The following is a 115,343-nucleotide window of genomic DNA, read 5'->3' as shown; positions in this document are numbered from 1 at the left end:
CTGCACGCCTCCGGCGCCACCGTCCTGCGGGTGCGGTTGTCGCCCGCCGGAGCGGACGGGGTGGCGTTGGCGGTCGCTGACGGCACCGGCGCGCCGGTGGCCACGATCGACTCGCTGGTGCTGCGCCCGGTGTCGGAGACGCTGACACGGCAGGACCAGGACTCTCTGTTCGGCATCGACTGGGTGCCGGTGCCCGTATCCGACGGCGGCCTTCCGACGACCGAGTGGAGCGATCTGGAGGCGCTGGCGGGGTCGGTGGAACTGCCCGACTTCGTCGTGCTGCCGTGCCCGATCACCTCGGCGTCCGACCCGGTGGCCGGCGCGCATGAGGCGGCGCACTGGGCGCTGGGCACGGTGCAGAGCTGGCTTGCCGACGAGCGGTTCGACGCGTCACGCCTGGCCATTGTGACCAGCGGCGCTGTCGCGACCACGCCCGATGAGGACGTACGGAACCTCGCGCACGCCACGGTGTGGGGCCTGGTGCGCTCCGCGCAGTCGGAGAACCCGGACAGGATCGTCCTGGTCGACATCGACGACGAAACGACCTCCCTCGACGCGCTGCCTTCGGTGCTGGCCACGGGCGAGACGCAGCTTGCGGTGCGTTCGGGTGCTGCCAGTGCGCCGCGCATGGCGCGGGTTCGGCAGTCCGTGGTGGACGATCCCGGCTTCGGTTCGGACGCGGTGCTGGTCACCGGCGCGACGGGCACACTGGGCGGCCTTCTCGCCCGGCATCTGGTCGCGGAGCGGGGCGTACGGAACCTGCTGCTGGTCAGCAGGCGCGGCGCCGCGGCCGAGGGCGCCGAGGAACTGCGCGACGGACTCGTCGCGCTGGGCGCCGAGGTGGCGTTCGCGGCATGTGACGTGGCCGACCGGGAAGCCGTCGCCGGCCTGCTGGCCGAGCACCGCGTGTCCGCTGTCGTACATACGGCGGGTGTCCTGGACGACGCGACGATCGGCTCGTTGACGCCTGAGCGGATCGATGGCGTGTTCCGGCCGAAGGTCGACGCGGCCTGGCACCTGCACGAACTCACCCGCGACCTGGACCTCTCCGCCTTCGTACTGTTCTCCTCGGTGGCGGGCATCCTCGGTGGCCCCGGCCAGGGCAACTACGCGGCGGCCAACACGTTCTTGGACGCGCTGGCGCAGCACCGCCGGGCTACCGGTCTGGCCGCCACGTCTCTGGCGTGGGGTCTGTGGGGGGACGCCGGCGGCATGGCCGGTGGGCTTGACGAGGCGGATGTGCGCCGGATGGCCAGGGGCGGTGTGATTCCGCTCGGTTCGGCCGAGGGTCTGGCGCTGTTCGACGCGGCGGGTTCGACGGGGCGTGCCGGACTGGTGCCGGTGCCGCTGGACCTGGCCGTGTTGCAGCGGCAGGCGCGTTCCGCCCCTGTGCCCCACATGCTGCGTGGTCTGGTGCGTGGCACGGCACGCAGGACCGCCGAGTCCGGCTCCGCCGCGACCGGGTCCGCGCTGGCGCGGTCGCTGGCCGGCATGACCGCCGGGGAGCGGGAGAAGGCGCTGCTGGACCTCGTCCTCGGTCATGTGGCCGTGGTGCTCGGTCACAGCTCCGCGCATGCGGTCTCGCCCGACCGGGCGTTCAGGGAGCTGGGCTTCGACTCGCTCAGCTCGGTCGAGCTGCGCAACCGTCTCAACGCCGCCACTGAGCTGGCTCTGCCGGCCACGCTGGTCTTCGACTACCCGACACCCGCTGTTCTGGCAGGGCGACTTGGCGCTGAGCTGCTGGGTGGCGTACTCGACGCGGTGACCGACGGCCCCGCCGCGGCCGTGACCGACGAGCCGATCGCGATCGTTGGTATGAGCTGCCGCTTCCCCGGTGGCGTGGAGTCGCCGGAGGACCTGTGGCGTCTCGTCGAGTCGGGTGTGGACGCGGTGTCCGGGTTCCCGACCGACCGTGGCTGGGACGTGGAGTCCCTGTATGACCCCGACCCCGACCACTCGGGTACCACATACGCCCGTGAAGGTGGATTCCTTTACGGGGCGACGGGGTTCGACCCGGCGTTCTTCGGGATCTCGCCGCGCGAGGCGCTGGCGATGGACCCCCAGCAGCGACTGCTGCTGGAGACCTCCTGGGAGGCCTTCGAGCGGGCCGGAATCGACCCGCATTCGGTGCGGGGCCGTCGGGCCGGTGTGTTCGTCGGCACCAACGGCCAGGACTACGGCGCGTTGGTGATGGCCGCGCATGAGACCGTCGAGGGGTACGCCGGCACGGGTATCTCGGCGAGTGTCATCTCCGGCCGGCTGTCGTACACGTTCGGCCTTGAAGGGCCCGCCGTCACGGTGGACACGGCGTGCTCGTCGTCGCTGGTGGCACTGCATCTGGCGGTGCAGGCGCTGCACAAGGGCGAGTGTGAACTCGGGCTGGTCGGCGGTGTGACAGTGATGTCGACGCCGGGCGCGTTCGTCGAGTTCAGCCGCCAGCGGGGTCTGGCCCCGGACGGCCGGTGCAAGGCGTTCTCCGACAGCGCCGACGGCACCGGCTGGGGTGAGGGTGTCGGCATGCTGGTCGTGGAGCGGCTGTCGGACGCCCGGCGCAACGGTCACCAGGTGCTGGCGGTCGTACGCGGTTCCGCGGTGAACCAGGACGGTGCGTCGAACGGTCTGACGGCTCCGAACGGCCCCTCGCAGCAGCGGGTGATCCGGCAGGCGCTCGCCAGCGCCGGTCTCGCGCCGTCCGATGTGGATGCCCTGGAGGCGCACGGCACGGGCACGACGCTGGGTGACCCGATCGAGGCGCAGGCGCTGCTGGCGACCTACGGTCAGGGCAGGCCCGCCGACCGGCCGTTGTTGCTGGGTTCAGTGAAGTCGAACATCGGTCACACACAGGCGGCAGCCGGTGTGGCGGGCGTGATCAAGATGGTCATGGCGATGCGGAATGGTGTGCTGCCGCAGACGCTGCACGTCACCGAGCCGTCGTCGCACGTGGACTGGTCCGCCGGTGCGGTGTCGCTGCTGACGGAGGCCCAGCCGTGGCCGGAGACCGGCCAGCCGTGGCGGGCGGGTGTGTCGTCGTTCGGTGTGAGTGGTACGAACGCGCACACCATCATCGAGCAGGCCCCCGTCGTGGAGCGGGAGGAAGCCCCGGAGCCGGTACGCGACAACCTGGTGCCGTGGGTGCTGTCGGCCCGCAGCGCCGAGGCGTTGCGGGAGCAGGCCGCGCGGCTCACGTCCTTTGTGGACGCGACTCCTGCCCTGACCGTCATGGACGTGGGCCGCGCGCTGGTGTCGACGCGGGCGGTGCTGGAGCACCGTGCGGTGCTGGTCGCCGCCGACCGGTCCGAGTTCCTGGCCGCTCTGGTGGCCGTGGCCGAGGGCCAGGCGACCGGTGCCGTGGTCGCGGGGGTTGTGGACGAGCCCGGCCGGGTGGGTTTCCTGTTCTCGGGTCAGGGTTCGCAGAAGCTCGGGATGGGGCGTGAACTGTCCGAGCGTTTCCCGGTGTTCGCGGAGGCCTTGGACGAGGTCCTGCGTCGGTTCGATCCGCGGGTGCGTGAGGTGCTGTTCGGTGAGGACGCCGACGCGCTGAGCGAGACGGGGGTGACGCAGCCGGCGTTGTTCGCGGTTGAGGTGGCGTTGTTCCGGCTGCTGGAGTCGTGGGGTGTGCGGCCCGACATGCTGGCGGGTCATTCGATCGGTGAGCTGGCCGCGGCCCACGTGTCGGGTGTGTGGTCGCTGGCCGACGCCGTCAAGGTGGTGTCGGCGCGTGGTGCGCTGATGCAGGCGCTGCCCGAGGGCGGTGCGATGGCAGCCGTCCAGGCCTCGGAGGCCGAGGTCGCCGCGGACCTGCCGGACACCGTGGGCATCGCCGCGCTCAACAGCCCGAACTCGGTGGTCATCTCCGGTGCGGCCGCGGATGTGGACGTGCTGGCGGAGCTGTGGCGCGAGGGCGGCCGCAAGGTGACGCGGCTTCGCGTCAGCCACGCGTTCCACTCACCCTTGATGGAGCCGATGCTGGACGAGTTCCGCGCGGTGCTGGAGGGTGTGTCGTTCGAGGCGCCCGTGATTCCGATTGTGTCGACGCTGACCGGCGCGCGGGCGAGCGCCGACGAGCTTGTCTCGCCGGAGTACTGGGTGCGGCACGTACGGGAGTCGGTGCGGTTCGCCGATGCGGTGGGCACGCTCGTGAGCGAGGGTGTGGGTACGTTTGTCGAGGTCGGTCCTGGTGGGACGCTGTCGGCGCTGGGCCAGGAGTCCGCGCCGGACGCGGCCTTCGTACCCGTGCTGCGTGGTGAGCGGCCGGAGGCGGTGGCCGCCACGACGGCCGCGGGGCAGCTGCACGTACGCGGTATCCGGGTGGACTGGCTGCCCTTCTTCGACGGCAGTGGCTCCCGGTGGCTCGACCTGCCGACGTACCCGTTCCAGCGCGAGCGCTACTGGCTGGACGTGCTGCCGCTGATCGGTGATGTCTCGGCGGCCGGGCTCGGTTCGGCGGAGCATCCGTTGCTGGGTGCGGCGGTCGCGGTGGGTGGCACGGACGGTGTGCTGCTGACGGGCCGCCTGTCGGTCCAGACCCACCCGTGGCTGGCCGACTATGCGGTCCAGGGTTCGACCCTGCTGCCCGGTTCGGCGTTCGTCGAGTTGGCGATCAGGGCGGGTGACCAGGTCGGCTGCGACTTGGTCGAGGAGTTGACGCTTGAGGCGCCGCTCGTCCTGCCGGAGAACGGTTCGGTGCGGGTGCAGGTGTGGGTCGGTGCCGAGGACGAGTCGGGCCGGCGCGAGCTGACCCTCTACTCCAGTGCGGGTGACGCGGAGGACGGCCGTTCGTGGACCCGGCACGCCACCGGTGTGCTGCGCGAGGGCGGCCGGTCCGTCGATCCCGCCCTGGTCGAGTGGCCGCCCGTAGGCGCGGAGGTCCTGGACCTGGACGGGTTCTACGGCCGCGAGACCAGCGACGGTTTCGCCTATGGACCGGTGTTCCAGGGGCTGCGGTCGGCGTGGCGCAAGGGCGACGAGGTGTTCGCCGAGGTGGCCCTGCCGGACGGTGTGGGGGTGGACGGGTTCGGTCTGCATCCGGCGCTGCTGGACGCGGCGCTGCATGGCGTCGCGCTGATGGGTGACGCCGACGCTCTCGGCGGGTTGCCGTTCGCGTGGTCGGGTGTGCGGCTGCACGCTTCGGGTGCGACCGTCCTGCGGGTGCGGTTGTCGCCCGCCGGGGCGGACGGGGTGGCGTTGGCGGTCGCTGACGGCACCGGCGCGCCGGTGGCCACGATCGATTCCCTGGTGCTGCGCCCGGTGTCGGAGACGCTGACACGGCAGGACCAGGACTCTCTGTTCGGCATCGACTGGGTGCCGGTGCCCCTGCCCGACGGCGACGCTCCGACGACCGAGTGGAGTGATCTGGAGGCGCTGGCGGGGGCGGCGGAACTGCCCGACTTCGTCGTGCTGCCGTGCCCGGTCACTTCCGCGTCCGACGACCCGGTGGCCGGCGCGCACGAGGCGGCGCACTGGGCGCTGAACGCGGTGCAGAGCTGGCTCGCCGAGGAACGGTTCGACGCGTCACGCCTGGCCATCGTGACCAGCGGCGCGCTCGCGACCACGGCCGACGAGGACGTACGGGACGTCGCCCAGGCGGCGGTGTGGGGCCTGGTGCGCTCCGCGCAGTCGGAGAACCCGGACAGGATCGTCCTGGTCGACATCGACGACGAGGCGGTTTCGCGCGACGCGCTGCCTTCGGTGCTGGCCACGGGAGAGCCGCAACTCGCTGTACGGTCCGGCGGCATCCGAATACCCCGCCTGGCGAGGGTTCGGCAGTCCGTGGTGGACGATCCCGGCTTCGGTTCGGGTGCGGTGCTGGTCACCGGCGCGACGGGCACACTGGGCGGCCTCGTCGCCCGGCACCTGGTCACGGAGCGCGGTGTACAGAGGCTGCTGCTGGTCAGCAGGCGCGGCGCCACGGCGGAAGGCGCCGAGGAACTGCGCGACGGACTGGTCGCACTGGGCGCCGAGGTGACATTCGCCGCGTGTGACGTGGCGGACCGGGACGCGGTGGCGGCGCTGCTGGCCGAGCACCCCGTAACCGCCGTCGTACATACGGCGGGTGTCCTGGACGACGCCACGATCGGCTCGCTGACACCTGAGCGGATCGACGGGGTGTTCCGGCCCAAGGTCGACGCGGCCTGGCACCTGCACGAACTCACCCGCGACCTGGACCTGTCGGCGTTCGTACTGTTCTCCTCCGCCGCCGGCACCCTCGGTGGCCCCGGCCAGGGCAACTACGCGGCGGCGAATACTTTCCTGGACGCTCTCGCGCAGCACCGCCGGGCGGCCGGTCTGCCCGCCACATCGCTGGCGTGGGGTCTGTGGGCCGATGCGGACGGCATGGCCGGTGGGCTTGACGAGGCGGATGTGCGCCGGATGGCCAGGGGCGGTGTGATTCCGCTCGGTTCGGCCGAGGGTCTGGCGCTGTTCGACGCGGCGGGTTCGACGGGACGTGCCGCGCTGGTGCCGGTGCCGTTGGACCTGGCCGTGTTGCAGCGGCAGGCGCGTTCGGCCCCCGTACCGCACCTGCTGCGCGGTCTCGTACGCGGTACGGCACGCAGGACCGCCGAGTCCGGGTCCGCCGTCGGCGGGTCCGCGCTGGCGCGGTCGCTGGCCGGCATGACCGCCGGGGAGCGGGAGAAGGCGCTGCTGGACCTCGTGCTCGGCCATGTGGCCGTGGTGCTCGGCCACAGCTCCGCGCATGCCATCGCACCCGACCGGGCCTTCAAGGAACTGGGCTTCGACTCACTGACCGCCGTCGAGTTCCGCAACCGGCTCAACGCGGCGACCGAACTGCGTCTGTCCGCCACGCTGGTCTTCGACTACCCGACACCGGCCGCGCTCGTGGCGCACCTCGGCGCCGAGTTCGCGGGGGCGCCCGCCGCCGCGGCGCCCACCCGCACGACCGTGGCCGCGGCCGTGACCGACGATCCGATCGCGCTCGTGAGCATGAGCTGCCGTTTCCCCGGCGGAGTGAATTCCCCCGAGGACCTGTGGCGGCTGGTGCTGGACGGTACCGACGCCATCAGCGAGTTCCCCGGCAACCGTGGCTGGGACCTGGACGGGCTGTACGACCCGGACCCCGACCACGCGGGCACCTCGTACGCCCGCGAGGGCGGCTTCCTGCACGACGTCGACCAGTTCGACCCGGCGTTCTTCGGGATCTCGCCGCGCGAGGCGCTGTCGATGGACCCCCAGCAGCGACTGCTGCTGGAGACCTCCTGGGAGGCCTTCGAACGGGCCGGTATCGACCCGAACTCCCTGCGGGGGCACGACATCGGCGTCTTCACCGGCTCCAACACACAGGACTACGCCACACTGCTGGCGGCGAGCGAGGAGAGCTTCGAGGGGCACATCGGCACCGGCAACGCGGCGAGCGTCGTGTCCGGGCGGATCGCCTACACGTTCGGTCTTGAGGGTCCGGCGGTGACGGTCGACACCGCGTGCTCGTCGTCGCTGGTGGCACTGCACCTGGCCGCGCAGGCGCTGCGGGCCGGTGAGTGCTCGCTGGCGCTGGCCGGCGGTGTGACGGTGATGTCGACGCCCGGCGCGTTCATGGAGTTCAGCCGTCAGCGGGGCCTCGCCACCGACGGTCGGTGCAGGCCGTTCTCGTCGGACGCGGACGGCACCGGCTGGGGCGAGGGCGTCGGCATGCTGGTGCTGGAGCGGCTGTCCGACGCGCAGCGCAACGGGCACCGGGTACTGGCGGTCGTGCGGGGTTCGGCGATCAACCAGGACGGCGCGTCGAACGGTCTCACCGCTCCGAACGGTCCGTCGCAACAGCGGGTGATCCGACAGGCGTTGGCGAGCGCGGGCCTGGCCCCGTCCGACGTGGACGCCATGGAGGCACACGGCACCGGCACCAAGCTCGGCGACCCGATCGAGGCGCAGGCCCTGCTCGCCACCTACGGCCAGGACCGCGTGGGTGACCCGCTGTGGCTCGGCTCGATCAAGTCGAACATCGGCCACACACAGGCCGCCGCCGGTGTCGCGGGCGTCATCAAGATGGTCATGGCGATGCGACACGGTGTACTGCCGCGGACACTGCATGTGGACGAGCCGACTCCGCAGGTCGACTGGTCGGCCGGGGATGTCGCGCTCCTCACCGAGTCCCGCTCCTGGCCGGACACCGACCGGCCGCGCCGGTTCGGCGTATCGGCGTTCGGGTTCAGCGGTACGAACGCGCACGCCATCATCGAGCAGGCACCGGTCACCGAGGTCGCCGTACCGAAGACGGCGGGCACGCCCATGCTGCCGCCGCCGATGCTGGTGTCGGGCCGGGGCGACGACGCGCTGCGGGCGCAGGCCGACCGGCTGCGCGCCCACCTCGTGGCGCACCCCGAGCTGAACCCGCTCGACGTCGCCGGCACGCTCGCGGTGGCGCGACCCGCCCTGGACCACCGGGCGGTCGTCGTCGGACAGGACCGCGACGGCCTGCTCACGGCCCTCAAGGCGCTCGCCGAGGGGCGGACCGCGGGCGGGCTCGTCTCCGGCGTCGCGGCGGGGCACCGGTCGGCGTTCCTGTTCTCCGGCCAGGGCTCGCAGCGGCTCGGAATGGGCCGCGAACTCTCCGAGAGTTTCCCGGTGTTCACGGAGGCCCTGGACGCGGCGCTGGGCGAGTTCGACCCGCGGGTCCGCGAGGTCCTCTTCGGTGAGGACGCCGACGCGCTGAACGAGACGGGCGTGACACAGCCGGCGCTGTTCGCCGTCGAGGTCGCGCTGTTCCGGCTGCTGGAGTCGTGGGGTGTGCGCCCCGACATGCTGGCCGGGCACTCGATCGGCGAACTGGCCGCGGCCCATGTGGCGGGTGTCTGGTCGCTGGCCGACGCCGCCGCCGTGGTGTCGGCCCGGGGCCGGCTGATGCAGGCGCTGCCGTCCGGTGGCGCGATGGTCGCGATCCAGGCGACCGAGGCCGAGATCCTGCCGGAGCTGTCCGGCACCGTGGGCATCGCCGCGGTGAACGGGCCGACGTCGGTGGTCGTCTCGGGCGTCGACGCCGATGTCGAGGCCCTCGCCGAGCGCTGGCGTGAGGCGGGGCGCAAGGTCTCCCGTCTCCGCGTCAGCCACGCGTTCCACTCGCCGCTGATGGAGCCGATGCTCGGCGAGTTCCGCCGCGTACTGGAAGCGGTGTCGTACGAGGCGCCCGCGATCCCGGTCGTGTCGACACTGACCGGCGCGCGGGCCACCGCCGAAGAACTGGCCTCGCCGGAGTACTGGATGCGGCATGTACGCGAGTCGGTACGGTTCGCCGACGCCGTCTCCACACTGCGGGACCAGGGCGCGGACGTGTTCCTGGAGATCGGTCCCGGCGGGGTGCTCACCGCGCTGGGCCGGGAGAACGCGCCCGACGCCGAGTTCGTACCCGCGCTGCGCGGCGACCGGTCCGAGACGCTCGCGCTGGCGACGGCCGTGGGCAGCCTGCATGTGCTCGGCGTCGCCGTCGACTGGAGCCAGTTGACCGCCGGTGGCGCGTACGTCGACCTGCCCACCTACGCCTTCCGGCGGCAGCGGTTCTGGCCGACCCTGGCCAAGGCCCCCTCGGGCGATGTCGCCGGGACCGTCGACGCGCGGTTCTGGGCGGCCGTGGCGGACGGCGACCTCGGTGAGCTGGCGGACGAGCTGGCCGTGTCCCCCGACGACCCGATCGGCGCGGTGCTGCCCCGGCTGTCGTCGTGGCGGCGGGAGCAGGCCGAGAACTCCGCGGCCGACGGCTGGCGCTACCGCGTCACCTGGCTGCCGGTGAGCGAGCCCACCGCCGCCCTCTCGGGCACCTGGCTCGTGGTCAGCAGGGACGGCACCGGTGAGGAGTCCGTCGCCGCCGCGCTGAGCAAGCACGGTGCGCGGGTACTGCCGGTACGCACCGGCGGGGCAGTGGACCGGGACTCGCTGACGGCCCGTGTGGCGACCGACGAGCCCGTCGCGGGCGTGCTGTCGCTGTACGCGCTCGACCCCGAACTGCCCTCGGGCGGCCTGGCCGCGACCCTCGCTCTCGTCCAGGCCCTCGGTGACACCGGACTCGCCGCGAAGCTGTGGTGCGCGACGCGGGGCGGGGTCGCGACCGGTGGCTCCGACACGCCCGCCAGCCCCGACCAGGCGATGGTGTGGGGACTCGGCCGGGTCGTCGGGCTGGAGCACCCCGAGCGCTGGGGTGGTCTCGTCGACCTGCCCGGCACACTGGACGAGCGCACCGGAGCCCGCCTCGCGGGCGTCCTGTCCGGCGCGCAGGACGAGGACCAGGTCGCGCTCCGCGCCGGCGGGGTGTTCGGCCGCAGGCTCGTACCGGTGTCCTCGGGGCGCGCCGGCGACTGGGACCCCACCGGTACGGTGCTGGTCACCGGCGGTACCGGCGCTCTTGGCGCGCATGTCGCCAGGTGGCTGGTCGCGAAGGGTGCCGAGCATCTGCTGCTGACCAGCAGGCGCGGGCCCGACGCCGAAGGCGCCGAGGAGTTGCGCGCGGAGCTGACAGCGCTCGGCGCCCGCGTCACCATCGCGGCCTGTGACGCCGCCGACCGGGACGCGCTCGCGGAGCTGCTGGCCTCGGTTCCCGCCGAGTTCCCGCTCACCGCGGTCGTGCACGCGGCGGGTGTCCTGGACGACGGCGTGCTGTCCGCGCTCACCCCGGACCGGCTCCACGCCGTACTGCGGCCGAAGGTCGACGCCGCGGTCAACCTGGACGAACTGACCAGGGACCGGGACCTGTCGGCGTTCGTCATGTTCTCCTCGGTGTCGGGCACCTTCGGCGCGGCGGGCCAGGGGAACTACGCCGCCGCCAACGCCTTCCTCGACGCGCTCGCCGAACGGCGCGTGGCGGCGGGTCTGCCCGCCACCGCGGTCGCGTGGGGTCCTTGGGGCGGCGGCGGCATGGTCGAAGGACAGCTCGGCGACCACCTGCGCCGCCGCGGCCTGGCCCCGATGGCGCCCGAACGGGCGGTGGCCGCGCTGGACCGGTCCATCCGCCAGGGCGCCCCGACGGCGCTGGTGGCGGACGTCGACTGGGACGTGTTCGCCCCGGCCTTCACGACGGTGCGGCCGAGCCCGCTGCTGCGGGAACTGGCCGGCGCACAGCGCGCCCCGGCCGCCGCCGAGGCGGCGATGCCGCTCGACCTGGCGGCCAGGCTCGCCACGCTGTCCGGTCCCGAGCGCGAACGCGCCGTGGTGGAGCTGGTACGGGAGCAGGCGGCCGCGGTACTCGGCCACGAGGACACCAAGCTGGTGGAAGCCGGCCGGGCGTTCAAGGAACTGGGCTTCGACTCGCTCACCTCGGTCGAGTTCCGCAACCTCCTGAACGCGGCCACCGGACTGAGCCTGCCCGCCACGCTCGTCTTCGACCACCCCACGCCGTCCGCGCTCGCCGCGCAGGTGCTCGACGAACTGCCGGGAGGCGGGGCGCCGGCCATCGACGCCGAGCTGGACCGCCTGGAATCCGCACTGTCCCTCCTGACGCCGGACGACCAGCAGAGCGCCGCCGTCAGTGCCCGCCTCCGCGCACTGCTGTCCATGTGGGACGAAGCGAACACCCGCACGGAACCCGCCGAGTCCGGACCGGACGTGCGCACCGCGTCGGCGGACGAACTGCTCGCGCTGCTCGATGAAGAACTCGGTAGGTCTTGAGCCAATGAACTCGCCTGAAGGGTCGGAACACATGTCGAACGAGGAGAAGTACCTCGACTACCTCCGGCGGGCCACCGTGGACCTGCAGGAGGCGCGCGGCAAGCTGCGCGAGTTCGAGGAGCGTGACGTCGAGCCGATCGCCATCGTCGGCATGAGCTGCCGGTTCCCCGGCGGCGTACGGTCGCCGGAGGACCTGTGGCGGCTCGTGCTGGACGGCAGGGACACCGTCTCCGATTTCCCCACCAACCGCGGGTGGGACCTGGAGGCGCTCTTCGACGACGACCCCGACCGGCAGGGGACCTGCTACACCCGTGAGGGCGCCTTCATCTATGACGTCCCGGACTTCGACCCCGCCTTCTTCGGGATCTCGCCGCGTGAGGCCGCGGCGATGGACCCGCAGCAGCGGTTACTGCTGGAGACGTCGTGGGAGGCGTTCGAGCGGGCGGGCATCGACCCGCACACGTTGCGCGGCAGCAGGACGGGCGTGTTCGTCGGCACCAACGGCCAGGACTACGCGGCACGCGTGTTCACCGGCGTGCCGGACGGCTATGAGGGCTACATCGGCACGGGCAACGCGGCGAGCGTCATCTCGGGGCGCATCTCCTACACGTTCGGCTTCGAAGGCCCCGCGCTGACCATCGACACCGCCTGCTCGTCGTCCCTGGTCGCCCTGCACCTCGCGGTGCACGCACTGCGGCACGAGGAGTCCCCGATCGCCATCGCGGGCGGCGTCACCGTGATGTCGACGCCGGGCGTGTTCATCGACTTCAGCCGCCAGCGGGGCCTGGCCCCGAACGGCCGGTGCAAGGCGTTCGCCGACGGCGCCGACGGCACCGGCTGGGGCGAGGGCGTCGGGATGCTGGTGCTGGAGCGGCTGTCGGACGCGCAGCGCAACGGGCACCCCGTGCTGGCGGTGATCCGCGGTTCCGCGGTGAACCAGGACGGCGCGTCGAACGGTCTGACCGCTCCGAACGGGCCTTCGCAGCGGCGGGTGATCCGGCAGGCGCTGGCGAGCGCCCGGCTCTCCGCGGCGCAGGTCGACGCGGTCGAGGCGCACGGCACCGGTACGAAGCTGGGCGACCCGATCGAGGCGCAGGCGCTGCTGGCGACCTACGGCCAGGGCAGGCCCGCCGACCGGCCGTTGTGGCTCGGTTCGGTGAAGTCGAACATCGGTCACACGCAGGCCGCGGCCGGTGTGGCCGGTGTGATCAAGATGGTGATGGCGATGCGGCACGGTGTGCTGCCGCGGACGCTGCATGTGGACGCGCCGTCCACGCACGTGGACTGGTCCGCCGGCTCCGTGGAGCTGCTGACGGAGGCACGGCCGTGGCCGGAGACCGGTCAGCCGTGGCGGGCCGGTGTGTCGTCGTTCGGTGTCAGCGGCACGAACGCCCACGTCATCTTCGAGCAGGCCCCCGTGGCCGAGCGGGAGAAAGTCTCCGAACGAGCCCCCGAGCAGGCCCGTGACGGGTTGATGCCATGGGTGCTGTCGGCAAGGAACGCGGAAGCGCTGCGGGAGCAGGCCGCGCGGCTCGCGTCCTTCGTGGACGAAGCGCCGGAGCTCGCCCTGGCCGACGTGGGCCGTACGCTGGTGTCCTCGCGGGCGGTGCTGGAGCACCGTGCGGTGGTGGTCGCCGCCGACCGGTCCGAGTTCCTGGCCGCTCTGGCGGCCGTGGCCGACGGTCAGGCGACCGGCGCCGTGGTCCGGGGAGTCGCCGAAGAACCCGGCCAGGTGGGTTTCCTGTTCTCGGGTCAGGGTTCGCAGCGGCTGGGTATGGGGCGTGAACTGGCCGCCCGTTTCCCGGTGTTCGCCGAGGTGCTGGATGCCGTGCTCGCGGAGTTGGACCCGCGGGTGCGTGAGGTGCTGTTCGGGAGGGACGCGGACGCGCTGAACGAGACGGGTGTGACGCAGCCGGCGTTGTTCGCCGTTGAGGTGGCGTTGTTCCGTCTGCTGGAGTCGTGGGGTGTGCGGCCCGGCATGCTGGCGGGTCATTCGATCGGTGAGCTGGCCGCGGCTCATGTGGCGGGTGTGTGGTCGCTGGCGGATGCGGTGAAGGTGGTGTCGGCGCGTGGTGCGCTGATGCAGGCGCTGCCGTCCGGTGGCGCGATGCTGGCGGTCCAGGCGACCGAGGCCGAGGTCGCCGCGGACCTGCCGGAGACGGTGGGTATCGCGGCGGTCAACGGTCCGAACTCGGTGGTCGTCTCGGGTCCCGCCGCCGATGTGGAGGCGGTCGCGGAGCGGTGGCGTGAGGCGGGGCGGAAGGTGTCCCGGCTGCGGGTGAGCCATGCGTTCCACTCGCCGCTGATGGAGCCGATGCTCGACGCGTTCCGCCGCGTGCTGGAAGGCGTGTCGTTCGAGGCGCCCGTGATTCCGATCGTGTCGACGCTGACCGGGGCGCGGGCGAGTGCTGAGGAGTTGTCCTCGCCGGAGTACTGGGTGCGGCACGTACGGGAGTCGGTGCGGTTCGCCGATGCGGTGGGCACGCTCGTGAGCGAGGGTGTGGGTACGTTTGTCGAGGTCGGTCCTGGTGGGACGCTGTCGGCGCTGGGCCAGGAGTCCGCGCCGGACGCGGCCTTCGTGCCCGTGCTGCGTGGAGAGCGGCCGGAGGCGGTGGCCGCCACGACGGCCGCGGGGCAGCTGCACGTACGCGGTATCCGGGTGGACTGGCAGCCCTTCTTCGACGGCAGTGGCTCCCGGTGGCTCGACCTGCCGACGTACCCGTTCCAGCGCGAGCGCTACTGGCTCGACCCCGTGCCGCAGACCGGTGACGTCACCGCGGCCGGGCTCGGTCCCGCCGAGCATCCGCTGCTGGGCGCCGCCGTCGCCCTCGGTGGCATGGACGGTGTGCTGCTGACGGGCCGGTTGTCGGTCCAGACCCACCCGTGGCTGGCCGATCACGCGATCATGGGTTCGGTGCTGCTGCCCGGCACGGCGTTCGTCGAGTTGGCGGTGCGCGCGGGTGACCAGGTCGGCTGTGACCTGGTCGAGGAGTTGACGCTTGAGGCGCCGCTCGTCCTGCCCGAGAACGGCTCGATGCGGGTGCAGGTGTGGGTCGGTGCCGAGGACTCGTCGGGCCGGCGCGAGCTGACCTTCCACTCCAGCGCGGGCGACCTGGAGGACGGCCGTACATGGACCCGGCACGCCACCGGCGTGCTGCGCGAGGGCGGCCGGTCCGTTCAGCCCGTCCTGGCCGAGTGGCCGCCGGCGGGCGCCGAGCCCGTGGACCTGGACGGCTACTACGACCGTATGGCCGCGGGCGGTTTCGGCTACGGACCGGTGTTCCAGGGACTGCGGTCGCTGTGGCGCGGCGGGGACGAGATGTTCGCCGAGGTGGCCCTGCCGGACGGTGTGGGCGCTGACGGATTCGGTCTGCACCCGGCACTGCTGGACGCCACACTGCACGCCATTGGGCTGATGGGCGACGCCGACGCTCCCGGCAGGCTGCCGTTCGCGTGGTCGGGGGTGCGGCTGCACGCCTCGGGCGCCACCGTCCTGCGGGTGCGGTTGTCGCCCGCCGGAGCGGACGGGGTGGCGTTGGCGGTCGCGGACGGCACCGGCGCGCCGGTGGCCACGGTCGACTCGCTGGTGCTGCGCCCGGCAGCGCCGGACCAGGTCGCGGGTGACGACCGGGGCGACGCGCTGTTCGGCGTCGACTGGACGCCGGTTCCCCTGCCCGACGACGATCTTCCGACGACCGAGTGGAGCGATCTGGAGGCGCTGGCGGGGTCGGTGGAACTGCCCGACTTCGTCGTGCTGCCGTGCCCGATCACCTCGGCGTCCGACCCGGTGGCCGGCGCGCACGAGGCGGCGCACTGGGCGCTGAACGCGGTGCAGAGCTGGCTCGCCGACGAGCGGTTCGACGCGTCACGCCTGGCCATCGTGACCAGCGGCGCTGTCGCGACCACGCCCGACGAGGACGTACGGAACCTCGCGCACGCCACGGTGTGGGGCCTGGTGCGCTCCGCCCAGTCGGAGAACCCGGACAGGATCGTCCTGGTCGACATCGACGACGACACGACCTCCCTCGACGCGCTGCCGTCCGCGCTGGCCACGGGAGAGCCGCAACTCGCCGTACGCGCCGGCGCCGCCAGCGCGCCGCGCCTGGCCAGGGTCCGGCGCTCCGTGGTGGACGATCCCGGCTTCGGTTCGGACGCGGTGCTGGTCACCGGCGCGACGGGCACACTGGGCGGTCTCGTCGCCCGGCACCTGGTCACGGAGCGGGGCGTACGGAACCTGCTCCTGGTCAGCAGGCGCGGCGCCGCCGCGGAAGGCGCGGAGGAACTGCGCGACGGACTCGTCGCGCTGGGCGCCGAGGTGGCGTTCGCGGCATGTGACGTGGCCGACCGGGAAGCCGTCGCCGGCCTGCTGGCCGACCATCAGATCTCCGCCGTGGTGCACACCGCCGGTGTCCTCGACGACGCCACGATCGGCTCGCTCACGGCGGAGCGGATCGACGGGGTGTTCCGGCCCAAGGTCGACGCGGCCTGGCACCTGCACGAACTCACCCGCGACCTGGACCTGTCGGCATTCGTCCTGTTCTCGTCCGCCGCCGGTGTGTTCGGCGGCCCCGGCCAGGGCAACTACGCCTCGGCGAACACCTTCCTGGACGCGCTGGCGCAGCACCGCCGTGCCACCGGTCTGGCCGCCACGTCGCTGGCCTGGGGTCTGTGGGCCACGGCCAGCGGTATCACCGGCCGGCTCGACGAGGCCGACGTACGACGCATCACCAGCGGCGGCATGATCCCGCTCGGCTCCGCCGAGGGCCTCGCGCTGTTCGACGCGGCGCACTCCACGGGGCGCGCCGCACTGGTGCCGATCCCCATGGACCTGGCCGTACTGCACCGGCAGGCGCGCTCCCACCCCGTACCGCACCTCCTGCGCGGTCTGGTGCGCGGGACGGTACGCAGGACCGCCGAGTCCGGCTCCCAGGCGGCCGGGTCCGCGCTGGCGCAGTCGCTGGCGGGCCTGACCGAGGCCGAACGTGAGAAGGCCCTCCTCGATCTCGTCCGCACGCACGCCGCCACGGTGCTCGGCCACAGCTCCGCGCATGCCGTCGCGCCCGACCGCGCGTTCAGGGAACTGGGCTTCGACTCGCTCAGCTCCGTCGAACTGCGCAACCACCTCAACGCGGCCACCGAGCTGCGGCTGCCCGCCACACTGGTCTTCGACTACCCGACACCCGCCGCGCTCGCCGCCTTCGTCGGCACCGAGCTGGCGGGGGCGCCCGTCGTCGCGGCGCCCACCCGTACGGCCGTGACCGCGACCGACGAGCCGATCGCGCTCGTCGGCATGAGCTGCCGCTTCCCCGGCGGGGTGAGCTCGCCCGAGGACCTGTGGCGGCTGGTGCTGGACGGTACCGACGCCATCAGCGAGTTCCCCGGCAACCGTGGCTGGGACCTGGACGCGCTGTACGACCCGGACCCCGACCACACCGGCACCTCCTACACCCGCGAAGGCGGCTTCCTGCACGACGCCGACCAGTTCGACCCGGCGTTCTTCGGGATCAGCCCCCGCGAGGCGCTCGCCATGGACCCCCAGCAGCGACTGCTGCTGGAGACCTCCTGGGAGGCCTTCGAACGGGCCGGCATCGACCCGGAGTCGGTACGGGGCAGTGCGATCGGCGTGTTCGCGGGCGTGATGTACCACGACTACGTATCGCGGCTGCGCTCCGTCCCGGAGGGCGTCGAGGGCTACCTCGGTACCGGCGGGTCCGGCAGCGTCGCGTCCGGCCGCGTCGCCTACGCGCTGGGCCTGGAGGGGCCCGCCGTCACCGTCGACACCGCGTGTTCCTCATCGCTGGTCGCCCTGCACTGGGCGGTGCAGGCGCTGCGCCAGGGGGAGTGCACGATGGCGCTGGCCGGCGGTGTCGCCGTGATGGCGACCCCCGGCACGTTCGTCGACTTCAGCCGCCAGCGCGGCCTCGCCGCCGACGGCCGGTGCAAGTCGTTCTCCGACAGCGCCGACGGCACCGGCTGGGGTGAGGGCGCCGGCATGCTGCTGGTGGAGCGGCTGTCGGACGCCCGCCGCAACGGGCACCCGGTCCTGGCGGTGATCCGTGGTTCCGCGGTGAACCAGGACGGCGCCTCGAACGGTCTGACCGCGCCGAACGGTCCCTCGCAGCAGCGGGTCATCCGCCAGGCCCTGGCGAGCGCGGGCCTGGCCCCGTCCGACGTGGACGCGGTCGAGGCACACGGCACCGGCACCACACTCGGCGACCCCATCGAGGCGCAGGCACTGCTGGCCACGTACGGCAAGGACCGCGCCGGCGAGCCGCTGTGGCTCGGCTCCATCAAGTCGAACATCGGCCACACGCAGGCCGCTGCCGGTGTCGCGGGCGTCATCAAGATGGTCATGGCGATGCGGCACGGTGTGCTGCCCCAGACCCTGCACGTCGGCGAGCCCTCGACGAACGTGGACTGGTCCTCGAACGCCGTCGAGCTGCTGACGGAGGCCCGGCCGTGGCCGGAGAGCGGTCGCCTGCGCCGGGCGGGTGTGTCGTCGTTCGGTGTGAGCGGGACGAACGCGCACACCATCATCGAGTACGTGCCGGGCGAGGACCATTCCCCGGCCCCCGTCGACGGCGTTGTGCCGTGGGTGCTGTCCGCGCGGAGCGCCGAGGCGTTGCGGGACCAGGCGATCCGGCTGCGGGAGCACGTCGAGGGCGAGCCGGGAGCCGGTCTGCTGGACGTCGGCTACTCGCTGGCGACGACGCGATCGGCCTTCGGCCACAGGGCTGTCGTCCTCGGCGAGGACCGCGGGACACTGCTGGACGGACTCACCGCTCTGGCCGAGGGACGGCCGTCCTCCGGCCTGGTCACGGGATCCGTCGCCGTGGGCGGTGTGGGGTTCCTGTTCTCGGGTCAGGGGTCGCAGCGGCTCGGTATGGGGCGTGAACTGTCCGCGCGTTTCCCGGTGTTCGCGGAGGCCTTGGACGCGGTGCTGGGTGAGTTCGGCCCGGAGGTCCGCGAGGTCCTGTTCGGTGAGGACGCGGACGCGCTGAACGAGACGGGGGTGACGCAGCCGGCGCTGTTCGCGGTGGAAGTGGCGTTGTTCCGGCTGTTGGAGTCGTGGGGTGTGCGGCCGGATGTGCTGGCCGGTCATTCGATCGGTGAGCTGGCCGCGGCGCATGTGTCCGGTGTGTGGTCGCTGGCCGACGCCGCCAGGGTGGTGTCGGCGCGTGCCGGGTTGATGCAGGCGCTGCCGTCCGGCGGTGCGATGGTGGCCATCCAGGCGACCGAGGCCGAGGTCACCGCGGACCTGCCGGAGACCGTCGGTATCGCCGCGGTCAACGGCCCGAACTCCGTGGTCGTCTCCGGTGACGCCGCCGACGCCGAGGCGGTCGCCGAACGCTGGCGCGAGGCGGGGCGCAAGGTCTCCCGTCTCCGGGTCAGCCACGCGTTCCACTCGCCCCTGATGGACCCGATGCTGGACGACTTCCGCCAGGTCCTGGAAGGGGTCCTGTACGAGGCGGCCGCGATCCCGATCATGTCGACGCTGACCGGTGCGCGGGCCACCGCCGAGGAGTTGTCCTCGCCGGAGTACTGGGTGCGTCATGTGCGCGAGTCGGTCCGGTTCGCCGACGCCGTCTCCACGCTCGTGGACGAGGACATCGCCACGTTCGTCGAGATCGGCCCTGGCGGGACGCTGTCGGCGCTGGGCCAGGAGTCCGCGCCCGACGCGGCCTTCGTACCCGTGCTGCGGGCAGACCGGCCGGAGGAGTCCGCGCTGATCGCCGCGGTGGCGCGGATGTGCGCCCAGGGCGTGCGCATGGACTGGGAGGCCTTCTTCGCCGGCCGCGGGGCGCGGCGGGTGGACCTGCCGACGTACGCGTTCCAGCACCAGCGCTACTGGCTGGACACCGGGGTGGGGGCAGGCGATCTGGACGCCGCGGGGCTCGGCTCGGCCGACCACCCGCTGCTCGGCGCGTTCGTCGACACGGCCGACTCGGAGGGGCAGCTCTTCACCGGCCGGTTGTCGGTGGAGTCCCACCCGTGGCTCGGCGATCACCTGATCCAGGGTTCGGTGCTGGTGCCCGGAACGGCGTTCGTCGAGTTGGCGATCCGCGCGGGTGACCAGGTCGGATGCGACCTGGTGGAAGAGCTGACGCTGGAGGCGCCGCTGGTGCTGCCCGAGCGTGGCGGAGTGCGGGTACAGGTGGGGATCGGTGTGCCGGACGAGTCCGGCCGGCGTTCCCTCACGGTCCACGCGCGTGACGAGGACAGCGACCTGTGGGTCCGGCACGCGAGCGGCGTGCTGGTGGGCGGTGCGCAGACGCCATCGGCCGAGGCCGGTGTCTGGCCGCCCGCCGGGGCGGAAGCCGTGGAGCTGGCCGGGTTCTACGACGGTATGGCCGACGGCGGTTTCGGTTACGGGCCGGTGTTCCAGGGGCTGCGGGCCGCGTGGCGCAAGGGCGACGAGGTGTTCGCCGAGGTCGCGCTGCCGGACGGGGTGGAAGCCGGGGGATTCGGTCTGCATCCGGCGTTGCTGGACGCGTCGCTGCACGCCATCGGCCTGATGGGTGAGGCGGACGCTCCCGGCGGGCTGCCGTTCTCCTGGTCGGGGGTGCGGCTGCACGCTTCGGGCGCGACCGTCCTGCGGGTGCGGCTGGCGCGTACGGGGTCGGACGGGGTGTCGTTGGCGGTCGCGGACGGCTCCGGTGCTCCGGTGGCCACGGTCGACTCGCTGGTACTGCGCGCGGTGACGGCGGGTTCGCTGGGATCGGCGCGCAGGCACGAATCGCTGTTCCGGCTGGACTGGGTGCCTGCCCCGGCGTCGGCCGGGAGCGCCGGGTCGGTGGCGGAGTTCGCGGACTGGACCGCGCTGCGGTCGGCCCTGGACGCGGGGGAGTCGCTGCCGGAGAACGTGGTGGTGCGCTGCGCCGAGCCCCAGGACGCGGACGCGGTGCGCGGCCACGTGCTGACCGCTCTGGAACTGGTCCAGGGCTGGCTGGCCGACGACCGTTGCGCGGCGTCACGGCTGGCGCTGGTGACACGCGGCGCCGTGGCGATCGGCGCCGGGGACGACGTACCGGATCCGGCGTCGGCCGCGGTGTGGGGTCTGGTGCGGACGGCGCAGATCGAGAACCCGGACCGCTTCGTCCTGCTGGACACCGACGACGAGGACGGCTGGAGGCCGGCGCTCGCGACCGGGGAACCCCAGGCCGCCGTACGGGACGGCAGGGCGTTCGTGGCCCGCCTGGCGCGGGTGCGCCCGGAGACCGGTACCGACCCGGCGTTCGGGCCGGACAGTTCGGTCCTGGTCACCGGCGCCTCCGGTGCGCTGGGCGGTCTGATCGCCCGGCACCTCGTCTCCCGGCACAGCGTCGGGCGGCTGGTGCTGGCCAGCAGGCGCGGACTGGCGGCGGAAGGCGCCGAGGAACTGCGCGACGAACTGATCGCGCGGGGAGCCGAGGTCGCCGTGGCCGCCTGTGACGTCGCGGACCGGGACGCGCTGGCCGCGCTGCTCGCCGAGCACCCCGTGACGGCGGTCGTGCACACCGCCGGTGTGCTCGACGACGCCACGGTCGGCTCGCTGACCCCGGACCAGGTCGACGCGGTGTTCCGGCCCAAGGTCGACGCCGCCCGGCATCTGCACGAGCTGACGCGCGACCTGGACCTGTCGGCGTTCGTGCTGTTCTCCTCGGTCGCGGGCACGCTGGGCGCGGCCGGCCAGGCCAACTACTCCGCGGCCAACGCGTTCCTCGACGCGCTCGCCCAGCAACGGCGCGCCGCCGGCCTGCCCGCCACCTCGCTGGGATGGGGTCTGTGGGCCGACGGCATGGGCGCCCGGGTGGCGCAGTCCGCCGCGAACGGCCTGTCCTCCGAGGAGGGCGTCGCGCTGTTCGACACCGCGGTCTCCGGGACCGATCCGGTGGTCGTACCGATGCGGCTCGACCTGCGGGCCGTACGGGAACTCCCGCTGGTGCCCCCGGTGCTGAGCGGCCTGGTACGGACAACAGGCCGCAAGGCGGCGGGGAGCGGGGCCGATCCGGCCGGTGCGCTCCGCGACCGGCTGGCACCACTGGCCGAGGACGAGCGCGAGCGGGTGCTGCTGGACCTCGTCCGTACCCAGGCCGCCGTGGTGCTCGGCCACGACGGGCCGACGGCGGTCGCGCCCGGCCAGGCGTTCACCGAGCTGGGCTTCGACTCGCTGACCGCCGTCGACCTGCGCAACCGGCTCAACCTGGCGACCGGGCTGCGGCTGCCCGCCACGCTGGTCTTCGACTACCCGACCCCCGCGGCGCTCGCCGCGTTCGTTGGCGCCGAGTTCGCGGGCGCGCCCATCGCCGCGGCGACCGTCTCCACGGCCGTGGCCGTGACCGACGAGCCGATCGCGATCGTCGGCATGAGCTGCCGCTACCCCGGTGGCGTCCGCTCGCCGGAGGACCTGTGGCGGCTCGTCGCCGACGGCGCCGAAGGCATCACGCTGTTCCCGACCGAGCGCGGCTGGGACATGGACGCGCTCTACGACCCCTCGGGCGAACGGGTCGGCAGCTCCTACACCCGCGAGGGCGGCTTCCTGCACGACGCCGACCAGTTCGACCCGGCGTTCTTCGGGATCTCGCCCCGCGAGGCGCTCGCCATGGACCCGCAGCACCGGCTGCTGCTGGAGACCTCCTGGGTGGCGTTCGAGCGGGCGGGCATCGACCCCAGGTCCCTGCGGGGCAGCGCCACCGGCGTGTTCGCCGGCGTCATGTACCACGACTACGCCTCCCAGCTGCACGGCGTGCCCAAGAGCGTCGAGGGCTACCTCGGCACGGGCAACGCGGGCAGCGTCGCGTCCGGCCGCGTGTCCTACACGTTCGGTCTTGAAGGCCCCGCGATGACCGTGGACACGGCGTGCTCGTCGTCGCTCGTCGCACTGCACCTGGCGGCGCAGGCGCTGCGCTCCGGTGAGTGCTCGCTCGCGCTCGCGGGTGGTGTCACCGTGATGTCGACGCCCGCCGCGTTCATCGACTTCAGCCGCCAGCAGGGCCTGTCGCCCGACGGCCGGTGCCGCTCGTTCTCCGCCGACGCCAACGGCACCGGCTGGGGCGAGGGCGTCGGGATGCTGGTGCTGGAGCGGCTCTCGGACGCCCGGCGCAACGGACACCAGGTCCTCGCGGTGATCCGCGGCTCCGCGGTGAACCAGGACGGCGCGTCCAACGGCCTCACCGCGCCCAACGGGCCGTCGCAGCAGCGGGTCATCCGCCAGGCGCTCGCCAGCGCGGGTCTGGCTCCCTCCGAGGTGGACGCGGTCGAGGCGCACGGCACCGGTACGACCCTGGGCGACCCGATCGAGGCGCAGTCGCTGCTCGCCACCTACGGGCGGGACCGGGCGGGCGAGCCGCTGTGGCTGGGCTCGCTGAAGTCCAACATCGGCCACACCCAGGCCGCCGCGGGCGTGGGCGGCGTCATCAAGATGGTGATGGCGCTGCGGCACGGTGTGCTGCCGCGGACGCTGCACGCCGAGGAGCGCTCCCCGCACATCGACTGGTCGGCGGGCGCCGTGGAACTGCTGACCGAGGCCCGGCCGTGGCCCGAGGCGGACCGGCCCCGGCGTGCCGGTGTGTCGTCCTTCGGCTTCAGCGGCACCAACGCGCACGTCATCATCGAGTCCACGTCGGACGACGACGCGCCGCAGGCCCCCGAGGCACCGCTCGGTCCGTGGCTGGTGTCCGGCCGCACCGAGAGCGCTCTGCGCGACCAGGCGGTACGGCTGCGCGACCACCTGACCGCGCGGCCCGACCTCGACCCGGCGGATGTCGCCCGCGCGCTCGCCACCTCGCGCGCCGGATTCGAGCACCGGCTCGCCGTCGTCGGCCGGGACATGGCCGACCTGGTGGCCGGGCTCACCGACGCCGTCGAGGGACGGCCGGGTAGCGCAGACGTACGCGGTGTCGCCGACGAGCACCGGGTCGGTTTCCTGTTCTCGGGACAGGGGTCGCAACGGCTCGGGATGGGGCGTGAACTGTCCGCGCGTTTCCCGGTGTTCGCGGAGGCCCTGGACGCGGTGCTGGGTGAGTTCGGCCCGGAGGTCCGCGAGGTCCTGTTCGGTGAGGACGCGGACGCGCTGAACGAGACGGGGGTGACGCAGCCGGCGCTGTTCGCGGTCGAGGTCGCTCTGTTCCGGCTGCTGGAGTCGTGGGGTGTGCGGCCGGATGTGCTGGCCGGGCACTCGATCGGTGAGCTGGCCGCCGCGCACGTGTCCGGCGTCTGGTCGCTGGCCGACGCCGCCAGGGTGGTGTCGGCGCGAGGCGCGCTGATGCAGGCGCTGCCGTCCGGCGGTGCGATGGTGGCCATCCAGGCGACCGAGGCCGAGGTCGCCGCGGATCTGCCGGAGACGGTGGGTATCGCCGCGGTCAACGGCCCGAACTCGGTGGTCGTCTCCGGTGACGCCGCCGATGTGGAGGCGGTCGCGGAGCGGTGGCGCGAGGCCGGCCGGAAGGCGACCGGCCTCCGGGTCAGCCACGCGTTCCACTCGCCCCTGATGGAGCCGATGCTGGACGACTTCCGCCGGGTGCTGGAAGGCGTGTCGTACGAGGCGCCCGCCATCCCGACCGTGTCCACGCTGACGGGCAGGCCGGCCTCCGCGGAGGAGCTGTCCTCGCCGGAGTACTGGGTGCGGCACGTACGGGAGTCCGTACGGTTCGCCGACGCCGTGGTCGGCATGGGCGCGGACGTCCTCGTCGAGATCGGACCCGGCGGGGTGCTGTCGGCACTGGGCCAGGAGTCCCTGCCGGACGCGGCCTTCGTACCGGTGCTGCGCGGCGACCGGCCGGAGGACGGCGCCCTCATGACCGCGCTCTCCGAGCTGCATGTGCGGGGCGTGCGCGTCGACTGGGACGCCTACTTCCCGGGCACCGGCCACGGCGTCGACCTGCCGACGTACGCCTTCCAGTACCAGCGGTTCTGGCCCGACACGAGCCTGCGGCCCGCGACCGACGCGACCGGGCTCGGGCTCGGCTCCGCCGACCACCCGCTGCTGGGCGCCGCGGTCACCCTGGCCGACGAGGACACCGTCCTCTTCACGGGGAGGCTCTCGCTGCGGACCCACCCGTGGCTGGCCGATCACGCGATCCAGGGCTCGGTGCTGCTGCCCGGTACGGCCTTCCTCGAACTGGCGGTGCGCGCCGGTGACCAGGCCGGGTGCGACCTGGTGGAGGAGCTGACGCTGGAGGCGCCGCTCATCCTGGCCGGGAACGGCTCGGTGCTCGTGCAAGTGCGCGTGGGCGTCCCGGACGAGTCCGGCCGGCGTCCTGTCACCGTGCACGCGCGGGACGAGGACGGTGAACTCTGGGTCCGGCACGCGAGCGGCGTGCTCGCCGACAGCGCCGAGGCGCCGCCGGCCGAGGCCGGCGCCTGGCCGCCCGCCGAGGCGGAGGCCGTGGACCTGGACGGGCTGTACGACCGTATGGCCGACGGCGGTTTCGGTTACGGGCCGGTGTTCCAGGGGCTGCGGGCCGCGTGGCGGCGTGGTGACGAGGTGTTCGCCGAGGTCGCCCTGCCCGAGGACGTGGCCGTGGACGGTTTCGGTCTGCATCCGGCGCTGCTGGACGCGTCGCTGCACGCCATCGGCCTGATGGGCGAGCCGGACGCTCCCGGCAGGCTGCCGTTCTCCTGGTCGGGGGTGCGGCTGCACGCTTCGGGCGCGACCGTCCTGCGGGTGCGGCTGGCACCCGCGGGGTCGGACGGCGTCTCGTTGACGGTCGCGGACGGCTCCGGCGCTCCGGTGGCCACGGTCGACTCGCTGGTACTGCGCGCGGTGACGGCGGGTTCGCTGGGATCGGCGCGCAGGCACGAATCGCTGTTCCGGCTGGACTGGGTGCCTGCCCCGGCGTCCGCCGGAGGCGCCGGGTCGGTGGCGGAGTTCGCGGACTGGACCGCGCTGCGGTCGGCCCTGGACGCGGGGGAGCCGCTGCCGGAGAACGTGGTGGTGCGCTGCGCCGAGCCCCGCGACATGGACGCGGGTGTGGTGCGCCGGGAGGTGCTGACGGCCCTGGAGCTGGTGCGGGGCTGGCTGGCGGACGACCGTTGCGCGGCGTCACGGCTGGTACTGGTGACGCGTGGTGCGGTGGCGGTCGGAGCCGGGGACGACGTACCGGATCTGGCGTCGGCCGCGGTGTGGGGTCTGGTACGGACGGCGCAGACGGAGAACCCGGACCGCTTCGTCCTGGTGGACGTCGACGACGAGGACGGCTGGAAGTCGGCCATCACCAGCTCGGAACCCGAGCTGGCCGTGCGCGCCGGTGAACCGTTCGCGCCGAGGCTCGTGCGGGCCCGGCCGGCGGAGTCGGCGGGCTCGGGCTTCGGCGAGGGTCCTGTGCTGGTGACCGGTGCCAGCGGGATGCTCGGCGGTCTGGTGGCGCGGCACCTGGTCGAACGGCACGGGGTGCGGCGGCTGGTGCTGGCGAGCCGGCGTGGCCAGGTGGGCGCGCTGCACGAGGAGTTGACGGGTCTGGGCGCCGAAGTCGCCGCCGTGGCCTGTGACGTGGCGGACCGGGACGCGGTGGCCGCGCTGCTGGCCGAGCACCCCGTCACGGCCCTCGTCCATGTGGCGGGTGTGCTGGACGACGGTGTGATCGAGTCGATGACACCGGAGCGGATCGACACCGTGTTCCGGCCCAAGGTCGACGCGGCGTGGAACCTGCACGAGCTGACCCGTGAGCTGGACCTGTCGGCGTTCGTCCTGTTCTCGTCGGCGGCGGGCACGCTGGGCACACCGGGCCAGGCCAACTACTCGGCGGCCAACGCGTTCCTCGACGGGCTCGCGCAGCACCGGCGCGCCGCCGGACTGCCCGCCACGTCCCTGGCATGGGGCCTGTGGGCGGGAGAGGACGGCATGGGCGCCCGGCTGGCCGAGACCGGGACCGCGGGCCTGTCCGCGGAGGAAGGACTGGAGCTGTTCGACGCCGGAGCCGGCGGGGCGGACCCGGTCGTCGTGCCGATGCGGCTCGACCTGCGGGCCCTGCGGGAACTCCCCGTGGTGCCGCCGCTGTTCAGCGGTCTGGTGCGGACGACGACCCGCAGGGCGGCGGAGACCGGGGGCGACCCCGCCGCCGCGCTGCGGGACCGGCTCGCGGCGCTGCCGAAGAGCGAGCGGACGTCCGCACTGGTGGACCTGGTGTGCGCGCACGTCGCGGCCGTACTGGCACTCCCCGGTGCCGAGGCGGTCGACGAGCGGCGCGCGTTCACCGAGCTGGGCTTCGACTCGCTGACGGCCGTGGACCTGCGCAACCGGCTCAACGCGGCCACCGGGCTGCGCCTGCCCGCCACCCTGATATTCGACCATCCGAACCCGCTCGACCTGGTCGGCCACCTCGCGGACACCCTCGTCGTCGACGAACCCGCCGGAGTGGCACCGCTGCTCGCCGAGCTGAGCCGTATCGAGGCGAGCCTCGCCTCGATCAAGCCCGGCGACGACGAGGACGACCGGGTCGGCGCCCGCCTGTCGGCGTTGCTGGCGGTGTGGCGCGACGGTCGTGCCGACACCGCCGAGCAGGCGGCCGACGACCTCGACGCCGCGACGGACGACGAGGTGTTCGACCTGCTCGGTAAAGAGTTCGGCATCTCCTGACCCGCCCAGCCACCCCACTTGCTTGACGTTCCCTGGAGTAGAGACGGCATGGACAACGAGGACAAGCTCCGTTATTTCCTTAAGCGGGTCACCGCTGACCTGCGCGACACGCGTCGGCGGTTGCGCGAGGTCGAGGAGGGCGAGCAGGAGCCGATCGCGATCATCGGCATGAGCTGCCGCTACCCCGGCGGCGTGCGCACCCCCGAGGACCTGTGGGAGCTGGTCGCGAACGGCCGCGACGGCGTGACGGCGTTCCCCACCGACCGGGGCTGGGGCGACGTCGAGTTGTCCGACCCCGAGGACCCCGACCGCGCGTTCCTCACCGAGGGCGGGTTCCTGCACGACGCGGCCGATTTCGACCCCGGGGTATTCGGGATCTCGCCGCGTGAGGCGCTGGCGATGGACCCGCAGCAGCGGCTGCTGCTGGAGACGTCGTGGGAGGCGTTCGAGCGGGCCGGGATCGACGCGTCGTCGCTGCGCGGCAGCAGGACGGGCGTGTTCGCCGGAGTGATGTACCACGACTACGCGTCACGGCTGCGGTCGGTGCCGGAGGAGCTGGACGGCTTCCTCGGCACCGGCAGCTTCGGCAGCGTCGCCTCCGGCCGCGTGTCGTACACGTTCGCCCTGGAGGGGCCCGCCGTCACGGTGGACACCGCCTGCTCGTCCTCCCTGGTCACACTGCACCTGGCGGCCCAGGCACTGCGGTCGGGCGAGTGCGCGCTCGCCCTCGCGGGCGGCGTCACCGTCATGCCGACCCCGAACACGTTCATCGGCTTCAGCAAGCAGCGCGGCCTCGCCGCGGACGGCCGGTGCAAGTCGTTCTCCGACAGCGCCGACGGCACCGGCTGGGGTGAGGGCGCCGGCATGCTGCTGCTGGAGCGGCTGTCCGACGCCCGGCGCAACGGACACCCCGTACTGGCGGTCGTGCGCGGTTCCGCGGTCAACCAGGACGGCGCGTCCAACGGCCTCACCGCGCCCAACGGCCCGTCGCAGCAGCGCGTGATCCGGCAGGCGCTGGACAGCGCGGGACTGACCGTGGCCCAGGTCGACGCGGTCGAGGCGCACGGCACCGGCACCACGCTCGGCGACCCGATCGAGGCGCAGGCGCTGCTGGCCACGTACGGCAAGGACCGTTCCGGCGAGCCGCTGTGGCTCGGCTCGGTGAAGTCCAACATCGGCCACACGCAGGCCGCGGCCGGTGTCGCGGGCGTCATCAAGATGGTCATGGCGATGCGGCACAGCACGCTGCCGCCGACGCTGCACGTCGGCGAGCGCTCCCGGCACGTCGACTGGTCGGCGGGCGCCGTGGAGCTGCTGACCGAGGCGCGGCCCTGGCCGGAGACCGGACAGCCGCACAGAACGGCGGTGTCGTCGTTCGGTATCAGCGGCACCAACGCCCATGTCGTCCTCGAACAGGCCCCGGCCGAGGACGCCGACGACGAGCTGCGCGAGCCCGTCGACCCCGTCCTGGCCGACGCGGTGCCATGGGTGCTGTCCGGCAACGACCCGGCCGCGCTGCGCGAGCGCGCCGCGTCCCTCCTCTCCCACCTCGACGGCCGGGACGTGCCGGCGGTCGACACCGGCTACTCGCTCGCCGTGACCAGGACCGCGCTGGAGCACAGGGCCGCCGTCGTCGGCGCGGACCACGCGGAGCTGCGGAGCGGGCTGGCGGCCCTGGCCGCCGGCGACGAGGCGCCGAACCTGGTGCGCGGCACGGTGGGCTCGCGCGGCAAGCTCGCGTTCCTGTTCAGCGGACAGGGCAGCCAGCGGGTGGGCATGGGCCGCGAGCTGTACCGGGAGTTCCCCGTGTTCGCGCAGGCGCTGGACGAGGTCTGCGCCGGCCTGGACCCGCACCTGGACCGGCCGCTGCGTGACGTGCTCTTCGCCGAGCCCGGCACCGAGGCCGCCGCCCTGCTCGACCTGACCACCTACACGCAGCCCGCGCTGTTCGCGATCGAGGTGGCGCTGTTCCGTCTCGTCACGGCATGGGGCCTCACCCCCCAGTTCCTCGCGGGCCACTCCATCGGGGAACTCGCGGCGGCGCACGTGTCGGGCGTGTTCTCCCTCGCCGACGCGTGCCTGCTGGTCGCCACCCGCGGCAGGCTGATGGGAGCCCTGCCCGAGGGCGGGGCGATGCTGTCGCTGCGCGCGGACGAGGACACCGTCCGCCGCCTGGTCGCCGAGCACGGCGGCACGGTGGACATCGCGGCGGTCAACGGCCCCGAGTCCACGGTGGTCGCGGGCGACGCCCACGCGGTGGCCGCGATCGACAGCGCGTGGCGGGAGAGCGGCGGGAAGACCCGGTACCTGCGGGTCAGCCACGCCTTCCACTCGCCGCACGTCGACGCCGTACTGGACGACTTCCGCGCCGTCGCCAGGACCATCACCTACGGGACGCCGGCGATCCCGGTCGTGTCCACCCTGACCGGTACCGTGCTGAGCCCGGCACAGGCACGCGACCCGGAGCACTGGGTACGCCACGTCCGCGAGGCCGTACGGTTCCTCGACGGCGTACGGTGCCTGCGCGAGCAGGGCGTCGCGAACTTCCTGGAGCTGGGCCCCGACGCGGTACTGACCGCGATGGGCCGCGACTGCGCCGACGAGGGCGCGCTGCTGGTGGCCGGGTCGCGCGCGAACCGGCCCGAGGGCGCCACGCTCACCTCGGCGGTCGCGGCGCTGCACGTACGGGGCGTCGCCCTCGACTGGCAGGCGGTGTTCGCGGGACGCGGCGCCCGGCGCACCGACCTGCCCACGTACCCCTTCCAGCGCACCACGTACTGGCTGGACGCGGGCGCCTACGTGGGAGACGTGGCCTCGATGGGCCTGCGGTCCGCCGACCACCCGCTGCTGGGCGCCGCGGTCACCCTGGCCGACGAGGAGGGCGCCCTGCTCACCGGCAGGCTCTCCCTGGCCACCCACCCGTGGCTGGCCGACCACACCGTCGGCGGCGTGGTCCTCGTACCGGGCGCCGCGTTCGTGGAACTGGCGATCAGGGCGGGCGACCAGGTCGGACTCGACCATGTCGAGGAGCTGACACTGGCGGCGCCGCTGGTCCTGCCGGCGGACGGCGCGGTATGGCTCCAGGTGTCCGTCGGGGCGCCGGACGAGTCGGGGCGCCGCGCGCTGAGCGCCTCCTCGCGGGCCGACGACGCGCCCGACGACCAGCCGTGGACACGGCACGCCTTCGGCACGCTCGCGGCGGGCGAGGAGATCCCGGCCACCGGCGGGGACGCCTGGCCGCCCGCGGGGGCCGAACGGATCGACATCGAGGGCCGATACGACGACCTCGCCGCGTCGGGACTCGGCTACGGGCCCGCGTTCCGGGGCCTGCGAACGGCGTGGCGGCGGGGCGACGAGGTGTTCGTCGAGGTCGACCTGCCCGAGCCGGACACCGCCGCCTCCTTCGGGCTGCACCCGGCGCTGCTCGACTCCGCGCTGCACGCCATCGGACTCGGCGGCTTCGTCGCCGACGCGGAGAAGCTGCACCTCCCGTACTCCTGGCGCGGGGTCCGGCTGCACAGCACCGGCGCGTCCGCGCTGCGGGGACGGCTGTCCCCGGCCGGCGCCTCGGGCGTCGCGATCACCCTGACCGACGACACGGGCGCCCTCGTCGCCTCCGTCGAGGCGCTGTCGCTGCGGCCCCTGACGACGGACGGGCTGGGCGGTGACTGGCTGAACTCGCTGTTCCGGGTCGACTGGACGCCCGTACGGCCCGCCGCCCCGGCCACGGCCGGCTGGGCGTTCCTCGGGGACGGGCCCGGCAGGACGGAGACCTCCGAGCCGGCCCGCGTGTACCCGGACCTGGCCGCGCTGGTGGAGGACGCCGAGGTGCCGGACCTCGTGTTCGCTCCCGTGCCCTCGGCCGAGGGCCCCGCGGCGGCGACACACCGCGCGCTGGAGCTGGTGCGGACCTGGCTCTCCGACGACCGGCTGGGCGCGGCGCGGCTGGTGTTCGTCACCAGCGGCGCGGTGGCGGCGGGCCCCGACGAGGACGTCCCCGGCCTGGCGGCCGCGCCGGTGTGGGGCCTTGTCCGCGCGGCGCAGGCCGAGCACCCCGGCCGGTTCGTCCTCGTCGACGTCGACGAGCCGGCGGACCCGGTCCAGGCGCTGCTGAGCGCCGTCGCGACCGACGAGCCGCAACTGGCCGTGCGCGCAGGCGAATTGTTTGCGCCGAGGCTCGTGCGGGCCCGGCCGGCGGAGTCGGCGGGCTCGGGCTTCGGCGAGGGTCCTGTGCTGGTGACCGGTGCCAGCGGGACGCTCGGTGGTGTGGTGGCCCGGCACCTGGTCGTACAGCACGGGGTGCGGCGGCTGGTGCTGGCGAGCCGGCGTGGCCAGGTGGGCGCGCTGCACGAGGAGTTGACGGGTCTGGGCGCCGAAGTCGCCGCCGTGGCCTGTGACGTGGCGGACCGGGACGCGGTGGCCGCGCTGCTGGCCGACCACCCCGTGACAGCGGTCGTACACGCGGCCGGTGTGCTGGACGACGGTGTGATCGAGTCGATGACCCCGGAGCGGATCGACACCGTGTTCCGGCCCAAGGTCGACGCGGCGTGGAACCTGCACGAGCTGACCCGTGAGCTGGACCTGTCGGCGTTCGTCCTGTTCTCGTCGGCGGCGGGCACGTTCGGCAATCCCGGACAGGCCAACTACGCCGCGGCCAACGCGTTCCTCGACGCGCTCGCGCAGCACCGGCGCGCCGCAGGACTGCCCGCCACGTCCCTGGCGTGGGGCCTGTGGGCGGACGCGAGCGGCATGACCGACGAGCTGGCCGAGACCGACCGCGGCCGCCTCTCGCGCGCCGGTGTCGCCGCCCTCTCCACCGAGGAGGGGCTGCGGCTGCTCGACGCCTCCATCGCGCTGCCGACGGCCGTCGCCGTACCCATGCGGCTGGACCTGGCGCCGCTGCGGGCACGCCCCGAGACCGTCCCCGCGCTGCTGCGCGCGCTGGTGCGCACGGCGCGCCCCGCGGCCGCGAAGGCCGAAGGGAGCCTCGCGGCACGGATATCGGCGCTGCCGGAGGACGAGCGCCTGCCGCTGCTGCTCGACCTCGTGCGCACCTGCGTCGCCGCCGTACTCGGCCACGCGTCCGCCGCCCAGGTGGAGCCGGAGCGGGCGTTCGGCGAGCTCGGGTTCGACTCGCTCACGGCGGTCGAGCTGCGCAACCGGCTCGACGCGGCGAGCGGCCTGCGCCTGCCCGCGACGCTGATCTTCGACTACCCGACGCCCGTGGTGCTCGCGGGCCACCTGCGCTCCACGCTGCTCGGCGGCGACGAGGCGCGGTCGGCCACGACCCGCACGGCCGTCGCCGAGGACGAACCGATCGCGATCGTCGGCATGAGCTGCCGTTTCCCCGGTGGTGTCGCATCGCCGGAGGACCTGTGGCGACTGGTCGCCGAGGGCCGTGACGCGGTGTCCGACTTCCCGGACAACCGGGGCTGGAACGTGGACGCGCTCTACAACCCGGACCCGGGGCACTCCGGCACCAGCACCGTCCGGTGGGGCGGCTTCCTCCACGACGCCGCCGAGTTCGACCCCGCGTTCTTCGGCATGTCGCCGCGCGAGGCGCTGGCCGTCGACCCGCAGCAGCGGCTGCTGCTGGAGACGTCGTGGGAGGCGCTTGAACGGGCCGGGATCGAGCCGAGGACGCTGCGGGGCAGCGCGACCGGCGTGTTCGCCGGAGTGATGTACAACGACTACGCCTCCCGCCTCCGGCGCGCCCCGGAGGGGTTCGAGGGCCAGCTCGGGTTCGGCAGCTCGGGCAGCATCGCCTCCGGCCGCGTGTCCTACGTGCTCGGTCTCGAAGGCCCCGCGATGACCGTGGACACGGCGTGCTCGTCGTCGCTCGTCGCACTCCACCTGGCGGCGCAGGCGCTGCGCTCCGGTGAGTGCTCGCTCGCGCTCGCGGGTGGTGTGACGGTGATGTCCAGCCCGGCGGCCTTCGTGGAGTTCAGCCGCCAGCGGGGCCTGGCCCCGGACGGCCGCTGCAAGGCGTTCTCCGCCGACGCGGACGGCACCGGCTGGGGCGAGGGCGTCGGCATGCTGGCACTGGAGCGGCTGTCCGACGCGCAGCGCAACGGCCACCGGGTGCTGGCGGTCGTGCGGGGCTCGGCCGTCAACCAGGACGGCGCGTCGAACGGTCTGACCGCGCCGAACGGTCCGTCGCAGCAGCGGGTGATCCGGCAGGCGCTCGCCAGCGCGGGTCTCGCGCCGTCCGAGGTGGACGCGGTCGAGGCGCACGGCACCGGCACCACGCTGGGTGACCCGATCGAGGCGCAGGCGCTGCTGGCCACCTACGGCCAGGACCGCGACGGTGAGCCGCTGTGGCTCGGGTCGCTGAAGTCGAACGTCGGCCACACGCAGGCCGCGGCCGGTGTCGCGGGCGTCATCAAGATGGTCATGGCGATGCGGCACGGCGTACTGCCGAGGACGCTGCACGTCTCCGAACGCTCCCCGCACGTGGACTGGTCCGCGGGCGCCGTCGACGTACTGATGGAGCCCCGGCCCTGGACGGCGGTGGGCCGACCGCGCCGGGCCGGCGTGTCGTCGTTCGGTGTGGGCGGGACGAACGCGCACACCATCATCGAACAGGCCCCGGAAGCGGAGGAGTCCGCTCCCGCGTCGTCCGCGCCCGCCGACGGCGTCGTGCCGTGGGCGCTGTCCGCCCGGAGCGCGGAGGCGCTGCGGGGCCAGGCGATCCGGCTGCGCGAGCATGTCGCGGGCGAGCCGGGCACCGGTCCGGTGGATATCGGCTACTCGCTGGCGACGACACGGCAGGCCTTCGACCACAGAGCCGTTGTCGTGGGCGACGACCGCGCGGCACTGCTCGACGGGCTCACCGCTCTGGCCGAGGGGCAGCCGTTCCCCGGCCTGGTCACGGACTCCGTCGCCCTCGGCGGCGTGGGGTTCCTGTTTTCCGGACAGGGGTCGCAGCGGCTCGGTATGGGCCGTGAACTGGCCGCGCGTTTCCCGGTGTTCGCCGAGGCGTTGGACGCCGTGCTGGGTGAGTTCGATCCGGCGGTCCGCGAGGTGCTGTTCGGTGAGGACGCCGACGCGCTGAACGAGACGGGGGTGACACAGCCGGCGCTGTTCGCGGTCGAGGTCGCGCTGTTCCGGCTGCTGGAGTCGTGGGGTGTGCGGCCGGACGTGCTGGCCGGGCACTCGATCGGCGAACTGGCCGCGGCCCATGTGGCGGGCGTCTGGTCGCTGGCCGACGCCGTCAAGGTGGTCTCGGCACGCGCCGGGTTGATGCAGGCGCTGCCCAAGGGCGGTGCGATGGCCGCGATCCGGGCGACCGAGGCAGAGGTCGCCGCGGACCTGCCGGACACCGTGGGTATCGCCGCGGTCAACGGCCCGAACTCGGTGGTCATCTCCGGTGTCGCCGACGACGTGGACGTACTGGCGGAGCTGTGGCGTGAGGGCGGTCGGAAGGTGACCGGGCTCCGCGTCAGCCACGCGTTCCACTCGCCGCTGATGGAGCCGATGCTCGGCGAGTTCCGCCGCGTACTGGAAGCGGTGTCGTACGAGGCGCCCGCGATCCCGGTCGTGTCGACACTGACCGGCGCGCGGGCCACCCCCGAGGAGCTTGCCTCGCCCGCGTACTGGGTGCGGCACGTACGCGAGTCCGTACGGTTCCATGACGCCGTCTCCACGCTCGTGGACGAGGGCGTGGTGACGTTCGTCGAGATCGGACCCGGCGGGACGCTGTCCGCGCTGGGCCAGGAATCCGCGCCCGACGCGGCCTTCGTACCGGCGCTGCGCGGCGACCGCCCGGAGGAGTCCGCGCTGCTCTCCGCCGTGGCGCGCCTCGGCACGCGGGGCGTGCCGGTGGACTGGACGAGGCTGCTCCCCGGCGGACGCCCGGTCGAACTCCCCACGTACGCGTTCCAGCGCAAGCGCTACTGGCTGGACGCGCCTCGTGACCTGCACATCGACGAAGCGGCCGGTGGTCTCGGCCTGGCGGGCGCGGACCACCCGCTGCTCGGCGCCGCCGTGGACCTCGCCGACGGGCAGGGGCTCGTGTGCACCGGCAGGCTGGGCACGGACACGCACCCGTGGCTCGCCGACCACGCCGTCGCGCAGGTGACACTCCTGCCCGGCACGGCCTTCGCGGAACTCGCGCTCGCCGCGGGCGGCAGGCTCGGCCTGGACGAGGTGGACGAGCTGACGCTCGCCGCACCGCTGGTGCTGCCCGAACGCGGCGGGGTGCGACTGCGGGTCACGGTCGGCGGCGACGACGGCTCCGGCCGTCGCACGCTCAGCATCGACTCCCGCCCGGACGACCCGGCCGCCGACACCGACTGGGCCCGGCACGCCACCGGCTTCCTCACCACCGGAGAGCCCGCCCACCCGGCCGCGACCACGGAATGGCCGCCCGCCGGAGCCGAGCCCGTCGACGTCGACGGACTCTACGACGGACTGGCGGCGGCCGGGTTCGGATACGGGCCCGCCTTCCAGGGCCTCCGGGCGGCGTGGCGCGGCGAGGGCGCCGTGTACGCCGAGATCGAGCTGGACGAGGCCCAGCACCGCGACGCCGCGTCGTTCGGGGTCCACCCGGCGCTGCTCGACGCCGCGCTGCACGCCTGCACACTCGGCGGCCTCGTCGAGGACGCCGGTCGCCCCCGGCTGCCGTTCTCCTGGAACGGCGTCCGGTGGCACGCGACCGGTGCCACCGCGGCGCGGGTCCGGCTCACGCCGGCCGGATCCGACGCCGTCACCCTAGAGCTGACCGACGTACAGGGGCACCCCCTGGCGACGGTCGCATCCCTTGTGCTGCGGCCGATCGCCGCAGACCAGTGGGGTGCGCGCCACCGCGATTCACTGTTCCGGTTGGAGTGGGTGGCCGCACAGACCCGTGCGGCCACTCCCGCTCCGTCTCGCGGTTGCGCTGTTATTGGCCCGGACGACCTGAAGGTCGGCGCGGGTCTCGCCCTGTCGGGCATCGCCGTCGAGGAGCACCGCGACCTCGCGGCCCTCGCCGAGGCCGGCGTACCCGAGCTGGTCGTCGTCCCGTGCGCGGAGGACGGCTCGGAGCCGGTCTCCGGCGCCCGCACCGCCGCACTCCGCGCGCTGCGGCTGGCCCAGGAGTGGCTGGCGGACGACCGGTTCCTCGACTCCCGCCTCGTCTTCGTGACCCGGGGGGCCGTCGCGACCGGGCCGGACGAGGACGTGCCCGACCTCGCCGACGCGGCGGTGTGGGGCCTGATCAGGTCGGCTCAGTCCGAGAACCCCGACCGGTTCACGCTGGTCGACGTGGACGTGCACGACGCGTCCTGGGAGGTGCTGTCCGACGTACTCGCCGGTTCCGAGCCGCAGGCGGCGGTGCGCGCCGGTGACCTGCTGGTGCCGCGCCTCGCACCGGCCCGGCCGTCCGAGGAGGAGTCCCCGGTCGAGTTCGCGCCCGGTGGCACCGTCCTGGTGACCGGCGCCACCGGCACGATCGGCGGCCTCGTCACCCGGCACCTCGTGACCGGCCACGGCGTCCGGCACCTGCTGCTCGCCAGCCGCAGCGGCGCCGCCGCGCCCGGCGCCGACGCCCTCTGCGCGGAACTGACCGGACTCGGCGCGCGGGTCACACTCGCCGCCTGCGACGTCACCGACCCCCGTGCGCTGGCGGACCTGCTGGCCGCGGTGGACTCGGACCATCCGCTGACCGGCGTGGTGCACTCGGCCGGAGTGCTGGACGACGGTGTGATCGGCTCGATGACGCCCGAGAGGATCGACAGGGTGTTCCGGCCGAAGGTCGACGCGGCCTGGCATCTGCACGAGCTGACCCGCGATCTGGACCTGTCGGCGTTCGTGCTGTTCTCCTCCGCCGCGGGCACGTTCGGCAATGCCGGCCAGGCCAACTACGCCTCGGCCAACACCTTCCTCGACGCGCTCGCCCAGCACCGGCGCGCCGCCGGCCTGGCCGCCACATCGCTGGCGTGGGGCCTGTGGGAGACGACGGGCGCGATGACCGACGGACTGGCGGGGACCGACGTGGCGCGGATGTCCCGCTCCGGCGTCACCGGCTTGACCGAGGAGCAGGGCCTCGCGCTGTTCGACCTCGGGTGCGCGGCGGCCGACGCGGTCGTGGTGCCGATGCGCCTCGACGTCGGCGCCCTGCGCGGCGCCCCCGAGGAAGTGCCGCCGCTGCTGCGCGGCCTCGTGCGCCCGCGGGCCACCAGGGCGGCCGCCGCGAGCGAGGAGCGGTTGGAGCAGCGGCTGGCCGGACTGACGGAGGAGGAGCAGGAGCGGGAGCTGCTGCGGGTCGTCCGGGACCAGGCGGCGGCCGTGCTCGGTTACGCGCCGGACGAACTCGACGTCTCCGGCGTCCTGACCCAGCTCGGTCTGGACTCGTTGACCGCTCTGGAACTGCGCAACCGGCTCGCGGGCGCGACCGGGCTGCGTCTGCCGACCACCGTTGTCTTCGACCAGCCGACCGGCCCGGAGCTCGCCGGGTACCTGCGGCGCGAACTCGCTCTGGGGACCGTGGGCGTGCCTGTCGAGTCCGCCGCCCTGGCGGTCGAGGACACGTTCACCGGCCTGTACCGGCAGGCATGTGACCTCGGACTGTACGAGGAGGGCTGGCAGATGGTGACCGCGGCCGCGCGGATCCGTCCGGTGTTCGAGACACCGGACGAGGTACCCGCGCTGTCGCCGATCAGGCTGACGACCGGGCCGGGGACCCAACTGCTGTGCTTCCCGCCGACGATGGCGCCCTCCGGGCCGCACTACTTCGCCCGGTTCGCCCCTCTGTTCGCGGGCGAGCGGGACGTGACCGTGCTGCCCCACCCCGGTTTCGCGCCGGGCGAGGCACTGCCCGCGACCAGGGAGGCCGTCGTCCGTTTCCAGGCCGAGGCCGTCAGGAGGCAGGCGGGCGACCGGCCGTTCGTGCTCCTCGGCTACTCGTCGGGCGGCTGGCTGGCCAACGCCGTGGGCGCACTGCTCGAACGGGAGGGCAGCGCACCGGCGGCGGTGGTGCTGCTCGACACCTACACCGCGACCACCTCGTTCGAGGAGCGGTTGGAGGCGGCGCTGAGGGTGCGCATGACCACCAGCAAGGCGTTCGAGCTGCTGACGGGCGCGCAGTTGACCGGGCAGGGCGGCTACGTACCCGTGTTCAGCGACTGGGAGCCCGAACCGATCGAGGCGCCGACGCTGTATGTGCACGCCACCTTCCCGCCGGGGGTGCCGGAGGCAGTGAAGACCGAGGACGCGTGGCAGCCCACGTGGCCCTTCCCGACCGAGGACGCCGATGTCCCCGGCGACCACTTCACGATCATGGAAGACCACTCCGAGTCGACCGCGCTCGCTGTGCGGGCCTGGCTGGGCGGCGGCCGGGACGACATCATTATCTGAAGCCTCCGAAGCTCCGAACCCTCTGAGCACGACAACGACAGCAGAACGGAAATGAACATGACTGTTGCCGATGGCAGCGACCTCTGGCTCCGCCGGTTCCACCCCGAACCGGACGCCCCGGTACGGCTGGTGTGCTTCCCGCACGCGGGCGGATCGGCGAGCTTCTACTTCCCCGTCTCGGCCGCGCTCAAGAGCGACAGCGACGTGGTGGCCCTCCAGTACCCGGGCCGCCAGGACAGGCGGACCGAGCCGAGCGTGGACGACATCGGCGTGCTCGCCGACCGGATCGCGCCCGTGGTGGCGCCGCTGTTCGACCGGCCCGTCGTGTTCTTCGGACACAGCATGGGAGCGGTCGTCGCGTTCGAGGTCGCGCGCAGGCTGCAGGGCCTCGGCCACACGCCCGCGCTGCTGTTCGCCTCCGGCAGGCGTGCACCGTCGACGAAGCGCGTGGAGACCGTCCACCAGCGGGACGACGACGGCCTCGTGGCCGAGATGAAGGCCCTGAGCGGCACCGACGCCCAGGTACTCGGCGACGAGGAACTGCTGCGGATGGTGCTGCCGGCCATCCGCAGCGACTACCGGGCCATCGAGACGTACGGCCCCGTGGACGGGACGGTCGACTGCCCGATCACCGCCCTGGTCGGCGACAAGGACCCGAAGGCGACGGTCGAGGAAGCCGACGTGTGGCGTGACCACACGACCGCCGCGTTCGCCATCCAGGTGTTCAGCGGGGGCCACTTCTACCTCAGCTCGCGCGCGCCGGAGGTGCTCGCGGTGATGCGTGAGGCGCTGCGCGGCGCCGTGGCTGTCGGATAGGCATAAACGGATACGGGGGGCTGGACGAGGAGGTCGTCCAGCCCCCCGTTTCGCTGCGTGAGGTGCTCACGGTGCGCGCGGCGTACGAGGAGGCCGGAAACGAGCCGGACCGGCTACTGAAGGCACCAACTTCTGAAGGCACCGGCCGAGGGGAGCCGGGACCGAGGGTCCGGCCAAGGTGCCCGCGAAACCCGCATTGAGATGGTCTTGAAGCTCTGATCGGCTGTCAGCCGGCTCGGCGGACTCGCCCGCTGCCCGGCGCCGCGCCGGCCGCCACCCGCGCGGCGATCCTCACCGTCGTCGACGCCGAGGAGCCGCCCCTGCGGATCTTCTTCGGCAAGGGGCCGCTCGACGTGATCCGGGCGGAGTACGCCTCCCGCGTCGAGGAGTGGGAGCGCTGGGACGCGGTGTCCCAGGTGGCGTTCGGCGCCTGAACACGGCCCTGAACAGGCCGCTTGTATCATGAGCCGGTCAGTCGCCGGTGGGTGACGGAGAACGGAACGGGACACGGGGATGCGCTGGACGCTGGACGATGTGATCGGAGCCGCGTTCACCACGCTCGAAGCCGAGGGCCTCGACGGGCTGACGCTGCGCGGTGTCGCCCGCACCCTCGGCTCCCACCTCAACACCGCGACGGCGGCCGCCTGGTCGCCGGCACCTTCACCGGCACGGGCAAGACCCCGCGCGTCGCCGACACCATCGCCGGCGCCCTGCTGGACGCCGGACACCCCGAACCGGACGCCGCCCGCCTGTGCTGGTCGATCGTCTACTTCACCCTTGGCCTCACCCAGGAACAGCAGACCCCCTCCGACAACCCCAGGGGCTCGTTCGACGACCTCGTCGCCACCGGCGGTTACCCCGCCCTCGCCCGGATCGGCGAGCACCTCATGGTCACGGACTCCTTCGACAACCGCTTCCACTACGGACTGTCGCGGCTCCTGCCCTCCAAGTCTTGAGCCCGCGAGGCGGGAGGCGGGATAGCAGTACCGCTGACGGCGCACTCCGGGCCGGGCCGACTTCGGAGGCGGCCCTCGGGACGCCCGCGCGCGGGCCGGTGGATACTTGCCCCGAACACGGACACGGACGAGGAGCACGGCCGATGAGCGGCGACCATCGCATAGCACCGCCCACCCTTGGCAGCGAACGCGAGACGTTGCGGGCCTTCCTCGACTACCACCGGGCGACCCTCGCGATGAAGTGCGAAGGGCTCGCCGACGAGGAGCTGCGGCAGCGGTCGATGCCCCCGTCGACGCTCTCGCTGCTCGGCCTGGTGCGGCACATGGCAGAGGTGGAGCGCGCGTGGTTCCGCCGGGTGTTCGAGGACAACGACGCGCCCATGGTCTGGTCCGACACGACCGACTTCCAGGCGGCCTACGACGCGAGCGCGTCGACCAGGGCCGAGGCGTTCACGGCCTGGGAGGCCGAGGTGGAGAACTCGCGCCGCATCGAGCGGGAAGCCGGGTCCCTGGACCTGGCGGGGCGTCAGCCGAGGTGGGGCGAGGAGGTATCGCTGCGGATGGTGATGGTGCACGTACTTCTGGAGTACGGCCGTCACAACGGGCACGCGGACTTCCTGCGCGAGGGTGTCGACGGAACCGTGGGCGCCTGAGCCGGCAGCGGCCGATCACCACGGCATCGGACGTGATCGCACAGAAGGGGCGTCATGCCGCCGGGGGTAATGTGCTCGGATGATCGCGGTACCGGACACGTTCACACAGACCACTCTCGAACGCGAAGGAGAGCCCGGAGCGGCGTGGCTCGCCGAACTGCCCGGGATCGTGGACGAGTTGCTGGAATGCTGGGGATGCGTGCCGGACGGCGACGTCACGCACGGGGGCGTCGGAGTCATCGTCCCGGTACGACGGCGGACCGAGGGGACCGCTGTGCTGAAGGTGTCGTTTCCGCATCCCGGCAACGTCCATGAACCGGATGCCTTCGCCGTCTGGGGCGGTCGCGGAGCTGTCCTGCTGCATGAGCGCGACGACGAGAATGTCGCGATGCTGCTGGAGCGCGTCCGCATGTCGACCCTCGCGGAGGTCGAGGACAACGATGAGGTCGTGACGGTCGCGGCGCGGATCAGTCGCCGGCTGGCCGTTCCCGCGCCGCCCGGCCTGCCCCGGCTGCGGGAGCGGGCCGACGCCTGGGAGGAGCAGTTGCGCAGGGACGCTCAGGAGCTGGCACACACGATGTCGCGCCACGTCGTGGAGGCCGCCGCGGCGACCGTCCGTGAACTGGGCGGCATCCAGCCGGATGTGCTCATCCACGGCGATCTGCACGCCAGGAACATCCTGCGCGCCGACCGTGAGCCGTGGCTGGCCGTCGACCCCAAGGGGTACGCGGGAGACCCCGCTTACGATGGCGGCACGCTGCTCACGTCACGCGCGCTGACACTCCTGGCAGCGGACGACCTCGGCAAGGCCGCCCACCGCACCCTGGACATCTTCGCCGAGGCCGCGGAACTCGACCGCGAACGTGTCCGGCGTTGGGCTCAGCTCCACGCCGTCCAGGCCGCGTTCCGGGGGCGTCGGCATGGCTTCCGTATCGCCCGGGGCGGCCCACGACTGGACGGGCTGACCGAGTTCGCCGACCGCCTTGCCGAGTCGCTCACGGAACGAACGTAGAAGCCGGAGAAGCTGTTCCCGGTCCTCCGTTTTCGTCGGTGCCGGCCGCCGCTACTGCCGGAGTTCCATGACGTCGGCGACCACGCAGCTGACGTTGTCGGGGCCGCCGGAGCCGTTGGCCAGGGCGACGAGTTCGCGGACGGCCCGCTCGGGCTCCCTGATCTCCGCGAGCACCCCGAGAATCTCCTCGGTCCCCACGACGGCCGACAGGCCGTCGGAGCAGAGCAGGTACCGGTCGCCCCGCTGGGCGTCGCGCAGACGTATGTCCGCGGTGGTATCGGTTCCGTGGCCCAGCGCTCGTATCAGCAGCGACCGCTGGGGGTGGGAGGCGGCCTCTGCCGGGCTGATGCCTCCCTCGTCGAGCATCGACTGCACCACGGTGTGGTCGTGGGTGATCTGGAACAGCTCCCCGGCACGCAGGAGGTAGACGCGGGAGTCGCCGATATGGACGAGTGCCAGCCGCGATCCGTTCCAGAGCATCGCGGTGAGTGTCGTACCGGCCTCCACGGGGGAGGAGCCGGCCCCGGCGACGCCGAGCACGGCCTGCTTGGCCTGGTCGACGGCGTCTTCGAGGACGTTGAGGAGATCGCCCGCCGGGACGCCGTCGGTTTCGAGATATTTGAGCGCGTCGACGGCGGCCGCGCTCGCGGGGGCCCCTGTGCTGCCGTAACCGTCGGCGACGGCGAGCAGGCGCGACCCGGCGTAGGCGGTGTCCTGATTGCTCTGGCGGACAAGGCCCGTGTCGGACAGCGCGGCGTAACGGATTCCCAGGGGGATGGCGGTCGGAGACATGACAGGGTCCTTCCAGGAAAGGTGGTCGATGAGGAAGCTGGCCAGGTCCCGCCCGGCGGCGGTGTCGGCCTCGACCCGGGCCCAGAACGCGCGGATCTCCTGGGCCGCCGGACCTGCTTCCAGCGTGCAGACGTGCTGGATGCGGGCCAGGGGCATTCCCAGGCGTCGGAGCCAGGCGACCAGCCGGGCCTGCTCCAGTTGTTCCGGCGCGTAGAGGCGGTAGCCGGTCACCGGATCGACGCGAGCGGGCGTCAGCAGACCGAGCCGGTCGTAAAGACGCAGCGCCTTCGGTGACAGCCGTGACGCCTTGGCGAACGTCCCGATGGTCAGCAACCCCATGCCCGCTCCTCCTCATGCCGAGCACGCCGCCCGGCCCCACCGATGCTGCGGGCTCACCCAAGGTGAAGGTCAACCCGGGCCGTTTGTCTCCAGGAAACTGGAGGGGCCGGCTTCCCGGTGATCCCGCCCCGGAACGGCAGTGACCGCGCGGACGTCAACGGGGATACTTCCCAGGGGAGTTGACCCATCAGGGGTCATACGGGGGGAGGTCGCGGTGACGGCTGCGGAGACGGGCACGGGGGCCGGGTCGCGAAGCCCCGAGGAGGCACTGGCCGCTGCCGTGGTCCGGGTCACCGGGCGCGGCGGCGATATCGCGGGCGCCGGCTTTCTCGTCGCCCCCGAACTGGTGCTGACCTGCGCCCATGTGGTGAACGACGCCCTTGACCGGCCCCGCGAGGACGAGGTGGCCGCGGGCACCGAGGTCTTCGTCGACCTGCCCTTCGCCGAGGGCGGCGGCACGGCGGAGGTCGAGCGCTGGATTCCGGTACGGGCGGACCAGACCGGTGACATCGCGGTCCTCCGGCTGCGCGCGCCGATCCCCGGAGCCCGCCCGCTGAGCATGGCCGACACCGAGCGGGTGTGGGGCCACGACGTACGCGTGCCGGGCTTCCCGCGCCGCTCCCCGGGCGGCGTCTGGCACTACGGACGGCTGCGCGGCGGCACCGCGGAGGGCTGGGTACAGCTGTCCCAGGCGGATCCGCACGGCGTACCCGTCGAGGAGGGGTTCAGCGGCAGCCCGGTCTGGGACGAACAACTGCGGGCCGTGGCCGGCATGGTCGTCGTGATCCAGCCCGGGGGAGTCCGGCAGAGCTTTCTGATACCCACCCGTACGCTCGTCGACGAACTGCCCGAACTGGCACCCGTGGTCCGCCCCGCGTCCCCGTTCCGAGGCTTGTCCACCTTCCAAGAGGCCGACGCGGACGTCTACTTCGGGCGGCAGGACGACATCGCCGACGTCACCGCCCTGCTCGCCGGCTCACACCCGTGCGTCACCCTTGTGGGTCCCTCCGGCTGCGGCAAGTCCTCGCTCGCCCGCGCGGGCGTCGTGCCGCGGATGCGCGAGCGCGGCCATGCCGTCCTGGTGGTGCGCTCCGGTGAGGGCGTCTCCCTGCGGGCCGCGCTCGCCTCGGAGCTGGTAACGGCCGTACGCCCCCGGCTGCGCGGAGCCGCACGGGCTCAGGAGGCCCGGCAGCTGGAGGAACTCCTCGCCGAGCGCGGTCTCATGGACGCCCTGCGCATGACCGGCGGAGAGCGCGATCGGCGGCTGCTCGTCCTGCTCGACCAGGGCGAAGAGCTGCTCGCCGGACCGGACCGCGAGGTGGAGGAGGCCGTACGGCTGCTGTTTCCCGTGCACCAGCCCGACGGACTGCGGGTGTGTGTCACCCTCAGGTCGGACTTCACGGACGCCGCCCTCAGCCATCCGCTGCTCGGCCCGGCACTCGGCCGCGGCCAGGTGCGGCTGCTCGCCCCCATGTCCCGCGCGCGGTTGGAGCAGGTGATCCGCCGCCCCCTTGAGGCGACGCCCGCCGTGACCTACGACGACGGGCTCGTGGAACGGATGCTCGACGACGCGGGGGACGGCCCCGGCGCGCTGCCCCTGCTGGGCTTCGTCATGGCGCGGCTGGGGGACGGGCAGGCCGCGGGACGGCTGAGATTCGCCACATACCGTGAAGTCGGCGGCGTGCAGGGCGCGTTGGGACGGTACGCCGAAACCGTCTGGGGCCAGTGCGTCCGCGAGGCCGACGAGACCGAGGCCATGCGGCTGCTCACCGATCTCGTCCGGTTTCTGCCGGGCGGCGAGGCCCCGATGCGCAACGCCCTGAGCCGGGAGGAGGCGGGTGCCGGGCGGTGGCGGATCGCGACCGCGCTCGCCGAGCGCCGGCTGCTCGTACTGCGGGGCGGTGACGGGGACGCGGTGACCGTCGAGTTGGCACACGAGGCACTGATCGGCGCCTGGAAGCGGCTTGAGGAGCGGGTGCGGCAGGACCGGAAATTCCTGGCCTGGCGGGCGGAGCTGCGGCACGATGTGGAACGTGAGCAGCTCCTGGAGGGCGAGCCGCTCACGGAGGCGGAACAATGGGCGGAGCTCCGAGGGCCCGAACTGACCGCCACGGAGCGGCAGTTCATCGACCGTTCGATCGGAAGGCGGGAGGCGCGCGAAGAGCGTGTCCGGCGGCGGGTGCGGCAGAAGCGCTGGTTCATCGGCGGACTCGCCGTCCTGACGGTGCTGGCCGTGGTCGCCTCCGGGCTCTTCCTGTCGCGCAACGCGGAGCTCGACGGACAACTGCGGCGGGCGGCGTCCGAGCAGTTGGCGGTGCGGGCCGAGCAGCTCGACGACGTATCGGTGGTGACGTCGGCCCTGTTCTCCGGGGCGGCCTACCGGACGGCCCAGGAGCCGGCGGCCCGGACCGCGTTGATCAGGCAGTATCTTCGGCTGCGCCATGTGGAGCGGGTGGTGTGGGACAACCACGCTCCGGTCCGCGATGTCGCGATGAGCGAGGACGGCAAGCGGATCAACGTGGGCATGACCTCCGGCGACGGCGTCGGCCTGACGCTCGGCACGGACGAGGTGCACGAGCGCGGACTGCCGTCGGGATCGAGGATCGTCGCGCTCTCGCCCGACGGCCGTATCTCCGCGCGGGCGTCCACCAACGGAAAGGTTTCCCTGGGAATTCCTCCGGAGAACGGGGACGGGGACGGAAATGGGGACGGGGACGGAGGCCGCTGGCGCACGGTGGTCCTGCGGGACGGTGACGCCGTACGGAAGAACGCTCGCGCCGCCGTCGACCTCCGCTTCGACGGCACCGGGCGCAGAGTCCTCGCCGCACTGCCCGGCGAAGGAGTCCTGGCCTGGGAGTCCGAGAGCGGCCGGCGCCTGGGCAAGGCGCTGCGCGCACCGAAGGGATGGGAGACGGCCGAGGCGTGGTTCGGTCCGGAGGACACGGTGGTCGGCCGGATCACTCAGGAAGGCGCGGCCGAAGGGGCCGAGGGCCGCCTGGTCCGCTGGAACCTCGGAACCGGCCGGCGGGACTCGGCGACGTGGGGAACGGACCGGACCGGTGCCGTCACGGTCAGCGGCGACGGCCGGACGCTGGTGCGGTGCACCCCGGAAGGGTTCCTGCAGTCCTGGGACCTGACCGGTACGCCGCGAGTGCGCCGGCAGTACAGCACACGGCAACTGGGCCTGGTCTGCCCGCTGTACGTGCCGCGCCTGGACCGGTCCGGGCGTTACCTCATCAACCCGGTGCAGCGCTTCGGTGCCTCTCTCGGCAGGTTCCGGTTCCTGGTCCTCGACCTGGTCGCGGGGCGCCCCAGCACCCTTGACCTGCCCGCGCCCGCGCAGCAGGACGAATCGTTCACGGGCAGCTCACAGCTGCCCGCCGTGGCGCTCACCGGCCCGCCCGAGAAGCTCCGGGCCGTCGTCGGGGTCGGGGCGACGGTGATGGTGGCGCGTGTTCCGGAGCCGTCCGCGTTCGACAGCGCCATGCTCACCGCCCGGATCAGGACCGTCGACGCCGACCACAACCGTGTCATCAGCGTCGACGCCAACGGTGAGGGGCTGCGCCTGTGGGACCTCCGTACGCACGGACTGCTGGCCGCGGTGCGGCCGTCCCGTCCGCTGGCCGCCCAGTACGGCGCGTACAGCCCGGACGGCACCCGGGTCCTCACTCCGGCGGCGGACGGCCGCACCGTCCTGGTCTGGGAAATGAGCGGGAGCACGCTGAAAGAGCGGGACCGGATCGATCTGCCGCGGCCGCCGGACATCGACCCCACGGCCCCGGACCCGCGCTCCGGCCGCACGCCGGCGTGGGTCAACATCACCTTCGACGGCCCGGAGCATGTGGTGATCTCGGCGTTGTCGTACGTCGTGCGATGGGACCTGGCGCGGGGCCGCGAAGCGGGCACGGCCTACCGGCCCAGGGCCCAGGAGTCGGTCGAGGTCTCGTTCGCGGCCGCCGGTACCTGGGCGGTGGCCCGCCCGGGCCACGGGCAGGCGGCGGTGCGCACACCCGCCGGGAAGTACGACATCGTGATCTGGGACTTCGAAGAGGGCCGGGAGGCCGGCTCGATCGACGTCAAGGAGTTCGGTGCCGTCAAGCAGTTGAGCTTCGACCCGACGGGACGGCTCCTCGCGGTGCTGGACTACGACGGGGGCGTACGGGTGTGGGACATGGACAAGGAGGGCGAGGACAAGTGGCTCAAGCCGCTGGCGTACCGGGGGGTCCAATGGCTCAGCGGCTTCACCTCGGAGTCCACTCTGAGCACCCAGAGCACGCTGAACGAGTACACCGCCTGGGATGTTCGCAGCGGTACCGAGCGCTACCGCTTCACACCGGGGTACGGCGCGACCGCCGATCTGACGGCGGACGGCGCGTTCATGGGTGTGGTCGACGGGTCGGACGGACACACGCTTGAACTCGATCCGGAGCGATGGCTGGAGAAGCTGTGTGCGATTGCGGGGCGCGGTCTCTCGTCGGGGGAGAAGGGCCTGGCACCGCCGGGCAGCAGGACGGACGGGTCTGCGACTGAGCCGTTGCCGCGCCGTCCGTACTCCGTATCCACAGCGGATGGCGGCCGGCGAAGAGCGCGGGGCGAGATCGAACGCGCCCTGACCGGCCGGCGGCACCCGGGCCTATGCGAGGAGGGCGAGGAAGAAGTCCCGGACGTCCCCGGCGAGCAGCTCCGGCACCTCCATCGCGGCGAAGTGGCCGCCCCGCTCGAACTCCGACCAGTGCCTGATGTCGTAGAGCCGCTCGGCCAGCGGTCGCACCGACTGCGTGATGTCGTGTGCGAACACCGCCACGCCGACCGGTACCGGGCACGGCTCGGTCCGCCGCGGAGTCTCGCGGTGCAGTCGCGCCGAGGAAGCCGCGGTGGCGGTCAGCCAGTACAGCGAGATGTCGGTGAGTATCCGCTCGTCACTGATCCGCGAGCGAGGGTCCGTCCACTGGGCGAAGCGCTCGGCGATCCAGGCCAGTTGGCCGACCGGCGAGTCGGTCAGCGCGTAGCCGATGGTCTGCGGGGTGGTGGCCTGCAGCGCCTGGTACGGCGGACGATTCGCCATCAGCTGCCTGACCTTGTCCAGCCGGGCCTCCTCCGTCTCGGACAGTTCGATGTCGGCGTCCGGGACCGGGCGGGTCGGCAGGTAGTTGACGTGCACCCCGACGACCTGCTCGGGTGCCACCGCGCCGAGCGCCGTTGAGATGCCCGAGCCGAAGTCGCCCCCCTGCGCGCCGTAGCGCCCGTACCCGAGACGGCGCATCAGCTCGGCCCAGGCCCGTGCGACCCGGGTGATGTCCCAGCCGCGTTCGTGGGTCGGACCGGAGAAGCCGTAGCCCGGAATGGACGGAATCACCAGGTGGAAATCGCGCGACAGAGGCTCGATCACATCGAGGAACTCCAGGAACGAACCGGGCCAGCCATGGGTGAGGATCAGCGCGAGCGCGTCCGGTTTCGACGATCGGACGTGGACGAAGTGAATGTTCTGGCCGTCGATCTCGGTGGTGAAGTGCGGAAGCTTGTTGAGCTCGGCCTCGTGCTCGCGCCAGTCGTAGCCGGTGCGCCAGTGTTCGGCCAGCTCCTTGAGCCGCGCCAGCGGGAAACCGTAGTCCCAGCCGGCGTCGGCGACCTCGTTGGGCCAACGGGTGCGGGAGAGCCTGTCGGTCAGGTCGTCGAGGTCGGCCTGGGGGATGTCGATGCGGAACGGTTCGATCATGGTCTCAGCTCCAGGAGATTTCATAGGTCGGGTAAACGTTTACACCGCTAACGTTTGCCTGACCAACGATACCCGGAATCGTTGGCGCGTCCAATGATTAGTTAGACTTGCCCCCATGTCATCCGAGGAGACGCCCGCAAGGTGGGAGAGCCTGCCCAGCTGGCTGCTCACCCAGACCGCCCACCACGCGCACCGCCTGGTGGCCGAAGGGTTCTCGTCCGTCAGCGCCCGCGGCTACCACTACCGTTTGCTGGCGACGCTGGAGGAGTTCGGGCCGGCCAGCCAGGCCGCGCTGAGCCGCCGTAGTGGCATCCACGTCAGCGACATGGTCGCGACGGTCAACGAGCTGGCCGACCACAAACTGGTCGAGCGCACCCCGGACCCCTCCGATCGGCGGCGCAACATCATCGTGTTGACCGCTGCGGGCAAGCGGCAGCTGCGACGACTGGAGAAGCGACTCGCCGAATGCCAGGACGAACTGCTGGCTCCGCTGTCATCCGAGGAACGCCGGCGGCTGACCGACCTGCTGTCCAAGCTGCTGGACCACCACGACCCGCGAACCGGCACCGGGGACGAGCGGTGGAGCTGAGCGCCCGCCCCCGTCGCCGAGATCGACTCCCGCGACTCCACGGTTCCGACCACGACGGACGAGTTCGCGAGCAGGGCCGGCGACCACGCTGATGCCGCGCAGATGATGTGCCTGAACGTCGCCACGGGACGGCTGCAATGGGTCAACGCCGGCCACCCGGCACCGCTGCTCATCCGTGACCGCGCCGTGGTGGGCCGGCTGGAGAGCCCGACGACCTTGCCGGTCGGCTTCGGTGGTGAGCAGCCGAAAGTGAGCGAGCGGGTGCTGCGCCCCGGGGACCGGCTGCTGTGTTTCACCGACGGCCTGATCGAGGAGCACCAGGCCGGCGGGGACAGTTCGGCGAGGAACAACTCATCAAGTGGACCAACCGCGTCGTCCGCGACCACACCGCGGTGCGGGCGGTGGTGCGCGCGCTCTCCCACGCGCTGAAACAGGAACGGGGCGGCACCACCACCGACGACGCGACGATGTTCCTCATCGAGTGGCGTGGAGGCGACGCCGACCATCTCGCCGTCCTCGACTGAGCCGGCCCGGACAATCAGCTACGTGCGAATTCGAGCAGGTCCTTGTTGAACTGCTCGGCGTATACGGGGACCATCGACAGCCCGTGAGGAGCTCCGGGATAGACCTTGAAGATCGCGCCCTTGACCAACGTGGACGACTTGTTCCCGGAGGCGACGATCGGGACGATCTGGTCATCGTCGCCCTGCGCGATCAGAGTGGGTACATCGAACCTTTTGAGATCTTCGGTGAGGTCGGTTTCCGAGAACGCCTTGACGCAGTCGTAGGCGGCCTTGATACCCACCGACATCGACCAGAGCCAGAACTCGTCACGGGTACCCTGCGTGACGGTTGATCCGTCGCGGTTCGCGCCGTAGAACGCGGCGCTGAGGTCCTTGTAGAACTGCGAGCGGTCCTTCGCGACGCCGGCGCGGATCTCGTCGAAGACCTCGATCGGAAGTCCTTCCGGGTTCGCGTCCGTTTTCAGCATCAGCGGCGGGATCGCACCGAGCAGTACGGCTTTGGCGACCCGGCCGGAGCCGTACTTGCCGATATAGCGGGTGACCTCGCCGCCGCCGGTCGAGTGGCCGACCAGGAGAGCGTCGCGCAGATCGAGGGTCTCGATGAGGGACGCCAGATCGTCGGCGTACGTGTCGAGGTTGTTTCCCTCCCAGGGCTGCCCGGAGCGTCCGCCTCCGCGCCGGTCGTGGGCGATCGCGCGGAAACCGTTGTCCGCCATGAGTTTCAGCTGGGGATCCCACGCGTCGGCGGTCAGCGGCCAGCCGTGGGAGAACACCACGGGCTGACCGGATCCCCAGTCCTTGTAGAAGATTTCCGTTCCGTCTTTGGCGGTGATGAAGGGCATGCTGCGGTTCCTTTTTTCGCTGGTTCGGAACGCCCTGTTTTCACTGGTCCGGAACGCCCTGCGTATGCCGGTGAGCAGTCGCCTGTCCGGCACCCCTCCGCGCACATGACTTCCCAGCTGCGGGGCTTTCCTTCCAGGCTTGCAGGCCCGCAGGGGATCGGCAACCGGTGGTGAGCGCTCGCGGCGTGACCCGTTTCTCGTGCGACGGGGGGACACCGGCGTCGCTGCCGGCGGCAGGGCGCACCGACAAGAAAATTCGTCTTGACAAAATCTCTCGTCGGTCGGATCCTGGAGCGGTGCTGGATGTCGCTGTGATCGAAGAACCCGCCGCGGCCGAGGCGTCCTTGGACCCGATACGGTCCCGGATCCTCGCCGCCCTGGCCGAGCCCGGCTCGGCCGCCATGCTGGCCGTCCGCTTGGGGCTGCCCCGGCAGAAGGCCAACTACCACCTCAAGGAACTGGAACGGCACGGACTGGTCGAGCTCGCCGAGGAGCGCCGCAGGGGCAGCATCACCGAGCGGGTGTACCGCGCCACCGCCGCTTCCTACGTGATCTCTCCCAGCGCCCTGGGCGCCGTCAGCCCGGATCCCTCCCGCTCTCCCGACCAGCTCTCCGCCCGTTGGCTGCTGGCGCTGGGGTCCCGGCTGGTGCAGGAGGTCGGGGCGCTGCTGACCGGCGGAGCCCGGGCCAAGCGGCGTATCGCCACCTTCGGCATCGATGCCGAGGTGCGGTTCGCCTCCGCGGCCGACCGGACGGCCTTCGCCGACGAACTGGCCCAGACGGTGGCCGCCCTCGTCGGCCGTTACCACGACGAGTCCGCCCCCGGAGGCCGAACACACCGGGTGGTGGTGGGGCTCCACCAGATCCCCGCACCGCAGCCCGGCGGCCCTGAGGGGGGCGCGGCCGGCCCGCTACAGCGGGCCGGGAGGACACACGAGACCGAACCCGAAGCAGGACAGGACATCGCACCATGACGCATCCGTTCGAGATCGAGCTGGAGACGACCCTCCCGGCGAGCCCGGAACAGGTCTGGGAGGCGATCGCGACAGGGCCGGGGATCGACTCCTGGTTCATGGGCCGCAACGAGGTCGAGTCGCGCGAGGGCGGCATCGCCGCCATGAGCACCGGAGGTCACCGTGAGGAGGCGATGATCACCGCCTATGAGCCCGGCGAGCGCTTCGCCACCCGCACGCCCGCCGCCGAGGACGGCCGGTTCATGGCCTTCGAGTACCTGATCGAGGGGCGGGACGGCGCCGGCACCGTGCTCCGCGTCGTCCACAGCGGCCTGCTCGGCGACGACTGGCAGGACGAGTACGACGCCCTGCGCCGTGGCTGGCCCTTCCACCTCCACACACTCCGCGAGTATCTGGCGCACTTCGCCGGACGCACCGGCGTTCCCGTCTTCGCCGTGGTGCCGACGGGCGGGCGGCCGGAGCCGGAGATCAGGGCGGCACTCGCCCGCGGACTGTCGCTGCCGGATTCCACCGTCGTGGGCGCGCGGGTGCACGCCGAGCCGGCCGGCCTGCCGCCGCTGGACGGCGAAGTGGTCTGGGCCGACGACGAGCGCGTCGGGGTCCGCGCGGCCGACGGGCTCTACACCTTCCACCACGGCTCAGGCGTGGCGCTGATGTTCCACCACCTGTTCGGGCCGGACACGGAGCGGGCCGAGGCCGCCTGGCAGCAGTGGCTGACCGGACTCCTCACGTGACCTCCGCGGACCGCTCCTGACACCTTCCCTCCGTGCCACCCGGGCCGCATGTCCCACAGCGGAACCGCACCGGCAGCGAGCAACCGAGAACACGACACCAAGGAAATCTCATGCGTACTCTGATCAGCACTGCCTTCGTCTCGCTCGATGGCGTCGTGGAGGCCCCTGGCGGCGAGCCCGGCTACCGCAACTCCGGATGGACCTTCAAGAACGTCGAGTTTGTCCCCGAGGCCTTCGAAATCAAGGGGCGGGAGCAGGAGGAATCCACCGCGATGCTGATGGGCCGGGTCAGCTACGAGGCGTTCAGCACGGTGTGGCCGGACATGACGGAATTCGCCGACTACAAGACGATGCCGAAGTACGTCGTCTCCACCACCCTCACCGACGACGACCTGGTCTCGAACTGGGGCGAGACCACGATCCTCCGCTCGCCCGACGAAGTCGCCGCCCTGAAGGAGACCGAGGGAGGCCCGATCATCATCCACGGCAGCGCCTCCCTCAACCACGCCCTGTCCGACGCGGGCCTGATCGACCGCTACCACCTGCTCGTCTTCCCGCTGCTCCTCGGTGCGGGCAAGCGACTGTTCAGCGCCACGGACAAGGACACCCAGAAGCTGAAGCTGGTGGAGTACGAGGCGTACGCCAACGGCCTGCAGAAGAACGTCTTCGACGTCGTCCGCTGACACGTCGTCCGCTGACAGGGCTCTGACTCCCGCCCTGCCGCCGCCGGTTGTGATCGGCGCATGAACTCGGTGCGCCGATCGCTGGGTACCGGCCCCCGGCCGCTGTCCTTCCGGGGCGCGGCCGTTGGAGGCGGAACCAGGAGACGGGAATGGCCGTCTACGCCGTGAACCGGCGAGGCAGGAGCAGGATGGGGCGACGATGGCTGTGTACGAAGCGGATGAGGATGGCAGGGACACGGTTCGGGCGAGGGGCGGTCTCTGGGCACCCGGCTTGGTGAACCTCGCCCTCGGGGTGCCCGCGATCGTGCCGCTCTACCTGTTGTGGTGGCTGCTGACCAAGTACCTGCCGATGGACTGCCGGCAGGTGGAAGACGTCGTCGAACCAGGTGTCATCAACTGCAACTACACGACCCTCGATCATGCGTGGGTCATCATGTTCCTCTTGGCGGTGACCGGCCTGTTCATGCTGGCACTGGTGTTGCTGGTCGACGTGCTTCTCCCGCGCCGTCGCGGACGACGCACCGGAGTCTGGCTCGCGGCCGCGGTGCTCATTCCTGTGCCGTTCATGGTGTGCCTGGCGCTGGCTTGAGAAGTGGCCGGTGTTTGTTCACCGAGAGGCCCGGTGACGGCATGCGAGGTGACCGCCGGGACCGAGACCGGCCGACTTGCCCGGATCGCCGGCGTCCGGCCGAACCGGAAGCCGGCGGCGCGTGCCGTTCAGGAAAGCCAGTCGCTGTAACGGGTGGGGGCGAGATGGGCGTCCTTGTCGGTGAGGACGTCACCCTTGACGACGGCGAACATCCCGGCGGTGGGGTCGGTGACAACGGTGCGGCCGTCGCCCTTGCGGGAGAGAGTGATACGGCCCAGCTCGTCCAAAGGGAACACCTCGGGGCCGGCGACGTCGCGCGTGCCATTGAGCGGGGCACCCGCGGCGACCTCCGCCACCTCGTGGGCCACGTCCTTGGCGGCGATCGGCTGGATCGGTGTGGCGGGCAACCGGACGGTGTCACCGTCGGCGGTCCAGGAGAGTACGTCGTCCATGAACTCCATGAATTGCGTCGCCCGGACGATCGAGTAGGGGATGGGCCCGGCCGCGAGGATGTTCTCCTGGAGCACCTTGGCCCGGTAGTAGTGCAGCTCCGGCACCTGGTCCGCGCCGACGACCGAGAGGATGACGACGTGGCCGACGCCGCCCTTGTGGGCCGCGGCCAGAAGGTTGTCCATCGACGTCTGGAAGAAGGCCGGGGAGGCTTCGTCGAAGGTCGGGGAGTTCGTCAGATTGACGACGACGTCGGATCCCGCCACCGCCTCGTCCAGTCCCTGACCGCTGATGATGTCGACCCCGGTGGAGTGTGCGTGCGGTACCGCCTCATGACCTGCGGCGTTCAGATTGTTGACGACCTGCGACCCGATCAGCCCGGTGCCGCCGATGACCGCGAACTTCATGCCATGCCTTTCATCGTGAGATGTGTCCGCAATATGACACATGATCACCATGGGGGCGTTCGGTGAGAGGCCGGGGTCGCGCGTTCGGCCCATGTGCTGCCCGGCCGGGCCGACCGGGCCGCGCCCCGCGAGGCCCTTCCTGAGGCGGAAACAGTGGCTGAGCGGGGCGAGCGGGAGCCCCACCATGCGAGGCTGCCACACCGGGTGACGGGAGGGATTCGTAAGGTAATGGGGCGTGCTGGGGGCAATCATAGGGATATTCCCTGAAGGCCACGCGGCCGCTCCGTGTCAGGGTGGAAAGCGAGCGCTCCTCCGAGAATCCCGACCGGCCACCCAACGCTGTTTGAGGAAGCGAGTCGCAGGCAATGATGGCGAAGCTCATGACGGTGGAATCTGTCCATGCGGTCACCGGCCGCACCATCTCTCTGGCCGGCCGCCTCCACGCTGTCCGCTGCGCCCGCGGTGTCCTGACAGAGTTCCTCGACCACCGAGGGCTCCTGAAGGGACCGGACGGAGAACCGCGCGAGCAGGCGGAGGACGCCCTGCTGGTGGTGTCCGAGCTGGTGACCAATGCCTGCCGGCACACGGCGGGCCCTCGTCACCTGCGGATGGCCCTCAAAGGCCGAAGTCTGCTGCTCGAAGTGGGGGACAGGAGCAGGAGGGTCCCGCATCCGGTACCGCCCGAGGAACGGGGGGCCTCCGGTGGATTCGGGCTCGGCCTCATCGCGGAACTGATCGACACCTGGGTGGTGGCGACCAGCGCCCGGGGCAAGGCGATCCGGGTGACGCTTCCCATGGGCTGCTGAACCACGGACGGCCGCCGGCGGTGGCACCGGCGGCCCTGGCCTCAGCGTCCCCGGGTGCCGTCCCGGCCGCCCGCGCCTGTGACGCCGTACCTCCGGCGTTCAGATGCTGACGGGGCTGTCCCGCTGCACCATGTTCCGCAGCTGGCGGCGCCCGGAGAGGGACAGCTTCTGGTACACGTGGCTGAGGTGGTACTCAACCGTTTTGCTGCTGATGAAGAGCTTCGCGGCGATCTCCCTGTTGGTGAGACCGCAGCCGATGAGCAGGGATATGTCGCGCTCGCGGTCGGTCAGTCCGGAGAGCGGAACCCCGGCCGCCTGGTCGCGGCCGGAGGGCCGGTCCGTGAAGTCGTCGTGGTAGCGCGTGAGGAACGGCTGGGCTCCCAGCGCCGTGAAGAGGTCGCGGGCCTGGGTGAAGCACCCGTCCGCCCGGTGGTGCTCCCCGGCCTGGGCGAGCAGCCGTCCGTGGCTGTGCGCGAGCATCGCCCGGTGCAGAGGCGGATCGTCGGAGGAGGCGGAAAGGCCGAGGCCCTCTTCGAACAGATCACGGGCTCGCTTGTGCTCCCCGAGCGCTCGCGCCAGTTGACCCGAGAGCCACATCACGGCCAGGCGCAGCGAGGGCGCCTCCTCGCCCAGCGCCGTCAGGTGGGCCAGGGCATCAGTGGCGTCGGCCAGTTCACCCTCGGCGATCAGGGCCTCGACGTACAGGGGGCGCCACCACGTCTGGAAGGCCAACGACCCCGAGTCGGGGCGGGCCCGGACGATGGTCCGCAGCGCGGCGAGCATGGCGGGACAGTCGCCCCGAGCCTGTGCCAGCACGGCCTCCCCGATGGCGGCGAAGCCCGGCGAGAACGCCTTGGACCACTGGTGCGAGCGCTGGACCAGTTCCCGGGCTCGCCCCCACTGCCCGCGCCCCGCGGGCACCCACGACGCTATGGAACAGGCGTATGAGAAGGCCCAGGGCTTCTCCTCGGCCTCGGCGATGACCAGAGCGTGGTCGGCGCTGATCGCGGCCTCGTCCCAGTGGCCCAGGAAGTACTGGGAGACCGCGAGGTTGGCGTAGGTGAACTCCGCGGTCACGGCGCAGCCGTTGACGCGGGCCGTGTCCAGAGCGACGGCCAGTTCGTTCTGCGCGTCGGACAGATCTCCGGCCCACATCTGGAGCATCCCGCGGTAGGCGCGCTGGATGGCCTGCTCCGCGGCGGAGCGGGGACTGCCGGGCGGCGCGAGGGTGTCGTACTCGCGCAGGGCCGCGCGTGCGCCGGCGCAGAAACTGTGGGCGAGCCCCAGGGTGCCGGTCGCCCACGGCGCGAGTTGCGGCTCCAGACGTTCGATCGCCAGCACATCCCGGAGCAGTGGTGCGGCCTTCGCCCCGTGACCGTCCAGGATGTGCTTGATACCGAGCCAGGTGCCGGCCATGGCCGGCACGAACCCCGCTTCCGCTCCGGCCTCGCCCGGACCGGCTCCCCGTTCCCGTTCCCGTTCCCGTTCTGGTTCTGGTTCTGGTTCTGGTTCCAGCGCCTCGGTGAGCAGGTCCACGGTCTCGGGAGCACCTCGGGGCGTTCCGTAACCGCCCAGCACCAGGCTTCGCAACGGGCACGGTTCGGCGGCTTCCACCCTGGCCAGGAGCGGTTCCACGCGCACGTACTGCTGCGCCCACAGAAGGCGTGCGGCCGCGGTGAGCAGCAGGCGTTCCCGCTCCCGGCGCGAACGCGCCACCTCCGACGCCCACAACAGAAGGGTCGCGGCCCGTACGGGCTCGCCGCTCGCGTGGTACTCGCCGGCGGCGAGTTCGAGTTCCCGGGCGAGCCGTGTATCGGGACCGTTCGCGGCCGCGACCCGGTGCGGCCAGGAGGCGGCGCGGTCGACGAGGGCGGCCGCGGCCGCGTGCAGTGCCCGCAGCCGACGGGGCGGGATCGCGTCCACGATGGCCTCGCGCTGCAGCGCGTGGGCTACCGACACCGGGGTGGACGGCTGGTTGGGCCACCAGCGCACGATTCCTTGCGCCAGCAGGGGTTCGAGCGCGGCGTCGGGTTCTGTGACGGAGGCGACGCGGGCGGCCGTGGCAAGAGGCGCCGGTCCGCCCACGACGGCGATGCCCTCGACCAGGCTCCGCGCCGGAGCCGGCAGGCCGTCCAGCTGGCGTCGCAGGGCCTGTACCAGGGACGTCGGCACCGGCAAGACGTCCCGTCCGTGAGCCACGGATTCCCACGAAACCTCCGCGAGCAGGGTCCGGAGATACAGGGCGTGGCCGTCGGTGTGGTTCCGGAGCCGCTCGGCTGTGCCGCGGCCGACGGGACGGCCGTACGCCAGCCCGGCCAGCTCGGCCACTTCGGTGATCTCCAGCCCGGTCAGCGTCAGCTCGCGGCTGTGCGGCATGCCGGCGATCAGACGATGCAGATCCAGGCCTCCGGCCTCACCGGGCGCCGGGCCGCTGCGGGCGAGCAGCACGGTGAGGACCGCATCGGCCTCCAGACGGCGCAGTACGAAGCCCAGCACCTGCGCCGAGGGCCGATCGGCCCACTGGACGTCGTCGATGACGATCAGAACCGGACCGCCGCTCTGCAGCTCGCCGAGCAGTCCGAGCAGCTCGGCACCCACCTGGAAGGGTTCCGCCGCCGGGACCATTCCCGTGAGCAGGGGGAACCGGTCGAGGAGCGCCGCCGGTACGCGGGATGTCAGCTGCCCGATCACGCCGAACGCCAAGTCCTCCTCGGAGGTGTCGCAGGTGGCTCGGAGCACGGGGAGGTCCTCGGGCGCGAGCCCTGCCAGCCAGCGGCGGACCAGTGCGCTCTTCCCGATACCCGCCGCGCCCTGGACAAGCACACTCGACGCCTTGCCGGACCGTGCTGTTCGCAGACACTGGTCCATGCGCTCCAGCTCGGCGCTACGTCCCACGAACGCGGTGTCGTCGGCGCCGGCCATCACCGCACGCGTCCCTGGCTGGCGGTACGGCACCCGCGACGGGCTGGGACACGGGCCGTGACCAGCGGCTTCAAGGCTTGTCCCGACCCCCGACCTGTCGCGGCCTTCGGCCGCTCCGTCAGACGGCATATTTCTCCCATCCACAACTTTAGCCCCCTCGGCCCCAGCCCACCGCGCGGCCCGGTCCGGGCCCATGCGCCGTGGAAAGACAAGCGGAAAGACAAATCGCGTCGGTTTGCAAGGCGTGATCCCGCGCAGCCGGGGAAGACGCCATCGCGCAGAGCCACCGCGACTTGGAGGGACCACGTCATGCCGAGTGCCATATCGTTCACCAGCACCCCGCAGGCCACGGACCAGGTGTCGACGTGCCCGGACCGGGTGGGTGAGTTGCCGTGGATCGAGGACGCGGGGAAGGTCGCTCCGCGGGACGCGCGGGAGTTGTCGAAGTTGTTCTTCGACCGGCTCCAGGTGGTGGAGGAGGGCACGCGGGAGCACCAGTACGCGCGCAATACGCTGATCGAGATGAACCAGTCGCTGGTCCGGTTCGCCGCGGGCCGGTTCCGTGGCAGGGGCGCCGACGAGATGGAGGACATCCTCCAGGTCGGCATGATCGGGCTGATCAAGGCGATCGACCGGTTCGATCTGTCGCGCGAGGTCGAGTTCACCTCGTTCGCGGTCCCCTATATCGTCGGTGAGATCAAGCGCTTCTTCCGGGACACCAGCTGGGCCGTTCACGTGCCGAGGCGCCTCCAGGAACTCCGCGTCGAACTGGCCAAGGCCAAGGAGCAACTGGCTCTCCTGCTGGATCGTGAGCCCACCGTCGCGGAACTCGCCGAACTCCTCGGGCGTGACGAGGAGGAGATCATCGAGGGGCTGGTCGCCGCCAATGGCTACAACGCCGGCTCTCTGGACATGCCGGTCGAGGGCGGTGACGACGGCCCGAGCAACAACTCGGTTCGTACCTACGCCGACATCCTCGGCGCCTGCGATCCCGCGATGGAACTGGTCGAGGACTTCCAGAGCCTGGCCCCGCTGCTGGACCAGCTCGACGACCGGGATCGCCTCCTCCTCGAATTGCGCTTCGGTCAGGAACTGACCCAGTCCCAGATCGGTGAGCGGCTCGGCTACTCGCAAATGCATGTCTCCCGACTGCTGAACCGAATCCTCGGCAAGCTCCGGAGCGGTCTGCTCGCTCAGGACTGACCGGGCCCGGCGGGCGCCGTGCACCCATGACGGAAGAACTCGCTCACAGGTAACGGCGGATGAGCTGGACGGACGCCTCCCGGGCGCGTTGTGCCAGGGAGCGTCTCTTCCAGCGGCCCGCGTCAATCAGTTCGCTCACCGCGAGATCTTCCTCGAAATGCCCGTCGAGGGTCGCCGTGAACGTCTCGTCCAGGACGGCGAGCATGACCTCTTCGTCGTGGTCGAGGGAGCGGCGGTTGAAGTTCGTCGAACCGATCAGCGAGGCGACGTTGTCGACCGTGATGACCTTGGCGTGCATCATGGTCGGCTGGTACTGGTAGATCCTGACGCCGCACGCGGTCAACTCCTCGTAATTGTGCTGTCCGGCGAGCTGGGAGACGCGCTTGTCGGTGTGCGGTCCCGGCAGCAGGATCTCCACCTCCACCCCGCGGCGCGCGGTCGCGCACAGCAACTCGATGAAGTAGGCGTCGGGGGAGAAGTACGCGGTGGCGACGCGTACGCGTTCCTCGGCGGATTCCAGCATCACGCGTATCAGCGTCTGCATGTCCTGCCAGCCGAAGCTCGCCGATCCGCGCACCACCTGCACCACGGCGTCGCCGTGCGGGCGGTGCGTGATGAAACGGTCTCGATCGTCGAACAACTCCGCGTGACACTCGGCCCAGTTCTGGACGAACGCCGCCGCGAGCCCGTCCACGGCGGGGCCACGTACCCGGACGTGCGTATCGCGCCACTCGTTCTCGTCGCGGGCGTCGCCGCACCACTCCTCGGCGATGCCCACACCACCGGTGAACCCCGTCTCCTCGTCGACTATCAGGACTTTGCGGTGACAGCGGTGATTCTGCTTGAACAGCGAGAGGGTGACGGGTCTGCGGAACCAGGCGACCCGCACCCCGGCCCGTTCCATCTCGGCAAGCTGGTCCTTCTCGATCAGCCTGCTGCCGAAGCCGTCCAGCAACAGTCGTACCCGTACTCCCGATTGGGCCCGCTCGGCCAGCGCCTGAGCGAACTGCCGCGCTATGTCACCTCGCCAGTAGACAAAGGTCATCATGTCCACGGTATGTGCCGCGTTACGTATTCCCTCCAGCATCGACGCGAAGATCTCGTCGCCATTGCGGAGCACCTCCACGGCGTTTCCCTCGGTCGCGGCGGCTCCTATCAGCCGCTCCAGACGACGCCGGATCCGCTGGACGCCTTCCCCTCGCGCCGTTCCAGCGGCCGGAGGCGTCGGCCGCTGAGCGTGTGTGCTGGTCATGCTGAACCGTCCCGGATACGGAGTGAGGACCTGCTACGACGGGAGCCGCCCGCCGGACAGGCCGACCCTACTCGGCCACGCTCCGGGCCCCCAGGGTGGACAATTCCGGTTATTCCGTGTGGTGTCGCCGTGTGCCGGGCCGGACAGCACCCCTTGCGACATGCCTCCGGCGAACGGCTTGGCACGCACGGATAGGCTGGGCTCGCCCGGCCCGGTACCGGCTCGGCGCGCACTCAGGCCAAGGACCGCCGTTCTGCGAAGGGAAGATCATGACGGACGCCGCGGAGCAGGCCCGCCAGGGCGCCACACCGATGGTGACGGCACCCGTTCCCGATCTCCAACTGCAGTTGCTGATCCGTCTGGTGGGGGAGGACCCCCAGGCGAGTCTGCCGGTCACCCTGCACACCCCCGGCGGGGTGCTGCACGGGGATCTGATCGCACACGAGGTATGGAAGGCGGAGTGGGCGCGAGGCCTGCGGCAAGTGGAGGGCGATGTGGCGGTATTGCTCGCGAGACTTCCGGAGGCGGTGGACCAGGTCATGGGCGAACTGCAGGGGGAGGACGGGCCCCACGGGCTGCCCCAGTGGATCCACCTCCGGGACGTGACGTACCTCACGTCGGACACTCCAGTGATATCGCGGCTCTGGCGCGGGCGGCTCGCGGACGTATCGGGCTGGTCCCTGGGCAAGCCCCAGGCGTATTGATCCCAAGCGTTACCGACACTCGCGGATCGTGATCACTCGCGCTTGGACACATGGCCGCTGAGAATCTGTTTGCGGTCCCGGCCACTGGGGCTGCCCCCCCACATCGATCAGGTCGACCCGCGCGTCACCCGCCGACGCGACCACGTGTCATGCGGTCGGCCGGACTCCGGACCGTTTATTGGCGGCGGCATCGTGGCGGCCGTTGGGAAGAGATGCGGCGGGGGCTTGTGGGGGCGGTATCAGTTCGATCAGAAAGTCCTGGTCGGCGGCGCCGGAGCATCGGCCTTGGACGACTTCCGTCCCTTCCTTGACATCTTGGCCGCGCAGACTCAGGCACTGGTCGGTGATGACAGGGCGGATCCGGAAGTGAGTCGGGGCCTGTGGGCCCAGGGACTCGATGCGGAACTGTTGGGCCCGGTTGTCGTCGGCGCAGTCTTCGCGGGGTTCGAGCAGGTCGCGGCCCGCACCGTTCAACAGCACTGTCAGGCAGCCGATGCTGTACTTCGGGTGATGCCATTGGATCTGCACGATGTCCGCGCCGACTGGTTCGAGGAACACGTGCGGCAGGACGGCCTTACTGCAAAGGCGCTGGGCGGCGACCGCGGTCTCGTATTGGCCTGTGCGATCTCTGCCTTCGGTGAGACACAAGCCCCGGGTCCGAGCGGGGTGGATGAGAGCCCAACTGCCGACGGCCAGTAGGCGCAGCCCGGCTACTGGCATCGCGCCCGGTGCTGTTGGTGACTTGGAGGTGTCGAGCAGACCGCCGATGGCCAGGGCGCCGGCGGCTCCGGTGGTCGCGGCGAGGGCCAGGCCGACTGCTCGGCGCCATAGTGGGTGGCGCGAGGGTACAGACGCACCGGAATCCGGACCATCGCCATCGTCGCCGGTCGGTTCGGGTTCGTCGACGGCTGGTGCGGGTTCGCCGACGGCGATGCGACGGCGCGCCTCCAGCCACTGCCGTACGTCCTCCTCGGCAAGGCCGCATGCGCGGGTGAAAGCGACGACGAACCGTTCTCGCGGCAATGTGGTGCGGCCGAGCGTGGTCGCGATCGTGCTGGCCGGCAGGGTGTCATTGTGCGCGGTGGCCTTCGCCTCAAGCTGCCGATAGGTCAGTCCGGACCAGGACCGCAACGCGCGCAGCGCTGCGGTGAACTCGGTAGGCGTGCCGACCAGCGCTGGCTTCGGCGCCTCTGCCGGTGACCCGGCTAAGTGGCTCCCCGTATCTCTCATGACCTCAGTATGGCCGCACGACAGAGGCGGAACGCGATCCAATCCGGGCACGTTCGGGTGCGTTCGGAACTCATTGAGCACAGTTCCGAACGCACCCGAACAGCAATCTTTCTTGTGGCGCATGAGTGGCTCGGACAGTCTCGAACTCGGCTGAAGCCGGTCGATCCCGAAGCCTTCGGGACGGCGATCAAGTCAAGGCCAAGCGGGCGCCCGGAACTCGGCCGGACCGCTCGGGAAGATCCGGCGTTTACCGCGCCGGCTCTGCCCGTGGCAATCCGGACAAGCAGACGACACGCCGCTGGCGTGTCGTCGCCCACGGCGGCCCTTGTCCCAACGAACCGAAGGAGCACCTATGCGTTTCCGTGCGGCTGTGGCAGGACTGGGAATCGGAGCGGCACTGGCGCTGGGCGGTGTGTCGGCGCCCGCGCAGGCCGCCCCCCACGACGGAGCCTCTTCTGCTCTGGCGCCCAATTGCAGCAAGGGCAAGAACCTCACCAACGGGTGGGGGCAGTGCACCACCGCAGGGACCTACAAGTGGCGCGTCCGCGTCTACTGCACGCTGGGAGGGTCCGGGACGAGCAGTATCGTGACTGGCCCGACCCGGACCAACGCGTACTGCAGCTGGGGCAACGTGGAGAGCGTGACCATCGAGCACCTCTGATCCGCCCGGACTCCCCGCCGCGCTCGGGGTTCGCCCCGGGGAGTCCGACGTCAGGTGGCGCCTACGACCGTTTCCGCCCCGGTGGCCAAATGGATCAGCGCCCCCGGAACCTGCCCCAATCACGTCAGGCTGAGCCTGGGTCTGCGACTCATCCAGCAACGACAAGGGGCCCCGCCGACGTTGACCGGTCGGCGGGGCCTCTTGTTCAGGGTGTGGTCAGTACCCGACGCTGTCGGGGATCTTGGAATCGGGGTGACCAGCCTACGTTTCGCACAGAGGCAGAGCGGCAGTGTGGTCAAGCGGCGGGCTTTCGGAGGCGGTGGGCTGGGAAGCATCTGAACGTGGCCGGCTCCGAGGACAGACCACTCGCAACCGATGACCGTGGCAACACCTTGCTCGCGTTCACGTGGGAAGACGAGGCAACGCCGCCGGGAGATGCGCCGCTGCCGGCGGCGCTCGTCGCCCTCTGGTGTGCGGGCCGGGTCCTGATGGTCTTCGATCGGTACCGTCAGTCCTGGGAACTTCCTGGCGGGCGTATCGAGCAGGGTGAATCGCCTCGTCAGGCAGCTCTGCGTGAACTGTTGGAGGAGAGCGGGCAGGAGCCTGACGGACCGTTGCGGTTCGTCGGCTATGCGAAATTTGTACTGGCACCCGACCAGCGAATCGAATACCTGGCCGTGTTCGCAGGTCACTGTGCCGGAGCCCGCGACTTTCAGGCCAACGAGGAGACCGCAGCCGTTCACTGGTGGGATCTCCTCGAAGCACTCCCAGGGCATGTTCAGCGCCTGGACGCCTATCCCGCCGAGCTCACGCGCTCGCCCAGCAGATCGCCCCACCCGGGCTGAGCGGCCGACGCTATCGGGTCCTGAAGGGGGGACGACGCCCACGCACGCCCCGTTACGGTCGGCATCACCCAGCAGGCGGCGGCGGTGCTCCCCGGCGCCGCATAGCTCCACATCCACCTGCTCATCAACTACTTCTTCACCGCCTCCAGCAGTCTGGTGCTCGGCGCGCTCGGCGGCTTCCTCATCAGCCGCGTGCTGGAACCGCGCCTCGGCCCGTACACCGAGGCCGGTGACGAACCCCCGCAGGAGGATCTGACCCTCACCCGCGCGCAGCGCCGAGGTCTGCTGTGGACCGGGCTCGTCCTCGCCGGCCACGCGGCGGTGGTCCTCGTCCTGTGGCTGCCCGCGGGGGCCCCGCTGCGCGGTGCCGGCGGGGCGTTCGTGCCGTCGCCGGTCCTGAGCGGCATCGTCCCGGTGCTGTTCGGCGCGTTCCTGCTGGCCGGGCTCACGTACGGGATCACGGTCAAGGCGCTGACGGGCACGGAGGACGTGGTCACCGCCATGTCCGACTCCGTCAGGAACATGGCGGGCTACGTCGTCCTGATGTTCGTCGCCGCCCAGGTCATCGCCGTCTTCAACTGGTCCAACGTCGGTGTCCTGCTCGCCGTGAAGGCCGCCGCCCTGCTCAGCTCCGTGGGGCTGACGGGGGTCTGGGCCGTCGTCGCGTTCGTCCTGCTCGTCGCCGTCCTCAACCTCTTCATCGTGTCGGGATCGGCGCTCTGGTCGCTGGTCGGGCCGGTCTTCGTGCCCGCGTTCATGCTTCTCGGGATGCCCCGTGCTCAGCCAGGCCGCGTTCCGTATCGGTGACTCGGCCACCGGCATCATCACGCCGATGAACCCCTATCTCTTCCTGCTGCTCGCCATGCTCCGCCGCTACGAACCCGAGGCCCGCCTCGGCACGCTCATCTCGCGGCTCGCCGTCTTCGTCGTACCGTTCCTGGCGGTGTGGCCGGCGATCCTGGGGATCTTCCACGCGTTCGGACTGCCGCTCGGACCGGGTGCGGAGATCGGCCTGGACGCTCCGGACGCGAACGGCGGCTGATCCGCGGTTCTCAGGGGTGTGGTGTCCGGCTGTCCGCCCGGACCGTGTCCGTGCCCCAGCTCGCGAGGAGGCGCAGGGCCTCCGCCGACGGGGACCCCGGCTCCGCGTGGTACACGCACAGGAACTGCTCGTCGTCGTCGGGGAGGTGCAGCGTCTCGTACGCGAGGGTGAGGTCGCCGACCAGCGGATGCCGCATCCGTTTCGTGCCGTGGCCCTTCTCCTTCACGTCGTGCGTGGCCCACAGCCGCCTGAACTCCTCGCTCTTGACGGAGAGTTCACCCACGAGCGCCGACAGGTCCGGGTCCTGGGGGTGCTGGCCCGCGTACAGCCGCAGATAGCTGACCATGTCGGACGCCTTGGAGTCCCAGTCCAGGAAGAGTTCGCGGTAGTCGGGGGAGAGGAAGGTCAGCCGCGCCCAGTTGCGCTCCGCGGGCGGCAGTTTGCCCCAGTCGCCGAACAGCGCCGCCGCCATGCGGTTCCAGGCGAGGATCTCCGCGCGCGCCCCGCCGATGTACGCGGGCACGCCCTCCATCGACTCCAGCAGCTGGTGCAGGGCCACCCGCACCTGCTGCCGCTTGGGCGTCCGGTACTTCCTGCGCTGCTGCTTCGGCTTGGCGAGGTGGGTGAGGTGCGCGTGCTCGGTGTCGGTCAGGCGCAGGGCGCGCGCGATCGAGTCGAGCACCTCCGCCGACACATTGCGCCCGTTGCCCTGTTCCAGGCGTGTGTAGTACGCCACAGAGACCCCGGCCAGCTGTGCCAGCTCCTCGCGCCGCAGCCCCGGTACGCGCCGGTGCCGCCCGTGCGAGGGGATTCCCACGTCTTCCGGCTTGAGCCGGGCCCGCCGGGTGCGCAGGAATTCGCTGAGCTCGGCGCGGCGGTCGAGGCCGTCGGCGAGGGCTGTCTGACCGTCGTCCGCGGCGGGAGTGTCGTCCATGTCCTCAAGTATTCCCCGTCGTACGACCAGGAGGCTGACCCCGTCAGTGGTAGGACCACTGGACGTACGCAAAGCGGTGACCTGGGTGAACAGGATGCGGCGAGGCACCCTGGAGGACATGACCACGACTGTTGCCGCATACGCCGCCCCCAGCGCCAAGGCGCCGCTGGAGCGCACTACCATTCAGCGCCGTACGGTCGGCGAGTCCGACGTTCTGATCGACATCGAGTTCGCCGGCATCTGCCACTCCGACATCCACCAGGCCCGCGAGGGCTGGGGCGAGGCCATCTTCCCGATGGTGCCCGGCCACGAGATCGCCGGCGTCGTCGCCGAGGTCGGCTCCGGCGTGACGAAATTCAAGGTCGGCGACCGGGTCGGCGTCGGCTGCATGGTCGACTCCTGCCGCGAGTGCGAGAACTGCAAGGCCGGGCAGGAGCAGCACTGCCTGCGCGGGAACGTCGGCACGTACAACGCCGTCGGCCACGACGGCGAGCCCACCTACGGCGGCTACTCACAGAAGGTCGTCGTCGACGAGAACTTCACCGTCCGCATTCCGGACGGGCTGTCCCTGGACGTGGCCGCGCCGCTGCTCTGCGCCGGCATCACCACGTACTCCCCGCTCAAGCACTGGGGCGCGGCCCCCGGCAAGAAGGTCGCCGTGATCGGCCTGGGCGGCCTGGGCCACATGGCCGTCAAGATCGCGCACGCCCTCGGTGCCGAGGTCACGGTCCTCTCCCAGTCGCTGCGCAAGAAGGAGGACGGCCTGAAGCTGGGCGCCGACCACTACTACGCCACCAGCGACCCGGCCACCTTCGAGAACCTGGCCGGTGCCTTCGACATCATCCTCTCCACGGTGTCGGCGCCCCTGGACTTCGGCGCGTACCTGAGCCTGCTGAAGACGGGCGGCGCCCTGGTGAACGTCGGCGCTCCCGAGGAGCCCGTCGCCCTGAACCTGTTCTCCTTGATCGGCGGCAACAAGACCCTCGCCGGTTCTGCGATCGGCGGGATCGCCGAGACCCAGGAGATGCTCGACTTCTGTGCCGAGCACGGTCTCGGTGCCGAGATCGAGCTGATCGAGGCGAGCCAGATCAACGAGGCGTACGAGCGGGTGCTCGCCTCGGACGTGCGCTACCGCTTCGTGATCGACACAGCGACGATCTGAGTCACGGTGGCGATCTGAGTCACGGTGGCGATCTGAGTCACGGTGGCGAACTGAGCCACGGTGGCGAACTGCGTCACGATGGCGAACTGGGCCACGGCGACGATCTGAGCAGCGCGGCTTTACCAGACGGGTAATCGACGCCCTCCCCGGGCTCCGGCAGGATCACCCCGTATCCACCGGATCCCGAGGAGGGCTCGTCCATGACCGCCTACGCCATAGCCGTGCTGCGTCCCGCACCCGCGGTGCACCCCGACGTCCTGGAGTACATCGAGCGCGTACAGGGGACCTTCGAGCCGTACGGCGGGCGCTTCCTCTCGCACGGCAAGCCCGGCGAGTGGGTGGAGGGGGAGCGGCTCGGCGACCTGGTCGTGGTCGGGTTCCCCGACATGGCGCACGCCCACGACTGGTACGCGTCCCCCGCCTACCAGGAGATCCTGCCGCTGCGCGCCGACCACATCCCCGGCGAACTGGTCTTCCTGGAGGGAGTGCCGGCCGACTACGACGCGTCGCGCACGGCGGCGGCCATGCGGACGGCCGGTGCGCCCGCGTCATGAGGCTTCCCTCGCGCTGTCCGCCGGGATCGTGATCGTCTTGTGTTCGACGTACTCGGTCAGGCCGACCGCTCCGTACTCGCGTCCGGTGCCGCTGGTCCTGTAGCCGCCGAACGGGCCGTCGAAGCCGATGGGCGCGCCGTTGACGGTGAAGGTGCCGGTACGGATCCGGCGGGCGATCTCAAGGCCGTGCTCCACGTCGGCCGTCCACACGCCGCCGCTGAGGCCGTACTCGGAGTCGTTCGCGATGCGGACGGCGTCGTCCTCGTCCTCGAAGGGGATCACCACCAGGACGGGACCGAAGATCTCCTCGCGCGCGATCCGCATGCTGTTGTCGACGTCGGCGAACAGCGTCGGCTTGACGTAGTTGCCCCGTTCCAGACCGGCCGGGGACTCGGGTCCGCCGGTGACCAGGCGGGCGCCTTCCTGGACGCCGAGCCGGATATAGGACCGCACACGCTCCTGCTGTTCGGCGCGGACGAGCGGACCGATGAAGGTGTCCTCGTCGGACGGGTCGCCGACCTTCAGTCCCTCCAGCAGCTCCTTGAGCGCGGTCACCACCTCCTCGTAGCGGCTGCGCGGCGCCAGCACCCGGGTCTGCGCGATGCACGCCTCGCCGTTGTTTCCGAGTGAGGAGAACCGCAGCGCGGGCACGGCCTCGTTCAGGTCCGCGTCGGGCAGGATGATCGCCGCGGACTTGCCGCCCAGTTCCAGGCTGACGCGCTTGAGCTGTCGGCCGGCGACGGCGGCGATATCGCGTCCGGCGCGGGTGGAGCCGGTGAACGCCACCTTGTCGATGCCGGGGTGTGCGACCAGGTGCTCGCTGGTCTCACGGTCGGCCGGCAGGATGCTCACGACCCCCTCGGGCAGCCCCAGTTCGTCGAAAAGACCGGCCAGCAGCATCATGCTCAGGGAATTCTCGGGCGCGGCCTTCAAGACCACGGTGTTGCCGGCGAGCAGCGCCGGGATCAGCTTCGCCAGCGCCGCCGAGAACGGCGAGTTCCACGGAATGACGGCGGCGACGACTCCGATGGCCTCGCGACGCACGACGCTGCGGAAGGCGGCGTCGGGGACGGAGGAGTCGAGCTCCTCCTCCCAGCCGAACTCGCGTGCGCCCTTGAGATAGCCGAGGGCCTGCCGTGTCAGTCCGCCTTGGCCTGCCGTGTTGAACCACAGCGGATTGCCGCGCTCGCTGGTGATCAGCGCGGCGATCTCAGCACCGCGCGCCTCGCGGAGCTGGTTGAGGCGGACGATCAGGTCCTGACGCCGTCGCGGGGTCGTCTGTCTCCAGGGGCCCGTGTCGAACGCCCGTCGCGCCGCGGCGACCGCGCGGTCGACGTCGGCCGGGAGAGCCTGGACGGACCGGCCGACGAGCGACCGGTCGTGGGGGGAGCGGATGTCGAGCCGGGTGGTGTCACTCGGGTTGGTCCAGACACCGCCGATATAGAGCTTGTCGTGCACGATCATGCTTGCTGTCTTCTTTCTGGTCTGGGGAGCAGAGCGCTTCTGTCGTCGGGGGAGGCAGGGCCCTGGAAACGCTACGTCGATGTGACAGTTAGAGCAAGAAGTGTGATGTGAATGTGCTCTATAGTGGTGTGGAGGCAAGTGGTCGACCGCGACCTGTCTCCATAAACGCCTCCAGGCGGCGCGTCCGAGGCGTCCTGGAACTACGGAAGGTGCTCGCTGACATGAGAGCCGACGCGGCTCGCAACCTGGATGCGGTCCTGCGCACAGGGGCGCGGCTGCTCGCGCGGGACCCGGCGACGACCATGGCCGCGATCGCCGCGGAGGCGGGGGTCGATCGGCGCACGGTCTATCGCCGGTTCGCCAACAGGGAGGTGCTTCTGTCCGCCGTCTACGCGGCGAAGCTCGACGCCTCCGAGGCGGTCCTCGACGCGGCACGCCTGACCGGAGCGCCGGTGGCGATCGCACTGCACCGATACGTCGAGTTGATCATCCCGGTCAGCCGGTGCTGGCCGCTGGACATTCGCCGGATGATGAAGGAAGAGCCCGACGCCGAACGGCGAGCCGAGGGGCAACGTGCACGGCTGGAAGAGTTTCTGCGGCGAGCGGCCGACGAGGGACTGATCCGGCAGGACCTGCCTCCCGGATGGGCGATGGCGCTGCTCGGCACCCTGGTCGACAACATGGCGCACGTATTCGTGGACATCGAACCAGGCCCGGCCGCCGACCTCGTGGTGACCTCGTTCCTGCACGGAGTCGGTTGAGACCCTGACGCATCTTTGCCTCATGTGAGGCATACAACTGCGCGAGTCTACGTGGAGGCGGACGTGCTCGGCGTGGCCGAGCTGAGTGATGCCGCGGACGCGGTCGTGGAACGGATCTCCGCCTTCGTCGTCCGCGGCCAAGGCGAGGGCCTGTTCCGCACGGACATGCCCTCGGCCTGGCTCGCCTCCACCCTGTGCTCGCTGGCCGAGTACGCCTGGGAAACTGGTCGGCGAGGGCGGCATTGGCGAACGCCAGGCCCCGGACTTCCTCACCAAGCTGCTCCGCGACGGCACACGCCCCTGACCGCCGTCCGACCGGCCCGCCGGTGTCGCGCCGTACTCCATCACCGTCAAGTGACATCGCCGTCAAGCGACATCACTGACAACGGACGTCGCCGACAACGGACATCGCCGACAACCGACCCTCGGCCGCCAGAGGCGTACCACATCCAGGGTCTTCACCAAAGGAGAGCAGGACATGACCGGAATGCCCAGGCGATGGATCCTGAGCGCCACCGGTGCGGGACCGGCGCCGTCGTCACGCGCGTCGCCCGCCGCACCGATGACGTGACACTCACCCTCACGGACGGGGAGAACCTGCGCGCGGACCGGTGCGTCGTCACCGTCCGATCGGTGTCCTCAAAGCCGGGAAGATCACCTTCGAACCCGCACTGCCCTCCCGGAAGCGCGAGGCCATCGAAGCCCTCGGATCCGGCCTCCTCGACAAGCTCTGGCTCCAATTCCCGTCCGTCTTCTGGGACGAGAAGGCCGACCTCATCGAATGGTCCGACCCCACCGACCCCGGCCGCTGGTCGTTGTGGGTCAACGGACACCGGGCCTTCGGCAAGCCCGTACTCCTCGGCTTCAACGCCGGCCGCCCCGCCCACGACCACGCCCATCTCACCGACCGCCAAGTCCTCGACAGCGCCATGGACGCCCTGCGCCGTATGCACTCTGACACCGCACCGGCCGCGCCGGGCCCCCGGCGCGGCGCTCCCGCGCCGGACGGCTGCCACGTGTTCCAGCGCACCCACGGCACCAAACACTTCCACCACCCCGTCGTCGGCGACCTCGTCCTGGGCTACGAAGCCTTCACCGCCGCGGACGACCCCGAGCAGACCCTGGGCGTCTCCACCACCGAACCAGGGTCCCTGTCCGCGGAACGCCTGAAGCGGCTGGCCAGCTGGGCCCGGTCCCCGCAACGCCCGGAATCAGCCGCACGACCGGACGCCCCACGGCCCTGAAGCCGCTCACCGCGCGGCGGCCGCCGTGATCGCGGGCGCCTATTGGCGTGTCAGCCCGTGACGGTCGGCCCAAGCGGTGATCGCTGCGGCCAGTTCCCCGGGCCGGTCCTCCGGGGAGTGGTGGCCGGCCAGGCCGTGGCGGGAGACCTCCAGGCCCGCGATGTGCTCCTCGCACCAGGCCACGGCCCCCTGGTCGGTCATGGCACCGGGGCCCGGCTCGAACGCGGCGAGGAGCTTGGGTACTTCGGGGCTGGCGGCCAGCCAGGCGTCGTAGCGTTCGACGCGGGCCACGACATCGGCGGGCTCGGCGTCCAGGGGCATCATGCGCGTCCACGCCAGTATCGGGCGGCGGCTGTGCGGGGTCGGGAAGGGGCGACGGTAGATCTCCAGGTCAGCGGGGTCGAGCGGGGTGGCGAGCGTGTCCGGGAGCCCCTGGATGAACAACGACTTCTCCAGGATCATCTCCTCACCCACCCCAGGAGTACGCAGGAGGGCGAACAACTTCCTTCCGGCCGCCGGGAATTCGTCGCCGACCAGCGGTTTGATGATGGTCTCGGTGAAGGCGAGGCCGCGGACGCGGCCCGGGAGGCGGGCGGCGCGGTCGAAGGCGAGCGCGCCGCCCCAGTCGTGGCCGACGAGCACGGCCTCCGCAAGACCGAGGGCATCGAACCATGCGTCGAGGTAGCGGGCGTGGTCGTCGAAGGAGTAGGCGAGGTCCGGCTTGCCGGAGTCGCCCATGCCGATGAGGTCGGGGGCCAGAAGGCGGCGGCCGGGCGCTGCCACGCCCGGCAGGACGTTCCGCCACACGTGGGAGGAGGTGGGGTTGCCGTGGAGGAAGACGAACGGCAGTCCGTCGGGGTCGCCTGACTCGCGGTAGTGGAGGGTGGAGTCGAGGACGGGGAGGGTGGGCATCGCGGTGTCACGTCGCTTTCCGTACAGGGGATGATCAGAGATTGAGGCTCAGGACGCGTTCGACGGAGATCTCGACGACGACCATGTCCGGCAGGGCGGGCGGGGCCGCGCGATAGCGGGCGGCGTAGCGGCGGACCGCTTCGGCCAGGCGTGCGGGGTCGTCGGTGACGGCGGCCCGGCCTTCGAGGGTGACCCAGCGGAAGCCGTCCGCCTGGCAGAGCGCGACGCGGGCCGTCGGGCCGCCCGCCGCCACGTTCCGGGCCTTGCGGGCCCCGGCCCTGGTGGTCACCCGGGCCAGGCCGGTGGCCGCGTCGAAGGTGAAGCGGACGGGGGTGACGTGCGGGGTGCCGTCGGGGCGAAGCGTGGTGAGGGTGGCTGTGTGGCGGCGGGCGAGGAACATCCGTGCGCCGAGGGGGAGTTCGACGGCGGCCCGGCTCACCTCTTCTTCACGCCCTCGTGCCAGATCAGCCTGGCGATGTTCGGCTTCACGGCCGTGGTGATGACGCCCATGGCCGTGCGGCTGTACCGCTCCTCCTCCAGCTCGCGCAGCATGCTCGCGGCGAGGTCCACGCGGGCCGTGAAGACCCCGTCGGCGCTGGTCTCGGCGGTGAGGTAGTCCGTGATGGCGGAGTGCTCGAAGAGGCCCGAGGGCCGCACGAGGGTCCAGTCGAGGTCCGTCCGACGGATCACGGTCTCCATACGGCGCATGTCCTCGTGGAGGGTGCGGCCGAGGCGTCGGTTCACCAGGGGATCGAGCACGTGGTTGAAGAAGTGCGCTCCGGTAGGCCGCCAGTTCGGGTCGGCGATGCTGGAGCTGACGGTGAGCAGGCGTTTGATGCCGTGGCGGGCCATGGCCCCGGTGATGGCGGTGGCGCTCGCCGAGTACGTGGTGACGGGCTCCTTGCTGAAGCGCGCGCCCAGCGCGGAGAGCACGGCGTCCGTCCCGCCGATCGCGGCGTCGACGGCCACCGGATCGGTGGCGTCGGCGACGGCGACGGTGAGGCCCGCCCGCGCGGGGAGGGAGCCGGGGCGGCGGGTCACGGCGACGACCTCGTGGCCGGCTGCGAGGGCCTGGCCGGTGAGATGGCGGCCGGTCGGTCCGTTGGCGCCGAAGACTGCGATACGCATGATGTCGGGGCATCCCTTCGAGTGGTGTGTGGAACGCCCTTGACCCTGCCGATCACGGAATGCAGGCTCAACGCTGATGAATAACGCCGCCCCAGCCCCCGCCCGTACCCGAGGTCGCCCACGCGGCAACCCGCCGACCCGCGAATCGCTGGTCTCGGCGGCCCGCACGCTGTTCCTGGAGCGCGGCTACCGGCGTACCACCCTGCGCGCGGTGGCCGGGGCCGCCGGGGTCGACCCGGCGCTCATCGCATACCACTTCGGCTCCAAGAAGGGCCTGTTCGCGGATGTGATGCAGTTCCAGTGCGCCAACGCGCTGGCGGTGGACGACGTCCTCGGCGGCGACCCGGCCACGCTCCCCGACCGTCTGATCGACGCGGTGACGGACCTGTGGGAGGACGCCGACTTCCGCCGGCTCACCGCCCAGGGCGACGAGGCCGCCGAGGTGATCCGCGAATACCTGGAACACGAGCTGCTGGCCCGGCTTGGTGAATTTCTGGGCGGCCGGGACGCGACCGCACGCGCCACGGCGGTGGTGACGATCCTCGGCGGCCTCATCTACACCCGCTACCTCAACCCCCTTCCCACCCCGGCCGCCCTCACTCAGGCCGAGACCCGCCAGATCCTTGTCCCGGCACTGCGCGCGGCGCTGACCCCGAGGCCGCGCATCCCGGGGACCGTCAAAGCGGGCCGGCGGGGCTCGTCGGCCTCCGGTGGAGGCGCCGTCCGGCCCTGACCACCTCGGCGCATACGGTGCTGGTGCTCCGGTAGGAAGCGGTGGGGCGGGGGCGGTGCGGCGGTGGGGCGGTGGGGCGGTGGAGCGGTGCGGCGAGGTTTTCGGGATGCCGGTCTTCGACGGCACCGTACGAGACCCCCTGACGGCCATACGCCAGGGATTGCGGGACAGACAGCCCTTGGGACCGGCGGTGTGTGCATTCCCGGTCCATGACGCGCTCTTCGCGTCTCTGTGCTTTGCGCGCACCGGGTTTTGACGCGGCCTCAACTAATCGTGAGATGGATCATATTACCCTTCCTTTACTGTTTCATGGCCTGCTGTTTCTATGGAGTGGTCGACTCCCGAGAGCAACCCGGCCACGTCCGACGGCAGTTGCTGGCAGACCACCAGCATGACCGATGGGGATGTTCGTCTCATGCCCAAAAACGGCCCTGAACTGCGACTTTCCGATGCCCAGCTGGGGGTCTGGCTGGCGGAGCGCGCCGGGCTCAGCCGGCCCGGCGCCTACCAGTGGGCGGAGTATCTCGTCCTGGACGGCGCCGTCGACATCGGCCTCCTGGCCGCCGCCGTCGGTAAAGCCGCGGCGGACTGCGAGGCGATCAATGTCCGCATCACCGAATCGACGGATGCTTCGCCCGAGCAACGGCTTATTCCGGCCACGGAACACAGCACCGAAGTGATCGATCTCCGGGCGGCGTCCGACCCGGACGCCGCGGCTGTGGAGTGGATGCGGGCGAGCATGGACGCGGCCGGGGGCAGCGACGACGGACCGCTGTTCCTGGGGGCCGTACTGCGCGTCGCCGACGACCGCACGCTGGTGTTCCACCGGGTCCACCACATCGCTCTCGACGGCGCGGGCATGGCCCTGTTCGCCGAACGCGTCGCCGACATCTACACCTGTCTGTACGAGGGGCGCGCTGTACCCGGGAGCGGCTGGAACGGACTTGCCGGACTCGTGCGCGCCGAGGCCGCCTACCGGGAATCCGCCGAACACACCGCGGACCGGGACTGGTGGCTGGACCGGCTGGCCGGGCGGCCCGACTTCCTGAGCCTCGGTACCCACCCGGCCCCGGCCTCGGACCGTTCGCTGCGGCTGACCAGGCTGTTGTCGACGGAGGAGTTCACCGGGTTACGAGCCGGCGCGCGACGGCTCGGGCACCGCTGGACCCGGCTGCTCACCGCCGTGACCGCCATCCACCTGCACGCGGTGACCGGGAGCCGTGACGTCGTACTGAGCCTTCCGGTCGCCGGCCGCCCGGCCGAACTCGCCCGTACCGTACCCGCGATGACGGCCAACGTCCTCCCGCTGCGGTTGCACACCGATCCGGCGGACACCGTCGGCGGGCTGATCGCCCAGGTCGCCGGCGAACTGCGGCTGACGCTCCGGCACCAGCGGTACCGGGGCGAGCACCTGCGCCGGGAGCTGGGCTGTCCCGAGGACGGCCGGAAGTTCTTCGGGCCCGTCCTCAACATCCAGCGCTTCGACCGGCCGCTGCGGTTCGGCCCGACGACGGCGAGCGTCCACAACCTTCAGGCACCGCCGTCGGAGGACCTCTCGATCGTCGCCTACGACCGGGGCGACGGAGGGCTGCGCCTGGACTTCGACGCCAACCCCGCCAACCACGGCGAGGAGTTGCTGCGGGACGTCGCCGACCGCTTCCTGCACGTGCTGTGGCAGGTGGCCGAGGCCGACAGCGACACACCCGTGGCCCGGATCGCCGCGACCACCGCGCGGGAGCGCCGGCGCGGCGCGGCCCTGGGCACCGGCGACCGCACGCCGTCCGAGCCCACCGGCACGGCCACCGGCACGGCCACCGGCCGGTTCGCCGAACAGGTGCGCCGGTCGCCCGACGCGTTCGCGGTGCGGTCGGCCGGGACCGGTGAGCGGCTGACCTACCGCGAACTGGACCTGCGTAGTTCGGCGCTGGCCGCCGGGATCGCAGCGGCCGGCCTGGGCCCCGGGCACATCGTCGCGCTGCTGCTGGAACGGTCGGTGGACCTGGTCGTCGCGGCGCTCGGCGTCGTGAAGGCCGGCGCGGCCTACGTCCCCCTGCAACGCGACGACGCGCTCGCCCGGCAGGACGCGGTCCTGTCCGACGCGGGGGCCCGGCTGCTGCTCACCGACCGCACGACCGCGGACGACCCGGTCGTCGCGCGGGCCCGTGACCGCGGGGTGCGCCCGCTCGACGTACGCGCGTCCGGCACCGGGGACGTGCGGCCACGGGTCACGCCGGACACGTTGGCGTCCGTCATGTTCACATCCGGCTCCACGGGACGGCCCAAGGGCGTCGCGATCACTCAGGGCGCCCTCGCCGGGCTCGCCGCCGACCGGTGGTGGTCCGAAGGCGGCGCGGACCGGGTGCTGCTGCACTCCCCGCACGCCTTCGACGCTTTCAACCTGGAACTATGGGTGCCACTGCTGACCGGCGGCGAGGTGATCGTGGCCCCGCCGGGCCGGCTGGACCCCGCCGGCCTGTCCCGGATCACGGCCGTCACCGGCATCACCGGACTGTGGCTCACCGCCGGGCTGTTCAACGCCGTCGCCACCGAGGACCCCGCGTGCCTGGCCGGACTGCGCCAGATCTGGACCGGCGGAGACGTGGTGTCACCCGCGGCGGTGCGCGCCGTACGGTCCGCGCTGCCCGAACTGACCGTGGTCAACGGATACGGACCCACCGAGACCACGGTGTTCGCGACCAGGTTCGCCGTCGGGGAAGTGCCCGGGGACACCGGCACGGTCCCCATCGGCACACCGCTGGACGGCAAGCGGGTGCTGCTGCTCGACGACGCGCTGCGGCCCGTACCGCCCGGCGTGGTGGGAGAGCTGTACCTCGGGGGCGCCGGGGTCGCACGCGGCTATCTCGGCCGGCCGGCCGCGACCGCCGAACGCTTCGTGGCCGATCCGTCCGGTCCGCCCGGTGCCCGCGTCTACCGCACCGGCGACCTGGCCCGCTGGAACCGCGACGGGCGGCTGGAGTTCGCGGGGCGCGCCGACGGACAGGTCAAACTCCGCGGCTTCCGGATCGAACTGGGTGAGATCGACGCCGCGCTGCTGGCCGAGCCCGGCGTACGGCAGGCCGCGACCCTCCTGCGCGAGGACCGGCCCGGGGTGCGGCGGCTGGTCTCCTACGTGGCGGCCTCGGGCGACACGGCGGCGCTGCTCAGCGGCGTGGCGGGCCGGCTGCCCCCGTACATGGTGCCCGCGGCCGTCGTGCGGGTGGACCGGCTGCCGCTGACCCGCAACGGCAAACTCGACCGGGCCGCGCTGCCCGCTCCGGGCACCGGGAGCACGGACGCCGCCGGTGCTCCCCGTACCCCCGTGGAACACCGGCTGGCCGAGCTGTTCGGCGAGATACTCGGCCTGGAGAGCGTTCCGCTCGACCAGGACTTCTTCCAGCTGGGCGGCGACAGCATCAAGGCGATCCAGCTCGCCGGCGCGGCGCGGCGGGCCGGTCTGGCCATCAGCACCCCCGACGTGTTCCGCACGCCCACCGTCTCCGCCCTCGCCGGCGGCGTCCGGGCCGGGCCGGACCCCGGGCACCGGATCACGCTGGACGACGCGGGGGATCCCACGGTCCCGCTGACGCCCATCATGCACTGGCTGCGCGAACGCGGCGGCCCGGTCGACGGCTTCGTCCAGTCCCTGACCGTGCGCACTCCGGCGGGCATGACCGAGACGCAGGTGCGCGCGGTGGTGCAGGCCCTGGTCGACCACCACGGCATGCTGCGGCTCTCACTGACCATGGTGGGCGGACTGTGGGCTCTGGAGGTGCGGCCGCATGTCGCGGTCGAGCTGAACCGGCCGGGTACGGGGCTCGATCCGGAGCATGGGCGGGTGGTGCACGCGAGCTGGCGGGACGCCGGACCGTTCGAGCCGGGCGAACTCACCCTCACCGCGCACCACCTCGCTGTCGACGGTGTCTCCTGGCGCATCATCCAGGAAGACCTGCGGGCCGCCTGGGAAGCCGTCCGCGACGGGCGGACACCGCGGCCGCAACCGACGGGAACCTCCTTCCCCCAGTGGGCACGGGCACTGGCCCGGCACGCCCACCACACGTCCGTGCTCGACGCGTTCCCCCGGTGGCGGGAGGCGCCCGACGATCCCCCCGTCGCCGGCCGTGCGCTGGACGGCGCGGTGGACACCGAGGACACCCGGCGCCGGCACTCCGTCACCCTGCCCGGCACGCTCACCGCGCGCCTGGTGACCGACGCGACCGCGGCCTTCGACTGCTCGGTGCACGACCTGCTGCTGACCGCGTTCGCCCTGGCCGCCGCCGACTGGCGGGAGGGACCGGACACGCTGCTGGTGGACCTTGAGGGCCATGGCCGCGAGGAGTTCGCCGCCAACCTGGACCTGTCACGCACCGTCGGCTGGTTCACCACCCTGTTCCCCGTGGTGCTCGACCCCGGCTGCTCCTGGGCCGACGCGCGGAGCCATCCGGCCGCGCTCGACGGTGCGGTGGCCAAGGTCCGGGCCGGTGTCCGGGACGCCCCGCGCGCCGGACTGGCCTACGGTCTGCTGCGCCACCTCAACCCGCAGAGCGCACCGGCGCTGGCCGCCCGGCCGTCGCCGCAGTTCGCCTTCAACTACCTGGGCCGTTTCGACGTCGGCGACGGCGACTGGGCGGTCGCGGCCGACCCCACGACCGCCGACCCCACGACGGCCGACGGCGCGCCCACCGGCGGCGGGCTGGCGATGAGTCACCCCGTGGCACTGGACGTGGTGATCGCCGACCACCCCGACGGCCCCCGGCTGGTGGCGAACTGGTCCTGGCCGGGGGGACTGCTCGACGAGGCCCGGATCACCGGGCTCGCGCGGCGGTGGTCCGACGTACTGGCGGCGCTGGCGCACCGTGGCCGCGCCCGCGCGACCGGCGAGCTGCCGCTGCCCCCGCTGGCTCAGGGACTGCTGTTCCACTCGCTCTACGACCACGACGGCGCCGACCCCTACCTCGTCCAGTTCGTCTTCGAACTCGGCGGAGCGCTGGACCGCGCCCGGCTGCGCGACGCACTCCACCGCCTGCTGCTGCGCCACCCCCAGCTCTCCGCCGGTGTCCGGCACAGCCCGTCGGGACGTCCCGTCCAGGTGGTCGTCCCCGACTTCACCGTGGAATGGCAGGAGATACCCGCGCACGAGGACCTCGAACACTTCCTCGACACCGACCGCGGAAGGCGCTTCGACCTCGCCCGCCCCCCACTGCTCCGCGGTGCCCTGCGGCACCGGTCCGATGAACGGCACACCTTCGTACTGACCACGCACCACCTCCTGCTGGACGGCTGGTCGATGCCGATCCTGATCACGGAGCTGTTCTCGCTCTACGCCGGCCGCACGCTCCCGCCCGCGACGCCGTACCGCGACTTCCTCGACTGGCTGGCCACCCGCGACTCCCGCGCGGACGAGGCCGCCTGGCGCGCGCTGCTGTCCTCCGTGGACGGCCCGACACTGGTCGGCGGGGCGGGACAGCGCGGCTCGGCCGCCGCCCGCCACCGGCTGACCACCGAACTGGACGCCACCGCGAGCGCACGCGTCGACGCCGTGGCACGGCAGCACGGGCTGACCGCCAACGTCGTCGTACAGCTGGCGTGGGCGGTGCTGCTCGGCGCCCTGACCGGACGGGACGACGTGGTGTTCGGCGCGACGGTCTCCGGCAGACCGGCGGAGCTGCCCGGTTCGGAACGCATCGTCGGCCTGCTGATCAACACCATCCCCGTACGGGTCCGCCTCGATCCGCACCGGTCGGTCACCGAGTCCCTCGCCGGCCTGCGGGCCCAGCAGCTGTCCATGCTGGACCACCAGCACGCCGACCTGACGCGGCTGCGGTCGATCGCGGGGCACGCCGAACTGTTCGACACCGTCGTGGTGTTCGAGAACTACCCGGTCGACGAGAACGGACTGCGTGATCTCGTACCCGGCCTGGACCTCCGGGACGTCCAGGGCCGGGACGGCACGCACTACCCGCTGACACTGATCGCCATGCCGGGCGACCGCCTGCGGTTCCGCCTCGACCACAGCGCCGACCTGTTCGACGAGGCGGGCGCCCGCCGGCTGCTCGACCGTCTCTGCGCACTGCTGCGCCGGATCACCGCGCACCCGGACGCGCGACTGGGGCAGCTCGGCCTGCTCCTGCCCGACGAGCGCGAGATTCCGGCGGAGACCGGAGCGTGCCCCGCCGCGACAGGGCCGGAGAACGGAGCGGCCTCCGACCCGGTCACGCTTCCCGCGCTGTTCGAGGCACAGGTGCGCCGACGGCCGGAGGCCCCCGCTCTCACCTGTGGGGACACCACCCTGTCCTACGGGGAACTCAACGCGCGGGCGAACCGCCTCGCCCGGTTCCTGATCGCGCGCGGCGCCGGACCGGAACGCCTGGTGGCCCTGGTGCTGGGACGCTCCGCGGATCTCGTGGTGGCCGTGCTGGCCGTGCTGAAGTCGGGGGCCGGCTACCTGCCCCTGGACCCGGCCCATCCCGGGGAACGGGTGCGGCAGACGCTGTCGGACGCCGACCCCGTCCTCGTCGTGACGAACGAGCGGATCGCGTCGCCCCGTCCGCAGATCGTGCTCGACGGCACCGATCCGGCCGCCGCGTACCCGGCGGACGACCTCCGCCTGGCCGTGGACCCCCGCAGTGTCGCCTACGTCATCTATACCTCGGGCTCCACCGGCGCCCCCAAGGGCGTCGTGGTGTCGCACCACAACGTCGGTCGGCTGCTCGCCGTGACCGACGGCCGGTTCGGTTTCGGCGACGACGACGTGCACACGCTGTTCCACTCCTACGCCTTCGACGTGTCGGTGTGGGAACTGTGGACCGCGCTGGGCCGCGGGGGTCGCCTGGTCGTGGTGCCGGACGATGTCGCCAGATCACCACGGGAACTCCTGGAACTGCTCGCCCGGGAGCAGGTCACCGCGCTGAGCCAGACCCCGTCGGCGTTCTACCAGCTCATGCGGGCCGAAGCGGAGACGGGACCGGCGCTGCCCGCGCTGCGGGTCGTCGTGTTCGCCGGTGAGGCGCTGGAACCGACGCGTATCCGCTCCTGGCACGGCCCCGGCCGGCCGGCGCTCGTCAACATGTACGGGATCACCGAGACCACCGTGCACTCGACCTATGCCGAGCTGACCGACCCCGACGAGACCACCGGGACCGTCGGCACCGCGCTGCCCGATCTGCGACTGCGTCTGCTGGACCACGCCCTGCGGCCGGTCCCGCCGGGCTGCCCCGGTGAGATCCACGTGTCCGGCCCCGGGGTGACGCGGGGATACTTGGGGCGGCCCGGACTCACCGCGAGCCGTTTCGTCGCCGATCCCTTCGGCGCGCCCGGCGAACGGATGTACCGCTCGGGGGACCTCGCGCGGCAGCGGCCCGACGGCACGCTGGAGTACCTGGGCCGGACGGACCACCAGGTGAAGATCCGCGGCTACCGGGTCGAGCCCGGGGAGATCGAGCGGGTCCTCGAACGGCACCCCGCCGTGGACCGCGCCGTGGTGCTCGCCGACGCGGACGCCGACGGCGGCCGACTGCTCGGCTACGTGGTGACGCGCGGGGAACCGGCACCGGCCGGACTGCGCGAGTACGCCCGGACGCTCCTGCCCGCGCACATGGTCCCCGCCTTCATCCTGCCGGTCGACGCGATACCGCTGACCGGCAACGGCAAGCTGGACCGCCGGGCCCTGCCGAAACCGGAGTCTGCGCTTCCGGTGAGCCGCCCGCCGGAGAACGAGCGCGAACGGCTCCTGTGCGCGCTGTTCGCCGAAACACTGGGGGTCCCCGAGGTCGGCGCGGAGGACAGCTTCTTCGACCTGGGCGGACATTCGCTGCTGGCCACCCGGCTGATCAACCGGCTGCGGGCGGAGCTCGGCTGCGAACTGAGCATCCGCACCCTGTTCGACGCCCCGGTCGTCGCCGACCTGGCGGTGCGCCTGCCCGAGCCCACCGGCGTACCGCGGGCCCCAATCGCCGCGTCCGCCCGTCCGGACCGGGTCCCGCTCTCCGCCGCGCAGCGGCGACTGTGGTTCTTCAGCCGCCTCTCCGGCCCCAACTCGGTCTACAACATGTCCTTCGCGGTCCGGCTGAGCGGGCCGCTCTCCGCGAAGCGCCTTCGCGCGGCCCTCGGCGACGTACTCGACCGGCACGAGAGCCTGCGCACCACCGTCACCGAGCTCGACGGCGAGCCCTACCAGCACATCCGCGCCGCCGAGGAGTTGCCGTTCGAGTCAGTGGCCACCTCCGAGGCCGAGCTGCCCGGCCTGCTCGCCGACGCGGCCGCACACGTCTTCGGACTCGGCACCGAACTCCCGGTCCGCGTCCTGCTCTGCGAGACCGCCCCCGAGCGGCACGTGCTGCTGATCCTGCTCCACCACATCGCCGCCGACGGCTGGTCACTGGCCCCACTGGCCCGCGACCTGTCCACCGCCTACCGGGCGCGTGTCACGGACCGCGCCCCGTCGTGGACGAGCCGGCCCGTGCAGTACGCGGACTACGCCCTCTGGCAGCGCGATCTCGACCGCCGCGCCGAGATCGCGTACTGGACGGAAACACTGCGCGGTGCCCCCGAGGTACTGCCGCTGCCGACCGACCACGCCAGACCTCCGGTGTCCGCCCACCGAGGTGAGACCGTCGACCTCACCCTCGACACAGGCCTGCACGCGCGGCTGAACCGGCTCGCACGGTCCACCGGGACCAGCCTGTTCATGGTGGTGCACGCGGCGGTCGCGGTACTGCTGTCACGGCTCGGTGCCGGCGAGGACATCCCCATCGGCACGCCGGTCGCCGGACGGCACGACGCGTCGCTCCACGACACCGTCGGCTGCTTCGTCAACACCGTGGTACTGCGCACCGACCTCAGTGGCGGCCCGACGTTCACCGAACTGCTCCAGCGGGTCCGCACCACCGATCTCGACGCCTTCGCCCACCAGGAACTGCCGTTCGAGCAGGTGGTCGAGGCGGTCAATCCGCCGCGCTCGCTCTCCAGCCACCCCGTCTTCCAGGTGATGCTGGCTTTCCAGGACACACCACCCGTGGAGTTCGACCTGCCGGGGCTGGAGGCCGAGCCGGTCGCCGTGCACGGCGGTGCCTCACGCATGGACCTGCTGTGGAGCCTGCGCCGGCGCCACACGGACAACGGAGCGGAAGCGGGTGTCGAATGCCTGCTGGAGTACGACACCGAACTGTTCGCCCCGGCCTCCGCCCGTCTGCTGCTCGCCCGGCTGGAACGGCTGCTGCGGGCGGTGGCGACGGAGCCGCACCGCCGGATCTCCGACCTGCCGGTCCTCGTCGCCGGTGAGAGGGAGCGGCTGACCGGACACTGGAACGCCACCGCTCATGACGTGCCCGCGGTCACGGTGGCCGGACTGTTCGCCGCACAGGCACTGCGCGTCCCCGACGCACCGGCCGTCTACCACGGGGAGACCGTGCTCACCTACCGGGAGCTGGCCGAGCGGGCGGACCACGTCGCGGCCGAACTCAGCGCCCGCGGAGCCGGTCCCGGCAGCCTCGTCGCACTACAGGTCCGCCGCGGCCCCGACCTCCCCGCCACGCTCCTCGCGGTCCAGTCGACCGGCGCCGCCTATCTGCCCGTCGACCCCGCACTGCCACCACGGCGGATCGCGGCACTCCTGGCCGACGCCCGCCCCGCCCTGGTGGTACGCGACGACGACGGGCTCACCGTCACCGCCGGCGCCGCCCGGCCGGCGCTCGTACCGGACAACACGGCGTACGTGACCTACACCTCCGGTTCCACCGGGCGGCCGAAGGGCGTCGTCGTGCCTCACAGTGCGCTCGTGAACCTCGTACTCGCCCTGCGCGAGCGGCTGGCGGTCGGAGCGGCCGACCGCGTGCTGGCCGCCGCGCCCGCGGGCTTCGACATGTCCAAGCCCGAGCTGTACCTCCCGCTGGTCACCGGCGCGGCGATGGTGCTCGCCGGCCAGGACACGCTGCGGGAACCCGGCGAACTGTCCACGCTGCTCGACCGGCACCGGGTCACCGTGATGCAGGGGACCCCGTCGCTGTGGCAGGCCCTGATGACCCGGCGGCCGGACCGGCTGCGCCACGTCCGCGCGGTCATCGGCGGCGAAGCGGTCCCCGCGCGGCAGGCCACGGAACTGACCGGCCTCACGGCGTCACTGCTCGCCTGCTACGGCCCGACCGAGACCACCGTCTGGTCCACCGCCCACCCCGTCGGCCGCGTGACGACCGCCGCCGTGCCCCTCGGGCGTCCGCTGTGGAACACCCGGTGCTACGTGCTCGACGCCAGGTTGCGGCCCGTACCTCCGGGCGTGACCGGCGAGCTGTACGTGGCCGGCGCGGGCGTGGCCACGGGCTACCTGCACCGGCCGGCGCTGACCGCGACCCGGTTCGTACCCGATCCCTTCGGCCCCGCGGGGCACCGGATGTACCGCACCGGCGATCTCGCGTCATGGACCGCGGGCGGGGTGCTGCTCTTCCACGGCCGGACCGACGACCAGGTGAAGATCCGCGGCCATCGCGTCGAACTCGGTGAGATCGAAGCCGTACTGGCCCGCCACGAGGACGTCCACGCCGCCGCGGTGGCCGTGCACGACCGGAACGCCGACGACCGCAGGCTGGTCGGGTACGTCGTACCCGCCGGCGCCGACCTGCGCTCGGTGGGCGCGCACCTGGCCCGGCACCTGCCGGACTACATGGTGCCCGCCCGCCTGCTGGCGCTGGACCGGCTCCCGCTCAGCGCCAACGGAAAGCTGCTGCGCGACCGGCTGCCCGAACCGGACTGGGCGCCCGGGGACGACGTGCCCCCGCCGGAGAACCTGCGCGAGCATCTGATGGGCGAACTCTTCGCCGAGGTACTCGGCCTGCCCCGCGTCGGCCCCGCTGACAACTTCTTCGAACTGGGCGGGCATTCGCTCCTGGCGGCGCGGCTGACCGCACGCGTCCGGACTGTGCTCGGCCTGGAACCGGCGATCCGCGACGTCTTCGAGGCCGCCACCCCCGCCGCGTTGAGCCGTCTCCTCGATCGCGCGTCGCCGGACGGCGCATCGGGGCACCTGGTGCCGTTCCGCACCGGCGGCGCGGCCGCACCCGTGTTCTGCGTGCATCCGCTCAGCGGGATCAGCTGGCTGTACTCCGGGCTGCTGCGCCATATCGACCGGGACCACCCGGTGTACGGCATCCAGGCCGAGGGCCCCGGGGGAGTGGCCGAGCTGCCCGGCTCCGTCGAAGCGATGGCCGAGCGGTACGTGGGCCTGCTGCGCACAGTCCGCCCCCGCGGCCCGTACCACCTGGTCGGCTGGTCGTTCGGCGGACTGGTGGCGCACGCGATGGCCGTCCGGCTGCACGAACTCGGCGAACCGGCCGGAGCGCTGTTCCTGGTCGACACGGTCGCGGGCGACGCCGCCGGACCGGAACAGCCCATCGACGACCAGCGCGTCTTCCGGGTACTGCTGACGGCCGCCGGTCTCGATGACGAGCGCTTCGCCACGACGGACCTCGACTACGACACCGTCGCGACACTGCTGCGCCGCGAAGGGAGCGTATTCGCCCGGTTCACCGAGGACGACATCAGCCGGGTCATCGCGGTGTCGCGCCACAACGACATGCTCACCCGGGCCTACCGGCCGCCCCGCCACCCGGGGGACACCACGTACATCGAGGCGGAGGCGCCCGGCGCGCCGCGCCGTGTCCCCCACCACGAACTCTGGCGGCCCCACACCGGAGGCGACCTGACCGTGGCTCACGTCGCCGCGGCCCACCACCGGGTGATGCAGCCGCAGCACGTGGACGATGTCGGAGTCCTGCTCCGTGACCTGCTGAGGAGGCTGCGTTGATCCGCACCGGCCACGGCGCCCTCGCCGAACTGCCCGTGGGCGCACGGGTGGTGATCCGGCTGCCCAACGGGCGCGCACTCGCGGACACGCTGCTCAGCTGCTTCGACCTGAAACTCGTGGCGGTCCCGCTGCACCCCCGTTCCACCGACCGGGCGGTGGCGGCCATCGCCGAACGCGTGTCCGCGACGGCGCTGGTGGACGTGCACGGGCTGCACCGCACCAGCCTGCCCGATGCCGATGCCGATGCCGGTGCCGCCGATGAAGGTGCCCACGCGGCCCCGGACGGCCTCGCCTTCATCATGTTCACCTCGGGCTCCACCGGCCCGCAGAAGGGAGTCATGCTCAGCAGGCGCGCGGTCCTGGGCAACGCGGCCAAGACCGCGGCCCTGCACGGACTCGCACCGGACCGTCCGCACGGCACCTGCCTCCCGCTGTACCACTGCAACGCACTGGTCATGTCCCTCCTCGGCACCCACCTCACCGGCGCGCCGCTGACCCTGCGGCCCGTCTTCGACCCGGCCGGCTACTTCGCCGCGCTGAACGCCACGGGAGCCAGGACCGCGTCCATCGTGCCCGCCCTGCTGGCCGACCTGCTGGAGACCGGTCCCGACTGGCCCGACGGCCTGGAGTACCTGATCACCGCTGCCGCCCCGCTGAGCAGCGACCTCGCCCGCCGCTTCCACCGCCGGTACGGCCCACGCCTGCGGCAGGGCTACGGCCTGACCGAGGCGGTCAACTTCAGCTTCACCATGCCCCGGCTCGACGACGCCGGCTTCCGCGACCAGTACCTGGACCGCATGCCGCCGGTCGGGGCGCCGCTGCCGGACACCGAACTGCGCCTGGAATCCGGTGAGGTGTGGATCAGAACGCCGGATCTCATGACCGGTTACTGGCAGGACAGCCGCGCTACCGCGGCCACGGTCACCGACGACGGCTGGCTGCGCACCGGCGACCTCGGCGAACTGCGCGACGGCCTGCTGGTGCTGCGCGGCCGCGCCGGTGAGCGCATCAACCGGGGCGGGGAGAAGCACTACCCGCTCGACCTCGAACAAGGCTGGCGCAGGGCGGGCCTGTCCGGCCGCTTCGCGGCTGTCGCGGTCGGTGAACCCACGCTCGGTCAGGACATCGGGCTGATCGCCACGGAACAGCCGGTCTCCGCCGTACGCGAACTGTACGAGCGGACGCCGCGGCGGCCGGCCGCGATCCAGTTCGGCGGATTCCTGGCGACATCCACCGGCAAGCCGCGGCGCTCGGCGATGAGCCGGGTCCTCGCCGCGCGCCGGCTGGCCCCCGCCCGGTACGAACGCCTGCTGGGCTACGCCGCCGCCACCGCGCACGACCTGCTGCGGTCGGGCGCCGGGCATCCCGCCCTGCGCGCGCTGGCCGCGCGGGCCGGGGACCGCCCGCGAGAAGGCGGGGAAGCCGTCTTCGGCGCCTTCGACTTCCTGCGGGAGCACTGGCACACCGCGGACGACCCGGAGCTGTCCCCGGCCAAGGCCCGGTGGCGGCGGACGCTCCTCACCGAATGGCCCCTGGCGGTGCACGGCGAACTCGCCGCGGAGGTGGCGGCCCGCCACGGGTTCGAGGGGCCACCGGTGCCGCTGGGCACCGAGGCCCGCTTCGGCGGCGGCTCACTGCTCGTACTCCCGCACGGCCCCGCCGCCGACGGTCCCGCCTGGCCGCTGGGCCTCCTGATGACCTTCCTGGACGGTTCCGCCGAGGACGGCCGCGCGGACCGCTGGACGCGCCTGGCCCGGCTGCGCCACGGCGGATTCCCGACCACGGGCTGTTCGGTGCTGCGTGCCGGGCGACATGATCTGGGCGGCGTGCTGTGGGCCAGGCAGCAGGAATCCGGACCGAGCGATATCACTGGAGCGACGGGATGACCCGAGACACCGAGACGACCGGCCGCATGAAGCGGTCTCCCGACCACGAGGACGAGATCCTCGACGTCAGGCGGCACCAGGACCCCGGCCGCAACCGGCTGACCCCGGTGCTGCGACTGCCCCCGGACGTCGCGCTGACCGTGGTCGACGCCCTCGCCGGGCTGGTCCGGGAGGCACACCGCGCGGAGCAGGAGCACCCGGCCCCGGCCGGCGGGCTCAAGCAGGCGCAGGAGTTCGAGGAGGGCCATGTGCTCATGCTGGAACCCCCCTTCGAGGACTTCTTCGCCGACCGCTATCTGATGGACTTCTACGACACCGCGGAACGCGACCTCTGCTCGCGGATGCACCTGCACACCGGGCTGCGGTTCGTACGGATGATGACCGGTCCGGAGACCACGATCCGGGTTTCGAGCCTGTCGCCCCTCACCGTGCGGCCCGCGCCGCCGAGTTGGGCCGGGCCGCTGGCCACCTTCACCGACGCGCTGCCCGGTACGCCCGCCGGGGTGCACCGGGTCCGGTACAACGTGATCGTGCCGCCGTGCTCCTGGGTGGACATGCAGATCCCGCGCGGAGTGTCACACCAGTTCAACGCGGTGGGCCCGAACGCGGTGATCGACTCGGTGCACCCGGAGGAGTCCATAGAGACCCTGCGCGAGGAAATGTCCGGGTACCGGATGATGGCGCAGACCATCTTTCTCGCCAAGGACAAGAGCCCGGCCGGCACCTGCGCCGACACCACCGCCCCGGACGACGCCGGCTCACCCCGCTGACCGCCGAACCGGACACATCCAGGAACCGGCCGGCGCAGGGTGAACGCCGCCTCGGGCGAGGCGGAACCGACCGCCTCAGCCGTTCACCGGGCGCATGAATCCCCCGCCCAGGTCACACATCGGCGCCGGAGCCGAGGCTCCGTCCCGCGGCTCGACCCGGGCACAGCGGCGCGTGGGACAGACCCAGCCGACCGACCGCGCCGTGGGGGCGCCCGGCCGGTCGCCCACGCCCATGGTGGCGGGAAGCCCGAGCCCGTTCGGGATTCCCGCCGCCTCGGCCGCCTCGTGCAGCGCGCGCACGGCGTCCCGCCACTCGGTCCCGCTCGGATCCGCGTCCCGTACGACCGGGAAGGCCGCGGCCCAGACGGCGGGGCCGACCAGCTGACGCAGCTCCTCAAGATTGCGGCACAGGTAATCGACGGCGTCCTCGTACACCCTGTGCGTCGTAGCCCCGTCCCCCACGGCGGCCTCCCTGAAAGTCCCGCGGACCAGTGTCCCCTGGTCTCCTGGTCTGCTGACAGGAAGTCAGACTAGTGTAGGGAGCGATGTCCGGGTTTCGGGAACGAGTGGTCGCACGCCTCGTCACGGCTCACAACGGCCGGGATCCCGCAGCCCTGCGCGGTCAGGACGCCGCGGCCGACGCGCTGGCCCTGCTGCGGCAGGCCGCGCCCTCGCCAGGGGACCCGATCGGCCTCGACTCGCTCGCCGACGTGTTCTGGACCTTCTGGGGCCGCCTCCAGAGCGCCGGGGACGCCGAGGACGCCGAAGCGCAGCAGGATCTGGCCGTCGTGCTCGGTACCTTCGGCCACCTGTGCCCGCGTCTGCCTGACGACGCCGGTCTCCCCGAGGCCCTGAGGAGAGGCTTCGACCCCGCCGATCCGTCCCACGAGGCACGGTTCGCGCACCTGATGAGCGCGGCGTACGCCGATGCCGTGGGCAGCGGGCCCCAGCGGGACAGGACCACCGCCCTCGATCGCGCGCTCGTCTGGTCGGACACGGCGTTCGAGCACGTACGGGCCGAGGACCACGCGGGATTGGTGGAGCTGACCGTCCACGCCCTCCGCCTGAACGTGACACGCTTCCAGCTCACGGCCGACCCGGACGCGCTGGCCGCCGCCGCCCGGTACGGACGCGCGGTGTGCACGCGGCTCGCCGCCGTAGGGCCCGGCTTCTTCGACCCCGCCGTGGCCAGGGCGGCCGCCGAGCCCGCCCTGCGCACGCTGGTGGACGCCGCGCGGATGCTCGGCACGCCCCGGCTCGCCCTGGTCGAACGGCTGGTCGCGGCCGCACCCGACGGCGCGCTCACCCCGGAGGCCGCCGAGGGGCTGCGCTTCCTGCGCGTGCTGGACACCCGGCCCGTCACCTGGCCCGGCGAACGGGACCTGATCATCGGCGCGGCCCTCGCCGACGCGGGCATCGCCGAACACGACACGAGCCGCGTCGCCTGCGCCGTCCGACGGCTGCGCGCGGCCCTCGCCGACACCCCGGCCACACATCCCGCGCACTCCGAGGTCGCCACCGCGCTCGGCCGGGCGCTCGCGGCACTCGCGGGGGAACGCGAGGACGAGGCGGCCGCCCTGGAGGCCATGGAACTGCTGGCTTCAACCGGGTCGTTGAGCGAGGAGCACCACGACATGCTCGCCGACTACCGGGAGTTGCGGGAGCTGAGCCGGAGCGACGACCCGGGCGACCTGGAACGGACCGTCTCGCTTCAGAGGCGCGTCGCGGCGCGGCTCAGAGAGCGCGCCGCACGGGACGGCGACCCGGTCGACATCGGGCTCGAAATCATGGACCTCGCCGCCGGGTTCGAGCCCGACGACGACGCCTCCGACGCGCGGATCGCCCGCTACCGCACCGCCCTCGCCGCCCTCCCCGCCGACCGGCCGCACCGCCACGCCTACGTCGCGGTCCTGGCCGCGCTCACCGGACTGCGGGCCGAGGCCCTGCGCGGCGACGCGCCGGCCAGGGCCGGGCTGCTCACGGCGGAGTCCCGGGAACTGACCGAGGAGGCGGCGGCCGGCGCCCCGCCCGGGTTCCCGGCATCGGAGCTGCTGCGGCGGGGCAGGTTCGCGGCGGCGCTGCCCATCGCCGTCCTGTCCGTGACCACGGGGAGCGTCCCGGACGAGGAGACGCGCGCGATGGTGGAGCGGCTGGCCCGCATGGACGATGTCCGCCTGGACGGTCCCGGGAGCCTCGACGCCGACATCGAGATCATCCGCGAACTCCTCGACGACATGGGCGAGGACGACGACACCTTGCGCCCGTACCTCTCCGCCGCGCTCGCCGCCGCCCTGTCCGCCCGCTCCGCGGACCGCGCCGACCCCGCCGCGCTCGCGGAGGTCGTCGAGCTGCTGCGCTACGCCCGCTCCCACGCCGACGACATCCCGCGTGAGTTCAACCAGATATTCGCGGACGCGCTGACGACCGTGTCGCTCGGCAGCTTCGACGCCGAAGGCGCGCGTGAGGCGGCGGCTCTGCTCGCCTCGGCGCCGGACGCACCCGCCATGCCGGCGGCCGATACGGAACCCGCGCCCGGCCATCCGGGGCTGTCCGGCACCGACAGGGAACTGCTGGCCGCCCGCACCGAGCTGCACAACGCCCTCCAGAACTACCTGTTCGGCCACGAGCCCGCCCAGTTGGAACGCGCCAGGGAGATCGCCCACCGCATGCGGGACGTCATACGTGCCGCGCCCACAGGGCACGGCGTGCCCTGGTACGACCTGATGGGCGACGCCTACGTGGACTTCGTGGAGATCGTGGGTCCGGGCGGCGGCCCGCGCCAGGACCTCAGCGACGCCATGGTCGACCAGTGCCGGGCGACCTTCGCGAAGTGCCCCACCGGACACCCGATGCGGTCGATGATCGCGATGACCCTCGCGCGGGCGCTCGCGCAGCGCGCGTTCGTGCTCCGCGCCACCGAACCGGAGCGGGCGGAGGCCCTGCTGGCCGAGGCGGACGCGCTGAGCCGTGTCCTTTCGGCGGAGACGCCGGAGGGGGCCCCGGCGGACGAGGGGGCCACGATGCGGATGTTCCTCGACATCATCGCCCGGGGCCGCCTCCCGGAGCTGCCCACCGATACGGGCGCCCCGCGCTCCTGGGGCACCCCGGGCCACTTCCTCGCCCCCTTCCTGACGGCTGTCCGGGCCCAGCGCGACGGCACGGCCGACGCCGGTGCGTGGCGCGACCCGGAGATCCCGGTGTGGATGCGGGCCCACGGCGCGATCGGCGCCGCGGCGGGGGCGCTGAGCGGGGCACAGCCCCGGGTCGACCTGGCCCTGGCACATCTCGAAGCGGGCGTCGAGGCCATGACCGGCCTCACCGACCGGGGCAGCGACCAGACGTCCGCCGAGCACGGCCTGTCGACGTTCGAGGGCGACATCAGGACGATCATCGAGCTGGTCCTCGCCCATGTCGTCGGCCGCGAACTCGCGGCCCGGATTCCCGCCCGGCTGAAGGCACTTGAGCAGGCGGTGCACGCGGCCGAGGCGGGGGAGATCCCGCCCGAACCCGTCCCCCTGGAGACCACGGTGGCGGGCCCCGACGTCGACCGCGCCATGGAACTCCTGGAGCGCGGCCGCGGACTGCTGCTGGCCCGGCGGATCGAGGCCCGCGCCGACATCGGCGACCTGCGCTCCGCACACCCCGAACTGGCCGACGAGTTCGAGCGGCTGACCGAGCGACTCGACGCGGAACCCGAGACGTCCGCCGCCGGTGGCGCCGAGTGGACCCGGCTGGCAGGCCTGCGCACCTCCCGCGAACTCGACACACTCGTACGGCGCGTCCGCACCCTGCCCGGATTCGAGAGCTTCCTGCGTCCGCTCACCGCCGGGGAGTCGCGCGCGCTCGCGGCCGACGGCCCCGTCGTGGTCCTCAACCACGGCCGGCGCTTCTGCCACGCCCTCGTCATCACCCACCGGTCGATCACCGCCGTCCACCTCGAAGCCGAGGCCGACGAGATCACCGACGCGGCACGGCGACTGCGTGACGCCGTGGACGCCATCAACGCGCACGGCACGTCCCGTCCGTCCCCGCTCCAGCTCGTGGCCGCGGGCAGGACGGTCCGCGAGACGCTGGCGTGGACGTGGCACAAGATCGTACGCCCGGTGCTGGAACTGGCCGGGTCGGCGGACCCCGTGGCCCGGCACGCCGACTGGCCGCGCATCTGGTGGGTACCGACAGGGCCCTTCAGCGCCCTCCCGCTGCACGCGGCCCAGTGCACGGAGCCCGGCTGCGGCCTCGACGGCTGCGGCGCCGCACTCGACGCCGTGGTGTCGTCGTACGTACCGGGCCTGCGGACCCTGGCGTACGCCCGCGCCCGGTCCCGGCAGCGCGACACGGCCGACCACGGCAGCGCCCTGCTGGTCGCCGCGCCCGAGGACGACCTACCCGGCGTCGCGGCGGCGGCCGGGTACGCGGCCGAACTCCTGGGCGCACCTCCGCCGCTGATCGGCCCGACGGCCACTCGCGAGGCCGTGCTCGCCGCGCTGCACGACGCCTCGTGGGCCCACTTCGGCTGCCACGCGGCGACGGACCCGGCGGAACCCTCCGGCGCCCTCCTGCACCTGCCCAGCGGCGATCCGGTCTCGGTCCTGGAGATCTGCCGGGTCCGCCCGCGCTCGGCGCAGCTCGCCTTCCTGGCGGCCTGCGGCACCGCACGCACCACCGAACGCCTCACGGACGAGACCATCCACATCACGAGTTCGTTCCTGCTGGCGGGCTTTCCGACGGCGGTCGGCACGCTGTGGCAGATCGACAGCACGCACGCGGACCACATGACGCGGGACTTCTACCGCCGTACGACGGCCGCCGACAGTGTCAGCGCGGCGCACGCCCTGCACGACACGGTCCGCCAGTTGCGGCGCCGCATCCCGGACCGGCCGCACGTCTGGGCGGCGTACGTCCACGCGGGGACGTAGACCGGGCGCGTGCGGGCGGCTCGCTTCCCTACGCCGTCGCCCTCACCTCCGTGCCCAGGTCGCGTCGGGCGCGGGCCGCGGCGCCGACCGCGACGGCGTCGGAGGCCAGGGCGGCCCGGACCAGGCGGACGGGGTGGCCGCTGACCGGCGGGTCGACGGCGAGGGCTGACAGGATGGCGGGCTCCAGCAGGTGCCAGGCGCGGCTGACGCCGCCGCCGACGACCACCGTGGTGATGTCGACGACGCCCGCCGTGATGACGATCGCGTGGGCGACGCCCGCTCCCGCGGCGCGGTACACCGCGAGCGCGTCCTCGTCGCCATGGGCGGCGGCCTCGGCGACTTCACGCGCGGTGAGGCGCCGGCCGGTGCGGTCGGCGTAACGAGCCCCGATGGAGCGGCCGGAGGCCAGCGTCTCCAAGTGGCCCCGGCCGCCGCAGGAGCAGGGCAGGTCACCGAAGCCGGGTATGTGCCCGATCTCGCCGGCCGCGCCGTGCGGACCCACGAACAGGGCGCCGTTGGTCCACAGAGCGCCGCCGACGCCGGTCCCCAGGGTCATGCCGAGGACGTCTGCCTCGCCGCGTACCGCCCCGGCGCAGACTTCCCCGTGGAGGAAGGCGTTGACGTCGTTGTCCAGGAAGGCCGGGACCCCCAGGGCCTCCTCGACGGCGGCGGTGACGGCGAAGCCGGCCCAGCCGCGGAAGGAGTCGCTCGCGACCAGGATGCGGCCGTTCGCGGAGTCCACCACCCCGGCGGCGCCGATTCCCGCGCCCACCAGGCGGCCCGGGGTGCGGGCCAGCAGCGGGGCGAGTGCGCCGAGCGCGGCGCCGACCATGGCCCGGCCGCCCTCAAGCGCCGGGGTGGGGGCCTCCGCGCGGTCGAGGACGGTCAGGTCGTCCGAGCAGACCACCACCTGGGTGGTGGTGCCGCCGATGTCGATGCCGGCGATCAGCGGCCGGAGAGTGGTGGGAAGGGCCGGGTCCCGCGGGGTGCGGGGGGTCAGGAGCGGTCCGGTCACGCCTGGGCCTCCGTACGGCCGGCCGCGAGGGTGGCCAGGCGCTGGGCCCTGCGGCCCCGCTGGACCACCGGGTCGGGCACCGGCACCGCGGCCAGCAAACGCCGTGTGTAGTCGGTCTCCGGACGCAGCAGCGTCGTCCCGGTGGAGCCCTGCTCCTCGATGCGGCCCGCGCGCATCACGACGACGCGCTGCGCGAAGTGCTGCACGACGGCGAGGTCGTGGGAGACGAACAGGCAGGCGAAGCCGAGTTCGTCCTGGAGTTCGGTGATGACCTCCAGGACCGCTTCCTGCACGCTCACGTCGAGCGCGCTGGTGGGTTCGTCGGCGACCAGCAGCCTGGGTTCCAGGATCAGGGCTCGGGCCAGGCTGACCCGCTGGCGTTGTCCGCCGGAGAGTTCGCGAGGCGCGCGCCGGGCGAGTTCGCGTGACAGCCGGACCCGGTCGAGGACGGCGGCGACCTTGGCCTGCCGGTCTTTGGCGGACAGGTCGCGACGGTGCACCCGGAGGGGCTCGGCGACGCACTCGCCGACGGTCATCCGCGCGTCGAGGGAGGCCACCGGGTCCTGGAGGACGACACCGATGCCCGCCCGCAGGGCGCGGCGGGCGCGGGCGCGGGTGCGGCCGAGGTCGGCGCCGAACAGGGAGACGGTGCCGGAGGTGGGCGGGATCAGGCCGAGCGCGACCCGGGCGGCGGTGGACTTGCCGGAGCCTGACTCGCCGACCAGGCCCAGCGTCTCCGCCGGCCCGACCGGGAACGACACTCCGTCGAGGGCGCGTACGGCGGCCTTGCCGCGGCCGAACACCACGTCGATGTCACGCAGTTCGACCACCGGTTCGCCCGCGGGGCCGCCGGGCCCGGCAGGCGGGGCCGACGGCTCGGCCGCGGAACGGTCCGTCCGGGCCGGTACGGACGCGGCCGGGCGGCTGGTGCCGTCCGCGGCCTCGGTGACGGCCAGCCGGGGCACGGCGGCCAGCAGGCGGCGCGTGTAGTCGTGGGCGGGGCGCAGCAGGACGTCCTCGACCAATCCGGTCTCCACGATCTCGCCGCGGTACATGACGGCGACCCGGTCCGCGAAGTCGGCCACGACTCCCATGTTGTGGGTGACGAGCAGCACGCCGGTGCCGGTGTCGGCGGCGAGCCGGCGCAGCAGGTCGAGGATCTCGGCCTGCACGGTCACGTCGAGGGCGGTGGTCGGCTCGTCGGCGATGAGCAGGCCGGGCTCGTTGGCGATGGCCATGGCGATCACGACCCGCTGGCGCTGTCCGCCGGAGAGCTGGAACGGGTAGGTGTGGACGCGCTTCTCCGGTTCGGGGATGCCGACCCGGCGCAGCAGTTCGACGGCCTCGGCGGCGGCGTCCTTGGCGGACACCTCGCGGTGGTTGCGGATCACCTCGGTGATCTGCTTCCCGATGCGGGTGAGCGGGTCGAGTGCGGTGGCCGGCTCCTGGAACACCATGGAGACGGTCTTGCCGCGCAGCGCCGCGAGGCCGTTCTCCGAGGCGCCGACGATCTGGGTGCCCGCGATGACGGCGCTGCCGGTGGCGTGGGCGTTCCCGTCGAGCAGGCCCATCGCGGCGAGCGCGATGGTCGACTTGCCGGAGCCGGACTCGCCGACCAGGGCCAGCGTCTCGCCCGGCCGGACCTGGAGGGACACGCCCTTGACCGCGGGTACGTCGCCGGTCTCGGTGGTGAAGACGACGCCGAGGTCGTCGAGTTCGAGGATCGGGCCGGATGCCGCGGTGCGGGCGGCGGAGCCCTTGGTGGTGGCGGTCATCCGCGTCCCCTCACATCGAATGCGTCGCGGAGTCCGTCCCCGATCGCGTTGAACGCCCACACCACAAGGATGATGGCCAGGCCGGGCGGCAGGATGAGCCACCAGTAGCCGGAGTAGGCGGCGGTGAGACCGGCGGAGAGCATGCCGCCCCAGTCGGTCTGTGGCGGCCGGACTCCCATGCCCAGATAGGAGACATAGGCGACCAGCAGGATGGCGTCGGCGACCTGGAAGGTCGCGGCGACGATGATGGTGGAGACCGAGTTCGGCAGGATGTGGCGCAGGATCGCCCGGGCGTGCGTGCCGCCCGTGGCACGCAGGGTCAGGACGTAGTCGCGGTTCTTCAGGGTCAGTGTCTCGGCGCGGACCAGCCGGGAGGGCACCAGCCAGGACACCAGGCCCAGGATGACGACGAGACCGGTCAGGCCCGGCGTGGCGATGGCGGAGACCACCAGCAGGATGAACAGCGCGGGGATGGCGATGCCGGCGTCGACGACCCGCATCATCACGGCGTCGATCCAGCCGCCCGCGTAACCGGCGGCGGCGCCCCACAGCGTGCCGATGACGGTGGCGAGGACGCCCGCGGCGACGCCGACGGTCAGGGAGACCTTGCCGCCGTACATCAGCCGGCCCAGCTCGTCGTGGCCGACCGCGTCGGTGCCGAGCCAGTGCGCGCCGCTGGGGGCGAGGTTGACCTGCTGGAGCATGGTGTGGGTCTGGTCGGTGGAGTACACCAGCGGACCGGCGAAGCAGAACAGGAAGAAGAAGACCACGACGGCGAGTCCGACGACCGCCAGCTTGTTGCGCAGGAAGCGGCGGACGGCGAGCCGCGCGCCGGAGGCCTCGCGCGGCGGTGCGGCTTTCGCCCGGCCCATGTCCGGCTGGATGACGGCGCTCATGCCCGGCCTGCCTTCACTCGGGGGTCGATGATCCGCTGGACGATGTCGGCGAGCAGGGTGCCGACGACGGTGGCGACGGCGATCACCAGGACGCAGCCCAGCAGGACCGGGTAGTCGGAGGACTGCGCCGCGGTCCAGAACAGCAGCCCCATGCCGGGATAGTTGAAGAGCTGCTCGACGACCAGTGCACCGCCGAAGAGCACCGGCACGTAGTAGCCGAGCATGGCGACCACGGGCGTCAGCGAGTTGCGGAACACGTGCCGCCACAGGATGGCTCGGGCGCGGGAGCCGCCGGCCCTGGCCGTGCGGACGTAGTCCTCGGAGAGGTTCTCCAGGGTGGCCGCCCGCATGTAGCGGCTGAACACCGCGACCATGGAGGCCGCCCCGGCGACCACCGGCAGCACCAGGGCCTGCGGTTCGGAGATCACCTGTCCCAGCGTCTCGCCCTGCGGAGCCTGCGACGGGAACCAGGCCAGCCCCTGGCTGAAGACCAGCACCAGGATCAGCCCGAGGAAGTACACGGGCGTGGAGTAGGCGATGAAGCTCAGCGTGGTGATGACGTAGTCCACCGGCTTGTTGCGGCGCACGGCCTGCCACATGCCCATCGGGATGGCGAGGACGAGGCCGACGAGAGCCGACAGCATGGTGAGGACCAGGGTCTTCGGCAGCCGCTCGGTGATGAGCTGGGAGACCGGCTCGTTGAGGGTGTACGAGGTCCCGAGGTCGCCGTGCAGCAGTTGGCCGAGGTAGTAGAAGTACTGCACGGGCAGAGGTTTGTCGAGGCCCTGTTCGTGGTTGAAGTGGGCGATCTGCTGTGCGGTGGCCTGCGGCCCGAGGATCCCGCGCGCGGGGCCTCCGGGCAGGGCGTGCAGCAGGCCGAAGACGACAATCGTCACGATGACGATCACCGCGACGGCCTGCAGGACGCGTCTGATCAGATACGAGGAAGTGCTCATGTGTTTTCCGGTCGCTTCGTCTCTGTGGTGCGCGCGGGCGTCACTGCGACGTGGGGTGTCGGCGTGGCGGGTGCCGGTGTGGCGGGGGCGCGAGGGGTGCGCGCGGGTCCCGGGGCGGCCCGTCCGGGGTGGACGGGCGGCTCCGCAGGCCCGCGCGGGCACCGACCGGGCTTACTTGGTCCACTTCCACATGGCGGGGTGGAAGTTGGCGAGGGAGTCCTGGGCGAAGCCGCCGAGGCCGTCCTTGACCACGGAGATCTGGTAGTCGGGCTCCGGCAGCCAGATGACGGGGAGATCCTTGGCGAGCGCGGCGCTGTACTTCCGCACCGCCTCGTTCGAGGAGGACGTGGTGGTTTCGGTGATCAGCTTGTCGACCTCGGCGTTGGAGTAGCTGCCGAAGTTGGAGCCACCGCCGGTGGCGAAGAGCGAGTCACCGCTCGGGTAGGCGGGGAAGTACCAGCTGCCCGCGGTGCCGAAGAACGACAGCTGCCACGCGCAGCCCGACTCGTCGGCGGTGCACTGGCCGGACTGCGACAGGACGGAGTTGACCGGGGCGGTCTTGACGCTGAACGTGATGCCGGTCTTCGCGAACGACGACTGCAGCGCGCTCATCATGTTGTCGGTCACGGTCGAGCCGGACTGGGACAGCACCTGCATCTCGAACTTGGTGCCCTTGTCGACGCCCGCGCCGCACTGGTTGTCGCCGCTGCCGGGGCTTGTGCACACCATGGTGCCGCCCTGTTCGGTCCAGCCGTGGTCGGTGAGAAGCTTCTTCGCCTTGGCCGTGTCGAACGGGTACGGGTTGGTCTTCTGCTCCGGGGAGACGAAGGACGAGTCCTGGCCCTGCGGGACCGGGCCGTAGGTGGGGACGGCCGTGCCGTTGAAGACCACCTTGGAGAGGGTGGTCTGGTCCACCGACATCTGGATCGCCTGGCGGGCGTACAACTGCTTGAACACCGGGCCCATGGCGGGGTTGTTGAAGTTGTAGGGCATGTAGGTGATCGCCCAGCCGGTCCACGGCTTCACCGAGTAGCCCTTGGCCTTGAAGGACGACTCCTGGCTCAGGTCGGTGGCGTTGATGTAGCCGTAGTCGACGGTGCCGGCGCGCAGGGCGTTCGCCTCGGCGTCGGCCGTGGTGAACGGCAGCAGATTGACGTTCTTGATGTTGGCCTTGCCACCGCCGTCGTACTTCGCGTTGGCGGTCAGCTCGACCTTGCCCGCGGTGGAGAACGACTTGATGGTGTACGGGCCGCTGACCGTCTTCCACAACGGGTCGGTCGCGTAGCCGGAGATCTTCTTGGCGGCGTTGTTGAGATACGTCCAGACCTTCTTGGCACCGGCGGGGGTGCGGTCCAGGTCGGAGACGGCGCCGGGGTCGCTGGTCTTGTCCCAGGCGTGCTGCGGCATCGGGCGGATCATGCTCAGCTCGTTGGCGAGCATCCACTCCTGGTTGTACGCCTTGTCGAAAGTGATCGTGAAGTGCGTGTCGTCGGTCGTCTTGAAGGAGGTCCAGTTGTCCGGCGCCTTGCCCGGGCTGAAGCTCGCCCAGTCCTCCTTGTTGGCCTTGACCAGGCGGAACCAGAACTCCACGTCGCGCGAGGTGACCGGCTTGCCGTCGCTCCAGTGACGATCGCCGAGGGTGATCGTCACGCTCTTGCTGTCCGCGGCGAACTTCGCGTCGGTGGCCAGCGAGTTGTCCTTGTTCCATCCGACCTTGCCGGTGGAGCCGTCGTACGCGATCAGCGGCTCCCAGACGGCCTGGGATATGGAGGAGTTGTTGGTGTTCAGGTGCGAGGCGGTGCCGACCGGGAGGATCCAGTTCGGCGTGAAGTTCGCCGGGAGGGCGTAGTTGATGGTGTCCGACGACGCCGAGCCGGAGGACGACGAGGTGCCGCCGCCGGAACAGCCGGTGAGCAGCGCGCCGGTGGTGACGGCGGCACCCGCGACGAGGGCCCAGCGGCGGCCTGCGGCCTTGTAAGCAAGGGACATTACTCTCCTCAGAGTGAAAGGACCCGCATACGTCCCGGGAGACCGGGTCGGCGCCGCGGGGTCGGCGCTGTGTACGGCGACAGTCAACGACGGCCGTGCCGAACAAACAAACAAGAATTAGTAAAAAGTAAGTTTCTGTGATCTCGATAAGGTCACATCCATCCGCTCCAGATGCCTCGGGAGGTATCTATGTGTCAATTTGGGGCGATTTGAGTCGTGTCGACGCTCTCTGCTTTCTTCGTAAAGTTGTTCCTCGCCCGCCTGGACGGGGCGTACTGTCTCCGTCACACACACCGTTGCGGAAGTTACTTCGTACATGACTGAAATAAGTGCACGGGACAAGACCACCAAGGGCGTGTCCCAGAAGGGCACGACCACGCTCGCCGTGCGGGTCCTCGAACTCGTCGCCTCGGGCCAGGCGTCGTCCCGCGCCGAACTCGCGGAACTCCTCGGCACGGCCGCCTCCACCATCTCCCTCACCGTGGCTCAGCTGGTCGAGCGAGGGCTCATAGCCGAGGAGGGCACCCAGTCCTCCACCGGCGGCCGTCCCCGCAGGGTCCTCAGGGCGGGCAGCAACGACGAGTACGCCGTCGCCGCCGATGTCGGCGGCCGCCATGCCCGGATCGGTGTGGTGCTCCCGGGCGGCGGTGTCCGTGACGTCGCCAACGTCCCGTTCGAGGTCGCCGACGGTCCCGAGGCCGCCCTGCCGAGGCTCGTCGAGCACCTGGAGTCCCTGGCCGAGCAGCGTGGACGCGACCGGCTCCGGGGCGTCGGGCTCTCGCTGCCCGGTCCGGTGGACGTCAACTCCGGCGCCGTCGTCATGCCGTCCCGGATGCTGGGCTGGAACCGCTTCCCGGTCGCCGCTTGGCTGGAGGAGCGCTTCGGGGTCCCGGTCGCCGTCGACAACGACGCCAACTGCATGGTGGTCGGCGAGCAGAGTGTCAGGCCCGCCGAGCACCGGCAGTCGATCATGGTGAAGATCGGCTCGGCGATCGGTGCCGGTGTCATAGCCGACGGTCGCCTCTACCGGGGCGCCACCGGAGCCGCCGGCGACATCACCCACATCCGCATCGACGGCGGCGCCGACATCCCCTGCTCCTGTGGCAACACCGGCTGCCTGGAGACGGTGGCGTCCGGCGCCGCGCTCGTCCGCATCCTGCGCGAACGCGGTCTCGACGTCGCCAGCACCGAGGACGTGGTACGACTCGCCACCGACGCCGACCCGGAAGCCACCCGCGCCGTCCGCAGGGCCGGCGACCACCTCGGCCAGGTGCTCGCCGCGAACGTCAACTTCTTCAACCCGGACGCCGTCTACCTCGGCGGCATCCTCTCCACCCTCGAACCGTTCGTCGCCGCGGTGCGCAGCAAGCTCTACGAGAGCTGCCACCCGCTGGTGACCGAACAGCTCACCATCGAGCGGGCCAGTCTCGGCGCCGACGCCGGCCTGGTCGGCGCCGGACTCTTCGCCCTGCAGCGCGCCCTGACCCGCGCCCTCGGCGACATCGGCCGCGCCGCACCCGGCGACGACCGGCACCACACCGCCACGAGCCGAGGAAGGACCTGACGCCACTGCGAAAAGCCTCGCAACCCCGGAAATTACTCCGTGCCCACGGCGACTACCCGCCCGCGAGCCGCGGTCCTTACGCAGGCTCCCTGGCGGGCCACCGATTCCGGGCCCCCGAGCCCCGAGCCAAGGAGGCCTTGTCCGGGGGCCACACCCCAAGTCCCCGCACCCGCCCGGAGACCGAAGTCCGCGGTACGCCCCCGTGGCGGACCGCGGAGCCGGCCTCACGCACCACACCCCGTCCGAGGAGCTATGTCGCACACCCGCACCCCCGCCGCCCGCCCGGTCATCGCCGTCGCCGGGCTCGGCATCGAGTCCTCCACCTTCTCCCCGGCCCGCACCGAAGCCCCCGCCTTCCACCCCGCGCGCGGCGCCGAGATCTTCGACCGGTACCCCTTCCTCGCCCCCGGCGAGGAACTGCGTGAGGCCGCCGAATGGCACGGCGCTCTGGTCGGCAAGTCGCTGCCCGGCGGTACCGTCACCGCCGCCGCCTGGACCGGGCTCACCGACGAGCTCATCGAGCGCCTCGCCGCGCTGCCCCGGTTGGACGGCCTCTGGTACGACATCCACGGCGCCATGACCGTGGAGGGGATCGACGACGCCGAGGCCGTGCTGCTGGAGCGGATCCGTGCCACCGTCGGCCCCGACGTGATCGTCTCCACCTCGATGGACCTGCACGGCAACGTCTCCCGCGAACTCGTGCACCGCAGCGACCTGATCACCTGCTACCGGATGGCCCCGCATGAGGACCACATGGAGACCAAGGAGCGTGCCGTCCGCAACCTGGTCGACCTGCTGGCGTCCGGTGCCCCCCGCCCGGTCAAGGCGTGGGTGCCGGTCCCGGTGCTGCTGGCCGGCGAGCAGACCTCCACCCGGATCGAACCCGCGAAGAGCGTGTACGCGGCGGTCGATGAGGTCGAGGCCGCCGACGGCGTGACGGACGCCGCCATCTGGGTCGGCTACGCCTGGGCCGACGAACCCCGCAACCGCGCCGTCGTGGTCGTCACCGGCGACGACACGGCGGCGGTCTCGGCCGGGGCCGAACGACTCGCCCGGGGCTTCTGGAACGCCCGCCACGACTTCGACTTCGTCGCCCGGACCGGCACCTACGACGAACTCCTCGACGAGGCCCTCGCCTCCGACCAGCGGCCGTACTTCATCAGCGACACCGGCGACAACCCCACCGCGGGCGGCGCCGGTGACGTCACCTGGGGCCTCACCCGGCTGCTTGAGCGCCCTGAATTCCAGAAAGAGGACGGGCCGACCGTCATCTACGCCTCGGTACCCGGCCCCGCCGCGATCGAGACCGCCGTCGCCGCCGGGGTCGGCGCCACCGTCACCGTCACCGCCGGCGCCGAGGTCGACGACCGGCACGCCGGTCCCGTCACCCTCACCGGCGTGGTCCACGCGATCCGGCACGGCGACCGGGACGCCGAGACCGAGGCCGTCATCCGGGCCGGCAGCGTGTACGCGATCCTCACCAGGCTGCGCAAGCCGTACCACCACGAGCACGACTTCACCGACCTCGACCTCGACCCGCGCTCCGCCGGCATCGTGATCGTCAAGATCGGCTACCTGGAACCCGAGCTGTTCGACATGTCGGCCGGCTGGAAGATGGCCCTCACCCCCGGCGGTGTCGACCAGGACCTGGTGCGCCTCGGCCACCGCCGCATCCGCCGCCCGATGTTCCCCTTCGACCGCGACATGGCCGACCCGGACCTGACAGCCCGTATCATCCCGGCCTCCGACCAGCCGCTCACCGGCGACGACGAATGACCGACCACACGACACGGCCACCCGGCCTGCCCCGGACCGGCGGTTCGGGCCACCTCCCGGCACCGGTGGCGGCCGACGAGGCTGCCGGACTCGGGCGGCCCGGCCCCGCCGGACCGGTCCGCCGGCCCACACTGGAGATCGCCGTCACCGCGCCGGCCGGTGCCCGTGTCGCCCTCGACCACGGAGCCGATCGCGTCGAACTCTGCACCGGCCTGGAACTGGGCGGTCTGACCCCGTCGGCCGCCCTCGTCGAGGCGGTCGCGGCCGTGGGCCTGCCTGTTCAGGTCCTGGTCCGCTGCCGACCGGGCGACTTCGTCCACGACGCCGAGGAGATCGCCCTGATGGCCGCCGAGGTGCGGTCCGTGATCGCCTCCGGTGCCTCCGGCGTGGTCGTCGGCGCGCTCACCGCCGACGGCGGTCTCGACACCGACGCCGTCACCCGCCTCGCCGCGGCGGCTCATGACACGGGCCGCCCCGTCGAGGTGACGCTCCACCGCGCGATCGACCTGTCCACGGACCCGGTCGCCACCGCCGCGCTGTTGCCCGCCCTGGGGCTCACCCGGGTGCTGACCTCCGGCGGCGCCCCGGCCGCCGGAGAGGGGCTCGCCACGCTCGCCGCCATGGTCGGCGCCGCGCCCGGAGTGCAGGTGATGGCGGGCGGCGGAGTGCGCCCCGCCGACATCCCGGCCCTGACCGCCGCCGGTGTCGCCGCCGTTCATCTCTCCGCGAAGCGCCGCGCCGAACCCCGGCGCGGGGGTGCGTGGATCCCCCTCGGCGCCGCCGGCGCCTCCGCCGAGCAGGACACGCACTTCGTCACCGACCCGACGGTGGTCGCCGAGGCCAGGAGCATGCTGGAATCGCGGGCGTCCGGCTGACCGGCCGGGCGCTCCCTGCCGCAGCGCGCCGCTCCGGGAGTCCGCGGTCCATGTCGGAACGCGGACTCCCGGAGCGCTGGAGGGTGTGCCCGCGTCGATGCCGTGACGCGCGGCGGACACGCTGATGGAGGTCGTGAGGCTCTGCCGTCGATGACACACGCGGACGGGCTCGCGTTCACGCCGGCGCCGGCGGGGGCGGCGGTCTTCTTGCCGCCGACCGTCACGCAGGCGACGTTCCAGCGCACAACAGCAGGTCGACGAGCCTGCCGGTGAGGTGGCGATCGTTGGGCCGGCGGGTGAGCAGGGCCCGGAAGTGCAGGGGCGCGATCAGGACTTCGAGGATGAACGCCGGGTCGGTGCCCTCGGGGAGTTCTCCGCGGCTGACGGCTCGGTCGATCATGATCCTGGCCAGGGTGAACCGTGACGTCCAGAACTCCTCGCGGCTTTCGGCCAGGGCCTGACCGTCGGCCGCGGCCGACATGGAGCGGGCGAGGGCCTTGCCGAACGGGGTGTCCAGATAGGCGGCCAGCGAGTCCGCGAAGGCGATGAGGTCCTCACGCAGGGATCCGGTGTCGGGGATGGGGATCTGTTCCTGGCTGTACGCCAGGAGCGCGTCGATGACGAGGTGTTCGCGTGTGCCCCACCGCCGGTAGATCGAGGTTTCGTGGACGCCGGACCGACGGGCGATCTCGGGAACTCCGACCGCGTCCGGCCCGTGCTCGGCCATGGCCTGCTGGGTCGCGTCCAGGACGGCCTGGCGGACCCGCGCGGATCGGCCGCCGGTCCTGCGGCGGACGTACTCGTCACTCACCCTCGTACCCTATCGCAGGAAAGTTGCGTTACTGGTTGGACGAGGGCTGCCTTCCCGATTAACGCAGTACTTCTGCGTTAGTGACGGTCGAAGGAAGGCGCGATGTCGTACCAGTGGCCGCTGGAGGCGAAGGATCTGTTCGCCGAGCGGTACCCACAGATGGTCAATGCCGGCCTGCCTGCCCCGGACGTGGACGCGGTGCGCGCCGCGACCACCGACATGTGGGCGGACGAGCCCGGCGGGTGGGTGCACCAGTGGTCGGCGCTCGCGGCGCGGTACGCCTCGGCCGGATCGCATGATCTTGCAGCGCTCGCCTACGGATGGGCGCGGTTCCCGACCTTGGCCGATGGGGCCAAGCGGGCTGCTCTGGCCCGCCAGACCGAGGAGTACCTGCTCGCGGCGCCCGGGTTCGCACTGCCCTTTCGCAGGGACGTTCTGGACCTGCCCCACCGGGGCGGCCTCACGCGGGTGCCGGTGCACGTCCTCACTCCGCCCGCTGTCGCCGAAAAGGGGCCGGTGCTGCTGGTCAGCGGCGGTGTCGACAGCTGGAAGATGGATGTGCACGGCCTGCTGACGGCTCTCTGCGCGCACACCGGCCTGCTGACGGCTCTGTGCGCGCACACCGGCCTGCCGGTCGTCGCCTTCGACATCCCCGGGACCGGCGACTCGCAGGTGCCGATGAGCCCGGACGGTGCGGAGATCATCCGCGGCCTGTTCGGGCACGCCCGAACCCTGGGCAACGGCATTGTCGCGCACGTGGGCATCTCGATGGGCGGCCACTGCTCCGCCCGCTCCGGACTGGCCGGTGAGGCGGATGCGGCCATCGTGCTGGGCGGACCGGTCGAAGCGGCGTTCGACGGCGGCCGCCTCGCCCGTTTCGGGATGGACGGCATCGTCGGCAACGCCCTGGGCTTCGACCGGCAGCCCAGCCCCGACGACCTGTTCGCGGCGCTGGCGGCCTTCTCGCTGCGGCCGCTCCTGGACCAGGAAGGCTAGGCACCGATGCTCGTCGTCAACGGCGCCGACGACGTCCACGTTCCGCAAGAAGACACCCTGGTGTTCGAAGGGCGCCGCGCTACGGAGGTCCACCTGCTGCCCGACACCGGGCACTGCGCGGTCACCAGACTCCCCGAAGTCCTGGAGATCATCTCCGAGTGGCTTCCGCGCACCCTGTCCACCCTCCAGGCGGGCCCCGGCGCCGTGGAGCCGGCGACATAGCGGAGCCGAGATCCTGGACGACTCCGCCGCCACGTACCCACGATGGGGCGTGGGACGCCACGGATGGCACGGTGTGCACCAGCTGCCGAGGCTCATGCTCAACCCGGCCGGTCCACCACGACGCTGGGCGAGCGGCGACCGGCGAGCGGCGAGCGGGGTACGCGCGCGGTGGCCGGGCCCTGTCAACGCAGCCCGAGCCACCGATGCGATGTCCGCAGGATGGATCGTGGGGAGGCCGACGTCCGCATAGGGCACGCGGCGGTGACATGCGTGCGTCGTTGAGGGAGGCCGCGAAGAGGCCGAAGCCCGACAAAGCCCCGGAGCCCTGCTGGTCGCCCAAGCCGTTCTTCTCCCTCTTCAACCCGCCTTTGCCGCAGAGCACTTGGCTCACGCGCGCCGATCGGCCGCCGGCTGCGGAGTTCAGGTCGAGAACGAGGGGGCGGGGATTCGGCCCGATGGCTGCGCCATCACAAGGCCGGACGCCTGGGTGGGCCGTTGACCCGTCTGCTCGTCGCGGGCGCCGTCCCCGGCATGGTGATCGGAGCAGTGATCCAGGTCTTCGGCGTTCCGGGCCGCTTGTCTTCCGCCTCTTCACCGCCGTCCTGTTACTCCCGCCGGGGCTGCGGCTGCGGCCACGACTGCGGGCAAAAGGTGAAGCGCCAAAGCCGGCGCCGCCACTCGGGGCTGCTTGTAGACGCATCGTCAAGACGTGTGGACTCTCGGCCAACGACGTGCCGTCGGCGCCACGGCAGTATCGACCCCGTCAACACCACCAGCCTCAGGGAAGCACCCGAGGCCCAACGGGGAGAAAACATGAACGTGAAACGAGCACGACGGATCAGCACGCGAGTTACCCGGATGGTCGCAGGGTCGACAGCCGCACTCACCGCTGTCGTCGGTTTGAGTCTGGCGACCGCCGGCCCCGCCGCGGCTGCGGAGAGCGGCAGCTGGCGACCCTACGGGAACACGAACCCGATCACTTCCAGCACCAGCCTCTGGCGTTGCGCCCGTACGATCCACATCGAGACCGATGTGCTCGCTCAGGTCTGCGCGGTCAGGGCGTCGAACGGGAACGGGAACGGCGTACAGGGGGCGGTGATCGTGCGCAACGAACGATCCAGTTCCTACCGTGCGACAGCGGCCATGGACCTGGCGAACTCCAGCGGTTACCTGAACGAGTGGACATGCTCGTCATCGGGGGTGGGCGCGAAGTCCTGGTCGGTGTGCTTCGGACGGACCATCACCCACGCTGCCCCGGTGAACTCGGCAGGGGCGATCAACGGCGTTTCTCTCGGCATTTCACCGAGCGTCTGAACCGGAGTCTGTCGAGGTGGCGTGAGCCCTGCGGGGTTTCCCACCTCCGTCATGCCCGTTGACGGTAGGAATCGGGAGACTCCAGAACGACGGAACGCCCCGCGTTGTCGGGGTGCCGGTCAGAACGCCGTCACCAGCCGCATGTAGCTGTCCGGGGATGATCCGTACCACTGACAACGGTACGGATCATCCCCAGAGGCCAGGTGGCCACCGGCTCGCATTCGACGCGAGGGTCTCGCATCGGATGCGACGTCAACCCCGTGACGGAGCCGGGCGATCGACGGCATGAAAGCGAGCGGAACCGCCGCCACCGCTCATTTCCGTTCCGAAACTCCGAGCGCTGCCGGTAGTCCGCCGGTAGTCAGCTGGTCTCAGGCGTCGGAGGGTGCGACCTTGGTGGTCCACGCCCCTGGGGCGTCCGGGGCTTCGACGTCGTCGTACGTCGCCCGATAAGCCTCCAGGCCGTCGGCGTAGTGCGCGCGGTCGGCGTCGGTGACGTACAGGACCTCGTACAGGACCTTCAGGTCGTCGAGCCGGATGTTCGACCCGTCACGCGTCCCCTGCCAAGCAGATGCGGCCCTTCGCCCGGACCGTGTGGATGGACTGACTGGACGGACCCGCCCGCGCACGACCTGGTGGTGCGGTGGCTGCTTGAGCCGGCGCGGACCGTGGCCTCATACCTGGACGGGGGTGCACTCCGCCGGGAACTGCACCCACCCGCCGGGCCGGAGGCCCGTTGAGCGCGGGCCCGTTCTTCGCCGGGGGGAGGAGGGGGGCGTGCCCGGCCGCTGGGGTGTCGACCGGGCACGCCGCCACGAATCAGGCGGTCATCGAGGAGGTCGAGCACATTCCCCATCATCGTCGTCGGCGAGGTCGCGGAGCGCGGTGAGCGGTCCGACCGTGGCGACAAGAAGCAGCGTCTGCCCGCGCTCGCGGGCGGTCGACGCCCACGCTCGGTGAGTTCGACGGCACCGAGGAAGAGGAAGAAGTGCCCGTGACCGGCGTCCTTCTCCGGGGGCGCGGCGGCCGCGCGTACGGCGACCCCGCTCGGCGCCAGGGGGCCGACGGCGGGGTGCTCCAGGCGCGGAGACCATCATCCTGGTGTCCGTGTCGTCCGGGGCGAGGTCGATCCCGGACAGCGGCCCCGACCCCACCCCCGCAGGTGCGGCCCGCGCCGGAGAGCACCGGCCGCAGGGCGATGATGTTCGCCACCGACCGGAACGGCCTCGCGGCGTCGGCGATACGGATCGTGTCGCCGACGGCGGCCTCGTCGAGCGGATGCTTGAACCCGGTCCGGTACAGCGACAGGACGCGGCTGGAGGTCGCCGGGTCCTCGCATGTCGGGGCGCCGGCGGTGAGTGGCGCCGCCAGGGCGTGGCGCTCCGGGCGTCGGTCTGCTTGTCCGTCGAGTGCCGGAGGCAGAGCCGGTCAGTCACGACGGGCGCTCTCGTCGCCCCCCAACTCGATGAGATCGTGGTGCTTCTCTGAGCGGGGGCGCCCCGTGCCGCCGGCCGGCACCGCTCCGGAGTCGGCCGATCATCGCGCTGACACGGCGACACGGGCTCGTCAGCACAGCTGGACTCGGGTCAGGACACAGTGTGGCGGGTCGGCGTCAGCGACGATGACGTACTCGGCAACACCGAGCGATCCGTCGCGGCCAAGCGGGCGATGATCGCGCCGAAGACCCAGCATCGCCTCGCACCACCAGCGGCGCTGGACAGCCTTCGGCGTCCTCCGGTGCCGCGGCCAGAAGCTCGCGTCAGAAGGCCCTACGCCGCTCGCCGTCCAGCACGGCCGCGATGCCGTCGGCGGTGCGTGGAGCCGATCCACCCGCACGAGCCGGACCGCGGATGATCGCTCCGTCGGGGCGTTCGTGAGCGGGCTGGGCCGCTGCACGATCCGCAGGATGCCGCGAACACACGGGAGTGAGAAGCTGGAAAGCGTGGGCCGAAGTGCAGGCTCGGGTCGCAATGGCGGCCACGGTGTGGATTCGTCGAGGTGACACGGTCGCTCTGTCCTCGGAATCAACCCGCGTGGAGGAATGTGCGATGACGAAGATACGCGACGACCTTCTTCTCGCGCAGTCCGCCGTCAGATCCCGGATCAACTCGCCTGCGGACAAGGTTGATATCGTCAAGTGGCTGCTGAGCATTCCGGACGCGGAGTACCGGCGCTGCGCCCCCGGCGACAACCTCCGGATGGTGACGGACTGGAATTCACCAACGAGGTGACCGTGCATCCCACCGACGAATTCCTGGGATTCCTGGAGAGGGCCGGTCTCACTTTCGATCAGGCGTCCGAGGCCCACAAGGTCGCCTCAACAGCGCGCAACAGGCTGGAAATCCCCGACTTCGCCAAGAGCATCGAGAACGCGGCTCTCACGGCCGCATAAAAGGAAGGAACTTGGCCGCAGGGGTGGGCCGGGCTCCATTTTCCGGTGTCCCGCGTAGGGACGCCAAGCGACCGTCGGCCTCTCCCTCTTCGTTCGCAATGTGATGGGACTGAGGAACGGTGACCCCCGACACGACAACCTACCCTCCAGATCAGACAGCTCTGCTGATCATCGACCCCTACAACGACTTCCTGTCGGAGGGCGGGAAGCTCTGGCCTCAGGCCAAGGAGGTGGCAGAAGGCGTAGACCTGCTCGACCACATGCGCACCATGCTCGCCATGGCCCGCGAACGGGGCTTCCGCGTCTTCATCGTGCCGCACCACCAGACGGAGCCGGGCGACTACCTCGGCTGGGACCATCTGTCGCCGACCCAGCAGCGTGTCGTCAAGGGACAGACCTTCGCGAAGGGAAGCTGGGGCGCCCAGTGGCACCCGGACTTCCAGCCCCGCGAGGACGAGCTGATCATGCACCAGCACTGGTCCTCCAGCGGATTCGCCAACACCGATCTTGACCTGATGCTCAAGCAGCACCACATCCGGAAGATCGTGATCATCGGGATGAAGTCGAACACCTGTGTGGACACCACGGCGCGCTTCGGGCAGGAGCTCGGCTTCCACGTCACCTTGATCAGGGACGCCATCGGCTCCTTCAGCTGGGACGAGATGAAGGCGACGTTCGAGGTGAACGCGCCGCAGTACGCCCACGCCATCCTCACCACGGATGAGTTCGTCAAGGCTGTTGGCGCGCAGCCGCACGCAGTGGCTACGTGACACAGGCACGCGGCCGGCCGGTCCCGGGGTGGACAGCGACGGCTGGACGTGACCGGACAGTTGCCGCGCGACGCTGCCCGCGATGTCCGGCGGGTGGTTCGTGCGGCGGAAGAGCTGCCGTGTCGTCCGGCTCGGGGATGCCCGGGGCCCGGGGCAGCGTGCCGGCGGGGGACCTGAACGTCGGCGTGGAGTTCCCTGCCGCCGTGCGAGAGGGGAGACGCAGGTCACTTTCGTTCGTGTCACAACGGGCGGGAGCTGTCCCGTCCAAGAGGCATGACCACCAACAACGACGGGGTAAAGGAGTGCACCATGGAAGCCCGGTTCCATGGAGTCCGCGGCCACGGGGGTCCAGGGGCCTCACCGTACGAACCAGCGCCGCGCCCCTCTCGCGAGAGGAGAAGGCGATGATCGAGACGGTGTTCCGGACCGAGGGAGTGCCCGCAGCGGAGCGATTCGGTTACTGGCGTGAGTGCATGACCCGGCTGCTATGTCCCATGGACATGAACAGCGACTACGACTCCACATTCCGCGCGGAGACGAGACTCCTCCAACTCGGTTCGCTCTCGATCTGGCCGGGAGGTATGCGGCGGCCGATGCGCTGTCGGCGGACTCCCAAGCTGATCCGGCAGTCCGATCCGGAGAACTATCACCTTTCCCTACCGATGAATGGTTCGATGGCCATCTCACAAGCCGGGCGCGAAGCCGTACACGGCGCCAACGAGATGTACGTCGTTGACACCTCACAACCCTATGAATGCCGTGTATTCGGCGGGCCCCTTCGCGGCGTGGGGCTCGAAGTGCCCAAGACGCTCGTGCCCTTACCCGCGCACGCCGTCGGCCGACTGCTGACCCGCCGGATGTCGGCACAGGAAGGGATGGGCGCACAGCTCGCCGGCTTCCTGGCCCGCCTGGCCGACGACAGTGGCTCGTACAAGCCCGCTGACGAACAGCGGCTGGAGACGATCCTGATCGATCTGTTCACCGCCACGCTGGCCCATCACCTCGATGCCGACGATGACCTGCCGCCCGAGACTCATCGCCGGACCCTGCCCCTGCGCATCCGGACGTTCATCCAGCACCATCTGCACGACCCGGGTCTCACACCCGGTGCGATCGCTGCCGCGCACAACATCTCAACCAGCTACCTGCACAGCCTCTTCCGGAACCAGGACCTCACCGTTTCGGCCTGGGTGCGTCACCAGCGCCTGGAACACGCCCGCCGCGACCTGGCCGACCGGGCCCAGCACACGGTCCCTGTCCACCGCATCGCCGCCCGCTGGGGCTTCACCCACCACGCAGCCTTCACCCGCGCCTTCACTACCGCCTATGGTCTCTCGCCCCGCGACTACCGGCACCAGGCCCACTGCGATGCGCCCTCGGATACGAGGCCAACAACGGTGCCGGCGCTGGGGACTGCGATGTAGGCGCAGCGTCAAGAAGTGTGGCCTCTAAGAACTTCTAACGAAATGATCTTCGAAGTGGTTGGATCACTCCGGAACCGCTGATCCGGGGGTGCGGGGTGGCTCGGCCGAAGCCGTGGGAAGTAGACGACGAGCTGTGGGCGGTGATCGCGCCGCTGTTGCCCAAGATTCAGCGTCGAGTCCTGCATCCGGGACGCAAGCGGCATCCAGACCGGCTGGTGTTCCAGGGCATCCTGTTCGTACTGCACACCGGGATTGCCTGGGAACATCTGCCGCAGGAACTCGGCTTCGCTTCGGGCATGACCTGCTGGCGCCGCCTGGCCGAGTGGACAGGGGGCCGGGGTATGGACCCGGCTGCACGAGGTTCTCCTTGCCAAGCTCCGCAGCGCGAACGCCCTGGACTTCTCTCGGACGGCGGTCGATGGCTCCCACGTCCGTGCGTTAAAGGGGGACCAAGACCGGACGAAGCCCCGTTGATCGGGGTAAGACGGGCAGCAAGCGTCATCTGATCACCGACGCCACCGGCATCCCGCCCCGCTTGCTGTGGCAACCGCAACGACATCACCCAGCTGAACCCGCTGTTGCAAGCGGTTCCTTCGGTACGGGGCAATCGCGGCAGGCCCCGTCGCCGCCCGGACGCGGTGCTCGGCGACCGCGGCTACGACCACGACAAATACCGCCGCCTGGTCTGGGATCTCGGAGTGAAGCCAATGATCGCTCGCCGGGGCACGGCGCACGGCTCCGGTCTGGGAGCTCAACGGTGGCTTGTCGAGCGCGCGTTCGCCCACCCGCATTCTTCCGCCGACTTCGGATTCGCTGGGAGATACACGATGACATCCACGAGGCTTTCCTCATCCTCGGCTGCACTCTGATCTGTTGGCGGCGGCTGAAATCGCTGCGGTAGCACTTGCCAGTGACGGTTGGGATCAGCGGTGCTCCAGTCCCGTGCGGTCGTTTCGGAGCGGGCTAGAGGCCAGACCTGCAAGCCCCACACCGACGAGCATGACGGCGCAGACGACAAGGATGACAGTGGCGCCCTCAAGGTCGACAAGCGCGCCAAGCACGTTGTTCATGAGTAACAGGGCCAAGCTCTGCACGAGCACGAGCACCGCTTGGATGCGCGACAAGTGGGTGTCGGGCGATGACGCGAGAACCAGGGGCGCGATGTGCGCGGAGAAGGTCCCGTTACCGACGCCAATGATCAAACCGGCGACTATGGCTCCTGTCGCGCTGGGAGAGAGCCCGAGCGCGAGGACGCCCACGCCCGCCAGGACCAGCGCGCTCGCCGCCATCAGACCGGGCCGCCCCAGCGGTCCGCGCTTCACGACCACCAGAGTGACCGCCACCATGCCCACTCCCTGCGCTCCGAACACCAGCCCGGCGGCTCCCGCGCTCCACTCCTCCTCTCGTGCGAGCAAGGGGACCAGCAGGGACAGCACGGGCAGCAGGAAACCAGCCGCTGCTCCGGTGAGCCACAGACCTGGGCGCAGCACCGGATGGGAGAAGGCCACCATTACCCCGCTCATGGCCTCCTTGAGGAGACCGGACGTCCTTGGGGCCGGAGGCACTTCGTGCTGTGGGCGGACGGCGGTCAGGACAACGAGGGTGAAGGCGAAGGTGACCGCGTTGACGACAGCCGCGCCCGCGAACCCGGCCAGGCCGACCAGCACGCCGGCCAGCGGACCGCCTCCCATGTTGATCACCTGGCCGCCGACCTGCCGCAGGGACAACGCACGAGGCAGCTGCTCCTTGGCCACCAGTCGACGGGGCATGGACCCGGAGGCCGGTAGATAGAACGCGTCGACGACGCCGACCGCAACGCCTGTTGCTATGAGCAACAAGGGCGGGGCACCGAGGGAGTAGGCTGCGGCCGCAAGAATGAGCGAGAAGATCAGCATTGCCGCATCGCCGGTGATCAGTACACGGCGTGCGCTGATGCGGTCGCTGACCGCTCCCCCGACGAGGAGAAGCAGAACGCGGGGCAGTGTGATCGCGCTCAGTGTAAGCCCAGCGATGCTCCCGCCGTACTCGCTGGCTGCCCAGCCGAGAGCGAAGTAGAAGATCGCGTTGCCGACGAGTGACACCAGGATGCCGATGAGCCACAGCACGTAGGTCCAAGGCAGCCGATCCTGGCCCTGCCTCTCGTCACACACCTCCGGGACTGGGGTGCCACAGGCTTCCACAGCCCCCTCGGCAGCCTCATCGCTGGCCGACATTGGGCACCCCCCGATTGATCCGGCTGATGACGGTGATCATGGGGCGACAGTGCCACACGGCACTGACATTGGGCCCGCTCGTCGTGGTGCCCGCCTCGGGGTGAACTGCGCAGTCCGCTGGAGCTTTACTCGCTCTGGTCAAGAATCAGGTCTATTTCGTTAGGAGTTCTAAGCCAACGACGCACTGGCGACACCACGGCACTATCGATCCCGTTACCACCACGTATCCCCGGGAGACGCCCGGGGCCCAACTACGGGGGGCCGCCCCAGCGGGCGGGGAACCCGTACGCGGCCCATCACGGCGGGGAACGCAGGTGCGTTACCGGCCCGCCTCGCGGTCAGGTAGAACGCCATCGGCCGGCAATGGCCGGCAATGGCCGGCAACGGCCGACAGCGGTCGTCGGCGGGGAGGGGGACCTTCGTGGTCAGTCCGCCCTCGGACCGGCCGATGGCGTGACCGGCGGGCCCGCCGGCCGGGGCCCCTTTTGCGGGCTCCGGCCGCGTGCCGGCGGGCACGCACGATCGTGGAATCCACCGAGACTGCCCAGCTCAGATCCCCGTCCGCGCCGAACCGGACCATCAGCACGGTGAACACCCGCGCCCAAATGCCATTGGCAGCCCACATCTGCGGCCGGTTGCAGACCCCTCGTCAGTTGCCGTAGCTCTCCGGCAGGTGCACCCACTGCACAGTGGGCCGCCGCCCGGGACCGTTTGCGCGAGCGGGCCTGCTGGACGCGGCGGGGGATCTCACGGAATCGGGGGTGGCTTTGTGTGTTGGGTTAGTGGTGTGGGGTGGTGGTGAGTTGGGTGTGGATGGTGTGGCCTCGGGTGGGGGTGAGGTCGAGGGAGGTGAGGATGGAGG

59 protein-coding genes and 5 pseudogenes (1 of these 64 running past the window's edge) are annotated in these 115,343 nt (G+C 71.7%); 42 read left to right on the top strand and 22 right to left on the bottom strand.

Annotated features, from left to right (window positions below; genetic code table 11):
* The 8 genes and pseudogenes from ACZ7LS_RS21215 to ACZ7LS_RS21180 form a co-directional block, all read left to right on the top strand.
* On the top strand, window positions 1-11,604 hold the 3' end of the coding sequence (locus tag ACZ7LS_RS21215; protein WP_469448324.1) for a type I polyketide synthase. Its footprint begins 13,095 nt before the window's first position; only the last 11,604 of its 24,699 coding nucleotides appear in the window; its start codon lies off the left edge, out of view; it ends in the stop codon at window positions 11,602-11,604.
* A 31-nt stretch (window positions 11,605-11,635) separates the two neighbouring features.
* A complete protein-coding gene (locus ACZ7LS_RS21210; RefSeq protein WP_385130262.1) occupies window positions 11,636-27,160 on the top strand; it encodes an SDR family NAD(P)-dependent oxidoreductase in 15,525 nt (5,174 codons plus the stop codon).
* Window positions 27,161-27,178: 18 nt separating this feature from the next.
* Window positions 27,179-37,624 (top strand): annotated as a pseudogene (locus ACZ7LS_RS21205) (SDR family NAD(P)-dependent oxidoreductase); the annotation flags it as partial.
* A 105-nt stretch (window positions 37,625-37,729) separates the two neighbouring features.
* Window positions 37,730-38,497 carry an alpha/beta fold hydrolase gene (locus ACZ7LS_RS21200; protein WP_385130554.1) on the top strand — a complete coding sequence of 256 codons (768 nt, stop codon included), beginning with the start codon at window positions 37,730-37,732 and terminating at the stop codon, window positions 38,495-38,497.
* 51 nt (window positions 38,498-38,548) lie between these two features.
* Entirely contained in the window at window positions 38,549-39,313 is a 765-nt protein-coding gene (locus ACZ7LS_RS21195) for a thioesterase II family protein (protein ID WP_382527807.1), read from the top strand.
* Window positions 39,314-39,798: 485 nt separating this feature from the next.
* The gene (locus ACZ7LS_RS21190) at window positions 39,799-40,269 is read left to right on the top strand and encodes a TetR/AcrR family transcriptional regulator C-terminal domain-containing protein (protein ID WP_385130259.1); all 471 of its coding nucleotides are present in this window, start codon (window positions 39,799-39,801) and stop codon (window positions 40,267-40,269) included.
* A 143-nt stretch (window positions 40,270-40,412) separates the two neighbouring features.
* The gene (locus tag ACZ7LS_RS21185; RefSeq protein ID WP_382874919.1) at window positions 40,413-40,922 is read left to right on the top strand and encodes a DinB family protein; all 510 of its coding nucleotides are present in this window, start codon (window positions 40,413-40,415) and stop codon (window positions 40,920-40,922) included.
* A 79-nt stretch (window positions 40,923-41,001) separates the two neighbouring features.
* Window positions 41,002-41,934 (top strand): aminoglycoside phosphotransferase family protein, encoded by a 933-nt coding sequence (locus ACZ7LS_RS21180; protein WP_385130256.1) that lies wholly within the window; start codon window positions 41,002-41,004, stop codon window positions 41,932-41,934.
* Between the two features lie 51 nt (window positions 41,935-41,985).
* On the opposite strand, the gene ACZ7LS_RS21175 is transcribed toward ACZ7LS_RS21180, so the two are convergent.
* Window positions 41,986-43,065: a MerR family transcriptional regulator gene (locus tag ACZ7LS_RS21175; RefSeq protein WP_385130253.1), complete on the bottom strand. Its 1,080-nt coding sequence runs from the start codon at window positions 43,063-43,065 to the stop codon at window positions 41,986-41,988.
* 139 nt (window positions 43,066-43,204) lie between these two features.
* Here ACZ7LS_RS21175 and ACZ7LS_RS21170 point away from each other — a divergent pair.
* Window positions 43,205-45,037 (top strand): annotated as a pseudogene (locus ACZ7LS_RS21170) (serine protease); the annotation flags it as partial.
* Window positions 45,038-47,698: 2,661 nt separating this feature from the next.
* On the opposite strand, the gene ACZ7LS_RS21165 reads toward ACZ7LS_RS21170, so the two are convergent.
* On the bottom strand, window positions 47,699-48,781 hold the full coding sequence (locus tag ACZ7LS_RS21165) for an epoxide hydrolase family protein (protein ID WP_382969518.1): 1,083 nt from the start codon (window positions 48,779-48,781) through the stop codon (window positions 47,699-47,701).
* A gap of 115 nt (window positions 48,782-48,896) precedes the next feature.
* Here ACZ7LS_RS21165 and ACZ7LS_RS21160 point away from each other — a divergent pair, with 115 nt between their 5' ends.
* Window positions 48,897-49,370: a MarR family winged helix-turn-helix transcriptional regulator gene (locus tag ACZ7LS_RS21160; RefSeq protein ID WP_382527826.1), complete on the top strand. Its 474-nt coding sequence runs from the start codon at window positions 48,897-48,899 to the stop codon at window positions 49,368-49,370.
* Window positions 49,371-49,451: 81 nt separating this feature from the next.
* Window positions 49,452-49,894 (top strand): annotated as a pseudogene (locus ACZ7LS_RS21155) (PP2C family protein-serine/threonine phosphatase); the annotation flags it as partial.
* Between the two features lie 14 nt (window positions 49,895-49,908).
* On the opposite strand, the gene ACZ7LS_RS21150 reads toward ACZ7LS_RS21155, so the two are convergent.
* The gene (locus ACZ7LS_RS21150) at window positions 49,909-50,736 is read right to left on the bottom strand and encodes an alpha/beta fold hydrolase (RefSeq protein WP_382880329.1); all 828 of its coding nucleotides are present in this window, start codon (window positions 50,734-50,736) and stop codon (window positions 49,909-49,911) included.
* 296 nt (window positions 50,737-51,032) lie between these two features.
* On the opposite strand from ACZ7LS_RS21150, the gene ACZ7LS_RS21145 reads away from it, so the two are divergent.
* The 4 genes from ACZ7LS_RS21145 to ACZ7LS_RS21130 all read left to right on the top strand — a co-directional run bounded on the left by ACZ7LS_RS21145 (window position 51,033) and on the right by ACZ7LS_RS21130 (window position 53,716).
* On the top strand, window positions 51,033-51,710 hold the full coding sequence (locus tag ACZ7LS_RS21145) for an ArsR/SmtB family transcription factor (protein WP_382667324.1): 678 nt from the start codon (window positions 51,033-51,035) through the stop codon (window positions 51,708-51,710).
* Window positions 51,707-52,444 (top strand): SRPBCC family protein, encoded by a 738-nt coding sequence (locus tag ACZ7LS_RS21140; RefSeq protein WP_382880324.1) that lies wholly within the window; start codon window positions 51,707-51,709, stop codon window positions 52,442-52,444. The genes ACZ7LS_RS21145 and ACZ7LS_RS21140 overlap by 4 nt, the downstream gene beginning before the upstream one ends.
* Before the next feature lie 110 nt (window positions 52,445-52,554).
* Window positions 52,555-53,127, top strand: a complete 573-nt coding sequence (locus tag ACZ7LS_RS21135; protein WP_385130246.1) for a dihydrofolate reductase family protein — start codon at window positions 52,555-52,557, stop codon at window positions 53,125-53,127.
* A 199-nt stretch (window positions 53,128-53,326) separates the two neighbouring features.
* Entirely contained in the window at window positions 53,327-53,716 is a 390-nt protein-coding gene (locus ACZ7LS_RS21130; protein ID WP_382667315.1) for a hypothetical protein, read from the top strand.
* Between the two features lie 128 nt (window positions 53,717-53,844).
* On the opposite strand, the gene ACZ7LS_RS21125 is transcribed toward ACZ7LS_RS21130, so the two are convergent.
* A complete protein-coding gene (locus tag ACZ7LS_RS21125; RefSeq protein ID WP_385130243.1) occupies window positions 53,845-54,573 on the bottom strand; it encodes an SDR family oxidoreductase in 729 nt (242 codons plus the stop codon).
* Window positions 54,574-54,959: 386 nt separating this feature from the next.
* On the opposite strand from ACZ7LS_RS21125, the gene ACZ7LS_RS21120 reads away from it, so the two are divergent.
* On the top strand, window positions 54,960-55,379 hold the full coding sequence (locus ACZ7LS_RS21120; RefSeq protein ID WP_385130240.1) for an ATP-binding protein: 420 nt from the start codon (window positions 54,960-54,962) through the stop codon (window positions 55,377-55,379).
* Between the two features lie 99 nt (window positions 55,380-55,478).
* Here the strand turns inward: ACZ7LS_RS21120 and ACZ7LS_RS21115 are convergent, their stop codons facing one another.
* Window positions 55,479-58,301: a helix-turn-helix transcriptional regulator gene (locus tag ACZ7LS_RS21115; protein WP_385130238.1), complete on the bottom strand. Its 2,823-nt coding sequence runs from the start codon at window positions 58,299-58,301 to the stop codon at window positions 55,479-55,481.
* A 309-nt stretch (window positions 58,302-58,610) separates the two neighbouring features.
* Here ACZ7LS_RS21115 and ACZ7LS_RS21110 point away from each other — a divergent pair, with 309 nt between their 5' ends.
* Window positions 58,611-59,504, top strand: a complete 894-nt coding sequence (locus ACZ7LS_RS21110) for an RNA polymerase sigma factor SigF (protein WP_382527851.1) — start codon at window positions 58,611-58,613, stop codon at window positions 59,502-59,504.
* 43 nt (window positions 59,505-59,547) lie between these two features.
* Here the strand turns inward: ACZ7LS_RS21110 and ACZ7LS_RS21105 are convergent, their stop codons facing one another.
* A complete protein-coding gene (locus ACZ7LS_RS21105; protein ID WP_382667300.1) occupies window positions 59,548-60,756 on the bottom strand; it encodes a phospholipase D-like domain-containing protein in 1,209 nt (402 codons plus the stop codon).
* 269 nt (window positions 60,757-61,025) lie between these two features.
* On the opposite strand from ACZ7LS_RS21105, the gene ACZ7LS_RS21100 reads away from it, so the two are divergent.
* Window positions 61,026-61,460 (top strand): hypothetical protein, encoded by a 435-nt coding sequence (locus ACZ7LS_RS21100; RefSeq protein ID WP_382527857.1) that lies wholly within the window; start codon window positions 61,026-61,028, stop codon window positions 61,458-61,460.
* Window positions 61,461-61,607: 147 nt separating this feature from the next.
* Here ACZ7LS_RS21100 and ACZ7LS_RS21095 read toward each other — a convergent pair whose 3' ends face one another.
* The gene (locus tag ACZ7LS_RS21095; RefSeq protein WP_382527859.1) at window positions 61,608-62,690 is read right to left on the bottom strand and encodes a helix-turn-helix domain-containing protein; all 1,083 of its coding nucleotides are present in this window, start codon (window positions 62,688-62,690) and stop codon (window positions 61,608-61,610) included.
* A gap of 370 nt (window positions 62,691-63,060) precedes the next feature.
* Here ACZ7LS_RS21095 and ACZ7LS_RS21090 point away from each other — a divergent pair, with 370 nt between their 5' ends.
* The 4 genes from ACZ7LS_RS21090 to ACZ7LS_RS21075 all read left to right on the top strand — a co-directional run bounded on the left by ACZ7LS_RS21090 (window position 63,061) and on the right by ACZ7LS_RS21075 (window position 65,238).
* Complete coding sequence (locus ACZ7LS_RS21090; protein WP_382527862.1) at window positions 63,061-63,351, top strand: hypothetical protein; 291 nt, start codon at window positions 63,061-63,063, stop codon at window positions 63,349-63,351.
* Window positions 63,352-63,692: 341 nt separating this feature from the next.
* Window positions 63,693-64,196 carry an NUDIX hydrolase gene (locus ACZ7LS_RS21085; protein ID WP_385130233.1) on the top strand — a complete coding sequence of 168 codons (504 nt, stop codon included), beginning with the start codon at window positions 63,693-63,695 and terminating at the stop codon, window positions 64,194-64,196.
* Window positions 64,197-64,352: 156 nt separating this feature from the next.
* Window positions 64,353-65,003, top strand: coding sequence for an AbgT family transporter (locus tag ACZ7LS_RS21080; protein WP_385130230.1), 651 nt, complete (start codon window positions 64,353-64,355; stop codon window positions 65,001-65,003).
* Entirely contained in the window at window positions 64,972-65,238 is a 267-nt protein-coding gene (locus ACZ7LS_RS21075; protein ID WP_385130227.1) for an AbgT family transporter, read from the top strand. The genes ACZ7LS_RS21080 and ACZ7LS_RS21075 overlap by 32 nt, the downstream gene beginning before the upstream one ends.
* Window positions 65,239-65,248: 10 nt before the next feature.
* Here the strand turns inward: ACZ7LS_RS21075 and ACZ7LS_RS21070 are convergent, their stop codons facing one another.
* Complete coding sequence (locus tag ACZ7LS_RS21070; protein ID WP_382527867.1) at window positions 65,249-66,172, bottom strand: helix-turn-helix domain-containing protein; 924 nt, start codon at window positions 66,170-66,172, stop codon at window positions 65,249-65,251.
* A gap of 118 nt (window positions 66,173-66,290) precedes the next feature.
* Between ACZ7LS_RS21070 and ACZ7LS_RS21065 the strand changes: the two genes are divergently transcribed.
* Window positions 66,291-67,334 (top strand): NAD(P)-dependent alcohol dehydrogenase, encoded by a 1,044-nt coding sequence (locus ACZ7LS_RS21065; protein WP_382880602.1) that lies wholly within the window; start codon window positions 66,291-66,293, stop codon window positions 67,332-67,334.
* On the opposite strand, the gene ACZ7LS_RS21060 is transcribed toward ACZ7LS_RS21065, so the two are convergent.
* Window positions 67,301-67,429 carry a hypothetical protein gene (locus tag ACZ7LS_RS21060; RefSeq protein ID WP_385130223.1) on the bottom strand — a complete coding sequence of 43 codons (129 nt, stop codon included), beginning with the start codon at window positions 67,427-67,429 and terminating at the stop codon, window positions 67,301-67,303. The genes ACZ7LS_RS21065 and ACZ7LS_RS21060 overlap by 34 nt on opposite strands.
* A gap of 105 nt (window positions 67,430-67,534) precedes the next feature.
* Between ACZ7LS_RS21060 and ACZ7LS_RS21055 the strand changes: the two genes are divergently transcribed.
* Entirely contained in the window at window positions 67,535-67,888 is a 354-nt protein-coding gene (locus ACZ7LS_RS21055; RefSeq protein ID WP_382527873.1) for a DUF1330 domain-containing protein, read from the top strand.
* Here ACZ7LS_RS21055 and ACZ7LS_RS21050 read toward each other — a convergent pair.
* Window positions 67,883-69,352, bottom strand: coding sequence for an aldehyde dehydrogenase (locus ACZ7LS_RS21050; protein WP_385130220.1), 1,470 nt, complete (start codon window positions 69,350-69,352; stop codon window positions 67,883-67,885). The two genes, ACZ7LS_RS21055 and ACZ7LS_RS21050, sit on opposite strands and share 6 nt — an antisense overlap.
* A gap of 221 nt (window positions 69,353-69,573) precedes the next feature.
* Between ACZ7LS_RS21050 and ACZ7LS_RS21045 the strand changes: the two genes are divergently transcribed.
* Window positions 69,574-70,113, top strand: a complete 540-nt coding sequence (locus ACZ7LS_RS21045; RefSeq protein ID WP_382527879.1) for a TetR/AcrR family transcriptional regulator — start codon at window positions 69,574-69,576, stop codon at window positions 70,111-70,113.
* Window positions 70,114-70,724: 611 nt separating this feature from the next.
* The gene (locus ACZ7LS_RS21040) at window positions 70,725-71,357 is read left to right on the top strand and encodes an FAD-dependent oxidoreductase (protein ID WP_385130217.1); all 633 of its coding nucleotides are present in this window, start codon (window positions 70,725-70,727) and stop codon (window positions 71,355-71,357) included.
* A 39-nt stretch (window positions 71,358-71,396) separates the two neighbouring features.
* On the opposite strand, the gene ACZ7LS_RS21035 is transcribed toward ACZ7LS_RS21040, so the two are convergent.
* The 3 genes from ACZ7LS_RS21035 to ACZ7LS_RS21025 are packed head-to-tail and all read right to left on the bottom strand — an operon-like array spanning window position 71,397 to window position 73,397.
* The gene (locus ACZ7LS_RS21035; RefSeq protein WP_382527943.1) at window positions 71,397-72,296 is read right to left on the bottom strand and encodes a haloalkane dehalogenase; all 900 of its coding nucleotides are present in this window, start codon (window positions 72,294-72,296) and stop codon (window positions 71,397-71,399) included.
* Between the two features lie 7 nt (window positions 72,297-72,303).
* Window positions 72,304-72,669, bottom strand: a complete 366-nt coding sequence (locus ACZ7LS_RS21030; protein WP_385130551.1) for a pyridoxamine 5'-phosphate oxidase family protein — start codon at window positions 72,667-72,669, stop codon at window positions 72,304-72,306.
* 35 nt (window positions 72,670-72,704) lie between these two features.
* Window positions 72,705-73,397, bottom strand: a complete 693-nt coding sequence (locus ACZ7LS_RS21025; protein WP_382667279.1) for an NAD(P)-dependent oxidoreductase — start codon at window positions 73,395-73,397, stop codon at window positions 72,705-72,707.
* A 76-nt stretch (window positions 73,398-73,473) separates the two neighbouring features.
* Between ACZ7LS_RS21025 and ACZ7LS_RS21020 the strand changes: the two genes are divergently transcribed.
* The 4 genes from ACZ7LS_RS21020 (at window position 73,474) to ACZ7LS_RS21005 (ending at window position 88,577) form a co-directional block, all read left to right on the top strand.
* The gene (locus ACZ7LS_RS21020; RefSeq protein ID WP_382527891.1) at window positions 73,474-74,130 is read left to right on the top strand and encodes a TetR/AcrR family transcriptional regulator; all 657 of its coding nucleotides are present in this window, start codon (window positions 73,474-73,476) and stop codon (window positions 74,128-74,130) included.
* Window positions 74,131-74,545: 415 nt separating this feature from the next.
* Window positions 74,546-85,921 carry an amino acid adenylation domain-containing protein gene (locus ACZ7LS_RS21015; RefSeq protein WP_385130214.1) on the top strand — a complete coding sequence of 3,792 codons (11,376 nt, stop codon included), beginning with the start codon at window positions 74,546-74,548 and terminating at the stop codon, window positions 85,919-85,921.
* Window positions 85,918-87,807, top strand: a complete 1,890-nt coding sequence (locus tag ACZ7LS_RS21010; protein ID WP_385130212.1) for a class I adenylate-forming enzyme family protein — start codon at window positions 85,918-85,920, stop codon at window positions 87,805-87,807. Before ACZ7LS_RS21015 ends, ACZ7LS_RS21010 begins: the two co-directional genes overlap by 4 nt.
* Complete coding sequence (locus ACZ7LS_RS21005) at window positions 87,804-88,577, top strand: hypothetical protein (RefSeq protein WP_382527898.1); 774 nt, start codon at window positions 87,804-87,806, stop codon at window positions 88,575-88,577. The genes ACZ7LS_RS21010 and ACZ7LS_RS21005 overlap by 4 nt, the downstream gene beginning before the upstream one ends.
* 75 nt (window positions 88,578-88,652) lie before the next feature.
* On the opposite strand, the gene ACZ7LS_RS21000 is transcribed toward ACZ7LS_RS21005, so the two are convergent.
* Window positions 88,653-89,039: a hypothetical protein gene (locus ACZ7LS_RS21000; RefSeq protein ID WP_382667269.1), complete on the bottom strand. Its 387-nt coding sequence runs from the start codon at window positions 89,037-89,039 to the stop codon at window positions 88,653-88,655.
* Window positions 89,040-89,122: 83 nt separating this feature from the next.
* Between ACZ7LS_RS21000 and ACZ7LS_RS20995 the strand changes: the two genes are divergently transcribed.
* Window positions 89,123-93,493: a CHAT domain-containing protein gene (locus ACZ7LS_RS20995; RefSeq protein WP_385130210.1), complete on the top strand. Its 4,371-nt coding sequence runs from the start codon at window positions 89,123-89,125 to the stop codon at window positions 93,491-93,493.
* Between the two features lie 28 nt (window positions 93,494-93,521).
* Here ACZ7LS_RS20995 and ACZ7LS_RS20990 read toward each other — a convergent pair whose 3' ends face one another.
* The 5 genes from ACZ7LS_RS20990 to ACZ7LS_RS20970 all read right to left on the bottom strand — a co-directional run bounded on the left by ACZ7LS_RS20990 (window position 93,522) and on the right by ACZ7LS_RS20970 (window position 100,124).
* Entirely contained in the window at window positions 93,522-94,442 is a 921-nt protein-coding gene (locus ACZ7LS_RS20990) for an ROK family protein (protein WP_385130548.1), read from the bottom strand.
* Between the two features lie 62 nt (window positions 94,443-94,504).
* Window positions 94,505-96,283: a dipeptide ABC transporter ATP-binding protein gene (locus ACZ7LS_RS20985; protein ID WP_385130208.1), complete on the bottom strand. Its 1,779-nt coding sequence runs from the start codon at window positions 96,281-96,283 to the stop codon at window positions 94,505-94,507.
* Entirely contained in the window at window positions 96,280-97,179 is a 900-nt protein-coding gene (locus ACZ7LS_RS20980; RefSeq protein ID WP_382527906.1) for an ABC transporter permease, read from the bottom strand. Before ACZ7LS_RS20980 ends, ACZ7LS_RS20985 begins: the two co-directional genes overlap by 4 nt.
* The gene (locus tag ACZ7LS_RS20975; protein WP_129770042.1) at window positions 97,176-98,135 is read right to left on the bottom strand and encodes an ABC transporter permease; all 960 of its coding nucleotides are present in this window, start codon (window positions 98,133-98,135) and stop codon (window positions 97,176-97,178) included. The genes ACZ7LS_RS20980 and ACZ7LS_RS20975 overlap by 4 nt, the downstream gene beginning before the upstream one ends.
* Before the next feature lie 171 nt (window positions 98,136-98,306).
* Window positions 98,307-100,124, bottom strand: a complete 1,818-nt coding sequence (locus ACZ7LS_RS20970) for a peptide ABC transporter substrate-binding protein (RefSeq protein ID WP_385130206.1) — start codon at window positions 100,122-100,124, stop codon at window positions 98,307-98,309.
* Between the two features lie 316 nt (window positions 100,125-100,440).
* On the opposite strand from ACZ7LS_RS20970, the gene ACZ7LS_RS20965 reads away from it, so the two are divergent.
* From ACZ7LS_RS20965 to ACZ7LS_RS20955, 3 genes are all read left to right on the top strand, one after another.
* Entirely contained in the window at window positions 100,441-101,688 is a 1,248-nt protein-coding gene (locus ACZ7LS_RS20965) for an ROK family transcriptional regulator (RefSeq protein ID WP_385130204.1), read from the top strand.
* Window positions 101,689-101,940: 252 nt separating this feature from the next.
* The gene (locus tag ACZ7LS_RS20960) at window positions 101,941-103,464 is read left to right on the top strand and encodes a M81 family metallopeptidase (protein ID WP_385130202.1); all 1,524 of its coding nucleotides are present in this window, start codon (window positions 101,941-101,943) and stop codon (window positions 103,462-103,464) included.
* On the top strand, window positions 103,461-104,339 hold the full coding sequence (locus ACZ7LS_RS20955) for a copper homeostasis protein CutC (RefSeq protein WP_385130200.1): 879 nt from the start codon (window positions 103,461-103,463) through the stop codon (window positions 104,337-104,339). The genes ACZ7LS_RS20960 and ACZ7LS_RS20955 overlap by 4 nt, the downstream gene beginning before the upstream one ends.
* 220 nt (window positions 104,340-104,559) lie before the next feature.
* On the opposite strand, the gene ACZ7LS_RS20950 is transcribed toward ACZ7LS_RS20955, so the two are convergent.
* On the bottom strand, window positions 104,560-105,150 hold the full coding sequence (locus tag ACZ7LS_RS20950) for a TetR/AcrR family transcriptional regulator (RefSeq protein WP_382667249.1): 591 nt from the start codon (window positions 105,148-105,150) through the stop codon (window positions 104,560-104,562).
* Window positions 105,151-105,252: 102 nt separating this feature from the next.
* On the opposite strand from ACZ7LS_RS20950, the gene ACZ7LS_RS20945 reads away from it, so the two are divergent.
* Window positions 105,253-106,146 (top strand): alpha/beta hydrolase, encoded by an 894-nt coding sequence (locus ACZ7LS_RS20945; protein ID WP_385137010.1) that lies wholly within the window; start codon window positions 105,253-105,255, stop codon window positions 106,144-106,146.
* Window positions 106,147-106,152: 6 nt separating this feature from the next.
* Window positions 106,153-106,368: an alpha/beta hydrolase gene (locus ACZ7LS_RS20940; protein ID WP_385137012.1), complete on the top strand. Its 216-nt coding sequence runs from the start codon at window positions 106,153-106,155 to the stop codon at window positions 106,366-106,368.
* 117 nt (window positions 106,369-106,485) lie between these two features.
* Here ACZ7LS_RS20940 and ACZ7LS_RS20935 read toward each other — a convergent pair.
* Window positions 106,486-106,626: pseudogene (locus ACZ7LS_RS20935) on the bottom strand (capsule biosynthesis protein CapD); the annotation flags it as partial.
* 555 nt (window positions 106,627-107,181) lie between these two features.
* Between ACZ7LS_RS20935 and ACZ7LS_RS20930 the strand changes: the two are divergent.
* From ACZ7LS_RS20930 to ACZ7LS_RS20905, 6 genes and pseudogenes are all read left to right on the top strand, one after another.
* The gene (locus ACZ7LS_RS20930) at window positions 107,182-107,682 is read left to right on the top strand and encodes a hypothetical protein (protein ID WP_382667244.1); all 501 of its coding nucleotides are present in this window, start codon (window positions 107,182-107,184) and stop codon (window positions 107,680-107,682) included.
* Window positions 107,683-109,730: 2,048 nt separating this feature from the next.
* Window positions 109,731-109,913: a hypothetical protein gene (locus ACZ7LS_RS20925; RefSeq protein WP_385137014.1), complete on the top strand. Its 183-nt coding sequence runs from the start codon at window positions 109,731-109,733 to the stop codon at window positions 109,911-109,913.
* Window positions 109,910-110,074, top strand: a complete 165-nt coding sequence (locus ACZ7LS_RS20920) for a hypothetical protein (RefSeq protein WP_382667238.1) — start codon at window positions 109,910-109,912, stop codon at window positions 110,072-110,074. Before ACZ7LS_RS20925 ends, ACZ7LS_RS20920 begins: the two co-directional genes overlap by 4 nt.
* A gap of 119 nt (window positions 110,075-110,193) precedes the next feature.
* On the top strand, window positions 110,194-110,844 hold the full coding sequence (locus ACZ7LS_RS20915) for a cysteine hydrolase family protein (protein ID WP_385137016.1): 651 nt from the start codon (window positions 110,194-110,196) through the stop codon (window positions 110,842-110,844).
* Between the two features lie 404 nt (window positions 110,845-111,248).
* Window positions 111,249-112,268, top strand: a complete 1,020-nt coding sequence (locus tag ACZ7LS_RS20910) for an AraC-like ligand-binding domain-containing protein (RefSeq protein ID WP_382527937.1) — start codon at window positions 111,249-111,251, stop codon at window positions 112,266-112,268.
* Between the two features lie 95 nt (window positions 112,269-112,363).
* Window positions 112,364-113,169 (top strand): annotated as a pseudogene (locus tag ACZ7LS_RS20905) (IS5 family transposase).
* A 22-nt stretch (window positions 113,170-113,191) separates the two neighbouring features.
* Here ACZ7LS_RS20905 and ACZ7LS_RS20900 read toward each other — a convergent pair.
* Window positions 113,192-114,481, bottom strand: coding sequence for an MFS transporter (locus ACZ7LS_RS20900; RefSeq protein WP_385137018.1), 1,290 nt, complete (start codon window positions 114,479-114,481; stop codon window positions 113,192-113,194).
* Between the last annotated feature and the right edge of the window lie 862 nt (window positions 114,482-115,343).

The sequence above is a fragment of the Streptomyces sp. NPDC039430 genome, from assembly GCF_055639435.1.
This window is presented reverse-complemented; position numbering and strand designations above follow the sequence as displayed.

Bases quoted from the DNA above. Each gene is read 5' to 3' on its own strand.
- ACZ7LS_RS21210 (WP_385130262.1), top strand. From the start codon at position 11,636: ATGTCGAACGAGGAGAAGTACCTCGACTACCTCCGGCGGGCCACCGTG.
- ACZ7LS_RS21200 (WP_385130554.1), top strand. From the start codon at position 37,730: ATGGTGACCGCGGCCGCGCGGATCCGTCCGGTGTTCGAGACACCGGAC.
- ACZ7LS_RS21195 (WP_382527807.1), top strand. From the start codon at position 38,549: ATGAACATGACTGTTGCCGATGGCAGCGACCTCTGGCTCCGCCGGTTC.
- ACZ7LS_RS21185 (WP_382874919.1), top strand. From the start codon at position 40,413: ATGAGCGGCGACCATCGCATAGCACCGCCCACCCTTGGCAGCGAACGC.
- ACZ7LS_RS21180 (WP_385130256.1), top strand. From the start codon at position 41,002: ATGATCGCGGTACCGGACACGTTCACACAGACCACTCTCGAACGCGAA.
- ACZ7LS_RS21175 (WP_385130253.1), bottom strand. From the start codon at position 43,065: ATGGGGTTGCTGACCATCGGGACGTTCGCCAAGGCGTCACGGCTGTCA.
- ACZ7LS_RS21165 (WP_382969518.1), bottom strand. From the start codon at position 48,781: ATGATCGAACCGTTCCGCATCGACATCCCCCAGGCCGACCTCGACGAC.
- ACZ7LS_RS21160 (WP_382527826.1), top strand. From the start codon at position 48,897: ATGTCATCCGAGGAGACGCCCGCAAGGTGGGAGAGCCTGCCCAGCTGG.
- ACZ7LS_RS21150 (WP_382880329.1), bottom strand. From the start codon at position 50,736: ATGCCCTTCATCACCGCCAAAGACGGAACGGAAATCTTCTACAAGGAC.
- ACZ7LS_RS21140 (WP_382880324.1), top strand. From the start codon at position 51,707: ATGACGCATCCGTTCGAGATCGAGCTGGAGACGACCCTCCCGGCGAGC.
- ACZ7LS_RS21135 (WP_385130246.1), top strand. From the start codon at position 52,555: ATGCGTACTCTGATCAGCACTGCCTTCGTCTCGCTCGATGGCGTCGTG.
- ACZ7LS_RS21130 (WP_382667315.1), top strand. From the start codon at position 53,327: ATGGCTGTGTACGAAGCGGATGAGGATGGCAGGGACACGGTTCGGGCG.
- ACZ7LS_RS21125 (WP_385130243.1), bottom strand. From the start codon at position 54,573: ATGAAGTTCGCGGTCATCGGCGGCACCGGGCTGATCGGGTCGCAGGTC.
- ACZ7LS_RS21115 (WP_385130238.1), bottom strand. From the start codon at position 58,301: ATGGCCGGCGCCGACGACACCGCGTTCGTGGGACGTAGCGCCGAGCTG.
- ACZ7LS_RS21110 (WP_382527851.1), top strand. From the start codon at position 58,611: ATGCCGAGTGCCATATCGTTCACCAGCACCCCGCAGGCCACGGACCAG.
- ACZ7LS_RS21105 (WP_382667300.1), bottom strand. From the start codon at position 60,756: ATGACCAGCACACACGCTCAGCGGCCGACGCCTCCGGCCGCTGGAACG.
- ACZ7LS_RS21100 (WP_382527857.1), top strand. From the start codon at position 61,026: ATGACGGACGCCGCGGAGCAGGCCCGCCAGGGCGCCACACCGATGGTG.
- ACZ7LS_RS21095 (WP_382527859.1), bottom strand. From the start codon at position 62,690: ATGAGAGATACGGGGAGCCACTTAGCCGGGTCACCGGCAGAGGCGCCG.
- ACZ7LS_RS21070 (WP_382527867.1), bottom strand. From the start codon at position 66,172: ATGGACGACACTCCCGCCGCGGACGACGGTCAGACAGCCCTCGCCGAC.
- ACZ7LS_RS21065 (WP_382880602.1), top strand. From the start codon at position 66,291: ATGACCACGACTGTTGCCGCATACGCCGCCCCCAGCGCCAAGGCGCCG.
- ACZ7LS_RS21055 (WP_382527873.1), top strand. From the start codon at position 67,535: ATGACCGCCTACGCCATAGCCGTGCTGCGTCCCGCACCCGCGGTGCAC.
- ACZ7LS_RS21050 (WP_385130220.1), bottom strand. From the start codon at position 69,352: ATGATCGTGCACGACAAGCTCTATATCGGCGGTGTCTGGACCAACCCG.
- ACZ7LS_RS21045 (WP_382527879.1), top strand. From the start codon at position 69,574: ATGAGAGCCGACGCGGCTCGCAACCTGGATGCGGTCCTGCGCACAGGG.
- ACZ7LS_RS21030 (WP_385130551.1), bottom strand. From the start codon at position 72,669: ATGTTCCTCGCCCGCCGCCACACAGCCACCCTCACCACGCTTCGCCCC.
- ACZ7LS_RS21025 (WP_382667279.1), bottom strand. From the start codon at position 73,397: ATGCGTATCGCAGTCTTCGGCGCCAACGGACCGACCGGCCGCCATCTC.
- ACZ7LS_RS21020 (WP_382527891.1), top strand. From the start codon at position 73,474: ATGAATAACGCCGCCCCAGCCCCCGCCCGTACCCGAGGTCGCCCACGC.
- ACZ7LS_RS21015 (WP_385130214.1), top strand. From the start codon at position 74,546: ATGCCCAAAAACGGCCCTGAACTGCGACTTTCCGATGCCCAGCTGGGG.
- ACZ7LS_RS21005 (WP_382527898.1), top strand. From the start codon at position 87,804: ATGACCCGAGACACCGAGACGACCGGCCGCATGAAGCGGTCTCCCGAC.
- ACZ7LS_RS20995 (WP_385130210.1), top strand. From the start codon at position 89,123: ATGTCCGGGTTTCGGGAACGAGTGGTCGCACGCCTCGTCACGGCTCAC.
- ACZ7LS_RS20985 (WP_385130208.1), bottom strand. From the start codon at position 96,283: ATGACCGCCACCACCAAGGGCTCCGCCGCCCGCACCGCGGCATCCGGC.
- ACZ7LS_RS20980 (WP_382527906.1), bottom strand. From the start codon at position 97,179: ATGAGCGCCGTCATCCAGCCGGACATGGGCCGGGCGAAAGCCGCACCG.
- ACZ7LS_RS20975 (WP_129770042.1), bottom strand. From the start codon at position 98,135: ATGAGCACTTCCTCGTATCTGATCAGACGCGTCCTGCAGGCCGTCGCG.
- ACZ7LS_RS20970 (WP_385130206.1), bottom strand. From the start codon at position 100,124: ATGTCCCTTGCTTACAAGGCCGCAGGCCGCCGCTGGGCCCTCGTCGCG.
- ACZ7LS_RS20965 (WP_385130204.1), top strand. From the start codon at position 100,441: ATGACTGAAATAAGTGCACGGGACAAGACCACCAAGGGCGTGTCCCAG.
- ACZ7LS_RS20960 (WP_385130202.1), top strand. From the start codon at position 101,941: ATGTCGCACACCCGCACCCCCGCCGCCCGCCCGGTCATCGCCGTCGCC.
- ACZ7LS_RS20955 (WP_385130200.1), top strand. From the start codon at position 103,461: ATGACCGACCACACGACACGGCCACCCGGCCTGCCCCGGACCGGCGGT.
- ACZ7LS_RS20945 (WP_385137010.1), top strand. From the start codon at position 105,253: ATGTCGTACCAGTGGCCGCTGGAGGCGAAGGATCTGTTCGCCGAGCGG.
- ACZ7LS_RS20940 (WP_385137012.1), top strand. From the start codon at position 106,153: ATGCTCGTCGTCAACGGCGCCGACGACGTCCACGTTCCGCAAGAAGAC.
- ACZ7LS_RS20930 (WP_382667244.1), top strand. From the start codon at position 107,182: ATGAACGTGAAACGAGCACGACGGATCAGCACGCGAGTTACCCGGATG.
- ACZ7LS_RS20925 (WP_385137014.1), top strand. From the start codon at position 109,731: ATGACGAAGATACGCGACGACCTTCTTCTCGCGCAGTCCGCCGTCAGA.
- ACZ7LS_RS20910 (WP_382527937.1), top strand. From the start codon at position 111,249: ATGATCGAGACGGTGTTCCGGACCGAGGGAGTGCCCGCAGCGGAGCGA.
- ACZ7LS_RS20900 (WP_385137018.1), bottom strand. From the start codon at position 114,481: ATGTCGGCCAGCGATGAGGCTGCCGAGGGGGCTGTGGAAGCCTGTGGC.